The 115,343-nt window shown below is 31.9% G+C and carries 91 protein-coding genes, 1 tRNA gene and 1 pseudogene (2 of these 93 only partly in view); 52 read left to right on the forward strand and 41 right to left on the reverse strand.

Annotated features, from left to right (window positions below; genetic code table 11):
• The 6 genes from EM932_RS00835 to EM932_RS00860 all read right to left on the reverse strand — a co-directional run.
• On the reverse strand, positions 1-637 hold the 5' portion of the coding sequence (locus EM932_RS00835; RefSeq protein ID WP_135874507.1) for an ABC transporter permease. Its footprint begins 635 nt before the window's first position; only the first 637 of its 1,272 coding nucleotides appear in the window; it begins with the start codon at positions 635-637; its stop codon lies beyond the left edge, outside the window.
• Entirely contained in the window at positions 634-2,067 is a 1,434-nt protein-coding gene (locus tag EM932_RS00840; RefSeq protein WP_135874509.1) for an ABC transporter permease, read from the reverse strand. Before EM932_RS00840 ends, EM932_RS00835 begins: the two co-directional genes overlap by 4 nt.
• An 18-nt stretch (positions 2,068-2,085) precedes the next feature.
• Positions 2,086-2,754: an ABC transporter ATP-binding protein gene (locus EM932_RS00845; RefSeq protein ID WP_135874511.1), complete on the reverse strand. Its 669-nt coding sequence runs from the start codon at positions 2,752-2,754 to the stop codon at positions 2,086-2,088.
• A gap of 18 nt (positions 2,755-2,772) precedes the next feature.
• Entirely contained in the window at positions 2,773-4,269 is a 1,497-nt protein-coding gene (locus tag EM932_RS00850; RefSeq protein ID WP_135874513.1) for a TolC family protein, read from the reverse strand.
• A complete protein-coding gene (locus EM932_RS00855) occupies positions 4,266-5,513 on the reverse strand; it encodes an efflux RND transporter periplasmic adaptor subunit (protein WP_135874515.1) in 1,248 nt (415 codons plus the stop codon). The genes EM932_RS00850 and EM932_RS00855 overlap by 4 nt, the downstream gene beginning before the upstream one ends.
• Positions 5,514-5,920: 407 nt before the next feature.
• Entirely contained in the window at positions 5,921-6,118 is a 198-nt protein-coding gene (locus tag EM932_RS00860; protein ID WP_135874517.1) for a hypothetical protein, read from the reverse strand.
• 327 nt (positions 6,119-6,445) lie between these two features.
• Here EM932_RS00860 and EM932_RS00865 point away from each other — a divergent pair, with 327 nt between their 5' ends.
• From EM932_RS00865 to EM932_RS21340, 4 genes are all read left to right on the forward strand, one after another.
• On the forward strand, positions 6,446-7,879 hold the full coding sequence (locus EM932_RS00865) for an AAA family ATPase (protein ID WP_135874519.1): 1,434 nt from the start codon (positions 6,446-6,448) through the stop codon (positions 7,877-7,879).
• A 264-nt stretch (positions 7,880-8,143) separates the two neighbouring features.
• Positions 8,144-8,506 carry an Arm DNA-binding domain-containing protein gene (locus EM932_RS21330; RefSeq protein WP_317129351.1) on the forward strand — a complete coding sequence of 121 codons (363 nt, stop codon included), beginning with the start codon at positions 8,144-8,146 and terminating at the stop codon, positions 8,504-8,506.
• A gap of 98 nt (positions 8,507-8,604) precedes the next feature.
• Positions 8,605-8,838, forward strand: a complete 234-nt coding sequence (locus tag EM932_RS21335) for a hypothetical protein (protein WP_317129345.1) — start codon at positions 8,605-8,607, stop codon at positions 8,836-8,838.
• Positions 8,808-9,260 carry a site-specific integrase gene (locus EM932_RS21340; protein WP_317129346.1) on the forward strand — a complete coding sequence of 151 codons (453 nt, stop codon included), beginning with the start codon at positions 8,808-8,810 and terminating at the stop codon, positions 9,258-9,260. Before EM932_RS21335 ends, EM932_RS21340 begins: the two co-directional genes overlap by 31 nt.
• Before the next feature lie 214 nt (positions 9,261-9,474).
• Here EM932_RS21340 and EM932_RS00875 read toward each other — a convergent pair whose 3' ends face one another.
• Positions 9,475-9,978, reverse strand: a complete 504-nt coding sequence (locus EM932_RS00875; RefSeq protein WP_135874521.1) for a MarR family winged helix-turn-helix transcriptional regulator — start codon at positions 9,976-9,978, stop codon at positions 9,475-9,477.
• A 107-nt stretch (positions 9,979-10,085) separates the two neighbouring features.
• Between EM932_RS00875 and EM932_RS00880 the strand changes: the two genes are divergently transcribed.
• Together EM932_RS00880 and EM932_RS00885 are read left to right on the forward strand one after the other, a co-directional pair.
• The gene (locus tag EM932_RS00880) at positions 10,086-11,579 is read left to right on the forward strand and encodes a serine hydrolase domain-containing protein (protein WP_135874523.1); all 1,494 of its coding nucleotides are present in this window, start codon (positions 10,086-10,088) and stop codon (positions 11,577-11,579) included.
• Between the two features lie 7 nt (positions 11,580-11,586).
• Positions 11,587-12,696 (forward strand): alanine racemase, encoded by a 1,110-nt coding sequence (locus EM932_RS00885; protein WP_135874526.1) that lies wholly within the window; start codon positions 11,587-11,589, stop codon positions 12,694-12,696.
• Positions 12,697-13,629: 933 nt separating this feature from the next.
• Here the strand turns inward: EM932_RS00885 and EM932_RS00890 are convergent.
• The gene (locus EM932_RS00890) at positions 13,630-14,922 is read right to left on the reverse strand and encodes a hypothetical protein (RefSeq protein WP_211344238.1); all 1,293 of its coding nucleotides are present in this window, start codon (positions 14,920-14,922) and stop codon (positions 13,630-13,632) included.
• Positions 14,923-16,031: 1,109 nt separating this feature from the next.
• Here EM932_RS00890 and EM932_RS00900 point away from each other — a divergent pair.
• The 3 genes from EM932_RS00900 (at position 16,032) to EM932_RS00910 (ending at position 20,396) form a co-directional block, all read left to right on the forward strand.
• A complete protein-coding gene (locus EM932_RS00900) occupies positions 16,032-16,238 on the forward strand; it encodes a helix-turn-helix domain-containing protein (RefSeq protein ID WP_135874531.1) in 207 nt (68 codons plus the stop codon).
• Between the two features lie 81 nt (positions 16,239-16,319).
• Entirely contained in the window at positions 16,320-17,195 is an 876-nt protein-coding gene (locus tag EM932_RS00905) for an ABC transporter ATP-binding protein (protein WP_135874876.1), read from the forward strand.
• A gap of 3 nt (positions 17,196-17,198) precedes the next feature.
• Complete coding sequence (locus EM932_RS00910) at positions 17,199-20,396, forward strand: ABC transporter permease/M1 family aminopeptidase (RefSeq protein WP_135874533.1); 3,198 nt, start codon at positions 17,199-17,201, stop codon at positions 20,394-20,396.
• A gap of 35 nt (positions 20,397-20,431) precedes the next feature.
• Here EM932_RS00910 and EM932_RS00915 read toward each other — a convergent pair whose 3' ends face one another.
• From EM932_RS00915 to EM932_RS00970, 12 genes are all read right to left on the reverse strand, one after another.
• Positions 20,432-21,181 carry a carbon-nitrogen hydrolase family protein gene (locus EM932_RS00915; protein WP_135874535.1) on the reverse strand — a complete coding sequence of 250 codons (750 nt, stop codon included), beginning with the start codon at positions 21,179-21,181 and terminating at the stop codon, positions 20,432-20,434.
• 68 nt (positions 21,182-21,249) lie between these two features.
• Positions 21,250-21,696: a DUF4386 domain-containing protein gene (locus tag EM932_RS00920; RefSeq protein ID WP_135874537.1), complete on the reverse strand. Its 447-nt coding sequence runs from the start codon at positions 21,694-21,696 to the stop codon at positions 21,250-21,252.
• Positions 21,675-21,932: a DUF4386 family protein gene (locus EM932_RS00925; protein WP_135874538.1), complete on the reverse strand. Its 258-nt coding sequence runs from the start codon at positions 21,930-21,932 to the stop codon at positions 21,675-21,677. Before EM932_RS00925 ends, EM932_RS00920 begins: the two co-directional genes overlap by 22 nt.
• A gap of 16 nt (positions 21,933-21,948) precedes the next feature.
• On the reverse strand, positions 21,949-22,629 hold the full coding sequence (locus tag EM932_RS00930) for a DUF4386 domain-containing protein (RefSeq protein ID WP_135874540.1): 681 nt from the start codon (positions 22,627-22,629) through the stop codon (positions 21,949-21,951).
• 211 nt (positions 22,630-22,840) lie between these two features.
• Complete coding sequence (locus EM932_RS00935) at positions 22,841-23,200, reverse strand: hypothetical protein (protein WP_135874542.1); 360 nt, start codon at positions 23,198-23,200, stop codon at positions 22,841-22,843.
• Positions 23,201-23,364: 164 nt separating this feature from the next.
• The gene (locus EM932_RS00940; RefSeq protein ID WP_246040819.1) at positions 23,365-24,819 is read right to left on the reverse strand and encodes an amidohydrolase family protein; all 1,455 of its coding nucleotides are present in this window, start codon (positions 24,817-24,819) and stop codon (positions 23,365-23,367) included.
• Between the two features lie 24 nt (positions 24,820-24,843).
• Positions 24,844-26,076, reverse strand: a complete 1,233-nt coding sequence (locus EM932_RS00945) for an alpha/beta hydrolase-fold protein (RefSeq protein WP_135874546.1) — start codon at positions 26,074-26,076, stop codon at positions 24,844-24,846.
• Between the two features lie 103 nt (positions 26,077-26,179).
• Positions 26,180-26,593 carry a DUF6326 family protein gene (locus EM932_RS00950; RefSeq protein WP_135874548.1) on the reverse strand — a complete coding sequence of 138 codons (414 nt, stop codon included), beginning with the start codon at positions 26,591-26,593 and terminating at the stop codon, positions 26,180-26,182.
• A gap of 67 nt (positions 26,594-26,660) precedes the next feature.
• The gene (locus EM932_RS00955) at positions 26,661-27,512 is read right to left on the reverse strand and encodes a helix-turn-helix domain-containing protein (protein ID WP_135874550.1); all 852 of its coding nucleotides are present in this window, start codon (positions 27,510-27,512) and stop codon (positions 26,661-26,663) included.
• Between the two features lie 25 nt (positions 27,513-27,537).
• Positions 27,538-29,340, reverse strand: coding sequence for a serine hydrolase domain-containing protein (locus EM932_RS00960; RefSeq protein ID WP_135874552.1), 1,803 nt, complete (start codon positions 29,338-29,340; stop codon positions 27,538-27,540).
• Positions 29,341-29,434: 94 nt separating this feature from the next.
• Entirely contained in the window at positions 29,435-30,145 is a 711-nt protein-coding gene (locus tag EM932_RS00965; RefSeq protein WP_135874553.1) for a LytR/AlgR family response regulator transcription factor, read from the reverse strand.
• Positions 30,145-31,224, reverse strand: a complete 1,080-nt coding sequence (locus EM932_RS00970; RefSeq protein WP_135874555.1) for a sensor histidine kinase — start codon at positions 31,222-31,224, stop codon at positions 30,145-30,147. The genes EM932_RS00965 and EM932_RS00970 overlap by 1 nt, the downstream gene beginning before the upstream one ends.
• Before the next feature lie 207 nt (positions 31,225-31,431).
• Here EM932_RS00970 and EM932_RS00975 point away from each other — a divergent pair, with 207 nt between their 5' ends.
• Genes EM932_RS00975 through EM932_RS00985 form a run of 3 tightly spaced genes read left to right on the forward strand, consistent with a single transcriptional unit; the run spans position 31,432 to position 35,631 of the window.
• On the forward strand, positions 31,432-33,804 hold the full coding sequence (locus EM932_RS00975; protein ID WP_135874557.1) for an outer membrane beta-barrel family protein: 2,373 nt from the start codon (positions 31,432-31,434) through the stop codon (positions 33,802-33,804).
• A gap of 55 nt (positions 33,805-33,859) precedes the next feature.
• On the forward strand, positions 33,860-34,837 hold the full coding sequence (locus EM932_RS00980; protein WP_211344239.1) for a hypothetical protein: 978 nt from the start codon (positions 33,860-33,862) through the stop codon (positions 34,835-34,837).
• Positions 34,838-34,878: 41 nt separating this feature from the next.
• A complete protein-coding gene (locus tag EM932_RS00985; RefSeq protein WP_135874560.1) occupies positions 34,879-35,631 on the forward strand; it encodes a type 1 glutamine amidotransferase domain-containing protein in 753 nt (250 codons plus the stop codon).
• 52 nt (positions 35,632-35,683) lie between these two features.
• Here EM932_RS00985 and EM932_RS00990 read toward each other — a convergent pair whose 3' ends face one another.
• The 3 genes from EM932_RS00990 to EM932_RS01000 form a co-directional block, all read right to left on the reverse strand.
• Positions 35,684-36,358 carry an ankyrin repeat domain-containing protein gene (locus EM932_RS00990; protein WP_135874561.1) on the reverse strand — a complete coding sequence of 225 codons (675 nt, stop codon included), beginning with the start codon at positions 36,356-36,358 and terminating at the stop codon, positions 35,684-35,686.
• 254 nt (positions 36,359-36,612) lie between these two features.
• The gene (locus tag EM932_RS00995; protein WP_135874563.1) at positions 36,613-37,353 is read right to left on the reverse strand and encodes a metallophosphoesterase family protein; all 741 of its coding nucleotides are present in this window, start codon (positions 37,351-37,353) and stop codon (positions 36,613-36,615) included.
• A gap of 152 nt (positions 37,354-37,505) precedes the next feature.
• Positions 37,506-38,972 (reverse strand): serine hydrolase domain-containing protein, encoded by a 1,467-nt coding sequence (locus EM932_RS01000; RefSeq protein ID WP_135874565.1) that lies wholly within the window; start codon positions 38,970-38,972, stop codon positions 37,506-37,508.
• 202 nt (positions 38,973-39,174) lie between these two features.
• Here EM932_RS01000 and EM932_RS01005 point away from each other — a divergent pair, with 202 nt between their 5' ends.
• Positions 39,175-40,233, forward strand: coding sequence for a sensor histidine kinase (locus tag EM932_RS01005; RefSeq protein WP_135874567.1), 1,059 nt, complete (start codon positions 39,175-39,177; stop codon positions 40,231-40,233).
• Positions 40,214-40,897, forward strand: a complete 684-nt coding sequence (locus EM932_RS01010; protein ID WP_135874569.1) for a LytR/AlgR family response regulator transcription factor — start codon at positions 40,214-40,216, stop codon at positions 40,895-40,897. Before EM932_RS01005 ends, EM932_RS01010 begins: the two co-directional genes overlap by 20 nt.
• A 582-nt stretch (positions 40,898-41,479) precedes the next feature.
• Here EM932_RS01010 and EM932_RS01015 read toward each other — a convergent pair.
• Positions 41,480-42,496: a LacI family DNA-binding transcriptional regulator gene (locus EM932_RS01015; RefSeq protein WP_135874571.1), complete on the reverse strand. Its 1,017-nt coding sequence runs from the start codon at positions 42,494-42,496 to the stop codon at positions 41,480-41,482.
• 236 nt (positions 42,497-42,732) lie between these two features.
• On the opposite strand from EM932_RS01015, the gene EM932_RS01020 reads away from it, so the two are divergent.
• The 6 genes from EM932_RS01020 to EM932_RS01045 all read left to right on the forward strand — a co-directional run bounded on the left by EM932_RS01020 (position 42,733) and on the right by EM932_RS01045 (position 52,723).
• Positions 42,733-45,774: a SusC/RagA family TonB-linked outer membrane protein gene (locus tag EM932_RS01020; protein ID WP_135874573.1), complete on the forward strand. Its 3,042-nt coding sequence runs from the start codon at positions 42,733-42,735 to the stop codon at positions 45,772-45,774.
• 13 nt (positions 45,775-45,787) lie between these two features.
• Positions 45,788-47,395, forward strand: a complete 1,608-nt coding sequence (locus EM932_RS01025) for a RagB/SusD family nutrient uptake outer membrane protein (RefSeq protein ID WP_135874575.1) — start codon at positions 45,788-45,790, stop codon at positions 47,393-47,395.
• Positions 47,396-47,532: 137 nt separating this feature from the next.
• Positions 47,533-49,017: a sulfatase gene (locus tag EM932_RS01030; RefSeq protein ID WP_135874577.1), complete on the forward strand. Its 1,485-nt coding sequence runs from the start codon at positions 47,533-47,535 to the stop codon at positions 49,015-49,017.
• 30 nt (positions 49,018-49,047) lie between these two features.
• Positions 49,048-49,848, forward strand: a complete 801-nt coding sequence (locus EM932_RS01035; protein WP_135874579.1) for a ThuA domain-containing protein — start codon at positions 49,048-49,050, stop codon at positions 49,846-49,848.
• 73 nt (positions 49,849-49,921) lie between these two features.
• The gene (locus EM932_RS01040; RefSeq protein WP_135874580.1) at positions 49,922-51,304 is read left to right on the forward strand and encodes a Gfo/Idh/MocA family protein; all 1,383 of its coding nucleotides are present in this window, start codon (positions 49,922-49,924) and stop codon (positions 51,302-51,304) included.
• A gap of 3 nt (positions 51,305-51,307) precedes the next feature.
• Positions 51,308-52,723 (forward strand): putative oxidoreductase C-terminal domain-containing protein, encoded by a 1,416-nt coding sequence (locus tag EM932_RS01045; RefSeq protein ID WP_135874583.1) that lies wholly within the window; start codon positions 51,308-51,310, stop codon positions 52,721-52,723.
• Between the two features lie 152 nt (positions 52,724-52,875).
• Here EM932_RS01045 and EM932_RS01050 read toward each other — a convergent pair whose 3' ends face one another.
• Complete coding sequence (locus tag EM932_RS01050; RefSeq protein WP_211344240.1) at positions 52,876-53,994, reverse strand: hypothetical protein; 1,119 nt, start codon at positions 53,992-53,994, stop codon at positions 52,876-52,878.
• A gap of 233 nt (positions 53,995-54,227) precedes the next feature.
• Between EM932_RS01050 and EM932_RS01055 the strand changes: the two genes are divergently transcribed.
• The 3 genes from EM932_RS01055 to EM932_RS01065 are packed head-to-tail and all read left to right on the forward strand — an operon-like array spanning position 54,228 to position 57,367.
• Complete coding sequence (locus EM932_RS01055) at positions 54,228-54,725, forward strand: T9SS type A sorting domain-containing protein (RefSeq protein ID WP_135874585.1); 498 nt, start codon at positions 54,228-54,230, stop codon at positions 54,723-54,725.
• A 1-nt stretch (position 54,726) separates the two neighbouring features.
• The gene (locus EM932_RS01060) at positions 54,727-55,374 is read left to right on the forward strand and encodes an outer membrane beta-barrel protein (protein ID WP_135874587.1); all 648 of its coding nucleotides are present in this window, start codon (positions 54,727-54,729) and stop codon (positions 55,372-55,374) included.
• Positions 55,375-55,387: 13 nt separating this feature from the next.
• Complete coding sequence (locus tag EM932_RS01065) at positions 55,388-57,367, forward strand: hypothetical protein (RefSeq protein WP_135874589.1); 1,980 nt, start codon at positions 55,388-55,390, stop codon at positions 57,365-57,367.
• A 153-nt stretch (positions 57,368-57,520) separates the two neighbouring features.
• Here the strand turns inward: EM932_RS01065 and EM932_RS01070 are convergent, their stop codons facing one another.
• The 3 genes from EM932_RS01070 to EM932_RS01080 form a co-directional block, all read right to left on the reverse strand.
• Positions 57,521-58,822 (reverse strand): carboxypeptidase-like regulatory domain-containing protein, encoded by a 1,302-nt coding sequence (locus EM932_RS01070; RefSeq protein ID WP_135874591.1) that lies wholly within the window; start codon positions 58,820-58,822, stop codon positions 57,521-57,523.
• 216 nt (positions 58,823-59,038) lie between these two features.
• Positions 59,039-60,859 carry a cytochrome-c peroxidase gene (locus EM932_RS01075; protein WP_135874594.1) on the reverse strand — a complete coding sequence of 607 codons (1,821 nt, stop codon included), beginning with the start codon at positions 60,857-60,859 and terminating at the stop codon, positions 59,039-59,041.
• Positions 60,860-60,863: 4 nt separating this feature from the next.
• A complete protein-coding gene (locus tag EM932_RS01080) occupies positions 60,864-62,393 on the reverse strand; it encodes an alkaline phosphatase PhoX (protein ID WP_135874596.1) in 1,530 nt (509 codons plus the stop codon).
• Positions 62,394-62,695: 302 nt separating this feature from the next.
• Here EM932_RS01080 and bshC point away from each other — a divergent pair, with 302 nt between their 5' ends.
• The 6 genes from bshC to EM932_RS01110 all read left to right on the forward strand — a co-directional run bounded on the left by bshC (position 62,696) and on the right by EM932_RS01110 (position 70,414).
• Positions 62,696-64,288, forward strand: coding sequence for a bacillithiol biosynthesis cysteine-adding enzyme BshC (gene bshC, locus EM932_RS01085; RefSeq protein WP_135874598.1), 1,593 nt, complete (start codon positions 62,696-62,698; stop codon positions 64,286-64,288).
• 3 nt (positions 64,289-64,291) lie between these two features.
• Positions 64,292-65,662, forward strand: coding sequence for a pyridoxal phosphate-dependent decarboxylase family protein (locus EM932_RS01090; RefSeq protein ID WP_135874600.1), 1,371 nt, complete (start codon positions 64,292-64,294; stop codon positions 65,660-65,662).
• A gap of 60 nt (positions 65,663-65,722) precedes the next feature.
• On the forward strand, positions 65,723-67,258 hold the full coding sequence (guaA, locus tag EM932_RS01095) for a glutamine-hydrolyzing GMP synthase (protein ID WP_135874602.1): 1,536 nt from the start codon (positions 65,723-65,725) through the stop codon (positions 67,256-67,258).
• Positions 67,259-67,531: 273 nt separating this feature from the next.
• Positions 67,532-69,520 (forward strand): PBP1 and LysM peptidoglycan-binding domain-containing protein, encoded by a 1,989-nt coding sequence (locus tag EM932_RS01100; RefSeq protein WP_135874604.1) that lies wholly within the window; start codon positions 67,532-67,534, stop codon positions 69,518-69,520.
• 122 nt (positions 69,521-69,642) lie between these two features.
• The gene (locus EM932_RS01105) at positions 69,643-70,182 is read left to right on the forward strand and encodes a DUF922 domain-containing protein (RefSeq protein ID WP_135874606.1); all 540 of its coding nucleotides are present in this window, start codon (positions 69,643-69,645) and stop codon (positions 70,180-70,182) included.
• 4 nt (positions 70,183-70,186) lie between these two features.
• Entirely contained in the window at positions 70,187-70,414 is a 228-nt protein-coding gene (locus EM932_RS01110; protein WP_135874608.1) for a DUF3820 family protein, read from the forward strand.
• Positions 70,415-70,598: 184 nt separating this feature from the next.
• Here the strand turns inward: EM932_RS01110 and EM932_RS21380 are convergent.
• The 5 genes and pseudogenes from EM932_RS21380 to kduI form a co-directional block, all read right to left on the reverse strand.
• A pseudogene (locus tag EM932_RS21380) lies at positions 70,599-70,988 on the reverse strand (transposase); the annotation flags it as partial.
• 120 nt (positions 70,989-71,108) lie between these two features.
• Positions 71,109-71,426, reverse strand: coding sequence for an IS630 transposase-related protein (locus tag EM932_RS01120; RefSeq protein WP_135874610.1), 318 nt, complete (start codon positions 71,424-71,426; stop codon positions 71,109-71,111).
• A gap of 27 nt (positions 71,427-71,453) precedes the next feature.
• On the reverse strand, positions 71,454-72,632 hold the full coding sequence (locus EM932_RS01125) for a DUF4861 family protein (RefSeq protein ID WP_135874611.1): 1,179 nt from the start codon (positions 72,630-72,632) through the stop codon (positions 71,454-71,456).
• Positions 72,633-72,852: 220 nt separating this feature from the next.
• A complete protein-coding gene (locus EM932_RS01130) occupies positions 72,853-73,647 on the reverse strand; it encodes a gluconate 5-dehydrogenase (protein WP_135874613.1) in 795 nt (264 codons plus the stop codon).
• A gap of 3 nt (positions 73,648-73,650) precedes the next feature.
• Positions 73,651-74,493: a 5-dehydro-4-deoxy-D-glucuronate isomerase gene (kduI, locus tag EM932_RS01135; RefSeq protein ID WP_135874615.1), complete on the reverse strand. Its 843-nt coding sequence runs from the start codon at positions 74,491-74,493 to the stop codon at positions 73,651-73,653.
• Positions 74,494-74,622: 129 nt separating this feature from the next.
• Here kduI and EM932_RS01140 point away from each other — a divergent pair, with 129 nt between their 5' ends.
• The 18 genes from EM932_RS01140 (at position 74,623) to EM932_RS01225 (ending at position 104,092) form a co-directional block, all read left to right on the forward strand.
• Positions 74,623-75,639: a LacI family DNA-binding transcriptional regulator gene (locus tag EM932_RS01140; RefSeq protein ID WP_135874617.1), complete on the forward strand. Its 1,017-nt coding sequence runs from the start codon at positions 74,623-74,625 to the stop codon at positions 75,637-75,639.
• A 197-nt stretch (positions 75,640-75,836) separates the two neighbouring features.
• Positions 75,837-76,106 carry a carboxypeptidase-like regulatory domain-containing protein gene (locus EM932_RS01145; RefSeq protein ID WP_135874619.1) on the forward strand — a complete coding sequence of 90 codons (270 nt, stop codon included), beginning with the start codon at positions 75,837-75,839 and terminating at the stop codon, positions 76,104-76,106.
• Between the two features lie 496 nt (positions 76,107-76,602).
• Complete coding sequence (locus EM932_RS01150) at positions 76,603-80,721, forward strand: hybrid sensor histidine kinase/response regulator transcription factor (RefSeq protein WP_135874622.1); 4,119 nt, start codon at positions 76,603-76,605, stop codon at positions 80,719-80,721.
• A gap of 229 nt (positions 80,722-80,950) precedes the next feature.
• Positions 80,951-82,477, forward strand: a complete 1,527-nt coding sequence (locus tag EM932_RS01155) for a hypothetical protein (RefSeq protein WP_135874624.1) — start codon at positions 80,951-80,953, stop codon at positions 82,475-82,477.
• A 30-nt stretch (positions 82,478-82,507) separates the two neighbouring features.
• Positions 82,508-85,642 carry a SusC/RagA family TonB-linked outer membrane protein gene (locus EM932_RS01160; protein WP_135874626.1) on the forward strand — a complete coding sequence of 1,045 codons (3,135 nt, stop codon included), beginning with the start codon at positions 82,508-82,510 and terminating at the stop codon, positions 85,640-85,642.
• A gap of 34 nt (positions 85,643-85,676) precedes the next feature.
• Entirely contained in the window at positions 85,677-87,404 is a 1,728-nt protein-coding gene (locus tag EM932_RS01165) for a RagB/SusD family nutrient uptake outer membrane protein (protein WP_170179687.1), read from the forward strand.
• Between the two features lie 125 nt (positions 87,405-87,529).
• Entirely contained in the window at positions 87,530-88,666 is a 1,137-nt protein-coding gene (locus tag EM932_RS01170; protein ID WP_246040822.1) for a glycoside hydrolase family 88 protein, read from the forward strand.
• Positions 88,663-90,240, forward strand: a complete 1,578-nt coding sequence (locus tag EM932_RS01175) for a DUF4955 domain-containing protein (RefSeq protein ID WP_135874632.1) — start codon at positions 88,663-88,665, stop codon at positions 90,238-90,240. The genes EM932_RS01170 and EM932_RS01175 overlap by 4 nt, the downstream gene beginning before the upstream one ends.
• Positions 90,241-90,245: 5 nt before the next feature.
• Positions 90,246-90,845, forward strand: a complete 600-nt coding sequence (locus EM932_RS01180; protein WP_135874634.1) for a CBM96 family carbohydrate-binding protein — start codon at positions 90,246-90,248, stop codon at positions 90,843-90,845.
• A gap of 1 nt (position 90,846) precedes the next feature.
• Positions 90,847-92,439 carry a sulfatase family protein gene (locus EM932_RS01185; RefSeq protein WP_135874636.1) on the forward strand — a complete coding sequence of 531 codons (1,593 nt, stop codon included), beginning with the start codon at positions 90,847-90,849 and terminating at the stop codon, positions 92,437-92,439.
• Positions 92,440-92,486: 47 nt separating this feature from the next.
• The gene (locus EM932_RS01190) at positions 92,487-94,079 is read left to right on the forward strand and encodes a sulfatase family protein (RefSeq protein WP_135874638.1); all 1,593 of its coding nucleotides are present in this window, start codon (positions 92,487-92,489) and stop codon (positions 94,077-94,079) included.
• Between the two features lie 36 nt (positions 94,080-94,115).
• Positions 94,116-95,870, forward strand: a complete 1,755-nt coding sequence (locus tag EM932_RS01195) for a family 43 glycosylhydrolase (protein ID WP_135874640.1) — start codon at positions 94,116-94,118, stop codon at positions 95,868-95,870.
• 260 nt (positions 95,871-96,130) lie between these two features.
• The gene (locus EM932_RS01200) at positions 96,131-99,307 is read left to right on the forward strand and encodes a chondroitinase family polysaccharide lyase (protein WP_135874642.1); all 3,177 of its coding nucleotides are present in this window, start codon (positions 96,131-96,133) and stop codon (positions 99,305-99,307) included.
• 102 nt (positions 99,308-99,409) lie between these two features.
• On the forward strand, positions 99,410-100,429 hold the full coding sequence (locus EM932_RS01205) for a T9SS type A sorting domain-containing protein (RefSeq protein ID WP_135874644.1): 1,020 nt from the start codon (positions 99,410-99,412) through the stop codon (positions 100,427-100,429).
• A gap of 267 nt (positions 100,430-100,696) precedes the next feature.
• Positions 100,697-101,665 (forward strand): TRAP transporter substrate-binding protein, encoded by a 969-nt coding sequence (locus EM932_RS01210; RefSeq protein ID WP_135874646.1) that lies wholly within the window; start codon positions 100,697-100,699, stop codon positions 101,663-101,665.
• A gap of 26 nt (positions 101,666-101,691) precedes the next feature.
• The gene (locus tag EM932_RS01215; protein WP_135874648.1) at positions 101,692-102,156 is read left to right on the forward strand and encodes a TRAP transporter small permease; all 465 of its coding nucleotides are present in this window, start codon (positions 101,692-101,694) and stop codon (positions 102,154-102,156) included.
• The gene (locus EM932_RS01220) at positions 102,156-103,454 is read left to right on the forward strand and encodes a TRAP transporter large permease (RefSeq protein ID WP_135874650.1); all 1,299 of its coding nucleotides are present in this window, start codon (positions 102,156-102,158) and stop codon (positions 103,452-103,454) included. Before EM932_RS01215 ends, EM932_RS01220 begins: the two co-directional genes overlap by 1 nt.
• A 122-nt stretch (positions 103,455-103,576) precedes the next feature.
• On the forward strand, positions 103,577-104,092 hold the full coding sequence (locus tag EM932_RS01225) for a tyrosine-type recombinase/integrase (RefSeq protein WP_170179688.1): 516 nt from the start codon (positions 103,577-103,579) through the stop codon (positions 104,090-104,092).
• A 59-nt stretch (positions 104,093-104,151) separates the two neighbouring features.
• Here EM932_RS01225 and EM932_RS01230 read toward each other — a convergent pair whose 3' ends face one another.
• The 3 genes from EM932_RS01230 to EM932_RS01240 form a co-directional block, all read right to left on the reverse strand.
• Complete coding sequence (locus EM932_RS01230; RefSeq protein WP_135874653.1) at positions 104,152-104,451, reverse strand: hypothetical protein; 300 nt, start codon at positions 104,449-104,451, stop codon at positions 104,152-104,154.
• A 666-nt stretch (positions 104,452-105,117) separates the two neighbouring features.
• Complete coding sequence (locus EM932_RS01235) at positions 105,118-107,370, reverse strand: transcriptional regulator (RefSeq protein ID WP_135874655.1); 2,253 nt, start codon at positions 107,368-107,370, stop codon at positions 105,118-105,120.
• 236 nt (positions 107,371-107,606) lie between these two features.
• A tRNA-Met gene (locus EM932_RS01240) sits at positions 107,607-107,680 on the reverse strand.
• A gap of 132 nt (positions 107,681-107,812) precedes the next feature.
• Here EM932_RS01240 and EM932_RS01245 point away from each other — a divergent pair.
• Together EM932_RS01245 and EM932_RS01250 are read left to right on the forward strand one after the other, a co-directional pair.
• The gene (locus EM932_RS01245) at positions 107,813-108,202 is read left to right on the forward strand and encodes an START-like domain-containing protein (protein WP_135874657.1); all 390 of its coding nucleotides are present in this window, start codon (positions 107,813-107,815) and stop codon (positions 108,200-108,202) included.
• Positions 108,203-108,261: 59 nt separating this feature from the next.
• Entirely contained in the window at positions 108,262-109,104 is an 843-nt protein-coding gene (locus tag EM932_RS01250; protein ID WP_135874659.1) for an aminotransferase class IV, read from the forward strand.
• On the opposite strand, the gene EM932_RS01255 is transcribed toward EM932_RS01250, so the two are convergent.
• From EM932_RS01255 to EM932_RS01275, 5 genes are all read right to left on the reverse strand, one after another.
• On the reverse strand, positions 109,101-109,661 hold the full coding sequence (locus EM932_RS01255; RefSeq protein ID WP_135874661.1) for a YqgE/AlgH family protein: 561 nt from the start codon (positions 109,659-109,661) through the stop codon (positions 109,101-109,103). The two genes, EM932_RS01250 and EM932_RS01255, sit on opposite strands and share 4 nt — an antisense overlap.
• Before the next feature lie 126 nt (positions 109,662-109,787).
• Positions 109,788-110,060 (reverse strand): HU family DNA-binding protein, encoded by a 273-nt coding sequence (locus EM932_RS01260; RefSeq protein ID WP_102754658.1) that lies wholly within the window; start codon positions 110,058-110,060, stop codon positions 109,788-109,790.
• A gap of 188 nt (positions 110,061-110,248) precedes the next feature.
• Positions 110,249-111,196: a methionyl-tRNA formyltransferase gene (gene fmt, locus EM932_RS01265; protein WP_211344241.1), complete on the reverse strand. Its 948-nt coding sequence runs from the start codon at positions 111,194-111,196 to the stop codon at positions 110,249-110,251.
• Positions 111,193-113,097 carry a RecQ family ATP-dependent DNA helicase gene (locus tag EM932_RS01270; RefSeq protein ID WP_135874663.1) on the reverse strand — a complete coding sequence of 635 codons (1,905 nt, stop codon included), beginning with the start codon at positions 113,095-113,097 and terminating at the stop codon, positions 111,193-111,195. The genes fmt and EM932_RS01270 overlap by 4 nt, the downstream gene beginning before the upstream one ends.
• 2 nt (positions 113,098-113,099) lie before the next feature.
• Positions 113,100-113,639, reverse strand: coding sequence for an AAA family ATPase (locus EM932_RS01275; RefSeq protein ID WP_135874665.1), 540 nt, complete (start codon positions 113,637-113,639; stop codon positions 113,100-113,102).
• A 203-nt stretch (positions 113,640-113,842) separates the two neighbouring features.
• On the opposite strand from EM932_RS01275, the gene EM932_RS01280 reads away from it, so the two are divergent.
• From EM932_RS01280 to murA, 3 genes are all read left to right on the forward strand, one after another.
• Positions 113,843-114,136, forward strand: coding sequence for a DUF493 family protein (locus tag EM932_RS01280; protein ID WP_135874667.1), 294 nt, complete (start codon positions 113,843-113,845; stop codon positions 114,134-114,136).
• A 73-nt stretch (positions 114,137-114,209) separates the two neighbouring features.
• Positions 114,210-114,851, forward strand: coding sequence for a DUF4290 domain-containing protein (locus tag EM932_RS01285; protein WP_135874884.1), 642 nt, complete (start codon positions 114,210-114,212; stop codon positions 114,849-114,851).
• 9 nt (positions 114,852-114,860) lie between these two features.
• A protein-coding gene (gene murA / locus EM932_RS01290; protein WP_135874669.1) for a UDP-N-acetylglucosamine 1-carboxyvinyltransferase crosses the window boundary here: on the forward strand, positions 114,861-115,343 show its 5' end (the start). The gene runs 828 nt beyond the window's last position; the window shows 483 of its 1,311 coding nt (coding positions 1-483); it begins with the start codon at positions 114,861-114,863; its stop codon lies off the right edge, out of view.

Here is a 115,343-nt window from a genome sequence, read left to right on the forward strand (position 1 = left end):
TAGCTTTTTGAAACTCACCTGTACGGTAATCTTCACAAATACCAATAACTTCATAATTAGATTCATAACCACCAGGAAATTTTTGAGTTACAGTTTTTCCAATAGCAGGTTTTTCTTTAAATAAACTATCTGCCAATGTTTTTGAGATAACCAATGGGCGAAGCTTTAGACTATTATGACTCATATTAAACCAGGTGCCTTCAATCATTTTTAAGCCTATAACGGTGTTAAAATCATCGTCGGCACTGAACTCCATGCCTTCACTTCTTTGATCTTCAAAGAAAATAGGACGTGGAAAACTTCTTGAAAAGGAATAGGGTTGTGATAGGTTAGTAGAAAAACTAATACCCTCTACTTCTTCCATAGCTAATAAATTTTGTTTAACACGTTTAGCAGTTGCCAATAGGGCGTCCTTTTTTTCGATGTACCTAGGCCCTATTAAATCGTTGTCTGCATTTAAGGAATATATCTGGGAAGCTTTATCTGAAAATTCTAAAGGTTTCCAGTAGTCTTGATACATATTAACCAGTATGGTAAAGAAAAAGGTGAGTACAAAAAACACAATGCTTATTTGAAATAATAAAAAGAGATTGCGCTGTTTTCTGCTCCAGGTGATTTTAAATAGATGTTGTATCATTTTATAAGTCCTTTAATGGCGTTTACTACATTTAGTTTAGACATTTTGTAAGCTGGTAAAACTCCAGATATAATACCAAATATTATGGCAGAAATAAAACCAATAGATAGTACCCTCCAGTTAAGTTTAAAAGCTCCTACCACATCTCGTAAAGGATTGCTGTTTAATAATAAATCTTCCAGAATATTAAAAGCTAACAATGTAAGCACTATACTTAGAACACCGCCTAATAGTGCTAGTATGATGTTCTCGATTAAAAATTGGCGTACCAAGTGTTTGGTAGTAGCACCAAACGATTTTCTAATACCAATTTCTGAAGCGCGATCCCTTATTTGGCTACTGTTTAGATTTACCATATTTATTATAGGAATACTTAAAAACAAGATTGCCATAAGTATTATAAAGGTTTTAAATTTAGTGTCCGCTCTCATGTATTCTTTTTCTTGCTGTTCTACTGAAGGATTACTTCTTAAAACTTCAGTATTTAAGAAGGTTAAAGGAATAAGATGGTACATGTCATTTTGAATGCCTGGGCCATAATCTTTAAAGGCTTTTAAACTAACATCATTAAAGTCTTGGTTTGGTAAAATGTCTCCCATTAAACGGGGGTCTGGTTCTGCTATTACACTTTCATAATTTTTTTGATACCATGTAATAAGTTCTTTTTTTAAATGCTCCATGGTAGCACCATCTTTTAAATAAAAAACGATTATGTCGTCTCGTATACCTACTTTCATAATCACTTCTTCATGATCTTCTTTGGTTGTAATAGGAATCCAAACATCTGCAAATTCCCTACTTTTCATACCTACATCTTCTACTATGCCTATAACAGTGTAAGCTTTGCCATTAACATTTATTGTGCTTAAAAGAGCATCATCAGAATTAGAAAACAAGTTGGTTGCAGTATTAGCATTAATAACTGCAAAATTATTATGGCTTTTTACATCTTCATGCGAGAAAAAACTACCATCTAATAATTTAAAACGCATCATATCCCAGTAGCCAGCATCAACATATTTATAACTAATAGTAGTGTAATTACCTTTATGTAAAAAGCCATATTCATTATTACCTCTTTGGCCATAAATATTATTACCATTATTAAATGTCATACTTCCTACAGATTCTAATGTATTTTGTAATTGTTTATAGGTTTTATAGGTGTTACCTATATTTTCCATCATTTCTTCTCTTCCATAGAATTTGGCAAATGGCTCAGATAATCTTGATTTTGCAGGAAACCCTTCAAAGTAAACCATTTTTTTAGTGTCTTTTATGGGGTATACATTACCGTATTTTAAGTCAAAAACACTATACATAACCGTAATAAAAGCCAATGTAAAACTAATACCCATAAGGCTTAATGCGGTTACAAGTTTTCGTCGCATCATAACGGCGAACGCCATTTTTATATAATTTTTAAGCATGTTTTTCTTTTATTAAAATTAATCTACTTGGCTACCATCAAATAGTCTAATGATACGGTCTGTTCTTTCTGCTTGTTTTTCATCATGTGTTACCATAATTACTGTAGTGTTTTCAGTTTCGTTTAAGGTTTTTAGAATTCCTAAGATTTCATTACCCATAGCGCTGTCCAAATTCCCTGTAGGCTCGTCCGCCAGAATAATTTGTGGTTCTCCAATAATAGCTCTTGCTATAGCTACACGTTGCGATTGCCCACCAGATAGTTGTGTAGGGTAGTGCTTCATTCTGGCACTTAAACCCACTTTTTCTAATGCGGTAATGGCTCTTTCTCGTCGTTCTTTGCCATTCACGCCTTTTCTGTATAATAAGGGGAGCTCTACATTATCTATTACAGGAATATCTGGAATAAGATGAAAACTTTGAAATATGAAACCAATTTTTTGGTTTCTTATTTGTGCTTGTTGGTTATTGCTTAAAGCGCTAACATCCATATTGTCTAACATGTATGCTCCTTTTGATGGCTTGTCCAACAACCCTATAACATTTAACAAAGTACTTTTTCCGCACCCCGATGGCCCCATAATAGATAAGAACTCCCCTTTGTCAATATTTATGGAAATATTGCTTAAAGCCAAAGTCTCAATGGTTTTGGTAAAATATGTTTTCTCTATGTTTTGTAATGTAATCATGTATAGGTGATTAAAAGATTATTTTATTTGTGTTAACGATTTGCTTGTTTCAAAATCATAGATAGTGAGTAAGCGTATTCTGTAATAGGCTTCCCAGAAATCACTTAAGGAAACAATATAGTCTTGAATAGCTTGGTCTTTTTCATTAAGTGCTACGTTTAAATTCGTAGAGCTTTCTTTGCCAAGTATGAATTTGTTTTTTGAAATGTTATAACTCATTTTGGCTATGTTAGAAGACTCGTACGCAATAATGACTTGTTGTTTGTACATTTCAAATCGATCAACCTCAGTAATAATTTCGCGCTTAAAATTGCTGGTTTCTAAATCTACCGATTGCTTTTCCAAATCTTTACGTAATTGTGCACGTTTCAATCTAGATTTAGAGCGCCCCCAATCTGCTATGGGTATTCTGAATCCCAAGGAAATAGTTTGTTGGTCTTGAGTATTAGTGTATAAGTTTTGAAATTCTGAATCAGCATTAGTAAGCCCCAACGACATTGTTAATTCGGCATTAAAACCATTTTCAGCTTTAACCCTAGCAAGTTGGCTTTCAGCTTCTAGTAATCTTCGTTTATATGCCGTTATATCTGCTCTGTTTTCCATAGCTTCTTTAAGTGCAATTTCCTCATCAACCTGTATGGGTGGAATATCTGAAGGCACTTTGAGAATCAATGCTTGATTTTTTTGTAAATCGTTGTAACCTATATACTCCAAAAGGTCTAGTGTTGCGGTTTTTTTTCCAAGATTGGCTTGTGACATTCTTTTTTTTGCATTTACAACCTGTAATTGTATTTGTAATAGTTGTTGTTTAGAAACGGTTCCTAAATCATATCGTGTGCTATCTATTTTGAAGAGTAATTTATAATTTTCGAAGTTTGTTTTGGCTATTTGGTAATTACTTTGTGAGATAAGTAAATTAAAATACCTAATAGTGGTTCCTAATGAAGTTGCTTCTTTGTCTTCAACAAATTTTTTCTTTGATTCTTCAAATTTTAAAGGTTCAATTTTTTTATTCCATAAGAGCCTATTGTAGGCAAATAGTGGTTGATTTAATCTAATACTCACTGCCGTGGCGTTATAGCGCCTAAAATCGTTGGTTAAATTATCAAATCGAGCAAGACTAGAGTTTACTGAAATACTACCTCCCGTTAAAGGGATTTCTTGGTTTAAACTCAAGCCCACTCTTGAATTTATATTATTTACCGAGAGAAAATCTATAGAACCATCCGGTTGTGTAATTGGGAGATTATCTTTTGAAAAGTTTGGTAAATTACCATCTAAAGAGAGTTGAGGTAAATAGTCTGATTTAAAGGTTTTCCAATCCCAATAACTGGTTTCTTTTTGTGTTTTGGCTTGCAAAACACTGGGCGAATTGTCTATAGCAATTTCTATGGTTTGTTTTAATGATAAATATAAGGTGTCAGGCATTTTTTGGGCAGTAGCTGTTATTGGTATACAACCTAAGAAGAGACTCCAAAAAAATAAATTTTTATATGGTATGTTAATAGTAATCATTCTAAAATTGAGATTTCTTCGTGAACAAGCTCATTTGTCATATCAGAAATTATTATTTCATCACCTTCAGATAATCCATCAGTTATTTCAACATATTCAAAATTATTAAGGCCTGTTGTTAGTTTTATTCTTTTGGCCTTGTCTCCTTTAATTACAAATGCAGTTATATTTTTACTACCATTAAAGAAACCACCATTTTTAACTATTATAGCTTGGTCTTTAAACGAGGTTATGACATAAATATCTACTTCAAGATTTGGGCGTAATAAGTCATTTTGAGAATCGTTAATAGTTACACTAAAATTTACTTGACCTTGCGTTAAACTAGGCGATACTTGATTAATAATACCTTTTATTTTATTGTCATTTACTCTAACAATGACCTCACCTCCAACTCTGACTTTTTCAGAATGTGAGTCAGAAATATTACAGTTTATTTTATATCTGCTTAAATCGGCTAATTTGGCAATGGCTTCTTCTTTACCAACTCTTTTTCCTATATCTTCATTTATCCATGTTACTACACCATCAAAATCAGCTTTTACATCTGCTAGTTCAATTTGTTGTTCTAAGCTTTTAAGCTTTTTATCTGCTATACTGGCTTCTATTCTAATATTTTCTCTCTCAATACTAATATTAGATTCTTGTTGTCTAATCTTTTTTAATAATTGGGTATATTTAATTTTTGCCACTTTTAAAGAAAGTTCCGCTTGTTTAATAGCTTCTTTGGTACCGCCTCCCATTTCCTCCAAAATTTTAGCTTCTTTTAAATCTGATTCTAAATCTTTGATGGATAGTTCTTCAATTTCTTTATTGGTTTTAAGTTCACTTAAAGTGCGGGTTAATTCAAGTTGACGCTTTTCAGTATCGTTTGTTTTAATTTGCATGTTTTCGAGTAGTTTTGCATACTCGTTCAAAATGTTTTGCTTATCGAGTAATAGAATAGAATCGCCTTTTTTTATTGCTTCGCCCGTTCTATAAAAAACATCAATTATTTTAGAGTCAATAGAACTGTTTATAACCACCTCCAAACTGGGCTCTACAGTACCTCTTGCAGAAATGGTGGCTTCTATACTACCTATTTCTGCTATGCTTATTCTAACATCACTTTTTTTAACTTTTGGTTTTAGTGTAGCCCGAAAAAGAAAAAATATAGAGACAATTGCAATCGCAAGAACAATAAGTCCTCTATTCTTTTTGAGTTGACGATTTCTAATATCTTTTGAAGCGATTTGTTTGTCCATATTAATGAGAATAATAACTTGAGTATATAATTAGTACAAGTTTTGTAAATGAATACCAACCTCTATGCCAAAAACAATATGTTGTATATCAGCATGTTGTGATTCTTTTTAAAATAACAAATGTCCATTAATGGACAATGTGTATGATGATGAACATGACATTAGTAATTGAAATATAAAAACAAAAGTCTCGGAGAGTTGAAACTCTCCGAGATTTAAAATTATCCTTATGTGCCAGTGTATAATGCCAGCAAAAAGTGAACTATTAGTAATTGATTTTTAAGAGAGTAAATAGTAATTATTTTATTCCATTAGTCTTAATTCAAATTTCGATTTTTGCGTCTCGATTAATTTTCTTATCAACGCTATTAAGATTGAAATAGCAAATTCTACATGTTCAGAGTGTTCTATTTAGCCTCTTTTTTTAATAATTCTTTATATTTTTTGAATTCAATATTTTTGTTATCTAAAATTTTTTTTATTATTGAATCAGCATGATTTTCGAACATATTTTCTTTTCCAAGAGTAAAAGTTTCTAAAGCTAATTGAGTCATTTGCTTTTTCTCATGAGTGCTTAAAATGTATTCAAATTCTTTTTCTTCCAATTTCTCAAATTGTTTACAATAATATATTTATAACAAATATACTCATATGGCATAAATATTTCTGAAAACATAAACTTTCCAGGCTATTATTCCTATAAGAAATAATGTTTCTGGAAATAGTTACCTACTAAACTTTAGTTATTCTATTTTAATACTTTGTTAATTTATTTTTCATTAGATCCATGATGTATTTTAGGAGGTTTTAATATTTATTTTCTTTAAAATTTCGCTGAATGGATAATAAAAAACAAGATTCCGCTTAATAAATAATATTAAATCGCGGAAAGTATGTATATTTGAAATGATTTAGCGTAATAGAATATAAAGATGAAAATTATAGGTAGAAAGGAAGAGATAGAAGTGATGAGCTCATTCTTAACTAATAAAAGAGCTCATTTGCTAGCTGTAATAGGTAGAAGAAGAGTTGGCAAGACATTTTTGATACGTGAGGTTTATAAGAAAAAAATAGCGTTTGAAATGACCGGATTAAAAAATGCTGATCTTAATAATCAGCTTTTAAATTTCACTCTGCAAATTAACACGTACTTCCCTAGAGAGGAACAATATAGTAAGCCTGATAGTTGGTTATTAGCATTTAATTTATTGAGTAAGACCTTAAGCTATCTTAACACGGATCAAAAACCAGTTGTATTTTTTGATGAAATACCATGGATAGCAAGTAAAAGATCTGGTTTCATGGAGGCTCTTGCACATTGGTGGAATAATTGGGCGTCACAACAAAATATTATAGTAGTAATATGTGGTTCTGCTGCATCATGGATGCTAGAACATGTAGTCAATGCAAAAGGCGGATTGCATAACCGAATTACCAAATTAATAACATTGATGCCATTTACTCTATCAGAGACAAAGGAATTTTTGGAAGAAAAGCGTATTGAAATTAGCAATTATCAAATAATTCAACTTTACCTTGCTATGGGAGGCATACCGCACTATTTGGAACACATATCTAAAGGAAAAAGTGCAGCACATAATATTCAGGAAATGTGTTTTTCTAAAGATGGCATTTTAAATACAGAATTTGAAAACCTTTATCCAGCTCTATTTGATAATGCAGGAAATCATATTAAGATAATTAAAGCACTTGCAAGCAAATCAAGAGGTCTTGAGAGGCAAGAAATTTTAAAAATAACTGGAATGTCAGACGGCGGTTGGTTTTCAAATATTCTAAACGAATTAGGAACATCAGGTTTTATTTCAACCTATGAGCCATTAGAAAAGAAAAAGAAAGATACATTATATAGATTAACAGATGAGTATTCACTATTCTATCTTAATTTTATAGAGGATAAAAGCAAATCAGGCCTAGATAATTGGATGCGAATGAGCCAGAGCCAGGAATATAAAATATGGTGTGGTTATGCATTTGAAAATCTATGCATGAAGCATGTCGATGATATCAAAAAGGCTCTTGGGATTTCAGGAGTTCAAACGAATGTTAATAGTTTTTTACATAGGAAAGATGAAACTTATGAAAAAGGATTTCAAATCGATATGCTAATAGATAGGAAAGATGATGTAATAAATATTTGCGAGATGAAATTTTACTCCGACGAATTCAGTATTAGTTCTGAATATGCTAAAAATCTTAGAACCAAAAAGCAAGGGTTAAAAGTTGTTACAAAAACGAAAAAAATGGTTTACATTACCTTTATCACGACATATGGGGTCTTGGAAAATCAAAATAAAATTGATCTTGTCGAAAATGATTTTACAATAGACATACTATTTAATAGTTGAGATGATGTTTTCTAAATATTCATATTAAATTATCTTGTTTTATAATTAATACTATTTTATATTTGCGTCGCCTTTAAATAAAGGTAAAATAAAACAAAAGTTCTTATCATTTAAGTTACCTATTCGGTTACCCAGAGTATCTAAAAAAATGTAACTATTTGATTCATAAAAACATACTGGGAAAGGCAGTCTACCTGCCACAGTGTTCTGTTTTGGTTAAAGCTTGCCAATGCCAAAAACGGAAAAGCACCGCTTTATGCCAGAATCACAGTAAATGGCAAAAGAGCTGAGCTATCTCTGAAAAGAAAACTCTCCATTTCAGATTGGGATTCTAATAAAAGTAAATTAAAAGGCCTAAGTGATGAAACGAAAATAGTTAACAATTACATCAAACAAGTCAATTCTCAACTTTTTGAATGCTATCAGAAATTAAAAACAGAAAACAAGGCAGTAACCTCTACCATTATTAAGTCTTATTTTTTAGGAGAAGGAGAAAGTCAGTGTGCTTTGACTGATATTATTGAATATCATAATGAGCATATGAAATCAACATTACGTTGGGAAACTCAAAAGAATTATTTCACTACTCATATAGTATATATTTCTTTTTCTAAAGCAAAAACATAAAACAAATGATATGTTCTTATCTGAGCTGAATTATAAATTCATTATTGATTTTGAACGCTTTTTAAGGCATCAAAAGTCTATGGGTAATATATACCATCATGAAACATATAGAACGGCTTCGTAAAATGGTTAGTCTGGCTTATAAGATGGAATGGATAGATAAAGATCCATTTATAAAGTTTGAAGCCAAATATGAAAGAAAAGAAAGAACATTTTTAACTTTAGAAGAGTTACAATCCATAGAAAAGAAAACATTTACTATTCCAAGATTACAGCTTATAAAAGACTTATTTGTGTTTAGTTGTATACAGGATTGTCCTATGGTGATGTGATGCGTTTGACAAGCGATAATGTATGTCTAGGGATAGATAAAAAACAATGGATATATTCTGAAAGAGAAAAGACTAGTATTCCAGTTAAGATTCCAATACTATCAAAAGCCTTGAATATTATTGAAAAGTATCAAACGCATCCAAATTCAATAAATAAAAAAACATTGTTTCCAACCATATCAAATCAAAAACTAAATTCATACTTAAAAGAGATAGCTGATGTTTGTGGGATAAATAAGAACTTAACGTTTCATATTGAGAGGCATACCTTTGCAACAACAGTAACATTAAACAATGGTGTACCCATAGAAACTGTTTCTAAACTATTGGGGCATTCTAAAATCACGACTACCCAAATTTATGCAAAAGTGATTGAAAGAAAGGTGAGTGAGGATATGCAGAGGTTAGAAAGAAGGTTTTAGAATACTAAACGGTAGAAAATTTTTAATTAATCATTTAAACTATAATGTACCGCATTATGTAACCTGAGATTTGGTTAAAAGCGAATGGTCTTTCTTAAGCTTCTTCAAAAAATTTCTTCTCAAAAATTTCTTTGGCAACTGTAACGGAATACTCTTTGCCCGAAGCGACGATAGGAGCGAAGTGGGAATGTGTATGGAATGGTCAACCATAGTACTATTCACTATCGAAATGTAATGTCATTTTTTTCAATAACTCTGAAAGTTTTTCCTTTTCAATTTTATTTAACATACTTATAGATTCGTCTGCTTCATTAAATCGAATTTCAATAGCTTTATCAATCAATTTTATTCCTTTTTTTGTCAAACTAGCATTTTTAATCCTGCCATCATTTGCATCAGGAGAACGGTATATCAAATCTAATTTTTCCAACCTATCTAATAAAGCTGTCATAGCACCAGATGTAATTAATACATCTTTCATTAATTGTTTAGGAGTAAGTTCAAAAGGCTTCCCAGAACGTCTTAAAGTTGCTAAAACATCTAGATCTGTATAGTGAATGTTATTGTCCTGTAGCGCTAAACTGGCACTTTTTTCTAAAATTTTTCCTAATTTCAATATTCTACCAACTATTAACATTGCTGAAGCATCTAAATCTGGTCTTTCTTCTTTCCAATCAATAATTAAATTATCTAATAAGTCCTTTTTGTTTGCTATCATTTAAATAAAAATTAATAAATATATCTTTATATAAAGATATATTTTGTATTATTGCTTAAGCTATCTTGATGTAAAGATAGTTTAAAAAATAAATCAATTACAATTTTATGAAAGAAGAAGGAAAGTATTTAACTATTTCTGTAAAACTATTGAGTATACTACTGATAGTGCTTTGTGTACAAAGTTGTGCTTTAAAAACAGGAAATAAAGACGAAAAACACTCTAAAGTTCATGAACAAGATTCTATTGAAAAACCTGAGAGATTAGTAACAGCAATGGTAGAAGAGCTCATGAAGTTACGAGATATACCACCAGGAATGTCAGTTGCTGTTGGTCTTAAAAACGAAATTATCTTTTCAGAAGGATATGGATATTCAAATTTAGAAACAAAAAAGCCGGTTACTCCCAAAACACAATTTAGAGCTGCATCCGTATCTAAAATAATAACTGCAACTGCATTGGCAAAATTGGCGGAAGATGAAAAACTAAATTTTAATGATTTAGTAAGTAAATATATTCCAACATATCCTCAGACAATTGACTCTGTAACCATTAAACAATTATCAGGGCACTTATCCGGAATTCCTCATTATTCGAATAATGATAAAATTGAAAATCGCCATTATACTACTGTTGAAGATGCTTTAGGGGTTTTTTCTCATACGCAACTATTACATAAACCTGGTGATAAATACAAGTATAGTACTCATAGTTACACCTTATTATCAAGAGTTATGGAAAAAGCATCAAATAAAGATTTTCTTAGTCTTTTAGAGGATGATTTATTTAATTCCTTAGGTATGGTATCTACGGGGCCTGATATGCGTAAAAATCCTGGTGTAGAAATGACAGAACTATATAGTTTTAATGAAAATGGAATTAATAGAGGACTTCCTATAAAAATCAACAATCCTGAAGACCCTAGCTACAAATGGGCTGGAGGAGGATTAATTTCCACACCGACAGATTTAGTGAAAACGGCGAATTCTTATATGAATGGGTTTATCAAAAAAGATATTGTCGATATGATGTTCGAAACACAAAAACTAAATTCTGGAGAGGAAACTGGTGTGGGAATAGGCTGGCGTCAAAATTGGGATATGGACAATCGAAAAGTATATGAACACGCCGGTGGTATGGGCGGTGCTCGTAGCATAATATGTCTCTTTCCAAATCAGAAATTAACTATTTCTATTATGGGAAATGCAAAAAGGCCTAGGCGTATAGAAGAAACTGCTCATATGCTTGCTTTGCCGTTTTTGACATTCCCCTCTCCTTCAGTTCAACCTAAAGGTGTTGTTAAATTAGAGATTACTATGAATAGTAATGGAGAGAAGATTAAAAAGCATGGAACCCTTCTATTAGATGGTAAAAAGGACCATCTTATTATAGATAATGAGATAACCTATAAGCTCATCTACATGCAAAGAGAAAATAAGTACGCATTAATACATCCCCACGGAATATTGTATACAGAAATCTCATTAAGTAATGGTATTGTTTCTGGTAAAACAATGTATTATAAAAGTCCTAATATTACCAAACCATCAGAAAATCTACCTTTATTTGAATTTAATGGTGATTTAAAAAGCGAAAACTAAAATAAGTATGAAAGATTGGTATGAAATAGAAGGTATTGAAAAAATTGATTCTCCTTCTATTGTCTTATACGAAGAAAACTTGATGTATAATCTTCATAAAATAGTTTCTATGGTAAACGGAGATACTTCATTGCTTATGCCGCATATCAAAACAAACAAAATGCCGAAAGTAATAAATGCTATGATTTCCTTAGGTATTAAAAAATTTAAAGCGGCTACTATTGCTGAAGCAGAAATTGCTGCAAGTGAAGGCGCGGATAGTATTTTAATAGCACATCAATTAGTCGGTCCAAAAATTGAACGCTTTTGTTCTCTATTTCGACATTTTCCTACTACTACCTTTTCTACAATAGTGGATAACATCGATTCAATTGAAAAGTTGAATAAAGAAGCAACGAAGCAGATCCTGAAAATAGATATCTATATTGATATTAATAGCGGAATGCATCGTTCTGGTATTGAAATAGGTTTTGAATTGGATAAACTCATTCAAGAAATACCAAAATATACTTCACTTAATTTCAGAGGCATACATGTGTATGATGGGCATTTAAGAGCTACTGATTTTCAAAAAAGAAAAAGTAACATAGAAAGTGAATTTAGACCAATCAAAGTTTTATTTGATACACTAAAGCAAGCGTATCCAGATATAAAATTAATATGTGGAGGCACACCATCGTTCACATCACATATAACTGAAGAGCATCGAATTACTAGTCCAGGAACTTGTGTGCTTTGGGATTGGGGTTATAGTGAAAAACTAAAGGAACAGGAATATAAATATGCAGCTTTATTAATATGTCGCGTTATTTCAAAGCCTAAAAGAGGCATCATAACTATTGACCTAGGACATAAATCTGTAGGTTCAGAAAACCTTATTAACCAAAGAGTTAAATTTTTGAATTTAAAAAACTATGAATTAATTTCCCAAAGTGAAGAACATGGAATTTTACAAGTAAAAAATTGGGAAAATATAAAGGTTGGTGATGTTTACTATGGAATTCCATATCATATTTGTCCAACAATAAATTTACACGATGATGTTTCTGTAATTTCAAAAGGAAAGAAGATAGATCGTTGGAATATTACCGCTAGAAAAAGAAAAATTACTTTTTAAAGTATGGAAACTTGTCCTTAGAAAACTTTGGTCAAAACACGTAACAAATCTAATTATCCTGTGGATGATTAGATTTGTTGGCGAGGAGAAAAAGCTGCAATGAGCGTACATATTTTAGAGGTCTAGCAATACATATTCTTATCAATAATAAGATTTAAAGCTTGTTCAAGAATCTTAACGAGTTACAATGTTTTCTAAAATATAGCGATTGAGCCGTAATTATTTCCAAAGTTTTATGCAGCCTTGATTTATTAATAGTAACGATTTCAAATTCCAGTTCTAAATGTTCTTAAACAGCTCAAATCAAAAAAGGTTGAATAACAGCACAATTAGAGCAAGAGTATAGAAATTTATTTTTCTTAAATTTTATACTCTTACGGAAACCTTTACGAGAGTACTGAATATTAGAATTAAACGAGAAGTAAAAACACGAATGATTAATGACCCAAGTACAAAGGCTTCTTGTGAAGTACTAAACATTTGGGGAAATTTTACATAATATAGAATTATAGCTATCAAATAAACCTAAGAAGTTAATAAGCTGTAATTTCTTTTAACATAACTGTTGACGATATAGACCCAAAGGCACTATATCTAAAATTATGTGTAAATAGCCCGAAAAACGACTATACTGAATTACTATAAATTTGTACTATAACGTACCGCGTTATGTAACTTGAACTTTGATTAAAAACGAAAGTTGTTACTACAGTTTCTCTAAAGTTTCTTCTACGATTTTAATAAAAACACTTATTATGCGACGATGTGTGGAATGACTATAATATTGACTAATATTCTTACTTTAATTATGAATTAACTTTGTTATAAGATACATTCAACATAACTCCTTTTTTGTAACGGCTTACACGTTAAAGTTTCAAATTAGTGCTTTCGTACTAGCAAATTTTATTATCCAACAGCCAAAAAAGATTGCTATTCACCAACCTTTAATCGACGCGCTCTAATACTGGTGCCATTACCATCGCCTGACCATGAGCCCCAAACTGCAAATAGATTGCCATCTGGTGCAGCCGCAATAGCGGGAAAGACTTGATAGCTATCTGAGTTGCTATTTACTATAAACACATCTCCAATGAGTGTGCCAGTGGCTAACAAACGTCTCCCATATATTTCATCAGTACTGTCATTTGATGAAGCATCGCCTTGCCAAATTACAGCAACTCCACCTTGATTGTCATTGGCAATTCCAAGATTTTGATTTCCGCTGGTATTTTGGCTAAGTATAATTTCTCCAGTTAATGCGGTGCCATCACTGTTGTAGATTCGTGCCGCGATATCACTAGCCAAAGTTTTAGCGCTGCTGCATTTATCTGGATCTTCAAGGTGTTCCCAAACAATCACAAACTTTCCGTCTGCTAGTGTTGCAATATCTGGATTTTTTTGATCACAGATTTCGCGCGTGTTCACTTGCTCTTCCATGGTCATTAATGCAGTGCCTTCACTACTAAAACGTTTAAAAACAATTGCAATTCTTTCGCTATCAATATTTAGACTTTCCCATACCACGATAAAACCACTGGGGGTATCTGCGATTCTGGCTGTATTTTGCCATCCATCTATAACCGTATTTACCCGAAATTCGCCGTTACTTATGTCATTAAATTCATCATCGTAAACTCGAGCGTATATTTCACCTGCCTTTCCATCCTGGTCCGAACTCTCCCAAATAATCATCAAGTTACCATTGCTGTGATACGCCGCATAGGCTAGGTCTTGATTGGAGTTGGTTTCTTCATTAATCCTAAATTCGTCACTAACTTCATTACCAGAGCTATCATATCGTTGGGCATACACGCCAAAGCCACTACCATCTTGATCTTTGCTTCGCCATAAAATGATATGTGAGCCATCATCTGCAACCGCAACGGTTGGCTGGCTTTGAGCCAACTTGGTTTCTGTGTTTACCACAAATTCATTGCCCCATTTGGATCCATCTGAATTATATCGCTGAGCCACTACGGCATGTCCATCTCCATCCTGTCCTGCACTTTCCCAAACCACGATAGCCTTACCATCTGGAGCAATAGCTACTTTGGGATAGTTCTGATTATCCTCTTTATAGGAATTAACTTGAAAGTCATTACCAATAAAAGAGTAAGTAGCACTACTTTCCTCGCCATTCTCCTCATTATCGTCTTTATCTACCGCGTCAATATCATCTTCATCGGCCATCTCAACATTGTCTTTAGAGCAGGAAGTGAACACAAAAATAAGGCATATAACAAAAATTAATCTTTCCATAATTATTTAATCTAATAGATTTGGTTTCGATAAATTTTGTAAATAGTATTCATAGTTGTGTGTCGTTCGTCGAAAAATCGACGAACGTACTGAAATTATTGCAGTTCATCGATTGGTTAATATTTGGAAACAAAATAGTTTCATGGCTATAATTTCACAAATAAGCTAAACATTTCAATTAATAACTTAAAAAGATGTTTTAATATTTAATCATCCACTGGATAATCAAATATTAAAAATGTACTATAATATTCTGCGTTATGTAACTTTGCTTTGGTTACATCATAAAAATAGAAGGTCTAGTAGATCTTTTATTTTTTGAGCGAGTTGTGGCGGTGGCAAAGTTGTTACTACTGTTTCTTGAAAAAATTTATTCTAAAAGTTTCTTCTACAATGTTAATGGAACACTTTTTATGCGACGACGTAGGAGGGAAGCATAATGTGAGTGGAATAGATTAAATACTAAGATCTCTGTTTATTAATCAAAACAATAATTAATTATCGTAAAACAATAATTAATTACTATATTTGCATTATACATTAAAAATCACTCAAATGAATAAAGCAAAATCTATTGCAAAAATCTTATTTTTTACAACTCGGTTTTTAGCAATTATCTATTGTTGTATTACCGTCTATTCAATACTATGTCTAAGTACAGGTTTATCTACAACTATACATAGTGTTAATCAAACATTAGATATTTTATACCCATTTACACAAAACTCAATACTTAGTATTGATAATAATTTGACGTATATGATTTTTGAGTTTATTACACCTCTTAGTCTTTATAGTCTCTTCTTTTTTTTATCTAGTAAAGTCTTTAAAGCTTTTTATCAGCCAAAGTTGTTTACACAATATGGAATAACTCAACTCAAATTATTTTACCTCTCAAATATTATGATACCTATACTAATTACTTTACTCTCAAGTATTTTTATAGAAATAGAATCTTATATTTTATTATTAATAATTGTCCATTTTGTACTAGGCATATTTGCATATTTTATTCATGAAATATTCAAACAAGGACTGCAATTACAAAATGAACAAGACTTATTTATTTAATCATGCCAATTATAGTAAACATTGACGTAATGCTAGCCAAGCGTAAAATGCAAAGTAAAGAGCTGGCAAAAAGATTAGATATTACACCTGCTAACTTATCAGTTCTTAAAACAGGGAAAGCAAAAGGAGTTCGCTTTGAGACTTTAGAAGCTATTTGTAGAGTACTTGAATGTCAACCAGGGGATTTGCTTGAGTATGTAGAAGAATAACCATCACACATAATATATGATTTTTAAAATGCACCTAATAGGAGCATAGATTTTTAGTGCCAAATTTTAATTGAAAATATGATAAATACGCTTAAAATACACAACTTAAAGAAAACCTATTCAAATGGGGTAAAAGCTATTGACAATGTATCCATAGAAATACAAAATGGTATGTTTGGATTATTAGGTCCAAATGGAGCCGGAAAATCGTCTTTAATGAAGACTATAGTTGGTTTGCAAAAACCTGATGATGGCAGTATACTATTTAATGATGCAGATGTAATTGAAGATTCAGAATTTCTAAAAAAGCAATTGGGCTTTCTTCCTCAGTATTTTGGAGTATACCCCAAAGTATCTGCATTTGATTTGTTATCACATTTAGCCATCCTGAAAGGGGTTCTAAACAGTAATGAAAGAAAGAATCAAGTCTTAGCACTTCTTGATAAAGTTAATTTATATGAACATCGTAAAAAAAACGTACATACCTTTTCTGGAGGAATGCGCCAACGATTTGGAATTGCACAAGCTTTATTGGGCAACCCTAAAATAATAATAGTAGATGAACCTACGGCTGGATTAGACCCAGAAGAACGCAACCGTTTTAATAGCTTATTAAGTGAAATAGGAGAGGATATTATAATCATTCTATCTACGCATTTGGTAGAAGATGTGCATAACTTATGTTCTAAAATGGCGATTATAAATAAAGGAAATATCCTAATTCAAGGTAGCCCTACAGATCTTATCAAAGAACTAAATGGCAAAATTTGGAAGAAGCAAATTCATAAAAATGAACTTGATGATTTTAACGCCAATTTTAATGTGATTTCTTCACAATTTATAGCTGGAAAAATGAATATTCATATACTATCTGATACTCCTCCATATGATGGCTTTGAACCTGTCAATACATCTTTAGAAGATGTTTATTTCTCAACTTTACTTAAAAACGAATAGGTTATGAATACTATTTTTCTTTTTGATATAAAAAGCTATTTTAAAAGACGGGCATTCATTCTTATTTTACTATTAATCATAGTTATAGGTTTTTTGGGAGGGATGAATGCTCAATTTTCGATTAGTGATACTATTTTTAGAAATTCTCCTTATCAAATAAGTTTTATCCTTTCTCTTGTAAGTTTAACAACTATTTTTTTTAGTACATTATTCACTTCTCAATTGCTTTTTAAAGAAGTAGATTCAAATTTTGAATTCTTATTATTTAGCACACCTTTAAAAAAGAAAACATTTGTTTTAGGGCGCTATGTTGTTATACTTTTGCTAAGCTACCTATTTGTATTGTTACTATCTATTAGTTTCTTATTTGGTCAATATTATGGAGAAACCTCAAATAATGTAACTGTGTTCTCATTAATTCACGTTATCTATCCTTTATTCATTTTCGGTTTTATAAATACCTTTTTTACAACTGCTATTTTAAGTTATATAGGATGGATTTCTAAAAACAAATTGTTTGTATATATAACCGGTTTATTACTGTACGTTATTTATATCATTTTACAGCTATATTCAAATTCCCTTTTGGTATCACAACTAATGCCACAATCTGATGAAGCTAAATTTATTTCAGCATTAATTGATCCTTTCGGGCTATCTGCATTTTTTCATCAAACCGTAAATTGGTCAGTTTTACAGAGGAATACAGAAATGGTTTCTTTGACTGGCGTTTTTTTAATAAACAGATTGGGTGTGTTTTTAATTTCAGTATTTCTACTGTTTTTAAGCGTCAAAAAATTCTCTTTAGATAAAGTTTCAAAACCCAAAAGAATAAAAGTTAAATCAACTTTAAAAGCCTCTAAAAAAGGCTTATTGTACGGTCCAATAAAAACGGTTTATAATTTAAAAACAAAACTGCAATCGCTCATTTCCTTTACCAAGATTGATCTTATTTATATTGTTAAAAGTATTCCTTTCGTATTAATCATTTTAATACTCCTATTTGTATTAGGAATGGAAATACCCGCAGAAATTGACAAAGGTTCAAGAATTCCTGAACACTATGCTACATCTGGCTTAATGCTCCAAATTATCAATCAAAATTTTCATGTAATTTGCGTAATTGTAGTTTTGTTTTATAGTCATGATATATTTTGGCGAAGTACTACTGCAAATTTTAATGCCCTTGAAAACACTACCGCTAATAGTGAAATAAGATTTCTTTCTAAATGGTTAACACTCTCTATTATTGTTGTATTATTTAGTGTTTTAATGCTTGCAGAAGGAATACTGTTTCAACTACTTTATGAATATTATTTGATTGAATGGAGTGTTTATAAAGATGTTTTTATATTTAACACACTTCCTTTAATTCTTTTGAGCGGTATTTTGTTACTAATTCAAGAAGTAATTCATAAAAAACATATTGGCTTAATAGCTACATCATTATTTGCTTTAGCAATGGCAACACCAATTAGCGAAATATTAATAGAATTTCCACTACTTAAATTTTTAAATACTATTCAACTTAATTATAGTGATATGAATGGGTTTGGGTTTTATAAAAATGCATTTGTGCTAAGGTTAGCTTTTGGTTTTTCCGCAGTATTAATTTTAATTACATTATTGCATTTTTTCAAAAAACAGCTTGTAAAAAAACATGTCACCATTATACTTTTGCTTTTAAGTGTATTTGCTTTTTATTCCGGATCTGAGTTAATAAATGGTTCTATAATTAAAAATGAAGATTCAGAATTGCAAGTAAGAGCCGACTATGAAAAACAGTTTAGAGCATATGAAAATTTAGCTGTTCCAATAATTACAGATGTAAAGACAACCGTTAACCTGTATCCAACAAAAAATAGATATACTATTCAAGGACAATATATTTTAGAGAATAAAACACAGAAAAGTATACATAAGGTGGTAGTCAATTTTCCTGATGATTTTAACATAAAAAAAGCAACATTACTAATTGGCGATACATCTATTGATGTAAAAAATACAACAGAAGTAATTGTATTAAAAAAAGGATTGAAGCCTAACGAAAAAGCAATATTTAATTTCAAGACTTCATACCAATGGAAAGCTGTAAATGGTCATGAACCATTTAATGCGATTATAGGTAATGGTTCCTTTATGAGGATTAGTAGATATTATCCTCAATTTGGATATCAGAAAATTCACGAAATACATAAAAAGTCTATCAGGAAACAGTTTAATTTAAAAGGAAATGCTACTAAAAAAATAGATTTTAATAGTCCGAAATCTATAAATAATAGTTTTATAAATTTAGACATGACTATTTCTACATCGTCAAATCAAATAGCAGTTGGAGTAGGAGAACTGGTTAAAAGTTGGAAAGAGAATAACCAAAATTACTTTCACTATAAAACAACAACTTTAATTCCGTTTCATTTTGCAATAGCATCAGCAAAGTATGCTGTTAAGAAAGACATTTATAATGGTAAGAAGTATGAAATTTATTACCATCCATCACATCATGAAAATGTAGAACACTTATTAAAAAACGCAAAATTGACAATGGATTATTGCGAAACAAATTTTGGTAAATATCCCTTTGAAACAATACGATTTGTTGAAATTTCAAATTTCACTAAAGGATTTGCAGCAACAGCCTATCCAGGAACAATTTATGCTGTTGAAGATAAAATGTTTCATTCGAATATAAAAGCTGATAAGCAGCAAGATGTTATTAATGAACTAGCAGGTCATGAATTAGCACATATTTGGTGGGGAACAAGTCAAATTTTTATAGATGAAAGAGTTGGAGGGGCTATGCTTATAGAAACGCTAGCTATGTATGTAGAAATAATGCTTCTTGAAAAAATGTATGGAAAAGAAAAAGTATGGGATCGATTAAAAATGCATCTTACTATTTACAATAATTCAAGAGGCTTTAAAACAGAAGAACCCTTATATAAAGTAAAAAACAATAGTCCCTATATTTCATATAGTAAAGGTGCTATAACCATGTATAATTTAAAGGAGTTAATAGGAGAAGATACCGTAAATAAAGCACTAAAAATGTTTTTAGAAAAGAATAAATATCCAAATCTTAAACCAATTAGTTCAGATTTTTTAAATGAATTGTATACTGTAACTGATGAAAAATTTCATAGTGAAATCAAGAAAATGTTTACCGAAGTAAATGATTTAAAAATTGACTTTGGAGATTAAAGTATCTTGTAATTCAAGTTTAAATTAACAAGGTATTATCTTGTTGTCGGTTGTTTTTTCAATTGTGTTTTAATTATTTTTTCCGTGTCTGTGTCAAAAATTAAAATACCTTCATTGTTACCATCTAATTGTTCAATTAGTTTACCTTTATTATTCCAAACAGAACTCTTTCCTGCACAATCATAATTACCTGATTCTCCTACAAGATTAGACATTACTGCCACCATTTTATATTTTTTTGCAATATCTGAAATTCGGTTTATATCTTTATCTACTCCATTTGTTGAATTCAGAACGCTTGCAATATAAATATTAGCTCCATTTTTAAACGCTTTTTCAGAATGTTCAGGTATGGATGTTTCATAACATATTGCAAATGCTAGTTTATTATTTTTAAATGTAATTGGGTTTAGATTTGTTCCAGACACAAAATAATCTTCTTCTCCTGGGTGTAGATACTCTTTAGAATAAGTCATTCTAGATTTATTAGGTTGAAATAGTACCATACTGATACAAATACCATTCTCGTTTTTAGTTGGTAGTCCAATACCAATTATAATTTTATTTAAATCACTAATTTTTTGAAACCCATCAAATCTTTTGTCATCCTTTGTGGTTGCTAATTCTTTTGCCAATTCAGGTTCATATCCTGTCAATGAAAGTTCTGGGAAAACTATGATATCTGAATCGTTTTGAATAGAAAGGTTAATCAACTTTTTATGATTTTCAATATTCTTTAGAATATCTCCTTTAATTGGTGCTGTCTGTGCAATACAAATTCTCATTTTAAATATAGCTATTGTTGTACGTTCGTTTCTTAATTTCTAGATATTATTGTTCTACACTTTTAATTCTAGATCCTTATAATTAAAAGCCATAACATAAAAATTAATTCTCCCATTGTAAAAACAAATAAGAATTGTGTATTTATTTCAGGAAAAAAAAAGGAACTCAAATTATCAATCCCCCAACTTAAACCAGCAATTAATAAAATAACTCCAAATAGTTTTGGTATATAAGTCGCTTTATAAGCTAAATAACCAAGTAAAATTAAATAAACTCCAAAAATTATTAAACCAAAACTACCTTCAACTCTAAAGGCTTTTATATGTAGCAATATACTATCGTTTATTTGACCAATTCCAGTATTCTTTAAATGTTCTATAGATTTAATAATACTTAGTATTGCAAGCAGATTATACAATGCAATGAAATACATGGCTACATATACTAACCTAAACCAAGCGGTTAATAGTGATAAACTTTTATTTACAGGTTTTAGAATATATATAATGCCCATGATGCTACAATGTCTGCAATTAGGGTTAATAGAATTAGAAAGATAGCAATAGTAAATAAGTGTTTATTGTTTATAATATTTTCAGCAGTTATTGTAGCATTTTTAGAATCTATAAGTTTAGGGAATATTGAAAACTCTGCAAAAGGAGTTGTTAAAACCATAACAAGCAAACTTAAGCCAGCAATTAATGCCGCTTTACCCAGTGATATTTCAGTCTTATTACTTATTGGTTTCATAGTCGTTTTTACTAATTTATTTTATTTCAGTTTCTAAAACAGTCGAATTAAATCCTTTGAAAATTAGCCAAAGGGGAAGAAATAGTTGAATCAATCCTATTGGAAAAAGCATATTTATACTAATACTATTTCCTGAAATTGAAAATAACATTTCAATAAACATTAGAATTACAGCTAATACCCCAACAATAGAAATAATATTTGGAATTAATTTGGACACGTACAATGTATAGTATAAAATAAAAACTGGGAAGCAAGAAATGAGTAGGCTCAAGTGGTGTGACCACCAATGCTTTTTATAAAATATGGTACCTAGAGTATTTAATAAATCAGAATTGTCAGTTCCATTTTTAGTATACTCTAGACTTAATTCCAACATAGATAGAACACTAATATTGTCAATAGATATTGATATAAACCCTAGTATGCTAAATGCTAAATATAAAAAAGCTAAAGTGATACTATATTTTTTAAAAATTGGTAATAAAATTGCAGCTATGACAACGGACGTTATGCCGCTTAAAAATAAAAGTAAGATAGAAATAATAATTTCATTTGAGTTTGCAGAAGTGGTGTTTAGAAAATCATCTGAAAATAGTACAGGACCTTGTAAAAATTGATAGACTATAATACCTGTTGTGAAAATGAATAGAAATAATAGTCCTGCGAGTCTTCCAATTTTTATGTTTGATTTCATATTTGAATTGATTATTTGATTGATTTATATCACGTTATAAACTATGAAATGTTATAAAAGTGTATGAGTTTCCAAATTGCACATAACAACGAATAGACACACTAGTTCTCTTATTTTTTACTACATATACATCATATAGTATATTAATCTATTGTTTTTTAAGATAGTTCTTGCATTAATATAAATATTTTATCCAAAACTATAATCAGCTTTAGTCTTTACCTAATACGTATGTTTTAAAAACATATTTCCATGGTGTAAAAATTAGAGGAATAAGCATAATTATAAAAATTTGCGCCCAACCTTCTACTCTTGTGCCAGCAATATTTCCGTTAACCCATAATGGGTAAGCAACAAAATATAACCAAAGCCCTTTATAAAAGAACATAAAGAGCATAATAGGTAACATTTTCAGAGTGTGAAAAATTCCCAAACCTGATAGTGTTGTATAAGCAGCTATAGAACACCACGCGATTGCAATTGTAGCATTCCAGTCGCCTTTATGTGTGATTAATTGTGTCCAGGCATCTTTAGCCGCGAAAAAGAACATAAGCGCAAAAAATAGTTTCAAAACATACACTTTTATTGGCCAAACTTCTTTATGTTTTGCGGAAGGGTGAAAAAGACTTTTAATAGAATTCAATATCTGCATCTTGAAGTAAGTTGATTTCTTATATTGACGAATGTGATTTAAAAATGTTACATTCTTAGGAAGATTTAAATTGGATACAGTGTTTACTTTTCAAATATCAAGTTTTCTAAGTATCTAACAGCTGATGCTATTAAGTTCTTACGATTCCTTGCCTTTTCTTCAAAATTATCAAGAGAATCTCTGTTCAGTTTTCTACCCTTTATAAAAACAGTTGTAGGGTTTTGTAATGCAGATAAATTTAATAATGGATTATTATCTGTTACTATTAAGTTTGCAACTTTACCAACTTCAATGGTTCCCATATTATTCATAATCGAATGTGTTTTTGACGCATTCACTGTCGCTGTTCTTAGTACTTCATAATTAGAAAGTCCAGCTTCTTTGTAAAATGCAAGTTCTTGATGTATTGAGAATCCAGGAATAGTTACGCCAATTCCAGCATCGGTACCACAGATAATAGGTGTTCCTACTTCATGAAGTTTTTTAACAATTTTTAAATGAAAATCATGTTGTTTTTTTATAGTCTTAACAATAGTAGAGTCCTTTAATTTAGTATTATCCCATCTTTCAAATTGTGCTTTACTATCCGTTTTTTTTATAAGCGGATTCATAAATTGAAGTTTTTCTGATTCCAAAATTTCATCATCAATAAGCATTTGATAAATATTATTGTAACCCGTTAAAGTGGGACTAAAAGCACTGTGTTTTGATTTTTCGAAACTATTAATAACTTCATTTAATTTCAATGTATCCAATCTATAGTTTAATGGTTGCTGTATAATTTCCTCTGCATGTTCTATAGATTTTACCTGTTGATTGAAATGATAAGAATAAGATACTTTTTGTGATGGATGTGCAACGATATCTATATTAGAGATTGCTGCTTGTTCAATAACAGTATCGAATATATCTTCTGTTAAGCCATAATAGGTTTTAATAAAGTCGTATCCTCTCTTCTTGTATGAAACCACTTTCTCCCTAGCTTCATTGGGATTTGTTAATTGTAAATTATCATCTCCAATAAATTCTGGACCTGTGAGTTTAGGTCCGGTTGTAAAAAATAGTGGTGAAATAATTTCATCATTATTTACATCTTCTTTAATTCTTAAATGCATTGGCATACCCCATAGATTTCGAATTGCCGTAACGCCATTAGACAGATATAGCCCTAGTTCATATCTATCCCATACATGAACATGCATATCTATAAGACCTGGTGTTAGATACTTGTTTTTTGCATTAAGAATTTCAATTCCTTTAATTTCAATACGGTCTGCAATTTTTTGAATTATTCCATCTTTGATATATACCATTTTATCAACTAAAATAGTGTCTTGAGTCATTGGAATAATATTCACATTGGTAATAAGATATGAATCATTATTTGCAAACGCATTCTTTTTGACTTTCAAGTATTTTGTATTTTGCACTTCTATAAATACCATGATAACAATAGATATTAATAAAATTCCAATAACTATGATTATGAATTTAAGAATTCGTTTTGCTATTTTCACTTTATGTAGACCATATGACATATTGGAGGTGGGCTTAATCTCGTTTTATTCTTTCTCTAATACTTTCAATTTATCTTTTGCAAGTGAATCTTTATTTAAAGAAATGGATTTTTTGTAATTTTTAATAGCCTTCTCTTTATCTCCACTCTTTTCATAAAAATTCCCAAGCGAATTATATACTTGATGATTTTCAGGAAAGTTAGTTACATTCAATTGAAGTAACGCTTCTGCTTTTTTTAGCTGCTTCATATCTAAAAATCGATTTCCCATTTTATTAATAAAATTACCGTAGGGTTTAACACCGTAACCAATTGTTTTAGATACTTTTTTAAAGTGATTGACAATCAAACTTTCAACATCCGTTTCTGGGTTATAAAAAACATTCCCATCAATTTTTAAATCGTAAAAATCAAATATAAATCGTAAAGCATCATATGTACTAATTAGCGGTGAAGAACCATGCGTGTCATTTTCATAATATTTTCCTTTAAATTTTAGCTGGCTCTGAGTATTACTGCTCAGCAAGACATTAAGTTTTAAAATAGAACGTATATGGAATGTTTGATCAGACTCGTCTTCCTCTACACTATTGATATCCATATCTTTAGGTAATGTATTTGCAACCCCTAAAAAAAGTGTTTTATTGTTAAACTTTCCATCTAATTTGCTATTCTTTAATTCATTTAAAAGCTTTTGATTATCCCACCACATAGCGGGGTCTATAGCTATATAAGCATTAAATAAATTAGGTTTTGTAATGAGCGTATGCATCACCAAGAGCCCTCCAAGGGAATGCCCTATAAACATTCGGTGAGGTGCTGTAGGATATTCGGATTCAATTTTAGGTATTAATTCTTTTTCTATGAATGAAATGAACTTTTCTCCTCCCCCAAAATTAGCAATTGTAGTGCTATCGATAGAAGTATCTTTGATTTCCTTTTTGGGAGTTAAATCTCTACTTCTATTTGTATTGGTAATACCCACGATAATACATTTAGGAAGAATATTATTATCACTTTTTGAGCTTAAATTTTCTATCATCCCAACAACAGAAGAAAAATGAGCATCACCATCCAACAAGTATATAACAGGATATTTCTGTTTTAGTAACACACCATCCACCTTATCTTTAGGAACATGAATCCACACTTTTCTTTCCTCATTTAATATTTTGGAATATATACTTTCTATTTTCCCTATATTGATATCATTATTTGATTGCGCATTAATATTAAAGCAATAGAAGCATAGAATAAGGATTAAACATGATTTTTTCATTTTACGGATTGTTTTATCGATTGTGGAAATTACATGATTTTTTTTATATAACAAATTATGCAGTTTTTCTCAATTTTTTGTTATCCATATATTTTTAAGATACTTATTCTTCAATCATTTCTTGTTTAGGCCATTTGCATGCTAAATAAAGTATTATTATGAGAGCGATTATTTCTATTGTCGCGAAAAATATATATGAAATAGGGGGATTAGTAAGCCCTCCAAAGATGACATAAATAATAGAAATTGGAACAGCAATAAAATTGCATATTCTATTCCATTTTCTGGATAATATTCTGGATAATAAAATTAAAATAATGGGTATTTCTAATAAAATAGAAAAGGTAAGCACTGCTCCAGAGGTTAGTTCCTTACTAGCTTGTTCCAATAATTCTAGATACCCAGGTCTTAGCATACCCATAATATCGGCATATATCATATTAATAAGTACAAATATCCAAAGTGTTGATAATACTATTTTACTTTCAATAGGTGAATTTTTCTTTTCTGTTTTCATTATTATATTGTTTTTGTAATACAAAAATGAGTTGATAAAAAAAACAAGGCTTGATTAATAAAGTCAATTACTTGACTGAAAAATTCATTCTATAAATAGTAGGGCTAACGCTATATTTTTTCTTAAAAGCTCTAGACAAATGCTCGGGGCTACTAAAACCACACTCGTATCCAATATTACTAATAGAGTCTTGAGATACTTTTAATAGAGTAGCTACCTTTTCTATTTTTTTGTCTACGATGTAAGCATTAGGCGTTGTTTTGTAAACTTCTTTAAATTTTCGATTGAAGGTTGATATACTGCAATTAGTTACCATTGCTAAGTTTTCAATAGATGATGTTGTATTAATATGGGCGTCTATTAATTCTTTGAAAGTAAAGGTTCTTTCTGAAAAAAGACTTTTTGTAATTTGTTTAATATCCTCAGCATTTTCACTTTGAAGTAATAGAAGAATGATTTCTTTTAATTTCAGTTTTAAAATGTTTTCTGTTAAGGCTTCTTTATTTTTAAACAATTGTAAAACCCCATCAAAATAATGTTTTACAAAGCTTTTAGAAGCAGATTGAACAACATACTGTGTTACAGGAGTTTCTAAATCCTCCCAAAGTTCAGGTTTAGTTCCTTGAAAAACTTGATGCAATAAATCTTTACCAAAGTGTACAATTATTGAATCTATAATCCCTTTTGGTTGTTTAGAAATCATTGAGCCTGCAGTTAATCCGCAAAGCGAAAGAATGACTTGTTCTGGTTTTGCAACAATGTTTTCAGATTCAGATAACGGCTGTCCTTCTCCTTTTAAGATGTAAACAAAACAAGCTTCATTTGGCAACGGAAGCGTTTCTTCCATAGGTGTTGTCAGACTTATTTTTGTAAATAAAGGGCAGTCAAACAGGGTTATCGTTTCATGAGATTTTATCATTTTCAGCTAAATTAAAATATGTTTTTTAAGCCCATAACTTAAGAGGAATTAAGTTCCAATAGGTTAATATTATTGTCCATTGAAGAATAAATAGAATTGCAATTACATCAATTTTTAATGGTTTATTTTTTCTTACTTTAATCAACCCAAAAATCATTGCTAAAGGTATTATTCCAGTTACTACCGTTAATAAAACATTTCCAACTGTAACGTCACCTAAATTAAGGATGGACTGCGTTAAAAGAAAAGGTATTGGAATTAATAAACAAGCTATAGCACTAAATGGAACTGTTAGTATTTGATTTTTCTTAAATAATTTGTTTTGAATTAGAAGATAAAAACCTCGGCTTATTACTAATATGATGCCTACAAGACCAAGTATAAAACTCAGCCATAGCATGCTTAAATAAAGAACACTTACTTTTTCATACGTTACTAAACCATTACTAATTATTTGTTTTTTATTTTCTTCATATAAAACGTGAGAAGCTTTTACCTTATTTTTCACCCTAAATAAGTTTTTACCAAGTGGTAAAAGGTAATAGCTTTTCTTTTGAAGTGATGCCATTTTTAATTTATTATCAACCGCATTTACTTTTATTGAATTAAAAAGTAAATCAAAGTAAGAAGACACCTCAAATCGAATAGGGTTTAGTCTGTAAAAACCATAATAATCTTCTATATTATTTGGTAAACTGTTTTTGACTTCTTGTTTTTCGGGTTTTTCAATTTTTAAATAATCAATGAAAATTTTGTTGAATTTTTGATAGTTAGCTATTTCGCTATCCATATTAAAACTGATAAAAAAGGCCTTTTTCTCTTTTGGAAACACATGAAATGTTGCTCTATAACCAATTATGTTTCCACTATGATAATACCCTAGAACACCATGTCTGTCTGTGTGATTAAATCCAAATTGATAACCTCCATTTAACCCATGTTTATTAGCATCTGTTGTTGTGGGTTTGCCCATTTGGTTTAATAGCTCTTTTTTTATAAATGGTTTTTCATTTATACTTCCATTGCCCAATAAAAACTTAGCCAGTAGAGCCATATCATGTCCGGTTGTAGTAAACTGTCCAGCTGCTCTAATATGCATAGGTACATTTTCTTGAGTACTTCCATCTTCAAAATGTCCCATAGCTAAGCTCTCGTCTGCATTTTCCGTAGTTTGAGAAACAAATTGAAAAGTACTATGCTTCATTCCTAAGGGAGTTAAAAGGTTTTCATCTAAATAGCTTTCATAGGATTCTCCTGTAATTTCTTCTATAATTATCCCTAAAATAGTGTATCCAATATTAGAGTAAGAAAATCGTGTGCCTGGTTTGGTTCGGACTTTTAATACCGATACATCTTCAGAAACAATAGATTTTAGAGGTGTGGTAGAGGTTATTTTTGTACTAAATATTTGCCATAATTTTGCGTCTTGCAATCCAGAAGTATGATTTAGTAAATCCCTTACGGTAATAGGGTTTGTTGTTTTCCAAGGATTATTCAACTGCAGATTAGGCACAATAGTATTTACGGGTGCGTCAATAGTTAACTTGTTTTGACTAGATAATCGAAGAATACCCAATGCAATAAGTGTTTTTGTTACCGAACCAACTTGTACTTTATCAGTACTACTCAGTTTTTCTTTAGAAACAATATTTTTCAGACCAACTGCTCCTGTTGTAATTTCCCCGTTTGAGACTGTAGACCATACCGCTCCAGTTAAGCCTTGACTAATAAGTGTTTGTTCTAATTCTTTTTTAAGAATTATATCTTGTTGCCCGTTTAACAAGAAATTTGAACATAAAATAAGGGCTACCAAAAAATATTTAGACATAAAAACCTGTTTAGAATGATGACGACTCTTATTTCTATTTGTTACAGGTTAACCGTTCATTAAGGGTTTTATACTTGCCTTTTTATGACTAAAATCAAGACCTTTTTAACAGTTCAAAAACACGGTGTTTATAGCTAATCCCAATAGGGATTTCAATATTGCCTAGTTCAATATCTTGATTTGTAAAGGCTGTTATTTTTTTAGAATTAACAATATAAGAACGATGGGTGCGAATGAAAAAAGGAGGAAGCATGCTTTCAAAAACACTTATTTTTTCTTTGGTAGTGATGGCTTCTTCAGAGGTATGAATTCTAACATAATCTTTTAAACTTTCAGCATATATAATATCATTAAATAAAACCCTATGATGCTTTTTATTCATATTTACCTGTAAATAATTAGGTGCTTCTTTAGAGGGGTCTATATGTGATGTTTTTAAACTTTGAGTTGAAACCGACTTAAAATACTTGTCAATGGCTTGAAAAAAACGTTCAAACGGAATGGGTTTTAGTAAATAATCAAGCACTTCCAGTTCGTAACTTTCTAACGCATATTCCCTATAAGCTGTGGTTAAAATAACCTTGGGAGTATTGCTTAATGATTTTAAAAAATCGATACCTGTTAGTGTAGGCATTTGAATGTCTAGAAAAAGCAAGTCTACCCGTTTAACCTTTAAAATTTCAAAAGCTTCAAGCGCATTATGACAAATAGCTAAAACTTCTAATTGTGGAATTTTAGAAACATAATTAGCAATTAAAGCACATGCTAAAGGTTCGTCATCGATTATAAGACACTTGGTTTTCATTAGCTTAAATCTATATTAAGTTTTACAGTATAAGATATATCTTCTTCATGTATTTTAAATTGAAATTTATCAGGATAAATTAATTTCAATTGCTTTTCAATATTTTTTTGCCCAATGCCATCTCTGTATTTAGTATTGTCTTTTTGTACTAATTTAGATTTTGTATTAAACACATTAAAATTTAATGTTTTATTTTGAACTTTAAAGTCAATTTTAACAATCGTTTTATCAATGGTACTACTAATACCGTGTTTAAAAGCGTTTTCTATAATAGATACTAGAATTAAAGGTGCTATTTTGGTTTGAGGATTATCAATGTTTTTATTGAGTTTTAATTCTAGTCGTTCTCCATAACGAAGTTTTTCTAAATCGATATAATTCTGTATTAATTCTAATTCTTTTTCAATAGTAACATGTTTGTCGTTGCATTGATACAACATATAATCTAGAATCTGGGAAAGTTTTAAAACCGTTTCTGGTGCTTTTTTCGATTTTTGAAGTGTTAAAACATATAGATTATTTAAGGTGTTGAATAAAAAATGTGGATGAATTTGAGCTTTTAGAAAATTTAACTCAGCTAAAGATTTCTCTCTTTTAAGCTGTTCTATTTGGCTTGTTTCAATAAACTTTTCCTTAATTAATTTTAGAGTAAAAAATATTAATGTAGGGAAGTATAAACTTAGAAAATAGGTTGAATATAGTTTTCTAATATCTAGTAAAATTTCGACAACAGATTCTTGTTCAAACGTCCCTTTTCTTAATAAAGTCTCTACAATATATACCACCAAAAGTCTATCTAAAACACAAAAGATATAGCTAGTAATTACTATAGAAATTATAAATAAAACATATTTTTTCTTATATAATAGTTTTGGTACTTGGTAGTAGATAAAAGTATACGCTACTACAATTTTAGTACTCAGCATAATTAATTTATGTAAAAATTCACCGTCAGAATACCTAAAATCAGAATGGAGTCCTAAAACTTGAAGCAAATAAATGGTTAACCAAAAAAGCACATGCTCTAACCATCTTCGGTTTTGCACATAGTCTATGATATGTAAAAAATAGTCTTTCATGCTTTAAAAATACACAGAATCATAACTAGATATATTAAATGTCGCCCAACTTGTATTAAAAACCTACGAATTTGACTTTTTTAAGTATAAATTAAACTTATCAAAATCAAATCCTTATCTATATTCGGCAACCTTGTATTGGTCTATAATTTAAAAAGAGCTTTGTTTTTAAGATGATTTTTGAAGCATCAATCTAAAAACAAAATTATGAATCGACTAATCATCGCATTATTATTTCTTTTTTCAATAAGTGCATTTGGAAATAATTTGTCATTAGCTAAAAACATTAAAGGTATTGTTATTGATGCTGAAACAAAACAGCCTTTAGAATTTGCAACAGTGTCTATTTATAAAAACGAAACACTAATAGACGGTATTATTACTAACGAGAAGGGGGGCTTTTCTATCAGTGTTCCAAATGGGAATTATGCTTTAAAAATTGAATACCTATCCTATACAACATTTGAAACTGATATAGAGCTTAAGCAACATATCGACTTGGGAATAATACCTCTTAACCTTGATATGGAAACTTTAAATGCAGTAGAAATAATCGCCAAAAAATCTGTAATGGAATTTAAGCTAGATAAAAAAGTGTTTAATGTAGGCAAAGATTTAATTTCTCAAAATGGTTCTTTATCACAAGTTTTAAATAATGTGCCATCAGTTTCTGTAGCCATTGATGGCACTGTTAATTTACGAGGAAATCCTAATGTTACTATTTTAATAAATGGTAAACCATCGGTGCTAACCTCTCAAAATAATTTAGACCAAATTCAATCTCAAAATATTGAGAGAATTGAAGTAATAACTAATCCGTCATCTAGATATCAGGCATCAGGAACAGGAGGCATCATTAATGTGGTTTTAAAGAAAAACAAAACAGAAGGGTTTAGCGGTTCTTTTACGGTTCAAGCAGGCACTCCAAAAGACTATAATTTTAGTACAAGCTTAAATTATAAGGTAAAAAAGCTGAATCTTTTTTCAACAATTGGGTATAAAAACTCTGACTATAAAAGGGAGCAGACTGCAAATCAGGACATCATAAACAATAATGCCACCACCATTTTGATGCTTGATGCTTATAAAAATAGTAATGATGAAATACCCAATATTTACATAGGTGGAGATTATTCTTTTAATGAAAGAAATAGCGTTACCATGTCTTTTTACCATGATGTTTTAAAGAATACAGATGAATCAAAAGCACTTTATAATTATCTAGATGAGTCTCAAACCATAGATAGTACAATAGTTAGAACTGAGCACTATTACGAGCCTCAAGATTATAATCAATTTGAGCTTTCTTATTTAAAAACATTTAATAAAGAGGGCAAAAAATTAATGATTGATTTTCAATATGATTTTTGGGATGATGATGAATTAGAAAACCTGTTCACACAAAAAATTGTTCCCGTAGAGACAACTCCAGATTTACTTAGAACACGTAATATTGAAAGTAGTAATGATTACTTAATTCAATTGCATTATGAATCACCTATAACCACTAAAAGTAAATTTGAAAGTGGATTTAGAGCGGAATCTAGAGTAATATCTAGTGATTATACAGCTGAAGAATATGTAAATAATCAATGGCAAATTTTTAATAACATTGAAAACAATGTAGACTACCACGAAAAAATTGGTGGTGTTTTTGGACAATTTGCACACACGCTTGATAAGCTAAGTTTTCAAATTGGACTAAGAGCAGAATTCACAGAAATAAAGATAAAAGATACTGAAGGAGAGTTTAATAACAGTAAAAAATACAATCAATTTTTTCCAACAAGTTATTTAAACTATGCTTTTACGGATGGCTCAAACCTTCAATTAAGTTATAGTCGAAGAATTAATAGACCTGGGTTTTGGCAGCTAAATCCCTTTGCCGGATTATCAGATTTTAGTGCTATTAGAATTGGAAATCCCGATTTAAACCCTGCTTTGTCAAATGTTTTGGAGCTTGGCTTGTTAACCAGATTAGATAAAATAACCATTAATCCTTCTGTGTATTATAATTATACCTCTAATGCATTTGATTTCTCGGTCACTAAAAATAACGAAGCCATTATCATTACAAAACCAATTAACTTAGATTTTGAAGAGCGAATAGGTTTTGAGTTATCTGCAAACTATACCCCTTATAAATGGCTGAATGTCTCTGGAGAATTCAACTATTTTACTTTTGAAAAATCGTGTAATACTGAAACACAAAATTTTGATTTTAGAGACAGTCGTTGGTTTACTAAACTTAATGCCCAATTAAACTTTCCAAAAGATGTTTCCGTACAAACTAATTTTAGTTATTATGCTCCAAATGAAAGTTTACAAACAAGGATAGCGGCTAACTATAATTTAGATATTGCCCTAAGTAAACGCTTTTTAAAAAACAAAATGCAAGTTACTTTTAATGCTCAAAATGTTTTTGATTCCCGAATTGAAAAATGGACAACAACAGGAGAAAACTTCTTTTATAAAGGGCAACGAAAACGCTACGGTACACGCCTAAATATAGCTTTACTATATCGATTTAATAAAAATATAACTTCCAAAAGCAGAACTCGTGGTAGCAGTAATCGCTAAGACAGTTTGTTCATTAAACATAATTATTTATCAACTCAATTAAAAACATAAAAAAATGAAAAAAAATACTTTTCTAATATCGACTACATTAATTTTAGTATGCTCTTGCTTTATTAATTTGTTGGCGCAAAACAGCCCAATTGGGACTATGAAAATTATTGAAGGCTCTGGCTCTTTTCAAATAAAAGGCGGCATTGGTCATGAAAATGATACGATTACTGTTTTTTACCATAAACCTAAAAATTTCACTTCAAAATCTAAGATTTTAATGGTTATTCCTGGTTCTGGAAGGAACGGAGATAGTTATCGTGATTCTTGGATAAAAACATCTGAAAAACATTGTGTTTTAATTCTTTCTCCAGCCTACGCCAAAAAAGATTATTCATATTTAGGGTATCATTTGGGAGGTGTTGCTAAAGATAGAGATATTAAAGATGCTTTTACTTTTGTGAAAAATTCTAATCAAGTTATCATGGATGAAGAAAAAGCCATATTTGAATATAATGATGATGCAAGACAATGGATTTATCCTGATTTTGATCGTATTTTCAATCTTGTTAAGAAGACAATTCAATCACAACAAAAGAAATACGATATGTTTGGACATTCTGCTGGTGGACAAATATTACATCGTTTTGTTTTAATGCATCCTAACTCTAAAGCAGACCGAATTTTAGCATCAAATGCAGGTTCGTATACATTGCCAGACATGGAAACAAATTATCCATGCGGCATTAAAAATGTGAATCATTTAGACTTAAAAAAGGCGTTTAAAAAACGTTTAGTACTGTTTTTAGGAGAATTGGATAATGCTAATGAAAATGGAGGGATACTCTTAAGGTCTAAAACAACCGACAAGCAGGGGTTACATAGACTAGCACGTGGAAAATACTTTTATCACTATGGTTTAAAAAATTCAAAAGACCATAAAAATAAATTCAATTGGACATTAAAAGTGATTCCTAATGTTGGTCATAACCAAAGAAAAATGGCTAAAGCAGCAGCTGTTTATCTTTATAAGAATGATTTATAATTAGGTGAAATTTAAGAATTAATTAAATAAAAGCACAAAAAATGAAAAAAGTCATTCTACTAATAGTTACATCAATACTAATATCATGCACATGTGGGACTCCTGCAAATAAAAAGAAAAGAGTCCTCGTCGTTCTTTCAAATACTGTAAATATGGGAGATTCAGAGAAACACGAAGCCGGTAATAATCTTTGGGAAGTAGCACCCCCTTATCATATTTTTGTATCTCATGGATATGAAGTTGATTTTGTATCGCCTACAGGAAAGGACGCTCCTTTTACAATGGAACCTATAGGTATTAGTAGCTATACTATGAAATATGAAAATTTTACAGAAAAGGCAAACAATTCTTTTAAACCAAACGAAATTGATCCTAATGAGTATGAAGCCGTTTTTGTTGGCGGCGGGTATGGTTCATTATTTGATGTTGTTAATAATGATGAGATTTTATCCATATTAGCATCTGTCTATGATAATAATGGTGTTATAGGAGGGTGTGGGCATGGTCCTGGGGCTTTTGCCAATGTAAAATTGCGTAGTGGAGCTTATATGATAAAAGGTAAAAAAGTGACTGGGTTTCCAAATTCAACAGAAATAACTAAAAGTTGGGCTATGCAAGGAACTTTGTTGCCTGAAACTGTAGAAGATTTATTAAGGAAAAATGGTGCATTGTTTCAATCTAAAAAAGATTTAAAAGATAAGTATGATGTGGTTATTGATAAGCGAATTGTTACTACTATGTTTCTTCCTTCGGCGGCTATTGTTGCAAAAGAAATGATTAATTTAATGAAATAAATGTAGGGTTTTCGGTATTAAGAGTAATTCTTAAATTAGAGTTGAAGGTCGCTTAGTGTTTTTCCTTTTCAAGGATAGAAATAATTTTTTCATAATTATCAATCAGTTCTTGATTTTCAAAACCTTTAGCTTCTTCGAGACTTGCCTTAAACTGTTCTATAGTGTTTAATCCTTCAAAATTTCTTAGACTTACATTAGCATTATTCTTCAATAAAAAAGAGAATATTTCAGGGTTTGATGCGTATGTTAGTGCTGTATACCCACTATTGCATTGTAAGTTTATTTTTGCATCTTTTTTAATCAAAAATTTAACTAAATCTAATTGATTTCGGCTTGAAGCCATCATTAAGGTTGTCATTTCTCTATAACCTTTTTGATTTACATCAACGCCTTTGTCAAGTAATATTTTGGCAATATTTGTAAGCCCATAAAAACTTGTTTTGAAGAGTGCACTGCTGTTATCGTCATCCACTTTTGTTATGTCAGCATTTTTATTGATTAAATAAAGAGCAATATCTTCTTTCCCAGCTTGAATGGCTTTCATTAGTAAAGTTTGTTTCCACTCGCCTATACAATCAATATTTTCTCCATTCTCAATCATTTTTTTAACCAATTCTAAATCACCATTTTCTATAGCAATTTGAATTTCTTCACTACATTTTTTTTGAGAGAATAAATTAAAAGGAAAAATCATAGTTGTAAGTAAAATTATAGATAGGATTTTCATTTCTTCACAATTTAAATAATTTTTATAATTAACCAAAGGGCGTTTTAAATTTTAATGATGCCTATTTTTAGAGACCTAGTATGTGCCATTTTAATTTCTTTTATAAATTAAAGAATCTATTATTAGCGTGTTATTCTTTTTCATTTTTGTACAGACTATTGTTTTTATGTTGACAAGAAATTAATGTTAAAATAAGTGCAACCGCTAATTTTTCAAATTTGTTAACTAATAAATCCGTGTTGGGTTTTTATTAATTACACACGACCTGTTCTTATCCATTTAGCCCAATCGTTTCTATTATTTTTTTCAGCAGCCCTAGCAGCTGCCTCAAATTCGTAGTCTACAGAAATTAATTCAACATTTATTTCATTGGTATTAATTTTTAGTATAGCATATTTTGCATGTGGACTAAGACTTTCCATTTTATGTGGAATGGGTAAATCATCATTATAAGCTGGTAAACCAATGCTTCCAGGGTTTACAATAGTCTTATTTTTAGTTTTTACCATTCGCGGTATATGGCTATGCCCACAAGTAATAATGCTCTCTTTGATATTGGATAGCGTAATTTCTATCTCATCATTTGTTTGAACACCTACATAATCCGTATTAATTTTTTCTAATAGCGCAATGGAGTCATTTACAGGATTTCCGTGGCAACAATATATATTATTATAGGTTAAGTCAAATGGTAATTTTTTTAACCAATTGATAGCATCATTACCTAAAGAACTTTTAACATATTCTAATGTTGATATGTTTGTGGTGTTATGAACATTTTCAATAATAAACCTATCTTGATTTCCTGAGATACTTTTAGTATTATTCTCTAATAATAACTCAAATGTTCCTTTTGGGTCTAAAGGGCCATAAAGGCTATCTCCAAGATTTAATATTGTGTCAATTTTTTTGGTTTCTATATCTCTTAAAACTTCTTTAAGAGCCCAAGAGTTTGCATGTATATCAGATATTATGGCTATTTTTTCTGTATTCATTTATGCCTATTTTGTGATTTTAATTTAGTACATATATGTTATCTAATCTTGAAATATGGCTACAATTTATATTCGTTTTTAACTCAGTTTTTGTAAGCGGTTCATTCTGTTATAGCTATTTAATATATTTCAATCTATATTTAAAATTTAGTCTAATTTTTTTCTTGCAATTTTTTAACCATTGCTATAGCATTGGTATTTTTTGGGTTTAAATTAATAGCTTTTTGATAAGCTTTAATGGCTTTGTCAATATAGCTATTTTTATAATATATTTCTCCCATAGTGTCCCAAATATTATCATTTTTCGGAAATAGAATTGTATTCAATTCTGCCATTGGTAAGGCAATATCCATTCTGTTATTTCTAGCATATATGCTACTTAATCTGTTTAAATAAGATGGTGACGTTAGTTGTTTACTAAATTTACTTTTCACTTCTCGTGTTAAATCTGATTGATTTCCATTAAATTTTTTGGTAAATTCAAAAAGTGCGGTCATAAAGTCTGCCTTTATTTCTTTCGGAGTATAGTCTACATCAAATAACATTTTATCAACAATCCAAGGAATTTCACCATTACTTCTTGTATATGAATTTGTTGCGTACAAAATCGTAATATTTTCTTCCGGAAACCATCTGAAGTCATAAAAGAAAGTACCGTCACTACCATCATGAGTTACCGTTTTAGTACCTCTAACTGTTTTAAAAATTGCCCAGCCATATGCATAATAACTTGTTTCTCCTTCATATTCTAATACATAAGGTTTGGTTAATTTTTCTATCGATTTTTTTGACAACACTTTTCCAGAAATAAGCGCTTGGTACCATTTATACATGTCGTTTTGGGTAGAATGAATTCCGCCATTACCCTTTAAACACCAAGACACCATTCCTTCCTTTTTATGTATATCTAAAGAAGTTCCTTTGTTAATTACATTATAAATATATCCATTAGCGATACTTAAATTACTCCAGTTAGGCAGTACATAGCCAGTGTAGTACATTCCAGCAGGTTTGAATAAGTTTTCTCGTAAATATGCTTCATAAGTTTGACCAGAAGCCAATTCAATGATTCTAGCCAATAAACTATAGCCTACATTTGTGTACTCGTGTTTTAATCCAGCTTTAAATAGTAATTTAGATGTTAGCGCACGTCTAAAATATTCGTCAGTAGGGATATTATCAAAATCAGTTTCTCCAATATCATGTACAAATCCAGCAGTATGTGTTAGTAACTGGTGAATATTAATTGTTTTTTTATCTTCTGGAACATCTTTAAAGTACTTTGTGATAAAATCTTCTACTTTTAACTTGCCTTGTTCTTCTAATTTTAAAATGGCAGCCGCGGTAAATTGTTTAGTCACAGAACCTACTTTAAATACTGTTTGAGGTGTATTTTTTATTTGTTGTTCTTTATTCGCCATTCCATAACCTTCATTTAAAAGAATGTCATTTCCTTTTGCAATCAATACGGCTCCGTTTAAGCCATTTTTTTCACTAGCTATTAAATATTTCTTAATCTTATCTATTACTTTTTGATTGCTTTTATTAATTTGAGAATACATAGTGTTGGTTACTAATAACAGTACAAGTATTAAAGTGCTTAAAATTGTTTTCCTCATGATGTTTTAATTATTTATAGTTTTAGATACAAATAAAAAAGATTCTATCATGCTCTTTAATAGTGTGTTATCAATCATTAAAATTTTGTTTTAAAGTATTGAAAAAAAGAGATGTGATGTCCTATTTTCCATTTCATAACATAATTCAATGGGTTTATACCAACTTCAATTTTTGCACTTTTATTTATAGTATTTTAGTGTTATGGAAAGAAAGTGGATTTTTTTTAGCTTGCATTTATTATTTTGGTTGCTAACCTCTTGGTTAATTATCTCTTCTTTTTCGATAGTTCAGCATATTGTTGATATTGATGATGGAGCTATTACTGATAACATTCAAAGAAGCGATGAACTAATCTTGTTTTTTAGTATTGGGCAGCCTTTTTTTGCACTATATTTTTACCTGCAAATCTACCTGACCAAAAAGTTAGTTAATGACAAAAAGATTGTTGAATTGGTTTGGAAAACAGCGCTTTTAATTATTTTGTATTACGCACTTTATTTGACTGTAGTTTATTTCTTTTTTATTGAAAGCATTCACATTTTATGGTTTCCATCGTTGTGGTATGGTATTTTTATTTTTTACATTGTTATTAGTATTGCTTATGGATTTATTGTGGCTTGGAGCCGAAATGAAAAAGATAAGAGGCAATTAGAAATTGCTAATAAACAAGCAGAATTAAACCTATTGCGTGCGCAGTTACATCCTCATTTTTTATTTAATACGATGAACAACTTATTGTCAATGGTAAATCAGGTTCAGAATCCGAAACTAGCAAAGAGCATTGATACTTTGTCTAACCTGTTGCGTTATGTTGTGTATGAAAACAATGAATCACGAGTAACTATTGCAAAAGAAATTCAATTTATACGAGATTTTGCTGAATTAAATTTATTACGATTTGAAGAAGATGAAGTCGATTTTAAACTTGAGGTAATTGGGCAGAATGATCAGCAATCTATAGAAATGAGTATATTATTATGTTTTTTAGAAAATGCCTTTAAACACGGTATACAGCCAGAAGCAAAGTCTTTTATACACATTGGTATAGATGTGTCTAAAAAACAGGAGTTGCTGTTTGTTATTAATAACTCTGTACATCCCGCATTAGAAGGCTCTCAGTTTGCAGGTTATGGTTTACAAGCTACCAAAGACCGTTTGCAATTGGCGTATCCAAATGGACATACATTAAGTATACAAGAGACTAAAAAAAGCTATAGCGTAACATTAAAAATTGATACAGATGAACGTAATTCTTGTTGATGACGAACCTAAGGCAATTGCTTTACTTTCTTCTTATTTGGCTCATTTTTCAAATTTTAATTTAGTGGAGACATTTAGAAATGGACTCAAGGCTCTTGAATATCTTAATAATAACACTGTTGATGTGGTCTTTTTAGATATTAACATGCCGCATTTAAGTGGATTATCTCTGTCTAAGATGCTGCCTAAGGAAACCGCTATTGTGTTTACTACTGCATATTCTGAGCATGCCTTGGAAAGTTATGACGTGCATACAGTAGATTATTTACTTAAACCAATTAGTTTAGAACGTTTTTCAAAGTCAATTACTAAGCTATTGGCTCATAAAAATATACAAACGCCCCCTGTCATTAAGCAATCAATTAATACTATTTTTATAAAAAGCGGACAACAAATACACCAAGTAGATTTGGAAGAAATCTTATATCTACAAAAGGATGGCAATTATATCAATTACCATTTATCAACGAAAAGAATCATGGGTAGACAAAGCATTTCAGAAGCTTTAAGTAATCTGCCCAACAATTTCATTCAGGTACAGAAATCTTATATTGTGAATTTTTCTAAAATTACAACGATACAAACTGATTCCTTAATTATTGATAAAACTCAAATACCTATTGGAAATCAGTTTAAACCTAATTTACTAGCTCGATTGAAGTGAAGTATGCTTTAACAACTTTATTTAGTCAATGTTTTTTTTGAAGTATAATAAGTGTAATGATTGCTGGTGTTTGTATATATACAACTTCCTTTGTTTTTAGTACTGTAAAACCCAAATGGCTTTTAGAATAAATATTTCCTAGTACGGATAGCGAATCGAGTAAAATTATTATTAGAAAAAAGTATATTATTGAGGGCTTTTGCCAGTGTTACATTTGCTTTTCTTGTTTTGAAGTAATCTTAAAATTTGATGAAATTTAATTTTTTTTTAAGTTTAAGAGATGTTTTTAAACTCATTTATTATGCTAAAAAATGAATTTTATTTATATCATTTTAATAGAAATTGTATATCTACTAACCTTTAAACAGGTAAAGAAAAACAAAAGTTCTTATCAAATAAGTTACCCATTCGGTTATCAAGTTTAGCTAATAAAGTATAACTATTTGATTTTTGAAAATATAATGGGAGCAGTAGTCTACCTGCCACCCCGACTAGCCTAGAAATAGGTCACAACAAAACACTGTTAATCGTATGATTTTCAGTGTTTTCTGTTTTTAGGCATTTTATTTGATGCCAAAAATATTAATTCCCTGAAGACTCCCGTATGATTAATTTGTGCCTTAAACTTATCGAGTGTGTTTCTCGTAGTTGGATATTTCCTTTTATTTGATTGATCACGCTTTCGCCTGCCAAAAGTCCCATGTTGTAACCAGGATATTCTATAGTGCTTAATGAAGGAGTTATTAACTTAGATATGGGATCGTTATTAAATCCAACTACTTTTATGTTTTCAGGAATTAGATAGTTCTTCCTTTTTAATTCTTGAATACAATAAGCAGCAAAAGAATCACTCAAAACAAATAAACCATCTATAGGTTTATTCATTTTTATAATATAATCAACAACATCTTTTGCATTTTGAGATTCCATAGTAGTTTCAAAAACATTAACTTCTTCGAAATTAAGATTATTATTTTCTAATGCTTTTTTATAACCTAATAATCTATCAGCATATACATTTCGCTTGAGGCTCCCTGTAATTATTAAAATGTTTTTACAACCTTGTTTAGCTAAATGATCGGTAGCTTCATATCCAGCTTGAACATTGTCTATAACAATAGTTGGACAATTTGTTAGATTATGAACGCGATCCAAAAATATCAAAGGAATATTAGCTTTGATGTAGGGGGTAAAATGTTTGTAGTTCTGGGTATCGCGAGCCAAAGATACCAAAAGACCATCTACTCCACTGTTAAATAATGTTTTAGCATTCAATATTTCTTTGTCCATCGACTCTAAAGATTGACTGATAATGATGCTGTATCCTGCTTTATTGGAAACTTCTTCAATACCTGCTAAAACAGTTGACATAAAATAGGAGTCAAGTCTAGGGACAATTACTCCAAGAGAGTATGTCTTTTGATTGCTCAAATTAGCAGCAAATTTATTACTGCGATAATCTAGCTTATTGGCAATGGCGGCAATTCTCTTTTTGGTAATGTCACTAATTGCCGGATGGTTATTAAGACCTCTGCTTACCGTTGCTGGAGAAATATTTAATTCTTTTGCTAAATCATAAATTGTAACTTTTTTAGCCATGCTATGAAATTTAGAAGCGAATTTATGCAATAAAATTAAGAAATTTAAATTCTTGAATAAAGAATCTAAACAAATGTTCAAAAAGGATTAAAAGGTATAATTTAATTTAAAAGAAAAAAAAATTGCATTTATTTATGCAATCGATTGCATAAATAAATGCAATTTTTTATGTTTGTTTAAAATTTCTAAATAAAAGATTATTTGAAATTAATTAATAACTAAATAACTAATAACTAATGAAACAATTAATTAGATTAAAAAAAGGCAAGTTTATTGGTCTTTTGTTCTTAATTTTAAGTGTGGGACTAGTGTCACATTCCCAAAATGAACGTGAGATAACTGGTAAAGTGACAGATCAAGTAGGAGTACCTTTACCAGGTGTAAGTGTCCTATTGTTAAATACCAGTATAGGTACACAAACCGATTTTGACGGAAAATATAGTATATCCGCTAAGAAAGGAGATGTTTTGGTATTTTCTTTTATAGGTATGAAATCTACTAGGAATACAGTTGTAGACAATAATATTATAAATGTTCAGATGGAAGAAGATGCAGCTGTACTTGATGAAGTGGTAGTTGTTGGTTATGGCACCAGAAAAAAATCGGATGTGACAGGTAGTATGGCCAGAGTGAATACTCAAGCAACACAAAGTTTGCCCAACACAAATGTGTTACAATCTTTAAAAGGTACTGTTGCAGGTCTTACCATTGGTACTCCCAATAGACCAGGAGAAGAACCAATCTTTAGGGTTAGAGGAACCAATTCAATCTCGGCAAGTAACCGACCCTTAATTGTAGTTGACGGTATTATTTATAACGGGTCGTTGAACGATATTAGTAATAATGATATTCAATCTGTAGATGTTCTAAAAGATGCTAGTGCTGCTGCGGTTTACGGATCAAGATCGGCCAATGGAGTCATCATTATCTCAACAAAAAGAGGTGTTGCTAAAAAACCTACTTTTAATTTTAGTACCAGTTATGGTTTTTCAGACCCCGTAAAACTAATTCCCGTATTGTCACCTGAAGGTTATCTCCAAAAAATATTAGATATCAGAATTGCGACTGGTCAAGAAGCCGATCCTAATAATATTTCAGATTATCTTACAATTACCGAATCAAACAATCTGGCCGCAGGTAGAACAGTAGATTGGTATGATAGATTGGTTAAAACATCCATTACTAAAACCTATGCGGGTAGTGTTTCTGGAAGAACAGATAAAACCAATTACTTTTTATCTGGGTCTTATTTTGATCAGGAAGGAATTGTAGAAAATGATAATTTTAAGAGATTTACTGCAAGAGCAAATTTTTCGAATGATTTAACAGACTGGTTTAATGTATCATTGAATACTTCGATCACCCATAAAGATTATTCTGGATCTGCTGTGCCATTAAGATATGGTCTAAGTCCTTATAGTAACTACTACGAAGATGGAGCAGATAGTGGTGAATTAGAATACTTTCCAATGGAAGACCCATTTTTTAGACATCCAGAATTAAACCTAAGAACTGAGGATTTTGATAAACGACTTAATTTATTTGGTTTGGTTTCTGCAAAAATAAAGGTGCCTTTTGTTAAAGGATTAAAATATACTATGAATTATTCCTTAAGTTCTGAAAACAATAGACGCAATATATTTAATGATAATACGCTTAGTATTACCAATAATGGTTCAGCCTCAAAAACAATTAGTGAACAATATACTTGGACTTTTGATAATATCCTTAATTATGATAGAATATTTAATAATGTTCATAGTGTAAGTGCTACTTTTTTATTGAGTAGAGAATACCAAAATGCGACCAGTACTAATGCATCCTCAACAGACTTCTTCAGTCAGGTTCTGGGTTATAATAGCCTAGAATTAGGAGCTGTGCCTTCGGTTAATTCTGGATTTGGTGAGCAGAATCAGAATGCAATCATGGGGAGATTAAACTATGCTTATGATAATAAATATGCCATAACAGGTACCGTTAGAAAAGATGGTTATTCAGGTTTTTCCCAAACTAATAAATATGCAACTTTTTATTCAGGAGGAATTTCATGGACAGTATCCAATGAAAATTTCTTAAAGAATAGCGCTTGGTTAAACTTAATGAAATTGCGATTTTCTTATGGAGAAAATGGTAATCAAGCCATTGGTCGATATAGAACCTTAGCAAGAATTACTGCAAATACATCAGATAAATATGTTTTTGGTGATGGAGGTGGAACTTCAAATGGAGTTGCAGTTAGTACGTTGGCTAATAATGAATTGAGTTGGGAAACAACAGATACTTACAATTTAGGTTTAGATTTCGGGTTTTTTAATCGCAGATTGTCAGGTTCTATAGATGTTTATTCTTCTAGAACTAAAGACTTGCTATTAAATAGACAAATACCTAGCTTAACAGGATTTAGAACTATCTTGACAAACGTAGGCGAAGTATCAAATAAAGGTATTGAGGTGGCTCTAAATGCTACTCCTGTAATGACGGATGATTTTAGTTGGGATATAGGTGTTGTTTTTGATAAAAATAACAATAAAATAGAGAGCTTGTTTGGGGTAGATGATGATGGCGATGGAGTTGAAGACGATGATATTGCGAATGGATGGTTTATAGGAAAGCCATTAGGTGCTATTTATGGATATGCTATTGATGGTATTCACCAAATTGGTGATACAGATATCCCCAGTGGCTATGAACCTGGCGATTTTCGTATTGTGGATTATAACAATAATGGCGAAGTAGATGTTGACGATAGACATATTCTAGGTTATTATACGCCTAATTACCAATTTAGTGTTACCAACACATTTAAGTATAAAAATGTTTCTTTGTTTGTAAGAATTAATTCTGTACAAGGTGGTGGTAAAGATAATCATTATGTGGGAAATAATATTATAGGTCATAGCCCTAATGCTCCCTTTGCGAGTTGGTCAGATAGATTTAGTTTTCCTGCTATGGATTATTGGACGCCTACAAACCCTTCAAATACTGCAGCAAGAGTCAATTATACGCCTACAAGAGGTCACCCCTATTTGGAGGATAGAAGTTTTGTGAGATTGCAAGATGTTATCCTGTCTTATGCCTTTGATAAAGAGGTGCTTGAAAAATTAAAAATTGACGGTCTAAGTCTTAATCTTAATGCAAAAAATTTACATACTTGGACAAAATGGACTGGCTATGATCCTGAAACAACAAGGGTTGGTAACAGTACAGTCTACGGAACAACCATCAATAACTCACCATTGAATAGGACTTTTACACTTGGACTAGATTTAACATTTTAAAAACGTACTAAAAATGAAAACATTGATAAAATTAAAAAAATTGACATTACCATCAATAGTGATATTAATAGTCATGGTTTCTTGTAATGATGATTATTTAACAGAAGTACCAAAAGATTTTTTAGCACCTGATAATACTTTTGTGAATAAAGAAGGATTTGAAGCAGCTCTTACTGCGCTATATAGTAGTGGTCGTGGAACACATATGTCAGGTGATGGAATTGGCGAAAAAGTTTATGAAGTATTATTCGGACAAGGAGCAGATATTGGTTATCACATAGATAAGAAAAGCTTTGTAACAGATTATTCGACAATTAATAGTAATACCGGTTCTATAAGACAGTTTTGGCAAAAATTTTATGATATTGTTAAAGATGCCAATGTAATTATAACCAGAGCTGATAGTGAAAATGCCAAATGGGATTCAGAAGAAGAAAAAAATGAAGTTGTTGCTCAAGCAAAATTTTTTAGAGCCTATGCCTATAGATTATTGGTCTGGCTATATGGTGATGTGCCTATTATTAGAGAAGAGTTAACCGCACCAAAATTAGATTTCACCAGAGATCCAGTATCAGAAGTGATAAGTTTTATTTTGTCTGATTTAGAGTTTGCTTCCGAGCACTTGCCTCAAGCGAATCCTGACGGAGCTCGCCTGTCTAAAGCTGCGGCTGACTATTTGTTAGCTGAAACCTATATTGTAACGCAGCAATGGGATATGGCTATTGCCGCAGCCGATAGAATTTTAGATGATCCTCAATATGATTTAATGAGAGAAAGATTTGGTTCTATGACAGATAAACCAGGTGATCCATATTGGGATTTATTTAGATATGGTAATCAAGACAGATCTTCAGGTAATAAAGAAAATATATTTGCTTGGCAATATGAATTTAATGTTGATGGAGGATCTCGAAATAGAGTGGAACGTGCTTGGGGTCCATTTTTAGAAAGATTAAAAACTCCAGACAACAAACAAGCCATTTTAAAAGATGAATTTTTAGGAAGACCAGTATGTTTTATTAGAATTACGCCATGGGTTGAAACAGGAATGTGGGATGACTTTGACAACGATATGAGGAATTCTGAATACAATGTAAAGCGAGATTTTTATATCAACAATCCAGAATCAGCTAATTTTGGAGAACTAATTGTACCAACCGCAGCAAATTATGCTAGGAATATGTATCCTTATTTCCAAAAGTTTACCATGCCTCATGGACATCCGCAAGGTTATGATACCTCCGGTACCATTTACACAGATTGGTATGTTTTTAGAGTGGCAGGAGTTTATTTGTTGAAAGCAGAGGCTTATTTGGGTAAAGGAGATCTTGTAAGTGCAGCGGCTAATATAAATGTGATAAGAGAAAGAGCTAACGCTTCTCTGGTTGCTCCTGGAGATGTAACTATTGATTACATTCTTGACGAAAGAGCTAGAGAGTTACTTGGAGAAGAAGATAGAAGAGTTAGTTTGAACAGGACAGGTAAACTGGTAGAAAGAACACTCTTGCATAACCCAGTTTCAGGACCAACGATTCAGGATTTTAATGCGCTATTACCGATTCCACAAGTTGAAATTGATGCCAATAAGGAGGCTGAGCTTAAGCAAAATCCTGGATACTAAAAAAGAAAGATAGATATTTGAGTTAGTTTTTTTAAGCCCAAGTTTTGTACAATATTATACTACTTGGGCTTTTAATAAAACTAGCTTATTATCTTTATATTTTTAGTAAAATTGCTGTTATAATTTCATTAAATAATATGTATAAATTTTTATTTCTACTTCTAATATTCATTTCTAGTGATTGTTTAAGTAAAATCGATACCAAACCAGTTTTAAAAAAACCTAATGTTCTTTTTATTAGTATAGATGACCTACGTCCAGAATTGGGATGCTATGGTAAAGATTATATACATTCACCTAATATAGATAAGTTGGCATCCAGCGGAATTATCTTTAAAAATCACTTTGTACAAGTTCCTACATGTGGTGCATCTAGATTTAGCATGTTAACTGGTATGCTTCCCCTGAATAGAAATCATCTAAAAAACGATGCCTTTGAAAATTATACTTCTACCCAACCCTTAACCGATCAGCCAGAAACATTTATACATCATTTAAAAAATAATGGATATTATACGGTAGGAATCGGCAAGATAAGTCACTCTGCTGATGGCCTAGTTTATGGATATGAAGAAAAACCTTCAACCCAAAAAGAATTGCCTTATAGTTGGAATGAGTTAGTTTTTGATAGTGGCAAATGGAAAACAGGATGGAATGCCTTTTTTGGATATGCTAACGGAGAAAATAGACAAAGTATGAATCGTCAGGTTAAACCTTATGAAATAGGAAATGTTGACGATGAGAGTTATCCAGATGGTCTAACGGCTAAACTTGCCATCGATAAATTAAATGAGTTGGCAAACAAAGACACTCCTTTTTTCTTAGGTGTTGGTTTTTTTAAACCTCATTTACCATTTAATGCCCCAAAAAAATATTGGGATTTATATGAGGAAGATAAAATCGCAATAGCGCCATATCCTGATTTACCTAAAAACATAAACCAATCAAGTTTACACAATAGTGGTGAGTTTAACGGATATTTGTTAGGTGAGGAAAAAGCTAAATTAGATAAGCCTTTATCAGATTCGTATGCTAGAAAAATAAAGCATGCATATTTTGCTAGTGTTAGCTATGTTGATGCTCAGGTAGGAAAAGTACTTGAAAAATTAGATGAGCTGGGTTTGTCTGAGAGCACAATTGTTGTAATTTGGGGCGATCATGGTTGGCATTTAGGAGATAATCGAACTTGGGGAAAACATACATTATTTGAGCGTTCTCTTAAAAGCACCCTCATCATAAAAGCACCACAAGTTTCTTCTAAAGGTAAAACCGCAAATCAGATTGTAAGTTCTACTGACCTATATCCTACTTTAATGGAATTGTGTAATGTGAATATGCCTCATAAAACCGATGGTAACAGTTTGGTGAAAATTATAAAAAAACCTAAAATAATCCAAAGTAAAAATGTTAGTTATGGCTACTATAAAAATGGAATATCGTTAAGAACAGAACAGTATCGAATGACAAAATACTTTAGGAAGAGTCAACCTACTATAGAATTATTTGACCTCCTTAAAGATCCATACGAAACAACTAATATTGCTAATGAAAACCCAGAGATTATTTCTAGTTTAATGCCCATTTTGGATAAGGGAAACACTGGATTATATAACCATAATTAATTTAATAAGAAACCACTATATTATAAACAAATGAAGAAAACGATTCTATTTATTTTCTGTCTAGTTTTGGCAGTCAATCTACAAGCAAATAATACAGGAGGCAATGATCCAATACTAGTAGTAAAGAAAAAACGTATATTGATATTTACGAAGAATGGCTTATCATTAAAAGGGAAAAAAGGCTATGTCCATAAAAACATTCCTAATAGTATAAAAGCTTTAAAAGAAATTTGTAAAGCAGAAAAAATTGATACTGACACAAGTGAAGATGCTTCGCTTTTTACAAAGGCAACTTTGGCAAAATACGATGCTATTATTTTTTCTAATGCCAATAATGAGGTATTTGATACAGAAGATCAAAAAGTAGCCTTTCAAAACTACATCAAAGGTGGTGGAGGATTTTTGGCTATTCATTCCTCAAATGCCGTAGAAAGAGATTGGCCTTGGTATTGGGCGCTGGTCGGTGGCAAATTTATTCGCCATGCACCTCATCAGGAATTTGATGTGGTTGTAATTGATAAAAATCATCCTTCAACCGATTTTTTGGATAAAGTATGGAAAGTTGTTGATGAATGCTATTATTCAAACAATTTGAATCCTGATATAAATATATTGCTCGCCGCTGATTTAAAAACGGTTGAGGATAAAAAAAAGGTAGAATACCCAAATAATATTTTTGGTAATTATTTTCCGCTGTGTTGGTCACATGAATTTGAAGGAGCCAGACAATGGTACACGGCTTTAGGCCATGATGCCGAAACCTATGACGATCCCACCTTTAGAAAACATTTAAGAGGTGGTATTTTATGGGTTTTGAAAATCGAAGAATAACCGTTTAAAATTTCAATCATAATTATCAATAGTAACTCGCAAATCGAACCTCATAAATCTTAAATCAAACAAGATGAAAAGAAGAAACTTTATCAAAAAAACATCGGCAGCTAGTGCTGCAACATTTTTAGTTCCTACCATTTTACCTTCTGGAATATTTGGAAAAACGACGGCTAATAAAAAAATAAACATTGGGCAAATAGGTTGTGGTCGTATTGCTCGTAGTCATGATATGCCTGGTGTTATGCAATATGACAATGCTCGTCTTATCGCAGTTAGTGATGTAGACAGTAACCGTATGAAAGATGCTAAAAAATTAGTTGAAACCTATTACAGTAAAAAAACGGGTAGGAATAAGACGGTAGATGTAAAAATGTATGGTGACTATAAGGATATGTTGAAGAATAAGGACATTGATGCTGTTGTCATTAGCACACCAGATCATTGGCATTCACAACCTGCCATAGAAGCCGCTTTGGCAGGAAAAGATGTTTATTTGCAAAAGCCTACTTCATTAACGGTAGAAGAAGGGCGAATTTTAAGCGATATCATTCTGAAAAAAGGCACTATCTTACAAGTTGGTACGCAACAACGCTCCATGGCCCAATTTAGGATTGCTGCCGAATTAGTTAGAAATGGAAGAATTGGTAAATTGCATACTGTAAAAATCGGATTGCCTGGTGATCCGTCGGGTCCAGAAGCTCCTAAAATGCCAGTACCATCAAATTTGAATTATGATATGTGGTTAGGTCAAACCCCCTTGATGGATTATACTGAAATTGGTGTGCATCCGCAACAAGGTTATAGCCGACCTGGTTGGTTAAGATTAGAGCAATTTGGTGCAGGCATGATTAGCGGATGGGGTCAACATCATTACGATTCTGCCGCTTGGGGTATGGATACCGAATTAACAGGTCCTGTTTCTGTGCAAGCCATAGCGGAGTTCCCAAAATCAGGATTTTGGAATGTTCATGGTGATTTTACGTCAAAAGCAGAATATGAAAACGGCATAACTATGTACACTAGTAGTGGAGGTTACACCAACGGTATTAAATATATAGGTACTGATGGTTGGATATTTGTTTCAAGAGGAGCTTATACAGCTTCAGCTTCTGACCCAGTGGCGGCAGCCAAAAGTTCAAAAGCATTAGATGCCAGCGATCCAAAAATATTGGCTTCTGTTATAGGATCTGATGAAATACATTTGTATAAAAGCGACGAACAGCATGGTAACTGGTTAGATTGCATAGAAAGCAGAAAGCCTCCGATATCTCCCGTTGAAATGGGGCACAGGGCTTGTTCTATTTGTTTAATTACACATATTTCCATGAAATTAGAAAGAAAGTTAAATTGGAATCCTAAAACAGAAAAATTTATTAATGATGAAGAAGCAAACAGCATGTTAACACGATCACAAAGAAGTCCTTACGGCGTAAATTATATAAAAGGTTTATAATCAATGAAGAATTTTAAATATAGTTTAATTTTAAGTTTGTTATTTCTCGCATGTAATAAAAAAGGTGCAAAACAATCTGATATGGATCTTAAAGTAGATAGTTTGCAAACTAATAAGAAAATTACCTTAATTACCCTAGATCCAGGGCATTTTCATGCTGCTCTGGTTCAAAAATCTATGTATAATCAGGTTAATGATACGGTTTATGTTTATGCTCCTGCTGGGGATGATATTAAGAATCATTTAAAATTAATTGACGGTTTTAACAGTCGAGAAAAAAATCCCACAAATTGGACAGAACAGGTCTATAGTGGCGATGATTTTCTGCAAAAAATGATTGTTGATCATAAGGGAAACGTTATGGTGGTCTCAGGTAAAAATAATCGTAAGATAGATTATATCAAGGCAGCTATTGATGCAGGAATTAATGTTTATGGAGACAAACCTTTAGTAATAAACCCAGAAGGGTTTTTAGCTTTAGAAGAAGCCTTTAAAACAGCTGAATCTAAAAATCTATTGATTTATGACGTAATGACCGAACGATTTGAAATTACTACCATCCTGCAAAGAGAACTTTCAATGATTCCCGAGATTTTTGGGACTTTAATTGAGGGTACACCACAAAAGCCGGCTATTACCAAAGAAAGTGTACATCATTTTTCCAAAAATGTTGCTGGAAAGCCATTGACAAGGCCCACTTGGTTTTTTGATACTAAACAACGTGGTGAAGGTTTAAATGATGTTTCAACACATTTAGTAGATCTAATTCAATGGGAGGCTTTCCCAAATCAAACCTTAAAAAAATCTGATTTAGAAATATTGGATGCCAAACGTTGGGCTACTACTTTAGATAAAGAAATGTTTGAAAAAGTTACAGGGGCAACCACTTTTCCTGACTTTTTAAAGAAAGATGTGGTTGGTGATCAGCTTAAAATTTATTGCAATGGTTCTATTCTTTATAAAATTAAAGGAAAGGTAGCCAAAACTTCTGTTATTTGGAATTTTGAAGCTCCTGAAGGTACAGGAGATACGCACTATAGTATAATGAGAGGCACACTTTCCAATTTAATTATTAAACAAGGGAAAAAAGAAAATTTTAAACCACAACTTTATATTAAACTAAAGAATAAAACAGATAAAATTAATCTTCAGAAACAATTAAACAAAGCATTATCGGTTACTTTGGCAGATAAATATCAAGGACTAGAATTAAAATCTGTTGATGAGCTAACTTATGCTGTTATAATACCTGAAAAATATAAAATCGGACACGAGGCACATTTTGGGCAAGTAACAAAGAACTTTTTAGAATATTTAGAATCCAATACTATGCCTGAGTGGGAAGTTCCCAATATGATCGTAAAATATTATACTACAACCGAAGCTATCCAATTTGTAAACAAAAAAAATAGTATATGAATAACGAATAATATAGTATCAAAGATAAAGTAGCAGTTATTTATATGTTTCTCAATTACTTCGCTTACCTGTCCATCAGGTGGGCGGATTTTCAGTACAGGTAGTTAGTGTTTAGGTAGCCTCTTTATTTTTTACTCTAAACTCTAAAAATACTATTCTATAGTGGAATTTGTTACCGCAATAGGCGTATCTGCATGCATTGAAATACTTGGAAAAGCGGGATACCAAGACCCTCCAATATTATTTTGTATGATGGAATTGTCTATAATGATATTTCCAGAATGGTCATTGCTAACAAAGAAAATAGAGGAACCAAAGGCGTTGACTTCGTTTTCTTCAATGCGAGTACCAAATACTCTTAAAGTCATAGTATTTCCATCATTGTAAATAGCGCCACCGCTGCCACCTCCGGGAGTGCCTGCTTGTGCTGGGTTTCCGCCATTACCAATAGCTCTGTTATGAGAAAAAAGGCTATTTATAACCGTCCAGGATACACCTATGCTGCTTATACCACCACCATTAGCACCAACATTCCCATACCCCTCAGCACCACCAAAAGTAGTATTTACAATATAGACTGGTTGATCATTGTATTGACTAAAAACCCGAATAGCTCCACCACCAACATCTGGTCCTTCGCTGGCACATATATTATTAAAAAAACGTGAGTTTACTACTTTAAATCGTCCGCCACGAACCCATATAGCACCACCTCCAGTATACTCGGTTTCAGATGTAGAATTTCCATCAGCAAAAGTAATATTCTGTACGGTAAGTCTTGGATGATCTTGATTTTGACAATGATCTGTTGTCCATACCTGATCCAGATCGCAAGTATTCATATATAAAATACGTGTGCTTCCATTGCCGCTTAAAGTAATTAATCCCCCTCCATCAATAATAACATCAGGATTCACATTATTAAATACTTTGGCAGGTTTATCCATTACTATTGTGTGTGGGTTAGGTCCACAATCAAAAACTATTTTACCTCCCTGTGCTACAGCATTTACAACGGCTTCGCAAGTACAGCTTTCTGGAGTACCATCACCAACAACAACATCAGGATTTGAAATATCTTCTAAGCCAGCTTCTGTAGGAATTGATGAATTACCATTAGGATTACCTGCTGCAGGACCATTTTCTGGGTTTTCAAGGGGGTTGTGAATCGAATTTGAAGAATCATTATTCTCCTTAGAACAATTGGAAAAAGTAAAAACCAGAGCTATAATAAATATACTCTTAATGATTAGGTAGGTTAAGTTTTTCATTAGATAAGTGTGTTAAAAACATATATACGTTATTAGTGCTATCCTTAGATGCTATTTTTTAACCTTTTGTTTTTGTTTTCTATTAGATAGTTTGCTGTTTTTTAGATTAGTTACGTCATGTGTGTAAGAATTTTGAGGCATAAAATATTTTTAGTCAAAAAAATGTGCACATTGAAGTATTTATTTGTTTCATAATTAGTTACAAATTAGATTAGCCCCGCTAACCACATTATATGATAAAAAATTATATTTTTTTCATTGCTTTTGTATTTGCTTTTTATTTTGGTAATGCCCAAATGCTACGAAAGCAAACTTTGGCGAGCCAGGGGTCTTCACATGTAGTTTACACAAATAATAAAAGCTATTATATTATTGAAAGTATAGGACAAGCTAGTATTATTAATACTTATGAAGCTAATAATTATTCTCTAAGACAGGGGTATTTGCAACCTGTTTCTGCTTCTATAGTTGTTAATGGTTTTAATGCAGATTTTAAAGCAGTTATTTTTCCGAATCCATTTTCTTCAGAGGTTCAAATTAAATTTAAAGAACCTGTTATAGATATATTACAAGTTACGGTTAGAGATGTTCTAGGTAGAATTGTTTTAAACCAAAGGTATAACCCAATGCAATCAATTGTTTTGAATTTAGATCATTTAAATATAGGTAGTTATTCGGTTCATGTAAGCATGCGATCTAAATTACTAAAATCAAAAATTATTAAGCGTTAATATGCAGAGACAATTATTAATTAGCCTCATTTTTATATCAACAAGTATTTTAGGGTTCAGCCAGCAACTATATGTGGAATATGGCACTACTGTTTCATCTTTCGATTATAAAAATTCGCAAGGTGAGTCTTTAGATAATCTTTTATCTCAATCTAAATCCTATATAGGTATGGGATATAGAGACAATATTAATAGTGCAAAAACATTGTTTTTGTCTATAGGAGCTTCGTATTCTAGCTATGGTGCCATAGGAAGTGATAATAGGTTGGATAATTATTTTGAGTGGGATGTTAGTTATTTAGGAATTAAAGCAGGTTTAGATCTACATATGTTTCAACTACGAGATTTCTCGTTCTATTTAAAGGGGGCCATAGCTTCAGAGTTTTTAATCAGAGGAAATCAAACCATAAACAATCAAGTGTATAATTTAGTTGGTGAAGATGAATTTAATAACAATATATTTTTTATTAAAGGTGGCTTTGGGGTACAGTATCCTATTTCTAATAATACTGCCATTTTTGCTAATTATACTTACGGAAAAACGGTATTGCTCAATAGCGGTATTAGCGCAGAAAAATTAAACTTAAATGCACACCAATTTGGAATTGGATTTATTATAAATCTGCCAAACTGCAATTGTGATTTTTAAATATAATGAACTTATGAAAAAAATATTTTTAACCCTCATATTAACTTTTTTTTATTTTTTAAGTTTTTCTCAAACAGATGGTATTACTTATCAAGCCGTCATTATTGATAATAATCCACAGGAAATACCAGGTGTAGATATACCGTCTAATAATTTGCCAAATACAGATTTACAAGTTAGGTTTACAATTGTTGATGATACTGGTAGTTCCGAATATCAAGAAATACATAGCACAATAACCGACCCTTATGGTATGATTAATTTGGTTATTGGAAAAGGGACACCTAATATTGGAACATTCGATCAGATTTATTGGAATAATTCAAAGTTTTTAAGAGTAGAAATAGACTTGAATAATGGCAATGGTATGGTAGAATTCAGTTATCAGGAATTAACGTACATTCCGTATGTGAGGCATCGTGAAATTATTGCTACGTCTACTTTAGATGTTGATGGAAACACTAACTTAAATAGCTCATTAAATGTAAATAATGCTAGTCCGACTTTATTAACGGGCGATTTAACTGTAGAAGGTGTCGTTGCTTTTGATGGCGAATTAGAAGTTGGTGGCGATACACAATTGTATTCAGATTTAACAGTTGATGGTATTACGAACTTAAACAGTGCATTATTCGTTAATAACGGCGCACCTACAAACCTTTCGGGAGATTTAATAGTGCAAGGAACGTCTACGTTTCAGGACGGTAATTTTCAGAATATAAATGTGGCTCAAAATTCAAATCTAAATACGTTAACAGCATCTGGAGTTAGTAATTTGAATGGACAAGTTATTATAGATGCTTCCCTTACTGGAGGGCAATCCAGTAATAATGCTTACCCGTTAATTGTAAGAGGAAGTGACCAAGGTATGGTTGTTCAAGTAAATGGAGGAAGGAACACGAGTAAAAACTTTGTAACTTTTAGGGATGCTTCCGGAATTCATGGTGCTATTGAAGGACAAACATTAAGCGAACTACACAATAGCTTTAGATTTATTTGGGATGAAGCCATGGCAGGTTTAGAACAGGCTTTTACCTTAGCAGAACAGATAGCTTGTGGAACACAGTTGGATGTTGCAGAAGCTGGTGTTATGTTGGTTAACAATTTTGTTCTGGGAGCAAAATGGATTGAACTAACAGTAGCAGCAGAAAATAATGTTGGTGTATCTTACGAATCTGGAGGAGCTGATTATGCTGAATGGTTAGAAAAGGAAAATCGTACAGAAATTTTTGCCAAAGGAGATATCGTAGGAGTAAAAGGAGGGAAGATTAGTAAAAATACAGATGAGGCTCATCATATCATGGTTATTTCTACAAACCCTATTGTATTGGGAAATATGATTAAAGAACATGAAGATAATTTTGAAAAAGTAGCTTTTTTAGGGCAAGTACCAGTTCGAGTTGTAGGGAAAGTGAATATAGGAGATTATATTTTACCATCAGGAAATAATGATGGTACAGGTATAGCAGTATCACCTAAAAATATGGAGGTTAATGATTATCGATCTATTCTAGGTGTTGCCTGGGAGGCTTCAAGAAATGAAGCTTTTGGTTATATAAATGTGGCTATTGGTATTAATACCAATGATTTAGCTTTAAAAGTATTAGAACAAGAAAAAGAAATTAAAGAAATAAAGAATCAGTTAAATCTTATTCTAAAAAAGCTACAAGGTGAATCTGTTGATACAGATGATAATGAAGTTTTAGTTGATACTCAAGATGAATTGCCTGCTAAATCAATTACTTCAGTTAAATTAACTGACACAGAATTTAAAGAATGGATCTCTGAATATGGTTACATTTTTGAAATCTCAATGAATCAATTAAAAGAGAATTTTAAAAATAGAAATGTCAATTTAAAGTTGTTTCCAGAAGTTGAGGCCATTGTAAATAATCCTATTGAAACTATTAGGAAAATGAATTCTGGAGAGTATCTACCAACTTTATGGAAATCATTTGAGAAAAGATATCCTAATACATTTAAAAAGCAATAATTAATTATTTCTTACATAAGAATCCAAACATTTGTAAATGGATAGGTTTCGACTATTCATCTGTTTTCTGTAGCAAAATAAAATAAAAACCCTTTCTTTTTATTTAAGAAAAGGTTTTTTAGAATTTATAAATAGAACGGTAACAGAACAATGTTATGCCTTGATTGTTTCTTGGTTGTTTTTCCTCTTGCTTTCTTTAGCTTTTTTTAATTGTTTTTGAATTTTCTTTATGGCAGATTCTATTGATTTTTCGGGTTCTATAATATTATATACTCCCCAGAATTTTGGGTCGGAAAAACCAGAAGTTGCATCGGCTAAAATGGTTGTTGGACGTATCATTTTGTTTCTAGGTCTTTCAATATCTTCATCTTTAATCCTCCAATCGGTAATAGCCATTTCACTATTTAATGTGTAAACATTATTAAATAATTTTCTCGGCCATTTAACTTTAAAGCTTAATGAAATATTACTATATGCATAATGCCATTTGCCATTTTTAGTTCTGTAGTTAACTCTATAATTAGCTTGGGTTGGGTAAACAATAGCAGACCCAGGTTTTTTGCGTACATACATCTCACTGGTTAGTTGTTTGTTCTCAACATTTAAACTATAAACAGCATTTGTGAGTGCTAAGGTTTTAGCATCAATATAAAGTTTACCATAGTATAGAGGCGTGGCAACTGTTGGTTTTTGTTTAAAATTAATAACATAAACCAAGTTTTTGTTTATTCGAGTTGATGTGTCAAAACTAAAATCATAAAAAGGGATATTTTCATTAGTGAAAATATATTCTGGATATTTAATGATATCGGTATACAAATTACTAAAAGGGCCTCCTTGTAATTTTACGGCTAATGTATCAAGTCTCGTATAATCTGTTTTTTTTCTTGATTTAATAAGCTCTATAGCGTCTCTTTTATAGGTGTCATAAGGACGTTTATGTATTTGCACAATAGCTTCAGATAAGGAAGCGTTTCTTTTTCTCTTTTTTATAGTTTCTCTATAGAAAGCCGTCATTAATGTATTGTTGTTATTATATAGTTCACTTTTTTTCTTAAGTGTGGCTTCTAAAAGTGTTTTGGCATCACTGTATGTGTCAATCTCTACAGCCGTTAATTCTGTAATGGCAGGAGTTAGTGCTATTTTTATTTTGTTTTCTATGGTTGAAATTTTAATTTCTTGTTTCTCATAACCTAAATGAGAAATAATTAAAGTACCATTTAATAAGGTTTCAGGTATTTTTAATAGAAATTTACCGTCGGTGTTAGTCACAGTACTAATATTAGAATCAGCAATAACGATGTCTGAAAAAACCAAAGCATCTTTAGTTTTTTGGTCAATAACTTCTCCTTTAATCTCCTTTACAAATGGCTTGTCTTGTGCTGTTACAGTAGAAAAGCTAAAAACTAAAAGTAGACTAAAGACTCTTAATGTCAGGGATATAGCTCTTATCATGATATATTGATTTTAACCAAAAAGATACAAAAAAAAGCACAAATATTTTCGTTTTATTAATTTTTAACACTTTATATATGCCGTTAATCGGTAAAATCTCTGGTTTTTTATTGATAATTAAGAAAAATCTGTCTCGTTAAGTGTTTTATTTCTCATTGTTGATTTTTTTTTAAATTAATAGTCATTTTTGGACTATAAATTAAAACTAAAATAAAATTATAAAGCTTCATTTTTATCCAAATGATTATCGGTAAGTGTTCTCATAAAAGCTATAATTGCTTGTATTTCTTCTTCAGAAAGATCTAAGTTATCAAATGGTAATGTTTGATGTGGTACATTAAAACCTAACCCAGAGCCACCTCCTTTATTATAAAAATCCATGACTTGTTCTAGAGTTTCATAAACACCATTGTGCATATAAGGAGTTGTAAGTTTTATATTTCTTATGGAGGGAGTTTTAAAAGCTCCTTTTCGTTCCTCTGTTTTAAAAAGATTATACCGACCTAAATCGTCATCTAATTTTTTGTTTTCTTTTGTATCCGGAACACCAATAATTTCGAGTTCAGACTCACTAAAGTTAGGGGGCACTGTGCCATTGAATAATGGAGGAAAATGACAAGTAGCGCATGCAGCTTTACCCATAAATATGTTAAACCCCTTTTTTTCTACTTCTGTAAGCGTATTTTCTTTTCCATTAATGTTGTTATCAAATTTTGAATTAAATTTATTTAAAGATCTAACATATGAAGCAATGGAGTGTCTAATATTCATATCGGTTGCACCTCTTGAATATAGAGTGTCGAATGCCTTTGAATAGTTTTTATCACGTTTTACGACCTCGATAATATGTTTTAGATCGGCATTAAATTCGTCATGATTAGTAACAACTCCTACTATTTGTCCTTCTAAACTACCAGATCGATTATCTAAAAAAAAGGATTTTTGTAAACCTGAATACGTAAGCGTTGGTGTGTTTCTTTTTACATGTTTATTAAAAGTTATTTTTTCATCCGTAAAGGCTTTTTCCTTAATATGGCATGTAGCACAAGACATATCATTTTTTATAGAAAACCTTTTATCATTAAATAGTTGTTTCCCTAGATCAATTTTTGTGTTTAAATGTATGGTGTCACTTTTATAGTCTGAGAAGTATTCTAAGTTAAAAGTATTCTTACTGAATAAACTGGTTGTATTGTTTTTTAAAGCTAATTCGAACGGAAATTCTATACTCCAATCTTCTTGTATTGCTTTTAAGAGTTCTAATTGTTTATTCGTATGATTTTTAATATACTCATATCTATCTAAGCTGTCAAAATCTGTATTTAGTGTTTTCTGGGAGTTTATTAATTCTGTTTTCCATTTTTGGAGGAGGTCTTTATTTTTAAAATTGTTTTGGTAAATGGTAAAAACGTCATTTAATGTACTCAAAACATATCCAGATTCGTTTAATGAAGCTCCTAATATTGGAGAATCAAAATTAGATAAGCCAGTTGAAGCAATTCTAACTATAGCGTCTCTTGCAAGCCATAATACATGATAATCTTTAAAATTTAAGTCAATATTGTTTTCTATTAATTTAAGTCTACTACTTGTTACTTTTAGGGCTCTGGATAAAGCTAAAGTATCCATTGATTCAGAAAATAAATTCTCTTCTATAACTTGATATCCTATGGGTTGGTTTATTTTGATATCTGTCGGATCTTCTTCTTGGATTCGTATTAAGTTTGGGGAGTTTAAAGATTTGTAGTTTTCTTTTTCTATGTATGATAGTATAGGTTCACTCTTTTTAAAGTACGTTCTTGAATTTATATAGTACTTCTTGTTGGTATCATTGTTATTTGTAATATCAATGCTATCTAAGTATTTGTAAGCCATAACAAGGTGGTTACTATATAGCTTCTCTAGTTTATCTGTTTTTGTAATAGTTTCTTCTGTATTGTTTTTTTCTTTATTAATACAAGAAATACTTAAAAGCAAAAGACATACACTTAAAGTATATGTCTTAGCTCTGAATATAAAATTCAAATATATGTTCATGAGATTATCTGTCTAAGCCTTTGATTAAGTATAACATAGATCCTTCTTTTCTGTTTGCTAAGTCTGGATTAGCTTTTGGGTCTGTAAATGAAGTTCCATCAGCAGGCTCCCACCCGTGATTTTGAGTTATTAGTAAGAATGTGTTATCTCCGTTATTAACAACATCTGTAACATCTATCATGCCAGTAATTTCCCAGTTTCTATTAATGGTACCATAACCTAAACTAGCAGCTCTATTTTGGTCACACTCTAAAACAGTCTTTATATCCCCAGTGTTTAAATTGTATTGATATAATTTAGCAAAACCATTAACAGCAGTGTCTAAATATCCGTTTGGATCTTCTTGGATATATGCGTAGTTCTCAGTTACTAAAATGTTATCAGGCGAGTGGAATCCTTCAGCTTTACCACCAACTTTATCACCATCTAATACACAAGTAATTTTACAAGTTCCAGTTGGGTCGGTATCGTTTAATACAACTTTGTAAATTCTACCTAAAATAGTTCCTTTTCCAACTAAATCTGGTTTGTCCCTACCAGTTACAGCAAAGTAAACTTCTTTTTGGTTTGAAGCAGAACCTCTTCTCCAATCGATATCTTCTAATCTAGAGAAGCCCATAACACCTTTAGCTTTTGCTTCTGCGTCTAAGGCTGCAATTTCTCTTTCTGTTAGTTCAATAAATTCAGCATCGTATTCAGTACCTTCAACCATGTCTACTTCAAAATCGATTTCAGAAGTAGTAACTTTTAGTCCATATAATTTACCACCTTCAAGATCGCCCCTGTTACCAACGTACATCCCTAATTGACCAGAAGGTACGCTATTATCAGAATGGTCATCTCCAATAAAAGCAACTGTTTTATCGGCGTAAGCATCCTTACCAATAACAATAGCATTTTCAGTAGACCACTGTCCGAAAGCATTTAATAATTTTCCAGTACTAGCATCAGCAACATCTTTTGCTGGGTCTGTTAAAAATACACCTTTGGATGCACCTCCCCATTCTCCTCCAGACAAGTACAAAGGACCAAATCCATGTTCTTCGGGGCTAATTAATGATCCAGAACATTGTGCAGTTTCTGCAGTTGCAGCAGCATTTAAGATATACTCTCCATGGTAAGGTTTTAAATTTTTGTTTAACATAATACGAGCAATAGAATAATCTGCTTCAATATTATTAATTAAAGTAAAGGTCCCATTTCCATTGTTAATTAATCCAGCTCCGTCTGCCATAGAACCGTAAACAAAGTCAGGAGTGTTTGGAATGACATCTTCTGAAGATAAAATTGGTGTGATTTTTAAACTCACAAAATCACCAGTTACTTTTAATAGGCCTGGAGATTTCGAAGCTGTTAAATAAACGGATGCATCACTACCGTCTGCACCATCTGTTCCGTCAGTACCATCCACACCATCCGCACCGTCTACTCCATCTTTACCATCTTTACCATCTTCAATATCGCAGCTTGTTACTGTTAAACCAGTAGTAGTTATAACTACTAATAGTAAAAAAAGTTTTAATAATTTTTTCATTTTAATTAGAATATTTTTTGGTTATAATTTATTTTCAAAATTATCATTAGACCATTTAAAGTTTGTTAAGTCATCAATGTTGTTACATTAATTTAGGGTTACTGTAAGGTTAATAAGGTTACAGAAATATTAATAGAAACGTATTAATGTTATGAGTGAATTAAGAGTAGGTTCATTGTAATGCTTTCTATATATAAAAGACCAATGTATTAAACAAGGTTAAGAATAAACTCTTAACGAATTTTTTAGAATTTCGAAATTGAATATCTGTATCTTTACACCACTAATCTTCAAAAACATCTATGTCAGTAGAGAGTATCTCATTTAAAAAAACAGGCTATTTTTCATCATTAATTTGTGATTACCTTGAAGAGAAAAATGAACTGAAGGAGTTTGTTCATCATTTCCCAAAGCTTGAAAATTTTAAAAATCAGATAAAAGAAAAAAGCTCATCTGTTAATGTAGAGACTAGAGCAGTTTTAGTAAATACTTTAAAGCAACAATATAAAGGTGTTGATACATCAGATTTAACACATCAAAATATTGATACTCTAAATCTAGAAAATACGTTTACAATTACCACAGGGCATCAGCTTAATTTATTTACAGGACCCTTGTACTTTTTATATAAAATAGTTTCTGCAATTAATCTTTCTAAGGAATTAAAGGAGACATATCCTGAATATAATTTTGTGCCCGTTTATTGGATGGCAACAGAGGATCATGATTTTGATGAGATTAATTATTTCAATTTTAAAGGCAGGAAAGTACAGTGGAATAGAGAATCGCAAGGTGCGGTAGGGGAATTATCGCTAGAAGGCTTAGATGACGTATTTAATTTATATTCAAAAGCATTAGGAATTAGTAAAAATGCTGATTACTTAAGAGATTTATTTAACAATGCTTACTTAAAGCATACTAATTTAGCAGATGCCACACGTTATTTGGCTAATGAGCTATTTAAAGATTATGGTTTAGTTATTATTGATGCTAATGATACTGACCTAAAAAAACAATTCGCACCTTATATAGAAGATGAATTGTTGAATCAGACATCTTTTAAATCTGTTTCAGGAACAAATAAAAATCTTTCTAAAGAATACAATATTCAAGTGAATCCAAGGGAGATTAATGTATTCTATTTAAAAGAAAACTTAAGAGAGCGGATCGTTTTTGAAGATGACGTTTATAAAGTATTGAATACAGAAATTAATTGGAGCAAAAGCGATATACAAAAGGAACTTTTGGAGCATCCAGAACGATTTTCTCCAAATGTGATTATGCGTCCATTATATCAAGAAGTAATATTACCTAATCTATGCTACATAGGCGGAGGTGGTGAGTTAGCTTATTGGTTTCAATTAAAACAATTCTTTAACACTGTTAATGTTCCATTTCCTATATTGTTATTGCGCAACTCAGTTTTAATACGGACAAAAGAGCAAGCAGATAAACTAAAAAGACTAAATGTTTCTAATGAAGATATCTTTTTAAAACGAGATGTTTTTATCAATAAAAAAGTAAGGCAGATATCGAATATAGATATTGACTTTTCACCTCAGAAAGCGCATTTAGAAGCACAATTTAAAGAACTATTCACCTTAGCAGAGCAAACAGATAAGTCTTTTATTGGAGCTGTAAAAGCACAAGAAGCAAAACAGTTAAAAGGCTTGGAACATTTAGAAAAAAGATTACTTAAAGCTCAAAAGAAAACCTTGGCAGATCAAGTGTCCAGAATAACCGAGTTGCAAGAGCAATTGTTCCCTAGTCAAAGTTTACAAGAACGAAATACTAATTTCTCTGAGTTTTATTTAGAATATGGTCAGGAACTCATTCCTAATCTTATAAAAAATCTAGACCCTTTAAAAGATGAATTCTTAATACTAAATCTTTAATAAATGCACAAAATTGATATTGAATTGGTTGAAATGACTATGGATGTCATGAAATATGCTATTGATAGACTTTCTGCAACGCAAAGTAAAATAGGGAAACCAAAAAGTGAAGCCAAACTTAAAGAGCTGGTAGGGGAAACGATTACCGATAAAGGTATTGGAGGTGAGTATGCTTTTAATTTGTGGAAAAAATATTTAATGAAAGCAACGGTGCCGATAGATCATCCAAGGCATTTAGCATTTGTGCCTGCATCACCAACCAGAGCATCCATCATGTTCGATTTAGTAACCTCTGCTTCTAGTATTCATGGGGCATATTGGATGGAAGGTGCTGGTGGTATTTTCTGTGAAAATGAAGCCATGAAATGGATTGTATCTTTAACAGGCTTACCAGATAGTGCATTTGGTGTATTTACGAGTGGAGGTACGGCAGCAAACCTTTCAGCAATGGTAACAGCTCGGGAATATTGGAGGAAAAATGATGCTTTTAAAGGAGAAAAAGGACTTATTATTACTTCTATAGGAGCGCATTCTTCCATTAAAGCTATGGCGAAGGTTATTGATGTGGATGTGTTGTTGGTAGATACGGAAGATAGATTGCATGGAGAAGAATTACAGCATACTATTAAGGGCTTAACCAAACAACAACGTAAGCGGTTATTTTCTGTGGTAGCAACAGGAGGAACAACAAATGCAGGTATTATTGATGATTTAGAAGGTATCGCCAATATTTGCGAAAAAGAGAATTTATGGTTTCATGTGGATGCGGCCTATGGTGGAGGAGCCTTAGCGGCTGACTCTGTTAGGCATTTGTTTCATGGTATTGAAAAAGCAGATAGTATTACCATAGACCCGCATAAATGGATGTTTTCTCCCTATGATTGTGGAGCTGTTATTTATAAAAACCCGGAATTAGCTAAGGAAGCACATTCACAAGAAGGATCGTATCTCGATATTTTTAAAGATGAAGGCGCTGATGGTTTTAACCCAACCGATTACCAAATACAATTAACGCGTCGCGTAAGAGGTTTACCTTTATGGTTTTCGTTAGCCACTCATGGGACAGATCGATATAAAGAAGCTGTAGAGCGAGGAATTGAGTTAGCTCAGATAGCAGGGAAGCTCATTACCGAAGATCCTAATGTAGAATTGGTTAGAGAGCCAAGTTTGTCCTGTGTCTTATATAGAAGAGTAGGATGGAAGCCAGAAGATTATACGAATTGGACTTACGAAAATCATAGAAAAGGTTTTGCGCTTGTAACACCTACAAAATGGAAAACAGGAGATACTTTTGAGACTGTTTCTCGTTTTTGTTTTATCAATCCAGATACAACAGAAAAGGATATAAAAATGATTTTAGATTCTATGGTATAAAATTTTAAAAAAATCGATAGTCATAATTCGTCATTCTAAAATCAATTATTACTTTTGCGCATGCAACATGACAAGGTACTAATTTTAGACTTCGGATCGCAATATACACAACTTATTGCCCGTCGAGTTAGGGAACTCAACATTTACTCCGAAATACACCCATTCAATAAGATTCCAATAAATTTAGAAAGCTATAAAGCTATTATACTTTCTGGTAGCCCATACTCAGTAAGAGGAGAAGAAGCGTTACATCCAGATTTATCGCAAATACGAGGTAAGAAACCTCTTTTGGGAGTATGCTATGGTGCGCAATATTTAGCACACTTTTCAGGTGGTAAAGTAGCACCTTCAAGTACGAGAGAATATGGTAGAGCTAATTTATCATTTATAAAATCTGAAGAGAAGTTTTTCGAAAATGTTAGCTCAGGGAGTCAGGTTTGGATGAGTCATAGTGATACGATTAAAGAACTACCAACAGGAAGTGTTTTAATAGCAAGTACACATGATGTTGAAAATGCAGCATATAGAATTGAAGGCGAGCAAACGTATGCGATTCAATTTCACCCAGAAGTATATCATTCAACAGACGGAAAAAAAATATTAGAAAACTTTTTAGTAAAAATAGCTGGACTTAACCAAGATTGGACACCGGACTCTTTTGTTGAAGAAACCGTTGAAGCTATTCAAGAGAAGGTAGGAGATGGTAAAGTTGTACTCGGACTTTCTGGAGGTGTAGATTCCACAGTAGCGGCCGTTTTACTTAACAAAGCGATAGGTAAAAACCTGTATTGCATTTTTGTAAACAACGGATTGCTTCGTAAAAACGAATTCCAAAATGTTTTAGATCAATATAAAGGTATGGGGCTTAATGTAAAAGGAGTTGACGCCTCACAACGTTTTCTGGATGCTTTAGCAGGAATTGAAGACCCTGAGAAAAAACGTAAAGCCATAGGAAATGCGTTTATTGAAGTCTTTGATGATGAAGCTCACAAACTAGAGGATGTAAAATGGTTAGCGCAAGGTACTATTTACCCAGATGTTATTGAAAGTGTTTCTGTAAATGGAGGTCCTTCAGCGACTATAAAAAGTCATCATAATGTAGGCGGTTTACCAGATTTCATGAAACTTAAAATCGTAGAACCACTAAGAGCTATTTTTAAAGATGAAGTAAGACGGGTAGGAGCTACTCTAGGGATTGATCCAGAACTTTTAGGACGTCATCCATTTCCTGGACCGGGATTAGGGATTCGCATTCTAGGAGATATTACCGCAGAAAAAGTGCGTATTTTGCAAGAAGTGGATGCTATTTTTATAAATGGTTTAAAAGAATGGAATTTATATGACAATGTTTGGCAAGCTGGTGCTATGTTGCTGCCTGTTAACAGTGTTGGAGTAATGGGAGACGAGCGTACGTATGAAAAATGCGTAGCGCTTAGAGCCGTAGAAAGTACGGATGGTATGACTGCCGATTGGGTGAATTTACCTTATGAATTTCTACAAAAAACATCAAACGATATAATAAATAAGGTTAAAGGCGTTAATAGAGTAGTTTATGACATTAGTTCGAAACCACCAGCCACTATAGAATGGGAATAAAACCCCATTTTGAATAGTCTGAATAATTCAAAATAGTATCATTAAGTTGGATGTTATATTATTTATAGACTATATTTAATTTTTGAAATCATCTTGGTTATTATAACTAACCGTATATAAATTAGGAGAGTTCAAAAAAAGTATTGTCAGGTTGAAAACTGTTATGTCCTTTCTTTTTTGGCATACTATATGTATTCTAAAAAAGAAAGGGTGGTTTTACTCTGATTAAAATCGCGGGACTGACCCCTTTAACGCAATTTAAAAATAGATTACATGAATAAATCCCTTTTCGTTTTATGCCTATTACTATTATTTAGTTTTGGTACAGCTCAAGCTCAAAATTATAGCGCTCATAAGGTTAAACAAGGAGAAACCATTGAAAGTATTGCAAAGAAATACTTGGTAACACCATCAGATATTTATGGTTTAAATCCTGATGCTCAAAAAGAGTTAAGAGTTAATTCGGTTTTAATTATTCCAAAATCTAAAGTATTACCCCCTAAAGTAACTACCGTTAAAGAATTAGAAGGCTATAAAAAGCATAGAACCAAAAAAAGACAAACGCTTTATAGTTTATCGCAAAAGTATAATGTGACTATAGAGGAGATTAAAAAACACAATACATTTTTATACGCAGAACCTTTAAGAAAAGGAGATAAACTTCAAATTCCAATATTCAAAGTAACAGAAGTAGAAGAAGCAAATAAACTTACCAAAACATATACTGTACTCCCCAAAGAAGGGAAATGGCGTATTGCTTATAAATTTGGAATAACAGTTAAGGAGCTTGAAGAACTTAATCCTGAAATGGGAGACGTTTTACAAGAAGGTCAGGTACTAAATGTGCCAAATATAGGAGATGAAGAAGAGAAGGAAATAGATGAAAAATATAGTTATTATAAAGTATTACCTAAAGAGGGGTTTTATAGGCTAAAACTTAAATTAGGTTTGGAGCAAGAAGCATTAGAAACTTTGAACCCTGTTTTAAAAGATGGTGGATTAAAAGTAGGCATGGTGTTAAAAATACCATATTCTAGTTTGCCAGAAAGCATTATAGGGCAAGATGCTATTAAGGTTAATTTAGTAGATAGCATAGCCGATTTTAACACAAAACATATAGTTGTTATGCTGCCTTTTAGGTTGAATCACGTGGATTTTGATTCTGCATCAGACATTAAAAAAAGTATTGAAAAAGACCCTTATTTAGATGCTTCGCTAGATTTTCACTCAGGGGTTTTAATGGCTATAGATTCTTTAAAAAAATTAGGAGTTTCTCTTAAAGTAGATGTATACGATACTAAATATGAACTAGGTGAAGTAAAGCATATAATGGATCGCAATAACTTTGAAAATGTTGATGCGGTTATTGGTCCGTTAACTCCTGATAATTTTGAAGAGGTAGCCTCAGAATTGAAAAAGTATAATACGCCTGTTATCTCTCCAATAGGAACAAACTTAAAATTATATAATAACGTATTTCAATCAAGACCATCTAATGATTTGTTAAAAAAGCGGGTCATAAATTTTGTAAAAGCAGATACTTTGGCCAGTAATATTATTGTGATCTCAGATACTAAAAATAAACCTGTTTCAGATGATATTAAACGCGAGTTTAATTTTGCAAAGCAAATACTCTCTAGAAAAGATAAAGAAGGGGTAGATAAATACTATGTGAATAAAGGAGATATTCAAGATGAGCTAAAACCAGGGAAAAATATCGTGTTTTTAGAAACTCAAGATGCTGGATTCGTTTCGAATGTAACCAGTATTTTGGCAGCTTTAATTCAAGAAGAGAATATTCAAGAAAAGAAAGAGGCTATAGAGATTGTATTAGTTACAACTAATATTAATTCTGCCTTTAAAGATGATGAAGTGGATAATACACATTTGTCTGAGTTACAATTTCATTTTGCTACCATGTCTAGAGCGTATAACGAAAATGGTAATAATGCCTTTGTGAAAAGATATAATCAAATTTATAATATCACGCCAAATAATAGAGCTGTAAAAGGTTTCGATTTAACCATGGATGTTGTCTTGCGTTTAGTGTCTTCAGAAGATATATATATGTCTGTTAATGAGGCGCCGCTTACCGAATATGTCGAAAATAAATTTGCCTATAAAAAGAAGCTTTTTGGAGGGTATTACAACAATACAGTGTATTTGGTTAAATATGATGATTTAGAAATTGTAGAAGTAAAGCAAATAATAAGTCAAGAAGAGCTAAAGAAAGAGCAAGAACTAGAGGAGAGCAAGAAGTAAACAATAAGCCAAAAAGCAAGACGTTTTATATATGTCATTGCGAAGGAGGAACGACTGTGGCAATCTACTAAATGATTGATGTAAATAAACTTGCAACGAAAAATTAAATTTTACTAAACCTTGTGACTAAAGTATTCTTTATTTTATGTTGTTTACTTTGCGTACAACAGGACGAGCCAGTTATATCATGGAACGAATCGTATAAATTATCTTGGTCCGATTTTAAAGACAAGCCAGATAAAAGTACCAGTGCAGTAGCCATAACAGCGTCTGGCATTACCTTCGGTTTTTCGGTTAGCGCAACAGAAGATAGAGTTGTAGACTTTACTTCAGAAGTACATACTCATTTTTATCCAGAAAAATCGTGGTATAAAAAAGAACAAGCAGATCATCATGTTTTAGGTCATGAACAGTTACATTTTGATATTACCGAATTATATGCACGTAAATTCAGATATCGAATAGAACAGATTGTAGTGTCTAATAGTGTTAGAGCCCAATTAAAAACGCTTCATAATACTATTAATAAAGAGCTTTCACAGATGCAAAATAGATATGATTCTGAAACCAATTATTCCAGAAATGTCGAAGCTCAAACCAAATGGAAATTATATATTGCTGACGAATTAAAAAAGTTCTCTAAATATAAATCGATAGATTAAATATATGCTCCCAGATAAACAATTTCTTATAGATTTAGCACATACCAAAATGCCCTTTGGTAAATATAAAGATCGTTACTTAATAGATTTGCCTGAATATTATGTAGTATGGTATCATAACAAAGGATTCCCGAAAGGAAAACTAGGGGATATGCTTACTCAGGTCTATGATCTAAAAATGAATGGGTTGGAAGATTTAATTCGGAATATTAAGAAGCAGTTTCCTAAATAGATTTTATACTCACTTAAAGCTTATGCTTTATAATTATTACTGGTACAGTTCAATTGATCAGTAATATATCTTCAACATTTCCTTTATATAAATTAATAATGTTAAAACTTGTGTTATAAAAACACGCTTAGGTGAATTTGATTACAAAAGAACTATTTATATATAGTTAAATCAAAATAAAGCGTCATAATTCTGTGTAAAAAAACAGTTGGTCAGGTGTATAATTATATTTCCTTCTAATCCTCTTTGCCTGTGCCCACTTCTTTTCTATTGGGTTCAGGTCAGGGCTGTACGGAGGAAGAAACTCTACGGTATGCCCTTGTTCTTCCATTGCCCGTAAGGCATCGTTTCTTTTGTGAAATGTTGCGTTGTCAAGTACGATGACCGAATTGCTTGGGGTGCTGGGGAGTAGCTCTTGTATTAGCCATGCATGGAATATGTCTGCGTTTATATACGCATCGAACAGGCATACATTAAATAACTTGAAGTTGCTTACAGCTCCAATAGCATTTACCCTGCCCTTTGCATGCCAATCTTTGCTGGCATAGCACCTTTGCCCTTTTGGACCATACCCCTGTCCCTGGGGGCATCCACTGCAAACCCACTTTCGTCAATGTAGACAACGGGCTTTTTTTCAACAAACTCATATCGAAATATCTTAAGTTGAAATACAAGCCTGGACAACCAATCTGCTTTAGGATAGAACAGCGTTTTTTTTATTGCTGACCTTTAAACGTTTTAAGGCATAGAATACGGCACTTTGGCTAACACCAAATTTCTTAGCTCTTTCATATTGATAAAGATCGGGGTGATCTTCTACATCTTTACGAAGAGCATCCATATCTAATTTGGTAGCAGGCTTGTTTCGCTTGGTCTTGGGCTCTATACGGTTTTGCCACCTAAACAGTGTGCGTATTGGAATCCCAAACCTAGCACTGACCTCTTGGAATGTCAACTGCTCTTTTGCTTTTACTTTAAATAATCGCCGTCTGGAATCTAGTGAGGATGACATACTACAAGATACAAAAAATATGTCAAACTATAATGATTTAGCTATAACTTCTAGTGGTGTATTTATTTTTTTAGAAAACAGATTCAAATAGTGTTCCCATTCTTGCTTGTTAGCAAACTGACCACTTTCTTTCCAACCAAAACCAGCATAATAGGTTACTGTATTATCTATCACTTTTAAGTTAGTATAAGCATTGCTTTCGTCTGGTGCTTCGGTATTGTATTTTTCGAAACTTATAAAAAATTGTTTTGGAACAACAATAGCAGTCCCTAATTCTGAATCACCATGTGGTTGCCAATAACTTACCCAAGCGTCATTATCACTACCACTAACTTTGCCGTCGTTTTCATGCAACGTTAAACCAACAGAAATTGTTTGAGTCCCTTCAATTTTAGTTTCAAACTTAGATAAGTTATTTCCATAATCTAAACATATAATTTTGCTTTCCATAATCTGATGGCCTCCAGCATCCCAATTTGCGTATTCTAGATGAAAACTAGTTCGTATTGGTCCAGTAGCTATGGTACGCCATTTGGTGTAATTTTTTGAGTAATAATAAGTACTATCTTGTTTTACTGCAATGCCACCAACGCCTCTGCTTCTACCTACATGGAAATTATCTAAACCTTCACCGTGGTCTATATGATAGCTGCCTATATTTTCATCATTTTCTTTATACCATTTATTTATAATTGGGTATTCAACTTTTTTTAACCATGCATCTACACCACTTGAAAGTGTGCCCCCTTCAATCCCTTCTTCTTTCATTTTTTGGGCAGTAGGACCAAATACACGAAATGCAACTCTATTATTTTCCCAAGCATAATCATCTGTACGTTCGGGAACAAAACGAGAGTAACAATAATCAGTAACTTCCGATTTTTCTTCTTCAGTAACCTTAACTATGGTATATTTTTTTTCTGAATTTGCTCCAACTTTAGGTTGAAATAATAACTTGTCTAACACACCGTCACCATCATAATCTATAGTTTGGGTGATTTGTAGCTCATTAGTCTCTACATCACGAATGCCAATAATTGATAAATCTTCTATTTTTAAAAAGTCTTTTGTAAGTTCAACAGTTTCAAAAGTTCTTTCAACATTGAGTGGGTTTTTAATAACGATTATTTTATCCGTTTTTTTTGGAGAACAAGCTGATAAAAAGACGATTGCTAAAACAGAAAATAAAGACTTATAGTTTTTCATTTTATATGTGGATTTATTTTATTAATCTAAAAATTCTCCAACCCTTGGGTCGGGGTTTCCTATTCACCTCTCCGAAGGAGATGTCAGAACGACCTTTTTTGGCAGTTCTGGGTGATGTAAATACAAAATTTCGGTTTTTTGACCCTAATGCCAAAATTAAACTAGCGAAATACTCTTATGGCTTGCCCCGATGATAGTCGGTTTCAAGAAATTTTTTATTTTAATTTTCGTTTGAAGGCTTGCCTATAGTAGCCAGTATACCACCATCAACATAAATAATTTGTCCATTAACAAAATCGCTTGCCTTTGAACTTAAAAAAACAGCAGCTCCCTGTAAATCATCTGGATCTCCCCATCTACCTGCCGGTGTTCTTCCAATAATAAAATCGTTAAATGGATGTCCATCAACACGAATTGGTGCTGTTTGGCTGGTTGCAAAATATCCAGGTCCGATGCCATTTATTTGTATGTTGTGTTTGGCCCATTCCGTTGCCATATTTCGAGTTAACATTTTTAGACCACCTTTAGCTGCAGCGTAAGCACCTACCGTATTACGTCCTAATTCACTCATCATTGAGCAAATATTAATAATTTTCCCTTCTTTTCTGGAAATCATTCCTTTTACAACATGTTTTGACATGATAAAAGGACTTACCAAATCTACTTTAAGGACTTGTTCAAAATCAGCAACTTCCATATCTTCTAAAGGGGTTCTTTTTATAATTCCAGCATTGTTAACCAGAATATCGATCACACCTACTTCAGCTTCTATTTTAGCTATGTTATTTATGACTTGTGTTTCATTAGTCACATCAAAAAGATATCCGTAAGTTGTTAAACCTAAAGATTTATATTCAGAAACTGCTTTATTTAATTTTTCTTGTGAAGAGGCTCCATTGATAACCAAAGTAGCTCCAGCATGACCTAAACCAATTGCCATAGCTTGCCCCAAGCCATGTGTACCGCCCGTAATAAGAGCTGTTTTTCCTTTTAAATCGAATAAGTTTATTGACATAATTTATCGTAATTCATTAATTGCACAAACATCCATATCACCATAATCCAGATTTTCACCAGCCATTCCCCAGATAAAACTATAATTGCTGGTACCAGAGCCAGAGTGAACGGACCAGGGAGGAGAAATAACAGCTTGTTTATTTGCCATCCAGATATGCCTTGTTTCTTGAGTCTCGCCCATAAAGTGACATACTGCTTGATCTTCAGGGACTTCAAAATAAAAATAGACTTCCATTCTTCGATCATGTACATGTGCTGGCATCGTATTCCAAGAACTACCAGGTTTTATAGTAGTCATACCCATTTGTAATTGGCATACATCTACCACACTATTTACTATATATTTTCTTAACGTTCTGGCATTAGCAGTTTCTGGAGCTCCTAACTCTATAACTTCAACATCATGAGTTCCAATTTTTTTATTTGGAAACGTTTTATGAGCAGGAGTAGAGTTTAGATAAAACTGTGCTGGATTTTCAGAAGATTTACTTGAAAACGACACTTTTTTATTTCCCTGCCCTAAATACAAGGCTTCTTTATGATTTAAAATATAATCAGTATCATCTACTGAAACAGTTCCTGTATCACCTATATTAATAATGCCTAATTCTCTTCTTTCAAGAAAGTATTGAGATTTTAATTCATCAATAGTTTCTAGAATTACAGATTTATTTATTGGTACAATACCAGCTACCATAAACCTATCATAATGAGAATATATCCAATGTATCCCGTCTTTTACCATAAGGTCTTTTATTAAAAACTCATTTCTAAGCTCAGTGGTATCCATTTTTTTTACTTCTCTCGGAGATGCTGCATATCTTACTTCGCAGTTTGTACTCATAATTAAATAGTGTTATTTGTTTTGTGTAAAAATAGTAAATTATATTAAAAATACAATCGATTGTATTTTTAAATTTAACCATATTTGTTTTTACTATATTTATGCGCTAAATTATTGTAAATTTTCTTAATGAATAAAAATAAAGCTACTATACATGATATTTCTAAAGCATTGGGTATTGATAGTTCTACGGTTTCAAGAGCGTTAAATGATAGTCCAAGAGTATCTAAAAAAACAAAAGGAAAAATATTAAAAAAAGCGAAAGAACTAGGGTATCAAAGAAATAGTTTAGCTTCTAGCTTGCGTACCAGTAAAACACAAACGATAGCAGTTGTTTTGCCTAGAATCTCTAGGCACTTTTTTGCCAGAGTCATAGCGGGGATTGAAGAAACTGCTCATAAAGCTGGATATAATGTTATTATTTGTCAATCATTAGATAATCTGGAAAGAGAGAAAAAAATAATATCTACGCTCATTTCTAACCGTGTGGATGGCATTATGATTTCTATTTCAATGGAAACAACAAATTATGAGCATTTAGAAGCCTATAAAAAGCTTGATAAGCCAATTGTTTTTTTTGATAGACCCTGTGAGTTGCCTAATTGCATTAATGTGAATATTGACAACTTTCAAGCTAGTTTTGATGCTACTCAGCATTTAATTTCAAGAGGATGTAAGCATATTGTACATTTTTCGGGTTCTCAAAAAATTGAACTTTATAGACAACGTAAAGCAGGCTATATTGCAGCTTTGGAGAAAAACAATATTAAAATAAACGACCATTATATTTTTGAATCAAATCTATCAGAAGAAGATGGTATTAGAGCTGCAAAAAAAATACTTAGATTAAAAAACATTGATGGTTTGTACTCGTCTAATGATACTGCGGCCATAAGTGCTATGAAATATTTTAAGAGCAAAAGGGTAAGAGTTCCAGAAGATATCGCTGTTGTTGGTTTTAACAATGACCCTATTTCAGCAGTTATAGAACCCAGCCTTACGACGATCAATCAACCAGCACTTGAAATCGGTAAAATGGCTTCTAACCTATTATTTGAACAAATTAATAATAAAACTAAAACTACTAAAATCCAGTTTAGACTTTTGAATTCTGAATTGATTATAAGACACTCCTCAAAAAAATAAAACTATAGGTAACACGTTTTTTTATTAAACCCATATAACGAATAATTGTTCATTTCATAGCTACAATACCTGTAGTTTTTATGTAAGAGAATTATTATCAAAGATTAATTCACCCCCTTTAAAAAATTAAATTGTAACCCACTTTTTTATGCTTGTTTCTGTCATTTGTAATAGAAAATAACTAAAAACTAAAACTTATGAAGAAAACCAGACTTAAAATTTTGATGAGACATTTAACTCAGCTTTTTTTGATTGTTATGTGCTCAATTTTAACGGTTTACGGTCAAACTAAAGTCATAAGTATAGTGACCAATGAATCTGGGCTAGCAGTTGCTGGGGTTAATATTCTTGAAACTGGAAGCCAAAATGATGTAGTTACAGATTTTGATGGCGACTTCTCAATGACTCTTGAAAAAGATAGTTCAGAATTAACAATGACATATTTAGGTTATGGTACTTTGGTGTAGCTACAGCTATAGTAGATGATATTATTGAGGAGAAAGGCTGGAAATTAGCAGGAGCATATAAAAGGTGATTTGATTTGGTAAGAACTTAAAAAGAAGTAGAATAAATAGCTGCCAAAAGAGATCTAGCAGAGTAAATAGTACCCCAAAGGATGCCAAAAAGACTCAATATATTGCTCCAATCCCTACTGCTTCAATACCCATAAGTGAACTAACAAAACCCAGAAGGAATTAAGATTCAATAAAATTTGAGTTCGTTTGTTTTTTAACAAAAGAGGCTGTCTGAAAAGTGGTTAATCTTGTCATTCAGAGCAACGCGAAGAATCTTATTTTACTCATAATCAGGGTTATATATTTTAAAGAGATTCTTCATTCCATTCAGAATGACACTTTTTAGACAGCCTCTTTTATAGTTAAAAAAAGAATTACTATTTTTAAAAATTGTTCAACTCGATAGTATAAATTTTATTTCTTTTTGATTGAAACGTATATCTAACAAATGAAAGTATCAAACGTATTATCTATTTTATCTTTTTTTTGTATTGCACTTTCAACTGCACAAGAAAATACCAGTTTTTCAAACAATTTAAAATTTAAAAACTATTCAACAAAAGATGGATTATCTCAACGTTCTGTAGCAAGCATTCTTCAAGATAATCAAGGATTTATGTGGTTTGGAACTCGATATGGATTGAATAAATTCGATGGAGATACCTTTAAAAATTACAATTATAATTCGGAAGAGATAAATAGTTTAAGCCACAACTGGATAACAGAGCTGGTTAAAGACTATAGTGGTACCATTTGGGTAGGAACTAAAAAGGGATTAAATAAGTATAGTCCAGAGAATGACAATTTTTCGCGCGTAAGAAAGTCTAATTTAAACAAGCAATTTTATGACCACGAGATTTGGGATATTAAAGTACAAGACTCATCATTTTTATGGATTGCAACTAATCAAGGGCTAGACAAGTTTCATATAGCAACCAATAATATACTTACATTTAAGCATAATGATAACAATCCCAATAGCATTAGTTCAGATAAAGTTAGAAGAATATTTATAGCTTCTAATAATGATTTATGGATAAGTACAAGTGAGAAAATTGATCTCTATGATGTAAAAAAAAATGGATTTAAACACTATGATTATCCTAATAATGCAACACCAACAATTACTAAAAACAATGTGACTGCCTTATTTCAAGATTCTAGTGGTAAAATTTGGTTGGGATATAACAACGGATTAGCCTTTTTTAATCCTGATACAGACGCTTTTGAAGATTTTAAATTAAAATCAGAAGTAGCAATTACAAGCTCTGTTAGAACTATATGTGAAGATCGAGAAGGCTATTTATGGATTGGGACTTATAATGGCTTATGCAAACTAACCCAAAAGAATGATGCTTTTTATAAATATGAGCATGATATTACTGACCCTAAAAGCTTAAGTCAGAATTCTATTTATGAAATTGTAGAGGACTCAAGAGGAGACTTGTGGATTGGTACCTGGGCTGGGGGGATAAGTTATTATGATAAAAGTTCTAATGATTTTGCTACGTTTTCCGAAGGGTATAGTATAAAAAATTTGAACTATAAAGTAGTAAGTTCTATTGTTGAAGATGATGAAGAAAACTTATGGATTGGTACTGAAGGCGGAGGAATCAATTTTTATGATAAAAAAAAGAAAACATTTGCCTATTATAAGCATGATCCTAAAAACTTAAATAGTCTAAGTGCCAACAATGTTAAAGCAATAATTAAAGATTACAAAGGTGATTTTTGGGTAGGAACACATGATGGAGGTCTTAATCAGATAATCATTAATAAAAAAAATAAAAGATTTAAAAGGTTTAAAAATAATCCAAATGATAGTACTAGTATTAGCGATAATAAAATTACCGCCATTACAGAAGATGCTCAACACAATATTTGGATTGGAACTAACGAAGGCGGATTAAATTTTTATAACAGAAATACAAACGCATTTATTAGAATTGAAGACAGTAGTAACACTCTAGGTAATTTTATTTATACGATTTCGAAATCAAAAACAGATAATTCAATATTAATTGGAAGTATAAATGGACTTGCTAAAATAGATATTAAGACAAAACATATAACTCCTGTTAATTTTAGGGAAGGTACCACAAACTCATATACTTTAAACCCTGTATTGAGCATATATCAAGAATCTGAAAACAATTACTGGATTGGAACTGAAGGCAATGGTTTGTACAATTACAACTCAAAAACTGGTAAAAAAGTAAGATATGGTTTAGTTGATGGATTGCCCAACGAGGTAATATATGCTATTTTACCAGATGATTACGGCAATGTATGGCTTAGCACGAATAAAGGACTAAGCAGACTAAACTTAGAGACAAAAACATTTAAAAATTTTGAAGAAACCGATGGCATTCAAGGTAATGAGTTTAATTATGGGGCTTATTTAAAAACAAAAAAAGGTAATCTGGTTTTTGGGGGTACAGACGGTTTCACTGTTTTCAATCCTAACCAAATAGAGGAAAATACATTTATACCACCTGTAGTTTTAACGGATTTTTCAGTTAGAAACAAGCCGTTTAAAACTATTACAGACGCTCTAAGTTCTATAACATTAAAATACAACCAGAACGATTTTAGTTTTGATTTTGTTGCATTAAGTTACTCACAACCCAATAAAAATCAATATGCTTATAAGCTGGAAGGTTTTGATACGTACTGGAATTTTATTGGAAATAATAAAACAGCGGTTTACACCAATTTAAATAATGGAGATTATACCTTTAAAGTTAAGGCCTCCAATAATGATGGTTTGTGGAATGAAAACGGAAATTCAATCAAGATAAAAATTCTCCCACCTTTATGGAGAACTTGGTGGGCCTATATTATATATCTATTAATGTTACTTGCCTTGTTTTGGGGCATTAGAAAATACACACTTTTAAGAATACAAGATAGAAATGAATTAAAACAAGAACGACTCGATAAACAGCAAATGGAAGAAGTAAATCGTTTAAAACTTCAACTATTTACCAATATTTCCCATGATTTTAGAACGCCACTCACTCTCATTGTAGGACCTCTTAAAAGGATGATTAATAATCAAGTTGGAGATTCATATATTCAAAATCAATTAACAGGCATGTACAGAAATGCCAGTATACTGTTGCAACTAATCAACCAACTTTTAGATTTTAGAAAAAGCGAAACAGGTAAATTGCTTTTACATGTTTCAAAAAATGATATGGTAACATTTTTAAAAGACATTCAATTGTCTTTTGATGAGATGGCAAAAGATAGAAATATAAAATATGCGTTGCATTCATCAGAAGAATCTGTTGAAGTTTGGTTTGATAAAATCGAAATGAAAAAAGTAATATTGAATATTCTATCTAATGCTTTTAAGTTCACACCGCAACATGGTAACGTTTCAATAAACATATCAACAAATAAGGAGGCATTAAATAATGGAGGTGATTATAATTATGTAAAAATTGAAATTCAAGATAGTGGTAAAGGAATTCCCGAAGAAGATATTGAATATGTTTTTGATAGATATTTTCAATTAGGGCAACAAAATGAATTAAGATCTGGTACAGGAGTAGGTTTAGCGCTTGCAAAAGATATTGTAGAACTTCATCATGGTAATATCTATGTAAAAAGCAATTTGGGCATAGGGTCTTGTTTTACTATAGAATTACCCTTAGGGAAAGCACATTTAAAGCCTGATGAAATTATTGAAAACGATTACGAGGATAATGATATTTTAGATTATTATGAAGTTGCTAACGTTAAATCTGGATGGATTAGAGAAGATATTGAAATTGAGGAAAGCAAATTTGATGAAGCATTACCTTCTATCCTTTTAGTTGAAGATAACACTGAAGTAAGACAATTTATAAAAGAAATTTTCGAAGAAGACTTTAATGTCTATGAAGCAGAAAATGGGCATGCAGGTATTTACTCAGCACAATACAATCCAATAGACGTTATTGTTAGTGATGTTATGATGCCAGAAATGAATGGACTAGAAATGTGCGCCAAACTTAAAACAGATATAAGAACAAGCCATATACCTGTTATTATGCTTACAGCAAGAACATCTTCAAAAGTGCAAAAAGAAGGGTATGAAACTGGGGCAGATATTTATTTAACAAAACCATTTGATGGACCAACATTAAGGCTACAAGTACTTAATATTTTAAAATCTAGAAAGCATTTAATTGAAAAGTTTAAAAAAGATATTCTTTTAGAGCCCAAAGAAATTACAGCAGTATCTACAGACGAAGTTTTCTTGAAAAAGGCAATGCAAATTATAGAAGAAAACCTTTCTAATGCTAATTTTAATGTAAATACGTTTATAGATAAAATGTTTATGAGTCAATCTGTATTATACAGAAAAATAAAAGTATTAACAGGGCAGTCCATATCAGAATTTATTAGATCAGTAAGGTTAAAAAAGGCAAGTCAATTACTCTCACAAACAGATATGAGTATTTCTAACGTAGCATACGATGTTGGGTTTAATGATTTAAAGTATTTTAGAAAATGTTTTAAAAAGGCGTTTAACGAAACACCGTCACAGTACCGAAAGCAAAAAAATGCAGGATAAGTATAGAAATCAGGCTTTTACATAAAAAAAGGCTTAATTTACCCCCTTTTTTTCAATTAAAAATACCCCATAACTTCGTGCATAAATAAGCACCTTTACCAAAAAATCAATCTAAATCTTTTTTGGTTATAGCTCATGCTTTTTAAATGCATGTACGTTTCCAAAACTATATTAGATAATTTAAATTTCAAACTAAACTCAATTTAAGAACCAGCAAAACTATAAACTAATGAAAAAATGTTTCCTTTTAATGTCTATAAGCTTTTTATTTCTTTTTACGGAAAGCTGTAATGAAGATACATTTATAGAAGATCCAACGCTTGAGAGTCTTGGGGAACCTAAAAACTTATCGTATACAGAGATTATAAATGCTAGAGAATTTTCCTTGTTAAAAACCGATGTACCAACTATTGATACGGGTGGGCTAATACCAACTTTTGAAATTGTTTCAGGAAGAACAGAAGATGGTACTATTTTAGACGATACTTTTATGAGCCAAGTGAGTATCGCTGGAACTGTTGAAACTATAGAAAACCTAAGTCCTGAAAACTACTACGAGTTCAATGGAGAAACGGTAACCACTTACGTTTCCGTAGACACAAGAAATAATGGGGTAATTACTATTAATGACGAAAATAACTTTGGAATTGGTAATTATTATTTCACTATTAAAGCAACAACAACAGCAGGAGACAGAACACTTTCAACAACGTTTGAAGATGCATTACATGTTAGTGTGGGACCAGGATTAGTGACTAATTTACTGTATTCGCCACTAGCTCAAAACTTAGTTGTAGGTGCTGGCTCTCAAACAACACAACCGTTTTTAATTACTGGAAATCCAGATGTAACTTTCGAACTTGGAAGTGATGATGATAAATTAAATATCGATTCTCAGACGGGCATCATTTCACTTGAAGCTGGATATGCAACAGTAGAAAATGATACTATTTATCCGAAAGTTATAGTAACTAGTAACATAAGCGGAGAGAAAACAGAGTTTCAAGGCGAAAGCTTCTTGTTTTTGGTTGCATCAAATACACCAGTTATATTGCCTAAACAAACAAATTACTTTTTCTACCCATCATTAGAAGCCAATAATAGACTTTATGGTTATTCAGTAGAAGTAATAACACCAGGTGCAGTACTTCCTGAAAATATTTGGAAACAAACAGGACCATCGCCATTAGCCAGTTTAGATACGTCCTTACCGGTTATCGATGGTAAACAAGCCATTTTTACAAATGCTGTTGTTGGTGGAGCTTCAGTCCCACATGAGTCTGATGTCATTATAAATACACAAGATTTGAGTCAATATAGGCTCGGTTTCAATTTGTCAGCTGTATTTTATACTCAGAATAGATTTGTAGAATATTTATCAGATGGAAGAACACCAACAGATTTAGAGATTTACATATCCACAGATTATACAGGAGACAATGCCGCGGCGACATGGACTAAAGTTAATAGTCAAGTTGCCTGTCAAATAAATAGTAATACAGATACACCATTTATAGGAACACCATATCCGGGAGATCAGAAAAAAGCAGATCCAGATGGTTTGAAAGATCCTTCTAGGAATGCAGATGGCAAATGGGTGCGATGTGAGTTGGATTTAAACCCCTACAAGGATGAGAAACGTTTTACGCTTAAGTTCAAGTACGCCTCATATTTTACAGGAGAAATTAGAGGAGCAACGGGAAGAGCAGGTAGATACTTTATCTCAGACGTCCATTTTAAAGCTACGGAACAATAACCAACCAAATATCAAACTAAACAATAAAAGATGAAAAAATTAATAATAATCACATTAGTTTGCATTACAGTTTCTTTAAATGCTATTGCCCAAAAAAGCATAAAAGGAAAGGTAACAGATGCTGATAATCAATCTCTACCAGGAGTCTCTATACTTGTAAAGAATACGAATAAAGGGGTTATTTCAGACTTTGATGGTAATTATAATATTAATAATATTGATGAAAACGCTGTTTTAGTTTTTACCTATTTGGGCTTCGAGGCACAAGAGATTTCAATAAATGGCAAAACAGTTTTAAATGTAGTCTTAAAAGAATCTGCAGAATCCCTAGATGAAGTTGTTGTAGTGGGGTATGGTTCTGTAAACAAGCGAGACCTTACAACTTCTATTGGTAGTGTTGATTCAGAAGACATAGTAAAAACTGCTACAACCAATTTTGATCAAGCATTAGCAGGACGTATTTCTGGTGTTCAAGTATCATCTGTCGATGGCACACCTGGAGCTGCCTTAAATATTATTATAAGAGGAGGTAATTCCATAACAGGAGATAATTCACCATTATACGTTGTAGATGGTATTGCTTTAGAGGATTTTGATCCAGCCAGTATTAGCTCTAACGATATTGAATCTTATGATGTTTTAAAAGACGCTTCTGCAACGGCAATTTACGGTTCTAGAGGAGCCAATGGTATTATAATCATAACTACCAAAAATGGTCGTAAAGATGGGAAAACCGATGTTAATTTTAGTATAGCGCACAGTTTACAGTGGATTCCTAATAGACTTGAAGTGTTGAGCCCATTTCAATATGTAAAGTATCAAGAAGGTATTGCTTTTGCTTTAGATAATTACACGCCTGGATCTGAAACAAGTGAATTTTATAACACCTGGGGAAATCCGGAACTTTATAGAAATATAGAAGGTACAAGTTGGCAAGACGAAATTTTTAGGCTTGCAGATACAGATCAATACAATCTAAGTATTAGTGGTGGGAATGAGAATACATCTTTATATTTTTCTTCAGAATACCTCAATCAAGAAGGTACCTTAATAAACACAGGATTCAAAAAAATAATAAATAATATAAGGATTAATCATAGAATTAATGATAAAGCAAAAGTTAGTGGACAAGTTCAATATGCATTTTCAGATAGAACGGGTTTAAATGTGTCTGGAGATAATACCGTAAGTGTTATCAGGGATGCTGTTCAATTTAGGCCAGTGGAGCCAATTAATGCTGATGGTCTTTTGTTAGGAGGAGTAGATCCAAATGATTCTAACCAACGCGCATTTTTTAATCCTGTAAAAAATCTTGAAAATACAGATAGAAGCAATCGCTCTGATGTAGTGAGAGGTAATTTAAGTTTAGATTATGAATTCAATGATAATTTAATTTTAAAACTATCAGGAAATTATCAATTAAATAATACAAAACAAACTTTGTTTTTTGGAAAAGAAACGCAACAAGGTACAAACGGAATTAACGGAATAAATGGCACGGTAACGAATAGAAGAATTCAAACCATATCAACATCAAATACCTTAACGTACAAGAAAAAGTTTGGAAAACACAATACAAATTTCCTTGCAGGTATGGAGGTACAAGATAGATCTACAGACTTTTCTAGTGCCAGAAACTCGCAAATTCCAACCGATATTTTCGGAATAGATAAAATAGGGATAGGTATTTCACCATCCATTCCAGTAACAGCTGTGAGTCAAAATAGACTGTTCTCGTTCTTTGGTAGGGCTAATTATTCCTATAAATATAAATACTATTTAACCGCCACATATAGAGCAGATGCCTCTTCGAAATTCAAACCAGAAAATAGATGGGGGTATTTTCCATCGTTCTCAGCAGCTTGGAGAATAAATAACGAAGACTTTGTAAAAGACATTAAGTTTATTTCAGATGCGAAGCTAAGAGCAGGATGGGGGCGTACCGGAAATAATAGAGTGGGTGATTTTGATGCTATTAGCCAATTAGATATTAATGCGAACAGTGGTTATGTTTGGGGGCAAGGGCAAACGTTTGTTCCTGGAGCTTTTCAAAGCAATTTAGGTGTGCCAGATTTAAGATGGGAAACTACAGACCAATTAGATATTGGGTTAGATTTAGGTTTTCTAGATAATAAAATAGAAGCAACTATAGATTACTATAAGAAAGAAACTAGCGATTTATTGTTAAACGCAGAAACAGCTTTACATACGGGGTTTGAACGTGTACAACAAAATGTGGGGAAAACTCAAAATGAAGGATTGGAGATTAGTATAAATACTAGAAATATCGATAATAAAAATTTTAAATGGTCGACCTCTTTTAACATTACATTTAATAAAAATAAAGTTGTGGCATTAAATAGTGGACAAGATGCTATTTTTACAGATCCACAATGGAGTGGCGATGCAGAAAACCAATACATCACTAGAATTGGGCAGCCAGTGGGGCAAATTTATGGATTACAGTTTGATCGTATTTATCAAGTCGACGATTTTGTTTTCGATAATGCATTGCAATCCTTCACCTTAAAAGATGGTATTCCAGATAACGGAGCATTACCAATTGCTCCAGGGAGTGTTAAATTTATCGATCAAAATGGTGATGGTACTATAAATGAAGCAGATAGAGTTGTAATAGGAAATACACAACCTAAGCATTTTGGAGGGTTAAACAACTCTTTTGAAATTGGTGGTTTTGATGTTCAAGTGTTATTACAATGGTCTTATGACTTTGATATTTTAAATGCTAACAAATCCATATTTACAGTGCCGAGAACAAGAAACTCTAGTGGATTCACAGAACTGGCAGATGCTTGGACACCTACTAATACCGATACAAACATAGGTACCACCAGATACTTCTCAGTATTTGGAAGGCCACCAACAGGAAATTTATTAGATGATAGATATGTTGACGATGGCTCTTATCTAAGATTAAAAACGGTTTCTATTGGCTATTCATTACCTAAGGATGTGTTGGAAAAATTAAAGATTAAAAAGCTAAGATTATTTATAACTGGTCAAAATTTATATACATGGACCGATTATAAAGGGTATGACCCTGATGTTTCCGTAGGAAGATTTGGAGCACTTACACCAAATTTAGATTGGTCTGCATACCCTTTAAGTGCCACTATCATGACAGGTATTAATGTTACATTTTAAAATGATGATATACAAAAAGCTAAAAATTACAAATATGAAAAAATATAAAATATATATTGGTTTATTCTGCTTATTGGCATTATCAGTAAGTTGTGAAGAATATTTAAACGTAGAGCCAGAATCCACTTTAGGAATTGATAATTTTTACGCTTCTACCACCGAAGCAGAAATAGCACTTTCAGGAATTTATTCTGTTTTTGCAAGTTATGAAGTATACGGAAATGCCATGACCATAATTATGGAATCCGGAACAGATGAAGGCTATTACAACAGACGTTTTAATGAAAACTGGACCGTAGGCTTATACAGGCATACTCCTGCAGATAGATATGTACAAGATTTATGGACGAGTTTATACACCGCCATTAATTTGAGTAATTTATTTGTTGAAAAGTTAAAACAAGATAGTTTTAGTGAGGAAGAATACAATAGACTACTGGGAGAAGCACGTTTTTTAAGAGCTCAGGCATATTTTTTATTAACCAATTGGTATGAAGAAGTACCTATGCCATTAACCTCTACTAAAGATCAATCAGCCAACAATATTCCACCATCTTCTCTAGAGGATTTATACGCACAAATTATTAGCGATTTTACATTTGCATCCGAGCATTTAATAAGTGTAGACGATCCAAATTACGTTCAAGGTAGAGCAACAGATATGGCTGCACATGGGCTTTTAGCACGCGTATATTTAAAAATGGCAGGTTATCCTTTAAAAGATACATCTAATTATGCCTTAGCTAAAGAACAGTGCGAAATTGTAATTAACTCAGGTAAATACAGCTTAAACGCATCAGCAAGTACGACGGTTACAGATACCAATGGAGATGAAACCATAGTAGTTACAAGCGATGGCTATAGAAATCACTTTTTAAGTTACATTCAGAGTGTATACGATACTCAAGAATCTATTTTCGAAATTTCATTCACATATTTAAGAGACATAGGTTTAAACGTAGATGGTAGAATTGGAGAAACTAACGGAATTCCTTTTGGTTTTGGAGGTGGAAGTAATATCGGATTTCCATCGGCTTTTGGTGGATTTAGCACTACTTCAATTTTAAGGGATGTTTATAATTCAAATAATGATAGTATACGTAGAGTTTGGAACATACCTGGATACGATTACAGTGGTACTGGAGATGTTAGAAGTGTAACCAATCCACTAAGTAGAAGTTATGTTCCAGGAAAATATAGACGTTGGGAACCTGCAAATTTTGATGATGTGGCTCCAGGAGTTGAACCTGCAGAGGGATCTCAAGAGGGCTATGTTGTTCTTGAAACTGGTACTATTGGAAGAAACTTTACAAACATTAATTTCCCCGTGTTACGCTATGCAGATATATTATTGATGTATGCTGAAGCAGATAATGAAGTTAGTGGAGGACCATCAGCTTCAGCGATGCAATATTTAGATGAGGTTAGAACAAGAGCAGGATTAGTACCAATTTCAGAAAAACCAGCAGCTATTGCTAGTAAAGAAGCGTTCTTTGGGGAATTGGTTGATGAGCGTTTGCGCGAACTATGTTTTGAAGCCTTACGTAAGCACGATTTAATTAGGTGGGAATTGTTAGGTGAAAAACTAGCTCTATTAAATGCGACTATTCAAGGCGATCCAAATTATTCTGCTACAAATGCAGATCATCAAGCATATTTAAGACCAGGTTTATTTTTCGATCCATCTAAGCATTTATCTCTCCCTTACCCTTTGCAAGAAGTGGAATTGAACAACAGTTTAAACCAAAAACAAGGTTGGTAGTTTTTAAATAATAAAAAATCAACAGCTAAAAAAATAAAAACGTTCAATAATCAGTAAAGACTAGTCTGGAAATGAGAGAAAATAAATTATTATTTTTAATAATAATAAGCTTAATGCTTTCGTGTATGAATACAAGTCCAAATAAGGAGAAAATTTTTCAAAAGCAATATTTGGAATCTGCAACAAAACAATTATCAGGCTTATTAAAGATTGCTGAAAAAGAAAATAGAAATCCAAGAACCGTTCAGAAGAATGGAGAGATACATTGGACTAAAAAATCGTTTGATTGGACGGAAGGTTTTTTTCCAGGAAGTTGTTGGTATTTATACGAATTTACAAATGATGCTAAATGGAAAAATGCTGCTGAAAAGTTTCAAGCTCAATTTGAAGATCACAAGAATTTAACCACAAATCATGATTTAGGTTTTATTTTTAATTCGTCTTACGGAAATGGTTTTAGATTAACTAAAGACGAGGCATTTAAGCAAGTTATGATTACAGCTGCAGATTCTTTACTTAGTCGTTTTAACCCAGTAGTTGGTTGTATTAAAAGTTGGGATACCGAGAAAGGTTGGCAATCTAAAAGAAATTGGAAATTCCCTGTAATTATAGATAATATGATGAATTTAGAATTATTGTTTGAGGTTTCTAAATTAACAGGAAATTCTAAATATAAAAATGCAGCGATAATGCATGCCAATACAACTTTAAAAAACCACTTTAGGGATGATAATAGTTCGTACCATGTTATAGATTATGATCCTGAAACGGGTGCTGTTAGAAGCAAACAAACAGCGCAAGGATTTGCAGATGAAAGTTCTTGGGCACGAGGTCAAGCATGGGGGCTTTATGGGTTTACAGTATGCTATAGATATACGCAAGATAGTATCTATTTAAATCAAGCTAAAAAGATAGCAAACTATATTTTAAATTACCCAGGTACACCAAAAGATGGCATCCCTTATTGGGATTATAATGCCCCCAACATTCCCAATGAACCTCGCGATGTTTCTGCAGCTACTGTAACGGTTTCGGCACTATTGGAACTGGATAAATATGCACAAGAATCTTATCGTTTAAATATTGATAAGATAATAAGCGCTTTATCATCAGAAAAATACACTGCTAAATTAGGTGAGAACAATAACTTTATTTTAAAGCATAGTGTTGGCAGTATTCCGCATAACAACGAAATTGACGTTCCCTTAAACTATGCAGATTATTATTATATTGAAGCATTGCTTAGATATGAATCATTATGAATTTAAAGTTTTTAAGAACAATACATTTTAGTTTCTGCGCTATCATTTTATTACTTTGTTTAAGTTGCAAAGCACAAGAAAGTGTGGTTTGGAAAGATTTTAAAACAGCAAAAAAAGATGGTACGGAACCCATATTGCCCGATTTTTCTTATGCAGGATACAAATACAGTGAAGTAGAAATTCCGCACGTAAACTATAAAACATTTAATGTTACCCATTTTGGAGCTATTGCAAACGATACCCAATCTGATAAAGAAGCGATTAAAAAAGCCATCTTAGAGGCAAAGAAAAATGGCAACGGTGTCATCTATTTTCCAAAAGGTAAATATTATATTAATACGGAGGCAGACGACGAAAGTATTATAAAAATTAATGCTTCAAATATTGTGTTTCGAGGAGAAGATAAAGAAAATACCATCCTTTTTTTTGAAAAAGATTTGCCACCTTCAAACCCAGATAAACTGTGGAGTTGCCCTAACGCCATTCAGGTGTCAACAAGTAAAAAAGATAATGTTTTAACTACTATTGTCTCCGATTCAAAAAGAGAAACACATACAATTCAGGTTAAAGATGCATCAAAAATTAAAAAAGGAGATTGGATCGTTTTAGAAGTATTAAATAACAGTGAAGACCTTATAAATTACGATTTAGGTACTTTAAAACCAGAAAAGAAATGGAAATCTCTACTAGAAAAAGGCGTTAAAGTTAATGAACGTCATCAAGTAGCCGAAGTAAATAACAACACCATTTCGTTGGTTTCGCCAATCCATTATGATATAAAATCGAAACATCATTGGACGGTTTCCAGTTTTGAGCACGTAAACCACACAGGGTTTGAGAATTTAACATTTCAAGGCAATTGGTTAAAGAAATTTGTGCATCACAGATCTGCACAAGACGATGGCGGGTGGAGTATATTAAAAATTTCAAAGGCGGTAGATTCGTGGGTTAAAGACTGTACATTTAAAAACGTTAGTAACGGCGTTAGCTTCTCGTCTTCAGCCTCATGTACTGCTTTAAACGTTACGATTGAAGGCAACTACGGACATAGTGCGATGCATGCGTCAGGTTCTACAGGAATATTAATGGCCAATATTAATGATGCTGCGGGCATGCACCATTCTATAGGTGTTGGTGGCGGGAGTACTACGGCAACTGTAATCTGGAGAAGCAAATACGCATCTCATACATCTTTTGAATCTCATGCATCGCAACCACGTTGTACACTTTTTGATAATGTAGAAGGCGGTTTTTTTCAAGGAAGAGCTGGTGGTGCTATCCAAAACTTACCCAACCATGGCAAGTATTTAGTGTTGTGGAATTTTAAGGAAACCGATGAGCCCGAAACTGACTTTCGTTTTGTTGCGACCGATACTTGGTACTGGAGAATAGTACCACCAATTATAGTTGGTTTTCATGGTGCTGGTACGACCTTCAAAGAAGACGAGGTACAAATAATTGAGAGCTTAGGCAAACCTGTGCAACCCGAATCTCTTTTTGAAGAGCAATTAAAATTACGCCTAGGTAAACTACCTAAATGGATTATTGATATTAAAAACAACAAAAAAAAATAAATACTATGAAGTTGAAATGGTTACTGTTCACATCACTTTTTTGTGTGTCAACTTTTACCGAAGCACAAGACAATTTTAAAATTCTTGTTTCAGAAGATACTTATGTTCAAGGGGGCGATACTTCTACAGATACAATGGGAGAAACATATAAAAAACAGCTTAGAATATCCAATTCTAATGCAAAAAGTAAATATGCAAGAATAACCTACTTAAAGTTTCTGCTTCCAAAAAAACTTAGAAGTATAGGGCATGTTGTCCTACACATACCTGTTAAGGTTTTTAATAAAACAGATGATTTAGAAAAAACATTTAAATTAGATGTTTATACAGTACAAAGTGATGATTGGAGTGAGAGTACCTTAACTTGGGATACAAAACCAGAGGTAGATAAAAAGGTTGGTAGCATAAATTTGAAAAAAACCGAAGGTAAACAAAGTGAATGGCAAGCAATAGTTTTGAATACATATGAAATATTTAAAATGCATTCACGTAAGGATTCTACAATTACATTGGCATTATTGAATACAGATTTTAATAAAACATCTGCCATTTGCCCAAGTAAAGAACAATCAAAAAAATCAGCAGCATATTTAGTAATTAAATAGTATGAAAAGAATTTATCTGGCTTCCGCATTACTTTGTCTACTTAGTGTTTTTGGATGTAAATCACATTCTGAAAAAGAAGATTTAGCTCAAAATACACTAACAGAAACTCCTAAAAAACCAAATATTCTTATTGTATTTCCAGACCAACTTAGAAGATATAGTGCAGGGTTTTGGTCTGAAGCACCTTATAAAGACTTGGTTGTTGGTAAACCAGACCTTGTAGTAACGCCAACCATAGATAGATTAGCAAAAAATGGAGTGGTTTTTACTCAGGCAGTAAGTAATTATCCGTTGTGTAGCCCTTATAGAGGCATGTTAATGTCTGGTAAATACCCAGAGCAAAATGGCATTTGGAATAACTGTAAAGTAGGTAGAGATCATAGTTTAAAAGATGATATTCCAACCATTCCAGATTTATTTTTGAATGCAGGTTACAACACTGCCTATTTTGGAAAATGCCATTGGTTAAAACCAGAACCATTATTTGACGATAAAGGTAATTACGTTGGCACCAAAGAACCACCGGGAGGCAATTATGTTAATAAATATGATACTTATGTGCCTCCGGGAAAACGTCATGGTATTGAATATTTTTATGAATCTATTAAAGATTCTCACTTTAACCCACATATATATTCTAATGATCCCTTTACTATTGAAGGTAAAAAAGATGGGGAATTGCACTTACCTAAAATATTTTCTCCAAAGAATGAATCTAAAATAATTATCGATTATTTAAAAAATACCAGAGGACAAAGAGATACAAGTAAGCCTTTTTGTATGATATGGTCCATGAATCCACCTCATAACCCTTGGAGTGATGACAATACGGACATGGAAACTTTAAGAAAGTACTACGATGCAGATAAATTTCCAGAAATCGATACCTTATTAGTTAGGGGTAACGCAGACAAAGAAGTTGGTAGTTATGTAAGACATTACTACGCCAACGTTACAAGTTCAGATTACTATATCGGATTGGTACTGGATCAACTAGAAAAAATGGGAGCGTTAGATAATACCATTGTAGTTTTTAGTTCAGATCATGGTGAAATGTTAGGGAGTCATGGTAAGCAAGGAAAGAATGCAGTTGAATTAGAGGCTTCGGCAATTCCGTTTATTGTACATTGGCCAAAAGGTTTAAAGCAAGGAACAACCAATGTTTTATTTAGTGTTCCCGATGTATTACCAACTATAATGGGGCTTGCTGGTTTAGGAGAGCAAATTCCTAACGACATTGAAGGCACCAACTTTTCATCTTTATTAATGAATAAAGAAAGCAGTACTGTTAAAAAACCAGAGGCCATTTTATTTATGCTGGGTAATTCTAGAGGTGTTTTTACAGACAGATATTCTCTATGTTTAAGAGAAAATAAAAAACAATGGGATAAAGATAAAGGAACCAAAGTTGAAGAAGCTTTTTTCTACGACAACTTAAAAGATCCTTATCAACTTAATAAAATTGATATAAAAGAACAACCAGAGGTTTCAAATGTGTTGCTTAAAGAATTAGCTAGACTATTAGAAAAAACGAACGACCCATGGTTTCAAGAGAAAAAGTACAAGGATATTATTCCTTATAGCGCTATCTAAAATAATTAATTTAGAAACAACGTTTCATTATTACAGGCATTCTAAACATGACATATAATTTCAAAAAAAGGGTTTCAAAAGGCATATTTCACACATTATTATTATTTATTGTTTTTATCACATTTCATAGTTGTCAGGAAAAAAACAAGAAAAAACAAGTAACACCACAAGCAACATTACAAGAAAAACCAAACATTGTTATTATTTATCTGGATGATTTGGGTTATGGCGATTTGAGTTCTTACGGAGCAAAAGGTTTAGAAACACCAAACATAGATAGGTTGGTTAATGGAGGTGTAAAATTCACAAACGGCTACGCAACTTCAGCTACTTGTTCCCCAAGCAGGTATGCACTTCTTACGGGTATGTACCCTTGGAGAAATAAAGATGCTAAAATTTTACCAGGCACAGCACCATTATTAATTAGTACAGAACAACAAACTTTACCTAAATTACTTAAAAATGAAGGCTACCAAACTGCGGTAATTGGTAAATGGCATTTGGGCTTAGGACAGGGTATTGTAGATTGGAATAAAAAGATAGCACCAGGTCCTAATGAAGTAGGATTCGATTATTCATACATTATGGCGGCTACTCAAGATCGTGTCCCAACCGTTTATATAGATAACGGATTCGTAGATGGTTTAAACCCTAACGATCCTATTGAAATAAATTATGAAACAAATTTTGAAGGACAGCCAACAGGAAAAGACAATCCAGAATTACTTAGTATGAAATGGCATCACGGTCATAATAGTAGCATTATTAATGGTATTCCCAGAATTGGTTATATGAAAGGGGGAGAATCAGCCAAATGGAGTGATGTGGATATGGCAGACCACTTTCTAAACAAAGTACAAAGTTATGTAAAAGCACATAAAGATACCCCCTTCTTTTTGTATTACGCCATGCAACAACCACATGTACCGCGTACACCACATCCTAGATTTATTGGAGCTTCTAAATTAGGGCCAAGAGGCGATGTGATTGTTGAGGCAGACTGGTGCGTAGGAGAGTTTATAAAAACTTTAGAAGAAGAAAACCTGTTAGAAAACACCTTAATTATTTTATCAAGTGATAACGGACCTGTGCTGAATGATGGCTATTATGATGATGCTGTTGAAAAATTAGGAGAACATGACCCAAATGGGACACTTCGTGGTGGTAAATACAGTTTGTTTGAGGCTGGTACGAGAGTCCCTTTTATCACATATTGGAAAGGAAAAATAGCACCTACGATTTCTGATGCTTTGGTGTGTCAGGTAGATTTAATGGAATCTATAGCACATTTAGTTGATAATAAAACTGAAAACCTAGACAGTGAAAATTTACTAAGCACATTCTTAGGAAAAAGTAAAACCGGACGTGAAAAACTTGTTATTGAGGCTACTACCAGAACCGCCTTTAGAAAAGGAGATTGGATTATGATACCACCCTATAAAGGACCTGAAATAGAAAAGCAGGTAAATATTGAATTGGGTAATGCAGATGATTATATGCTTTTCAATTTAAGGGAAGATATTGGTCAAAAAAATAATCTAGCTCAAAAAATGCCTGAAAAGTTAAAAAAAATGATTACCGAATTTGAAGCCATAAGAGGTAAAGATTATTCTAAAACAGAGGCGTTAGAATTAAAATAAAAACCATAGAAGTTCTAGTTATAAAACACGAATTAGATGTATAAAAAAATAACAGTCTCATTTTTTATTTCAGTATTAAGTGTCTCATTTTTTTGTTGCAATACCAACACAAAAAAAGTTTCAGATGAAGTTGCTCCACCAACTAAGCAAACGATGGTATGCAATCCATTAGATCTCAATTATAGATTTGCAGTAGATGACGGACCTTCGAGACGCGAAGCGGCCGACCCAACGGTGGTACTTTACAAAGACGATTATTACTTATTTGCATCAAAATCTGGAGGCTATTGGACGTCAAACGATTTGGTTACTTGGGATGTCATTACATCTAAACAACTCCCATTTGAGGATTATGCGCCTACTGCAGTGGTTATCAAAGATACCCTGTATTTTATGGCATCCAACAATAAAGCGCCAATAACCATTTATAAAACAACCAATCCGAAATCAGGGGAGTGGGAGATTGCTAATCCGAATTTTCCAATAGCAATGACAGACCCAGCCTTGTTTTATGATGAAGGTAGATTATTTCTGTACTATGGTTGTTCTAATAAAAACCCGTTAGAAGTCGTAGAATTAGATGTTAATACCTTAAACCCAATAACAGAACCCATTGCAATTTTAAATAGCAAAAAAGAAGATTACGGTTGGGAACGTTGGGGAGATTATAATGACCAAGACCTTAATCCTTGGATAGAAGGTGCATGGGTTAATAAACACCAAGGAAAATATTATTTACAATATGCAGGTCCTGGAACACGATTTAAAAGTTATAACGACGGCGTTTATATTGCAGATAACCCTTTAGGACCTTTTAAATTAGCGGAGCACAACCCTATGGCTATTAAACCAGAGGGCTTTATAAATGGTGCTGGACATGGTAACACATTTCAAGATCGTTATGGGAATTATTGGCATATGGGTACCATGGTTCTTACATTAAAACATAAGTTTGAAAGGAGAATTGGTATGTATCCCGCTTTTTTTGATGACGATAATATGCTATATGCGTACACTGGTTTTGGAGATTTTCCTTATGAAGTACCTCAAAAGAAAATTTCAAGTCCTGAAGAATTATTTCCCAATTGGATGTTATTGTCGTATGATAAACCCATTAGAGTGTCTTCAGAGTTAGAAGATCATACTAAAAATTTAGCTTCAGATGAAGAAGTAAGAACCTATTGGAGTGCCAAAACGGGGGATCAAGGCGAGTGGTTTCAGATGGATTTAGAGAAAGAGGTGGTAATTAATGCTGTTCAAATAAATTATGCAGAGCATAACACAACGTTACACGGTAGAAATGCAAATATATACCATCAATATCTTTTAGAATATTCACAAGATAATAGCACATGGTACACTTTAATTGATAAAACAAAGCATAAAGAAGATGTACCTCACGATTTTACACCATTGCAAACTTCGATTAAAGCGAGGTATTTAAAAATAACGAATTATCTTGTCCCAGATGGAACATTTGCTCTGGCAGATTTTAGGGTTTTTGGGAATGCGCAAGGTAATATCCCAACTGAAAAACCAAAATTACAAATATCAAGGCTAGAAGAAGATAAATGTATCGTCAACCTAAAATGGAATACCGTTGATGGTACAGTTGGGTATAACATTCGTTACGGGATTCATCCAGAAAAATTATATCATAATTATCAGGTTCTAAAAAGCAATTCTCTTACTATTAGAACGTTAAATAAATTTCAAAAGTATTACTTCACTATTGATACGTTCAATGAAAATGGTATTTTAAAGGGAACAGAAATCATAGAAGTCAATTAAATAAATCTCTCAAAATCCATGATTTGTAAAATACCCTGAAAGGTTATAAAAACCTTGTAGGCATGAATTTAGAACGTTTACTAACAAAACAAAAGCCTAAATATTATTTTCATAATCAAAATGGGCAAGACCTGTCAGGTTTTTAAAACCTGGCAGGTCTGAAAAGACGAATTTAACCCTATAAATGAATTTTATGTATCCTATCTCTTCAAACCCTGAAACTTATTTTTGAAGTATTAATTGCTAAAAAAAATTCTAAAATGATACACCTCTATTTTTATATGCTAATAAAGCGTAGCCTAATATGCTTTAAGCTAGTCCTGTTTGTTTTTATTTGCTTTCAAGCTAGAGTTTATGCTCAAGATCAATCTTTTGAAGGCACATCAGTACCTTCAAACTGGAACGCAGCTTTGGGTAGCTTATCTATTTCATCAAGTCATTACAAACTAGGAAGCAAATCGTTACAATGGGATTGGTCTGCAAACGATGAATTAACAGTTACTAATTTACAGGCGGAAGGATTAGTGCCTGCCCAAGTTCAGGGCTTTTTTCAAAACATGTTCAGAATTTGGATTTATAATACCAATGCCATTAACACAGGCAATTTAGAAATTGAATTTTATGATAATAATGGCGTGAAACAATTTAATTATCCATTTTATTTAAACTTTACTGGATGGAGAGCTGGTTCCGCTAGTTATAAAAATGAAATGTTAGGACCAAAAGGCTCCAATAATATTACGACGTTAAAAATTAAGGCTCCAGCGGCAGGTAGCGGTACTTTACATTTTGATTTTATAGACTATACTATGGAACGAAATACTGATCGATCTGCCGATTATCAATTACCTTTTATAACCTTAGATAATGACAAACATTGGTTCGATTTTATGTATTTTCAATCGTTGCCAAAAACAATTCCTGCTACAACACCTTCGGCACAAGAATTAGCAGATTTTAATGTGGTTAAACAAAAATATGATGACCTTATTTTAGGAAGTGCGCCTAGCAATTCAAACTTAAACAATGCCATTTCTGCATACAACAATCAAAATATTGTGTATTCTGGAGGAATTGTAACTGGAAAACCGCTTTATGGAAAAGATTACGGAAATGCCCAAAATATTGACGTGGTTGATGGTTTTATCCATACTCTGGCCAGAGATTATAAACATAGAAATACAGCAACAAGCTTAACCTATTTTTTAAACACGGTTAGATATCTTTTAGATCAAGGTTATGCAGATGGCAGTTTATTGGAAACTATGCACCATATTGGTTATAGTTTTAGGGATGTATCAAAAGCTATTCATTTGATGAAAGACGAACTTGTAACTGCAGGTTTGTGGGATGATTCCAGAAAAATGGTAGAATGGTACGCAGGTACAGATATTATTTGGCATCCAACAGCATATAAAAGCAATATGGACGATGCTTTAACAAGAGCAATTTCTATACTTGGTGCATGTTTGTACAAAGAAACAGACGTTGAAAAAGTACAATATTTAAAAGGCTATAAACAATATGTAGAAAATTGGTTAACACCAACGTCTTTAGTTAGTAAAAATGGAGTAAAGGCAGATTATACAGGGTTTCACCATGGGACCTATTACCCACAATATGCTTTTGGGGCTTATAAAAGTCTGTCCACGGCTGTGAACTTTATTTCTGGTGGAGTATATGGCATAAGCAACTCCAAAAAAGATGTATTTAAAAAAATGCTATTGGTTGCCAGAGTAAATATGTCTAGAAACGATTTTCCTAACGGATTGTCAGGAAGAAGTCCATTTAATGATATCTCCATTACCAACGCCCATAAAAATTTAGGGTTGTCAACGCCTATAGATACACAGCTAATAGAGGCCTACAACAGAATAACAGGAGGCGATTCACAAACCAATATTTATGGTTCTGAAACGCTCCCAATAGGATTTTGGCAAATAAATTACGCAAATTTAGGAACGTATAGACAAGATAATTGGTTAGCAGGTATTAAAGGATTTAATAAATATTTCTGGGGAACTGAAATATACAGTTCAGATAACCGCTACGGGCGTTATCAAAGTTACGGATCCATAGAGATACTTTACCCAGATGGGGCTTTAAATTCTGGTACTGCCATTGGTGGATGGGATTGGAACAAAACACCAGGAGCAACCACTATCCATTTACCTTTTTCAAGTTTAAAGGCGAGTAAAAGTAGGCAAGATGAGTTTACAGATTCAAATTTTGCAAACAGCCTTCGTTTCGGAACAAAAAACGCTTATTATATTGATGATAAAATTGAAGGCAGTTATGGTATGTTTGGTATGGATTTTACTCAAAAAGCCATCACAGCAACTCATAACCCAACATTTGCATTTAAGAAATCGGTATTTTGTTTTGATGGCAAAATCATTTGTTTAGGAAGCAATATCAATAATAACGATGCTTCAAATATTACGGCTACAAACTTATTTCAGAATAAACTCAGTTCAACTTCCACACCAATTCAAGTTAATAATGTTAGCACATCAAATTTTCCGTATAATTCAACTTTAAACAGCAGTGCAAGCCATTGGATTATTGATGCGTACAATACAGGTTATTTTGTAAAAAACGCAACGGTGGTTATTGATAGAAAAAATCAAGTTTCTCCAAGAGAAAATGGAAAGGGTGGTACTACTTCGGGAAATTTTGCTTCAGCTTACATAAATCATGGTACTGCGCCTGTAAATTCAAAATACGAATATGTCATAATTCCTGGGACTAATGGCGCAGATATGATAGCATTTACTAATGATATGAATAATAGTGCGACGGCATTTTATGAAGTATTACAACACGATGACATGGCGCATATAATAAAATATAATGATATAAGGGGTTATGCGCTTTTCGAGGCAGGAAATTTCGGTAATACTACAGGCTTAAAAAGTAATGATATGCCATGTTTAGTTATGACTGAAGAAACTGGAAATGATTTAAAAATGACAGTTGTTAATCCAGATTTAAATAAAAATGAAACCACGGAAAAAAGTGAAGTTAAAACAATTAATTTGGTTTTAAATGGCGAATGGACATTAAACTCAAGTTCTGGTGGTGCCGTAAATATTACCTCTGGAACTAGTGAAACCACTATTACTATTGATACAAAAGACGCATTGCCAGTTGACATAGAATTAAGTAAAACAGCATTATCCATAGAAGATGTAGATTTTAATAAAGACATCATCGTATTTCCTAACCCCACAGATAGTATTATAAACATAAAAACCTTAAACAAAACTATTAAAATAGTAGCAGTAAGCTTGATTGATGAAACTGGGAAATTAATTCATAGTCAAAAAAACGATACCCCTATAAATGTGGCTTCGTTTTCGAATGGAATTTATTTTTTAACAATAAAATCTAGAGAAAATATAATCTCTACTAAAAAAATAATCATAAAAAAATAGAAAGACGAATTGTCCCCCTGTTTCTGAATTACTTGTACCTCATATTAAACTAATGTTTCTGATAATTTTACTGTAATTAAATAATTCTAAAACTTAAAAATTATGAAAAAAATTACTACTTGTTTATCAGTAGTTCTTATGGCTATATTTGTGAATACACAGGCACAAACAGTCTATATTAATGAAGACTTTCAAGATACAGATATTTCAGCAGGAACAGTTTCTCTTGCCAGTGGTTTTGCAAAATATAATTACACTGCAGATACAGCAACACCAACAGCAGGTGAAGAAAATTGGGCCAATAGTCCAAGTACGGCAGATAAAACAAATTCTGTTTCAATTCACAGTAGGTCAGGAAGCGCTCAATTTGTTGCTGCTGATGTATCAGGACAACAAGCACTTCGTATGAATGGTGGAGCAAATTATTTAAATGCTAATGCAGGTATTTATTTCACAGGTCTAGATCTTACAGGGCAAACTAGCTTATATTTTGAGTTTGAAATTTGGGGAGCTCCTGTGGCGGGTGATACTGATATTCCTGCTACTCTACAAAGCTGGAGTATTAATTTAAATTTTGGGAATTCTAGTACGGGGTTTGACTTGTCTGATAGTTTTTTTAATACTGGTCCTAATGTTATGAGAGACGTTGTTTTTGATATTACAAATGGTACTACAAACCCAACAAATCAGACCTCTTTTGATATTGTAGATGGTCAGTGGATTAAAATCTCTGGAACAGTTGATTTAAGTGGTGTCACCCCAGGAAGCTTTGGTGCATTACAAGTTCAAACAGATACTGGAGGATTTGTAAGTGGAGGTACGCCAATTTATGCTATTGACAATGTGTTTGTATCTAATCAGGTGCCACTATCAAATAGTTCTTTTGAATTAGCTAATTCAATAAAAATATATCCTAACCCAGTTAATAGTGAATTAAACATTGATAGTGCTGAAAATATCAATATCAAAGAATTAAATCTTATAAATGTATTGGGTAAAACCGTATATACCGCTAAAAATGTGAACCAAATAGATGTAAGTAATTTTGCTAAAGGTATGTATATTTTAAAAGTAACATCTTCTGAAAAAGGTGTTTTAAATAAGAAAGTAATTATTAATTAATAGCAAATAAAGGTTTTTAAAATTTCTCGTAACATAAAAAAAGGATTTTATGTTACGAGAAATCCTTTTTTTAAAAAGCAATTTAAAATATACAAGTAATAAGTTTTGAAGATTTTCACCAACGCATTAATCACCTTCGTAACTAGGAGCTGAGCTTCAAAAATCGAAAATTAAAAATATTGATGGAGTCAGATGGGTCGCACTCGGAAAATTTTCAGACAGGAACCAAAAAGATTGGGTAGTATTAATTAAAAAACCAAAGAATCAATGAAAATAAGAATAGTCATTATTTTACTAGTCTGTTTCTACGGTTGTAGCAAAGTGTCTAAATACAAAACCATCAAACTAGCACATGGTTTAGATACCAATCATCCAGTACACAAGGCGATGCTAAAAATGGTTGAAAACTTAGATAGCTTGTCAAAAGGTACGTTAAAGTTAGAGATATACCCAAATCAGCAATTAGGATCAGAACGTCAATGTTTAGAGTTATTGCAAATTGGTAGTTTGGAAATGACGAAAGTGTCTGCAGCGGTTATGGAAAACTTTTCGCCAGATATGAAAGTGTTTGGGTTACCATTCTTATTTAGAGATAAAGCCCATACATTTAAAACTTTGGATGGTGTTATTGGAAAAGAATTATTGGACGGTGGAAAGCAGTATTGGTTAAAAGGCTTAGGCTATTATGATGCGGGCAGTAGAAGTTTTTACACAAAAAAAGAATCTATACTTAGTCCGGATAATTTGGATGGATTAAAAATTAGAGTCATGGAAAGTGTAACTGCCATAAACATGATTCGAAGTATGGGAGGATCACCAACCCCAATTTCATCTGGAGAACTTTACACGGCGCTTCAACAAGGCGTAGTAGATGGTGCAGAAAATAATCCACCAACATTTTATCTTTCAAGACAATATGAAGTTTGTAAATATTTTTCCTTAGATGAACATACAACCATACCAGATGTTTTAATTATTAGCACACATGTTTGGGAAGCGCTAAGCTCCCAGCAAAAAAAGTGGTTGCAATTAGCAGCTGACACCTCTGTTAAATATCAAAGAAAATTATGGGCAATTTCAGAGGAAGAAGCTCTCGAAGCAGTTAAAAAAGCAGGAGTTACTATTACGAGACCTGATAAAACAATATTCAAGGAAAAAGTTGAATCTGTATATGAAGATTATAAAGATGATAAATCGGTTTATAACCTTCTAAAAAGAATTCAAACTATACAATAAATATGTAACCCAATAGGAATATTAATATGGAGCTAAGAAAAAAAATAGATGCAATTTTAGGAACCGTACTTGCCATAATAATGGGGGTTATGGTTGTTAATGTTTTATGGCAGGTTTTTACGCGTTTTGTTATGGGAGTTCCCAGTTCATTTACAGATGAACTAGCAAGGTATCTTATGATTTGGGTAGGTGTACTCGGTGCAGCTTACATCTCTGGAAGACGGATGCACGTTGCCATAGATTTGCTCCCAACAAAACTAAATAAAGAAGGACAAGTTAAGCTTAAAATTTTTGTAAATATCATTATTATCCTCTTTTGCCTTTTTGCTTTAGTAGTTGGTGGTTTTAGATTGGTATACATTACTTCAATATTAAAACAAAGTTCGCCTGCATTGCAAATCCCTTTGTCTGTTGTGTATTTTGTTATCCCTATTAGTGGCATCCTAATTATCTATTATAAAATCTCAGATATTTTAAACAAACAATTATAATGGAATATTTACCAATACTCGTATTAGTTTTTAGTTTCATTGCTCTACTTTTTATAGGAGTTCCCATTGCTTGGAGCATTGCTATTTCATCTTTATTAACTATGATGGTAAGTGTTTCTGCACTTCCAGCACTTACAACTGTCTCTCAAAGAATAGGAACAGGACTTGATAGTTTTGCACTACTTGCCATTCCATTTTTTGTGCTCTCAGGACAATTGATGAATAAAGGAGGAATCGCACATCGTTTAATAAACTTTGCTAAAACCCTAGTAGGCGCTTTACCGGGTGGTTTAGCACTTATAAACGTAATTGCTGCAATGCTAATGGGGGCTATAGCTGGATCTGCTATGGCCTCAGCGTCAGCCATGGGAAGCATCTTAGGACCTGAAATGGAAAAGGAAGGCTATTCCAAGGAATTTGGAGCCGCAGTAAATGTAACATCCTCTACGGTGGGTTTGATTATTCCTCCTAGTAACGTCTTAATCGTTTATTCTTTGGCTAGTGGAGGTGTATCTATAGCAGCACTTTTTTTGGCAGGTTACATACCAGGAATATTAACAGGTTTGTTTTTAATGATTGTAGCATCTCTGTATGCTAAAAAGAAGAAATACAATGTTGGTAAAAGGAGCTCATTAAAGGAAGTCACTAAAACATTTGTTAGCGCATTTCCTAGTTTATTGCTTCTGGTTGTTATTATGGGAGGTATTGTGGCAGGAATATTTACAGCCACAGAAGCTTCAGCGATAGCAGTACTTTATACACTGGTATTAGGTTTTTGGTATAAAGAAATAAAAACTAAAGATCTTCCAAAAATATTATTAGATTCTTGTGGGACTACTGCAATCGTAATGCTTTTAATAGGAACATCAATGAGTATGTCTTGGGTGATGTCTTACGAAAATATTCCGCAGGATATCAGTACCATGTTATTAGGACTCAGTAACAACCCTATAATCATTTTGCTAATTATAAACTTGTTGCTATTATTTGTTGGTGTTTTTATGGATATGACACCAGCAGTTTTAATTTTTACACCAATTTTCTTACCTATCATTATAGAATTAGGAATGGATCCGGTGCAGTTTGGAATCATAATGATTTTAAATTTATGTGTAGGATTGTGTACTCCTCCAGTAGGCTCGGTACTTTTTGTGGGTGTAGGTATAGCAAATACGACAATTGAAAAAGTAATTAAACCCCTTTTGCCACTTTTTCTGGCTATGATAATTTCGTTACTTCTAGTAACGTATTTTTCAGAATTAAGTTTATGGTTGCCTAGGTTTTTTGGGGTAATTTAAAAGATATTCAGCATTTATACCATGAATTAAATTAAACCATTTGTTGCAAATTATCTTGTGAGATAGGAGTAATTTTGTAGTTACAACTTTTGATGACATTTTAATGGCAGATATTAGTCGTCTTGCTTTACGATATTTTACTTTATACGGTTGCTCGTTCAAACGAAGTACGAACTATGAAATGGTCTCATGTAGATTTAAATTCAAGAATATGGACAATGCCAACTTCAAAAAATGGGCGTATGCACCGTGTCTATTTAGGTGACTTAGCAATAAAAATATTGAATAAAGCTAGAAATTATACTGATGGCAAAGGTTATGTTTTTGGCTCTACTGGTAAAATAAGTACCTGTGGCATTGAGAAAGAAAATCTAGATATGATGTGTGGTTGGGCATTATCTCAACCAATCAGAAGACATTTTGATAGTTTTAATATCAAAGAACGATTTTATCCTCATGATTTAAGACGCACTGGTGCAACAATGATAGCGGGTCTTTTCGGTAGAAGGGATTTTGCCGCTATGGCATTAAACCACACTAACAAAGATGCTACGGACATATATGACCAATATGTTTATGATAAAGAGAAAAATCTGACTTTAGACGCCCTCAACAGAGCTATAGAACTAAATTATTAATAGCCCTAATGTTGAGAGCGTACCAAATTTTAATGAACTAAGAGAAAAAATTGCTAACCCTATTCAAAATCTTGATATTCCGAAAAATCTGGACTCCTATAATTCACAGGGTCTTGTAACCAGTTTTTCAAATCTTGTATCTTATAAGCTTTCCTTCGTCCATGATGAGTTAAAGAATGAAGTCTAGGGAAACGTCCAGCTTTACGTTCTCTATACTGTGTCATTTTATCAAGTGTCGTAGCTAATTCAGCTGTTTTAATGGATGCAAATGCATTCATTTCTAGTAATAAGCCAATAATCACTTCCTTTTCTATGTCTGGGTCAATGAGAATGACACCGTTATTATTAATGGTTTTCATTAAAAAATTTCCTTTTCTTGGTTTCGGGTTGAAAAAGAAATAGCTAGAAGGAATGTTTTTTAACACGCACTATAAAATACCTCAAATCTTATGTTTGAAACACAGTGATGTTTATCAACTATAAACTTATATTTTATATGGAAATATTATTATAGTGCGTATACGTTCCCCGATTAATGCTTATGGATATATCCATAAACTATAAACAAAACAAGGAAAAAAACTATGAATAAAGAATTTATCTATCCACCTAAGACAAGAGAAGATTTTCTCTATGATATTGTTAAAACAATGGTCAAGAGGAGGATTGACCTAAAAATGACACAGGAGGACGTTAATTACGCCCTCAACGTGGCTGACCGATTAAGTAAGTAAATGGGAATTCGGTACACGTACACCTTCATCCTTTAGTCTTTATTGTTGGGCAGATGTATTAAAAGGACAGATTATATTTGCGCCCAATAAAAATTTGAATACTCCAATACTTGAAAAGCCATTAAACGATAACTCTTGTGTATGTAAAACGCCAGTAAATGATAATATGCTTGTTATTCCATAAAAGAGGATTAAGAGATTTAGTTAATATACTTTAATGAAAAGAGATAATTTTAACTACACATTAGCTATCTCTTTTCTTCATTAATTATAAAAAATCAACTTTATCGATTATTCTTTTTTTGTAAACTTATTTACAAAAGATGATAAGTTAGTAGCATATCCTACAAGTATTTGCGGGTAAAAATCCTTAGCTCCAATATGATAAAAACCTCCGATTCTAGCATAAATTCCTCCATTGGATTCATTAGGATTCACTTTGCTGTATAAATTTAATTGAAGTCTTAAAACTTCCTTTTTATCATTATCATCCTGTTGATTATACAATATATCTAAATTTTCAACCGACCCTCTTCCATTCAACCAATTGAAAGCAACGTTTAAATCTGCCCCAAAGTTTAATTGTGGGCGAATTTCAAAGTTTGTACTTATTTCATGTGTAAGAGCATTTAATTGATATCTTTTAACTACATCTACCCCATCTTCTACTTTCGTATGTTTTAATCCTGCTCTATAATACCTTAGTCCGTACCCAAAACTCCACTCAGTGGATAATCCTTTTAATTCCAAATTAATCAAATCAAGACCTAATCCAGCATTTAAATTATTATATTTTATATAATCAAAATTATTAATAGTCGCAGATAAAAGAATGTTGTCATCATTGGAATCAACAGCAACCGAAATAGGTGTAATAAACCTAGAGTTATCGTCAAACCCATTATAAATAGTTGCATTAATATCAGCATATAATGAATGTAAAATGGAAAAATAGCTCCAATTATGAATCCAAATCGGAATTTTAATTCTTCCTTCTGCCTGTAATATGCTATTAGAGTTTTGATTATTTAACCCCAAAAAATCCGAGAAGACTACCGCCGTAAAATAGTCCATTAGTTTACGTTCTTCTATAACAACAGTACTATCTGCCTTTATCTTATATGCTTTATTTCTAGCAGAATAATTAGAACTTTCGTCTTTAGGATAATATTCAAATAAATCATTATAGTTTAAATATAATCTATGGGCATCATCATCATTGGGAGATATCGGTACAAAGTTCAGACTATTTCTGAAGGACCTTAAAGGAATACTAAATTGATAATTGACAACAGTAAATTCTCTTGAGTTATTAGATAATTGACCAACCACTACAATTTCTTTTGCCTTATTATTAAAAAATCGAAGTGTAGCATAATCAACCTTAAAAGTTGTATCCTGTACAGGTTTCTTTTTTCTATAAACTCTTATGGTTTTATTCAATTTTAGTTTACCAGAATATTGAGTCGCTAAATTTTCAATTGCTGTAACTAAAGAATCAATTTTTTTATTATAAGGTTTTTGAGCATCTTTTATAATACTTTTTTCATTGTGAGCCTTTACTAAAAGGTATAATTCTGCCATATAATCTTCATTAAGGTGCACAAAATTTGTATCAATTTTTTTGATAAAACTGTTAACTATTTTCTTGAAAATCACTTTTTCAGAGGAATAAAGAATTTTAATAGATTTTTTGCACTCGAGATTTTCATTGCAAAATTTCAAATTATAAAATTTCAAATCATGGTTGTTTCTAACGCTAATGTTATAGATAGAATCTTTTTTGTTATCGGGATAAGATAATACCACATTACTGATAAAAGTATAATCTGAATCTTTTAATATTTCATCATATAGTTCTCCAAGGCTAATCTTATAGCTGTCATTTACATTTAAAGATGCGATTTTATTAAAAGCCTCTTTTGAAATTAAAACCTTTTTCAAGCTATCTGAGATGGTCTCAAATTTTTCATAAATATTGTCATAAAAGTTCTTTTCATTATCTACTATAAATAAGGTGTTTTCTCCATTTTTAAATTCCACTTTATTATCACTATTCTTTTTAAACTTAAAGTGTTCTTCTTTAGTAAAAATATTTTTAGAACTATCCGTTGCAATAGAAGTCAAGTACTCTTCAAAATCCTTATTATTCAAATCAATAGCTCCTTTTATCATTTTGTCCAAAGTTTGTCTTTCGGGTTTAATAAAGCTATAATCCTTATATTTTAACTTTTCTTTAGGTATTTCTAAGGTTATTTTATCTTTAAATTGAAAAAAATAGCTCTTAGAAACACTTTTCATATGTTCAACAACTTTATTCACAAAAGTTGTCTGAGAGAAGGTCTTGTTTATAACAAATTGTTTAGGATCTCCTATAGATTTGTTATCAGTAATTAGAATATTTGTATCTCCGTTTGAAGAACTGATTTTTTCAACTTTATATTCATTTGATATATGATCAAATTGAATCTTAACAGATTGAGTAAATCCAAAGAAAAAGGCAAAGGAGAAAATGAAAACGGAAAAAAAATCTTTTTTTTTCATTTAATTGGTTGGTTAAAATTAAACTTAAACTTATTGCTATTAAGTTTCTTAGGAGAGAGAAAGTTAAAGTAACCATAAATAATACTAATCTCAAAACTAAATGATATTTTTTTTAAATATCTTAAAAGTAATTAATTTCAAATTAGTTCGAAGACGAGTTTTTTTATTTCCTTGTTTGTTGTACATATGTTGTACAGAAATAAAAAACCCAAGACTAAAATCTTAGGTTTTCCTTGTAGCGAGAGGGGGGCACGATCCCCCGACCTCCGGGTTATGAATCCGACGCTCTAACCAACTGAGCTACCTCGCCATAATTTAAGGCTGCAAATATAAAAACAATATTATTGTAAGCAAACAGATATTAGATAAAATATTATTAAAAATTGTTGTTTTACTTATCAATTAATGTATATATTGGTAACATAAAATTTTTAAGCTATTTATGGACGATAAAGTTAAATTTGATATTGAATTTCCAATACATGCATCCCCTCAACTGTTGTATCAATATATATCAACACCTTCAGGTTTATCCGAATGGTTTTCAGATAACGTAAATTCTCGTGGTGAATTATTCACTTTTATATGGGATGATAGCGAAGAACAGGCAAAATTGTTAAGTAAAAAAAGTGGTGAACGTGTTAAATTTAGGTGGTTGAATGACGAAGATGATCAGGTATCGTATTTTGAAATAAGAATACAAGTTGATGAAATCACTAAAGATGTATCGCTAATGGTTACCGATTTTGCAGAAGAAGATGAAATTGATGAAGCTAAAATGCTTTGGGAAAATCAAATTTCTGATTTAAAGCATGTGCTTGGATCTGTTTAATTCTATATTTTAAATTATATTTGTCCCGCTTTTATTAACCAATAAAGCGGGATTTTTTTATGACAAATTTTAATGGAAATATTCTAGAAGAAAATACAATTCTTTCAATTGAAAACAGAGGTTATAATTATGGGGATACTTTATTTGAAACCATTAAAGTAAGCTTTGGTAAAATTTTGTTTTGGGAAGATCATTATTTTAGACTCATGGCTTCTATGCGTATTATGCGTATGGAAATTCCAATGAGTTTTACTATGGAGTATTTAGAAGAACAGATTCTTAGTACTCTGGAATCTAATAACTTGTTAAAGTCATCTGCAAGAGTTAAATTGTTTGTACATAGAAATGAAGGTGGGCTGTATACTCCAAATTCGAATGATGTAAGTTTTATAATTTCAGTAAAACCTATTCAAGATGATTTTTATTTACTTCAAGACGGTTTTTATGAAGTTGATTTGTTTAAAGATTATTATGTGTCGCCAAGCTTATTATCTACATTAAAAACTAATAATAAAATATTAAACGTTGTTGGGAGCATTTATGCAAAAGAAAACAACTTACATAACTGTTTTGTTTTAAACACTAATAAGCATGTTGTAGAAGCTCTTAACGGGAATATTTTTGTTGTAAAAGATAATATCATAAAAACGGCTCCAATAAGTGACGGTTGTTTAAAAGGCATTATGCGTAAGCAACTTATAGATATTATTAAAAGTATGCCTGATTATGAAATTGTTGAAGATTCAATTTCTCCGTTTGAACTTCAAAAAGCTGACGAAATTTTTATAACAAATGTTATTGTTGGAATTCAACCTGTAACGAAATATAGAAAGAAGGTATATGTCAGTGAAGTATCTAAAAACTTATTACAAAAACTGAATGTTAAAGTAAGATTGAATTAATTATAGTTTGGATTTTCTGGTGCATTAGACCAAATACTATATTCACCTCCAAACTCTAGCATTTTTTCTTTCCAAAATGATTTGTAATCTTTCTCTATAATATTGTTTTTGTAAATATTTTCAGTAACAACCCAAGAATTCGCTTTAAGTTCTTCTTCTAATTGATTTGTTTCCCAACCGGAGTATCCTAGGAAAAAACGAATATCATTTTCATTTATATCACCATTAGTAATTAGCTCTGCTACTTTACTAAAATCACCGCCCCAAAAAATACCTAAGGAAATTTCAATACTTTCTGGGATTAATTTTGGTATTTTATGAATAAAATAGAGATTATCCTGTTCTACAGGTCCACCGTTGTAAACTTTATAAGTAGCTTCAACTTCTGGAACCAGTTCATTAATAGTATAATCTAGAGGTTTGTTGAGTATAAAGCCTATAGATCCTTCTTTCGAATGATCTGCAATTAATACTATCGAGCGATTAAAAGAAACATCACCTATTATCGCAGGTTCAGCGATTAACAAATCACCTTTCTTTGGTTTTATTGTTATCATGCTTTTGAGGTATTAGCAACTAAATCTAATGTTTATTTATTAAAAAAGCAACTGTTTTAATTGATATAAAGAAAAAGATGCCTTCAAAACTTGAAGGCATCTTTATAATATAAAAGAGGTAAACTACTAGTTTACTGCATTTGATAAATCTGATCCAGCTTTAAACTTAACAACGTTTTTAGCTTTGATTTTTATAGTTTGTCCTGTTTGAGGATTTCTTCCTTCTCTTGCAGCTCTTTTAGAAACTGACCAAGATCCAAATCCTACTAAAGAAACTCTGTTACCCTTTTGTAAAGCTCCTTCAATTTCAATGATTGCACACTCTAAAGCTTTCTTTGCAGCAGCTTTAGTGATTCCTGCGTGTTCTGCCATTGCGTCGATTAAATCTGTTTTGTTCATAATATAAAATTTAATTATTAATAAATTGGTTAAACATTATTGTTAAATCCTACTACAAATTTATACGGATTATGAAACCATGCAAGTAATAGCAAGGGAAAAACACGGTATTGTTAATAACTTGACTCTTTTGTTAATAAAGGAAGCGTATTTTATCGATGATTTGTAATATCAATGATAATAAGGGTTTAGAGCGCTTTAGCATTTGCTTCAAAAGTATAACCGTTTAAAAGCGCTTTTATATCCATAGTTCGTTTACCGGGAAGCTTAATTTCCTTTATTAAGATATAACCATTTGTAACAGCAATCTTTAACTCTTTTTTATTAGAAATAATGCTTCCAATACTTTTTGTATGCGATGCTCTTTCTTTGTCAGCACGATAAATTTTTACATCCAATCTATCTTCACCATTTATAAAAGTACACCAGCTTGCCGGATAAGGGCTTAAACCTCGTATCTTATTATATATATTGTCTATAGATTCGTTCCAGTTAATCTTACAATTATCTTTATTTAATTTATAAGCAGTTCTAATATTTTTAGTTTCTTTTTGAGGTACAGTTTTAACACGTCCCTTTTTTATTGCGTTTACTGTTTTTAGAACTAAAGAGCTCCCTATATTCATTAATTTATCATGCAAGCTTCCTACGTTTTCATCAGCTTCTATGTCTATTTCTTCTTGAAGAATCATATCACCAGTGTCTATTTTTTCATCAATAAAGAACGTTGAAACCCCTGTTTTGGTTTCACCATTAATAATAGCCCAATTTATAGGAGCTGCACCACGATAGTTTGGTAGTAATGATGCATGCAAATTAAAAGTGCCATATTCGGGCATTTGCCATACTACTTTTGGTAACATTCTAAAGGCTACAACAATTTGGAGATTTGCTTTAAGCGCCTTCAATTCATCTAAAAAGTCATTCTGTTTTAAATTGATAGGTTGTAAAATGTTTAAATTGACTTCCTTTGCATATACTTTTACAGCACTTTCATTTAATTTGCGTCCACGCCCAGCAGGTTTATCTGGAGCAGTTATAACCCCAACTATGTGATACTGGTTTTCTACTAATGCTTTTAAAGTGGTTACAGCAAAATCTGGTGTTCCCATAAATACAATTCTTAAATCCCTCATATATGACTTAATTTATATGTGTTTGTTGGTGTAATAGTTATAATGTTATGCTCTAATAATAATTTTAAGACTACTTTTAAATCTGCCTCTTTACAATTTAATATTGAAATTAAATCTCTAGATGATTGATCTCCATTTTCTAATAATTTTATGATATTTTTTTTTATTGTTTTTATATCTGGAGGTGTCGCTACTTTTTTTGAATTTATGCAAACGGAGCAAATACCGCATGGCTTCATGTCTTTTTCACCAAAGTAGGTGAGGAGTTGTATGCTTTTACAAACCGAATCATTTTCAATGTAATTGAGCATGGCATTAACTTGATGTTGCTTTAATTTATTTTGTTGCTCTATGATTGATGCAATTCTATTAATAGTTTTATCATCTTCCCTAGGCTCTATAAAAGTGATTTGAGCATCAGTTTTTGCTAAGTTTAGGGTAATGATTTTATCCTTTTCTAATTGTTGAAGTACCCGAATTAATTTACTTTCGGTTACCGATGCCTTATTAGAAATTTTTATTAAATCAATTTTTGTAATATGATCAAAAATACCGCCATACATTCTTAATATTGATTTTACAATCATATTAAAATCCTGATGCGTTTCTAAATAATTAAAAAGTGCTGAATTTGATACAACAAATTGAGCAGTTACTTTATTTTTAAACTGTTTTGATAATGTGATAATACTATTTCTATCTAATAATAACAGGGTATTATAACATAAAATAGAACCAAAGTTATAAGTTTTACAAAAGGTATTAAATTTAAAATCGAAAGTCAGATATTCACCTTCGCCATAAGATATTTGAAAGTAGCTGCATAGTTTCCTGTATACCTGTTTGACAAAATCGACTGTTGGTAAAATACTTAAAAACTGATTTTTTACTAAAGTAGCGTCACTATTATTTTTTAGAATTACGGCAAAAGCCTTTTGCCCATTACGGCCTACACGACCAGCTTCTTGAAAATAACTTTCAATACTTTCTGGTAAATTAAAATGAATAACTGTTTTAACATCTGGTTTGTCAATACCCATACCAAAGGCATTTGTCGCAACCATAACCTGTTTTTGATTTTGTGTCCATGCAGTCATATTAATATCCTTTTCAATATTTGAAAGTCCTCCATGGTAATAGGTTGAAGTCATGTTTTTAGATTCTAAAAAAGCGCTAATTTCTATAGTTAATTTCCTGTTTCTAACATAAATAATTGATGAAGCGATATGTTTTTTTAAAATAGTTTCAAGGCGGTAGTATTTATCATTTTCATGAAATACCATGTATGCCAGATTAGGTCTGGCAAAAGATTGCTTAAATATTTTAGGTTGAATAAAATCAAGCTCTTTTACAATATCATCAACGACTTCTGGTCTTGCTGAAGCGGTTAAGGCTACCACATTTACACTAGGCTGTATTTGGCGTAATAGCGATATGTTTTTGTATGCAGGTCTAAAATCACTTCCCCATTGCGAGATACAATGCGCTTCATCAACTGCTATTAAATTTACGTGCATTTGTTTAATACGGTCCTGTACCAGTTCCTGTTGTAAGCGTTCTGGTGATAGATACAAAAACTTGTAATTTCCGTAAATACAGTTGTCTAAAAGCGTGTCTAATAGGCTATAACTTATCCCACTTGTAATTGCCATAGCTTTAATTCCTTTATTGTTTAAGGCTTGTACCTGATCTTTCATCAAGGAAATTAAAGGAGAAATAACAATACAAATACCTTTTTTAGCTAGGGCAGGAATTTGAAAACATAATGATTTTCCACCACCAGTTGGTAATAAAACAAAAGTGTCTTCTCCTTCAATAACGGCATTGATAATGGCTTCTTGATTAAGTCTAAATTCTGTAAACTTCCAATAACGTTCTAATATGTTTATGGGATGCTCCATTATTACATATTCAACGAGTTTAAAATAAAATCGACTCTATTTTCAACAGTGTTAAAAGGAACATCTATTAAATGGTAATTAAAATTTTGATAGGTGTTTAGTAAGTGTTTGTGAATATTTAAAGCTTGTTCAAAATTTTCGTAGCGCTCGTTATCGCTTTTGTATATAGCTTCCCATGGCTTTAAAATAAAAACAATATCATATATAGCATTTTTACAAGTATTTATAAAACTCTCAGGGTAGGAGTCCCCAATAAAATCCATGTAAGCTAACACATCCGGTAGACCTCTATCAAAAAAAATAATTTCAGAAGCACCTGTTTCGGCATTTAAAAATTGCTGATGCCTACCTTTTAAAAGTAATTCGCTAAATAATAAAGGGTTGGTTAAAAATAGTTGGTCAATACCTTCTTTTTTTGCATCTAGGGTAACTTGACGAGAAATTTCTTCAAGACAATTGTAGCCTCTACTTATTAACTCATTTATTAAAGTAGATTTTCCAGTACCAGGCCCCCCTGTAATTACAATCTTTTTAGTGTTCAAAACCGACATTATTTTGTCGTAAAAATCGGAATTAAACTGCGATAAAAAAAATGTAAACAGAAACACTTATAACTAAAGTTTTTAATTCACAGAGTTATAACTGCGCGAATGTTATTTTCTTGAGTGAAGAAGTGCTTAAGTATGTGTTAAAAATAATGATTTAAACGGATGAAACTGTATATTTGCACGATATAAAAGAGACTATGAACGCACCTCCTAATTCTGAAGAGTTTTATAAAAAACTAAAAGGACAATTATATGAAACAACAAGTTGGCCAGCAGAATATTTATATAAATTTATAGTAAAATCTGACGTTAAAAAAATAGCGAAATTAGAAGCTATTTTTAATAACATGGGTGCTGTTATTAATAAGATTGAATCAAAAAATGGCAAATATACGAGTGTTTCAATTAATTTACTGATGAGAGACCCAGATGCCGTTATTGAAAAGTATAAAGAAGTTGCAGAAAAAGTTGAAGGGGTGATAAGTCTTTAGTTTTTTTTTGTATTTTGCGCATGCATACCAACTTACATGCATAAATAATTAATTCTACACACATTTAATTTTGATTATAGATAATTTAGAATACAATACAGAGCGGGAACATTTAATCATTCCAGAATATGGTCGCCATATGCAGAAAATGATTAATTATGCTAAAACCATAGAAGTAAAAGAAGAGCGTAATAAAATTGCTAAAGCTATTATTGCGGTCATGGGAAATATGCAGCCACATTTAAGAGATGTTCCTGATTTTCAACATAAACTTTGGGATCAACTTTTTATTATGTCTAATTTCGAATTGGATGTAGATTCCCCTTATGAGAAACCTACAAAAGAACTTTTTGAAGAGCGTCCAGAGCCTTTAAAATACCCTCAAAACTTTCCTAAATATCGTTTTTATGGAAACAATATTAAAACGATGATTGATGTTGCCAATACTTGGGAAGAAGGTGAACTTAAAGAGGCTTTGGTGTATACAATTGCTAATCATATGAAAAAGTGTTTTTTAAATTGGAATAAAGACACCGTCGAAGATGCTGTGATTTTTAGTCATTTATACGAGCTTTCTGCAGGGAAAATTAATTTGAAAGATTCTAAAGAAGATTTATCAGATGCTACCAGTTTGTTGCGTTCTAAGAACAAATTTTCAAGTAATAAGAAAACCCACCACAAAAAGAATTCTAACAGACAAAGAAAACGCCACTAGTAATTAAGTATGGGAACATTTAAAATTGAAGGTGGCCATCAACTAAAAGGAAGTATACAACCTCAAGGGGCCAAAAATGAAGCGTTACAAATTTTGTGTGCAGTTTTACTAACTCCAGAATTAGTAACAATTAATAATATTCCTGACATTGTTGATGTAAATAAACTAATTAGTTTATTAAGAAAATTAGGAGTTAAAATTCAAAAAATAGCACACGGATCATATACTTTCCAAGCAGATAATCTTGATTTGGATTATTTAGAATCTGATGAGTTTAAAGTTGATGGAAGGGGTTTACGCGGATCAATTATGATTGTTGGCCCTTTATTGGCACGCTTTGGAAAAGGTTATATCCCAAAGCCTGGAGGTGATAAAATAGGTAGAAGACGATTAGATACACACTTTGAGGGGCTTATAAACTTAGGAGCTAAATTCAGATATAGTAAGGAAGAACAGTTTTATGGTGTTGAAGCAGATAAACTAAAAGGGGCT

It is taken from the genome of Flavivirga rizhaonensis (assembly GCF_004791695.1).
Taxonomy (GTDB): Bacteria; Bacteroidota; Bacteroidia; order Flavobacteriales; family Flavobacteriaceae; genus Flavivirga; species Flavivirga rizhaonensis.

Coding starts and splice junctions, on each gene's coding strand:
- EM932_RS00840 (WP_135874509.1), bottom strand. CDS start 2,067: ATGCTTAAAAATTATATAAAAATGGCGTTCGCCGTTATGATGCGACGA.
- EM932_RS00845 (WP_135874511.1), bottom strand. CDS start 2,754: ATGATTACATTACAAAACATAGAGAAAACATATTTTACCAAAACCATT.
- EM932_RS00850 (WP_135874513.1), bottom strand. CDS start 4,269: ATGATTACTATTAACATACCATATAAAAATTTATTTTTTTGGAGTCTC.
- EM932_RS00855 (WP_135874515.1), bottom strand. CDS start 5,513: ATGGACAAACAAATCGCTTCAAAAGATATTAGAAATCGTCAACTCAAA.
- EM932_RS00865 (WP_135874519.1), top strand. CDS start 6,446: ATGAAAATTATAGGTAGAAAGGAAGAGATAGAAGTGATGAGCTCATTC.
- EM932_RS21335 (WP_317129345.1), top strand. CDS start 8,605: ATGAAACATATAGAACGGCTTCGTAAAATGGTTAGTCTGGCTTATAAG.
- EM932_RS00875 (WP_135874521.1), bottom strand. CDS start 9,978: ATGATAGCAAACAAAAAGGACTTATTAGATAATTTAATTATTGATTGG.
- EM932_RS00880 (WP_135874523.1), top strand. CDS start 10,086: ATGAAAGAAGAAGGAAAGTATTTAACTATTTCTGTAAAACTATTGAGT.
- EM932_RS00885 (WP_135874526.1), top strand. CDS start 11,587: ATGAAAGATTGGTATGAAATAGAAGGTATTGAAAAAATTGATTCTCCT.
- EM932_RS00900 (WP_135874531.1), top strand. CDS start 16,032: ATGCCAATTATAGTAAACATTGACGTAATGCTAGCCAAGCGTAAAATG.
- EM932_RS00910 (WP_135874533.1), top strand. CDS start 17,199: ATGAATACTATTTTTCTTTTTGATATAAAAAGCTATTTTAAAAGACGG.
- EM932_RS00915 (WP_135874535.1), bottom strand. CDS start 21,181: ATGAGAATTTGTATTGCACAGACAGCACCAATTAAAGGAGATATTCTA.
- EM932_RS00920 (WP_135874537.1), bottom strand. CDS start 21,696: ATGGGCATTATATATATTCTAAAACCTGTAAATAAAAGTTTATCACTA.
- EM932_RS00925 (WP_135874538.1), bottom strand. CDS start 21,932: ATGAAACCAATAAGTAATAAGACTGAAATATCACTGGGTAAAGCGGCA.
- EM932_RS00930 (WP_135874540.1), bottom strand. CDS start 22,629: ATGAAATCAAACATAAAAATTGGAAGACTCGCAGGACTATTATTTCTA.
- EM932_RS00940 (WP_246040819.1), bottom strand. CDS start 24,819: ATGTCATATGGTCTACATAAAGTGAAAATAGCAAAACGAATTCTTAAA.
- EM932_RS00945 (WP_135874546.1), bottom strand. CDS start 26,076: ATGAAAAAATCATGTTTAATCCTTATTCTATGCTTCTATTGCTTTAAT.
- EM932_RS00950 (WP_135874548.1), bottom strand. CDS start 26,593: ATGAAAACAGAAAAGAAAAATTCACCTATTGAAAGTAAAATAGTATTA.
- EM932_RS00955 (WP_135874550.1), bottom strand. CDS start 27,512: ATGATAAAATCTCATGAAACGATAACCCTGTTTGACTGCCCTTTATTT.
- EM932_RS00960 (WP_135874552.1), bottom strand. CDS start 29,340: ATGTCTAAATATTTTTTGGTAGCCCTTATTTTATGTTCAAATTTCTTG.
- EM932_RS00965 (WP_135874553.1), bottom strand. CDS start 30,145: ATGAAAACCAAGTGTCTTATAATCGATGACGAACCTTTAGCATGTGCT.
- EM932_RS00970 (WP_135874555.1), bottom strand. CDS start 31,224: ATGAAAGACTATTTTTTACATATCATAGACTATGTGCAAAACCGAAGA.
- EM932_RS00975 (WP_135874557.1), top strand. CDS start 31,432: ATGAATCGACTAATCATCGCATTATTATTTCTTTTTTCAATAAGTGCA.
- EM932_RS00980 (WP_211344239.1), top strand. CDS start 33,860: ATGAAAAAAAATACTTTTCTAATATCGACTACATTAATTTTAGTATGC.
- EM932_RS00985 (WP_135874560.1), top strand. CDS start 34,879: ATGAAAAAAGTCATTCTACTAATAGTTACATCAATACTAATATCATGC.
- EM932_RS00990 (WP_135874561.1), bottom strand. CDS start 36,358: ATGAAAATCCTATCTATAATTTTACTTACAACTATGATTTTTCCTTTT.
- EM932_RS00995 (WP_135874563.1), bottom strand. CDS start 37,353: ATGAATACAGAAAAAATAGCCATAATATCTGATATACATGCAAACTCT.
- EM932_RS01000 (WP_135874565.1), bottom strand. CDS start 38,972: ATGAGGAAAACAATTTTAAGCACTTTAATACTTGTACTGTTATTAGTA.
- EM932_RS01005 (WP_135874567.1), top strand. CDS start 39,175: ATGGAAAGAAAGTGGATTTTTTTTAGCTTGCATTTATTATTTTGGTTG.
- EM932_RS01010 (WP_135874569.1), top strand. CDS start 40,214: ATGAACGTAATTCTTGTTGATGACGAACCTAAGGCAATTGCTTTACTT.
- EM932_RS01015 (WP_135874571.1), bottom strand. CDS start 42,496: ATGGCTAAAAAAGTTACAATTTATGATTTAGCAAAAGAATTAAATATT.
- EM932_RS01020 (WP_135874573.1), top strand. CDS start 42,733: ATGAAACAATTAATTAGATTAAAAAAAGGCAAGTTTATTGGTCTTTTG.
- EM932_RS01025 (WP_135874575.1), top strand. CDS start 45,788: ATGAAAACATTGATAAAATTAAAAAAATTGACATTACCATCAATAGTG.
- EM932_RS01030 (WP_135874577.1), top strand. CDS start 47,533: ATGTATAAATTTTTATTTCTACTTCTAATATTCATTTCTAGTGATTGT.
- EM932_RS01035 (WP_135874579.1), top strand. CDS start 49,048: ATGAAGAAAACGATTCTATTTATTTTCTGTCTAGTTTTGGCAGTCAAT.
- EM932_RS01040 (WP_135874580.1), top strand. CDS start 49,922: ATGAAAAGAAGAAACTTTATCAAAAAAACATCGGCAGCTAGTGCTGCA.
- EM932_RS01045 (WP_135874583.1), top strand. CDS start 51,308: ATGAAGAATTTTAAATATAGTTTAATTTTAAGTTTGTTATTTCTCGCA.
- EM932_RS01050 (WP_211344240.1), bottom strand. CDS start 53,994: ATGAAAAACTTAACCTACCTAATCATTAAGAGTATATTTATTATAGCT.
- EM932_RS01055 (WP_135874585.1), top strand. CDS start 54,228: ATGATAAAAAATTATATTTTTTTCATTGCTTTTGTATTTGCTTTTTAT.
- EM932_RS01060 (WP_135874587.1), top strand. CDS start 54,727: ATGCAGAGACAATTATTAATTAGCCTCATTTTTATATCAACAAGTATT.
- EM932_RS01065 (WP_135874589.1), top strand. CDS start 55,388: ATGAAAAAAATATTTTTAACCCTCATATTAACTTTTTTTTATTTTTTA.
- EM932_RS01070 (WP_135874591.1), bottom strand. CDS start 58,822: ATGATAAGAGCTATATCCCTGACATTAAGAGTCTTTAGTCTACTTTTA.
- EM932_RS01075 (WP_135874594.1), bottom strand. CDS start 60,859: ATGAACATATATTTGAATTTTATATTCAGAGCTAAGACATATACTTTA.
- EM932_RS01080 (WP_135874596.1), bottom strand. CDS start 62,393: ATGAAAAAATTATTAAAACTTTTTTTACTATTAGTAGTTATAACTACT.
- bshC (WP_135874598.1), top strand. CDS start 62,696: ATGTCAGTAGAGAGTATCTCATTTAAAAAAACAGGCTATTTTTCATCA.
- EM932_RS01090 (WP_135874600.1), top strand. CDS start 64,292: ATGCACAAAATTGATATTGAATTGGTTGAAATGACTATGGATGTCATG.
- guaA (WP_135874602.1), top strand. CDS start 65,723: ATGCAACATGACAAGGTACTAATTTTAGACTTCGGATCGCAATATACA.
- EM932_RS01100 (WP_135874604.1), top strand. CDS start 67,532: ATGAATAAATCCCTTTTCGTTTTATGCCTATTACTATTATTTAGTTTT.
- EM932_RS01110 (WP_135874608.1), top strand. CDS start 70,187: ATGCTCCCAGATAAACAATTTCTTATAGATTTAGCACATACCAAAATG.
- EM932_RS01120 (WP_135874610.1), bottom strand. CDS start 71,426: ATGTCATCCTCACTAGATTCCAGACGGCGATTATTTAAAGTAAAAGCA.
- EM932_RS01125 (WP_135874611.1), bottom strand. CDS start 72,632: ATGAAAAACTATAAGTCTTTATTTTCTGTTTTAGCAATCGTCTTTTTA.
- EM932_RS01130 (WP_135874613.1), bottom strand. CDS start 73,647: ATGTCAATAAACTTATTCGATTTAAAAGGAAAAACAGCTCTTATTACG.
- kduI (WP_135874615.1), bottom strand. CDS start 74,493: ATGAGTACAAACTGCGAAGTAAGATATGCAGCATCTCCGAGAGAAGTA.
- EM932_RS01140 (WP_135874617.1), top strand. CDS start 74,623: ATGAATAAAAATAAAGCTACTATACATGATATTTCTAAAGCATTGGGT.
- EM932_RS01145 (WP_135874619.1), top strand. CDS start 75,837: ATGAAGAAAACCAGACTTAAAATTTTGATGAGACATTTAACTCAGCTT.
- EM932_RS01150 (WP_135874622.1), top strand. CDS start 76,603: ATGAAAGTATCAAACGTATTATCTATTTTATCTTTTTTTTGTATTGCA.
- EM932_RS01155 (WP_135874624.1), top strand. CDS start 80,951: ATGAAAAAATGTTTCCTTTTAATGTCTATAAGCTTTTTATTTCTTTTT.
- EM932_RS01160 (WP_135874626.1), top strand. CDS start 82,508: ATGAAAAAATTAATAATAATCACATTAGTTTGCATTACAGTTTCTTTA.
- EM932_RS01165 (WP_170179687.1), top strand. CDS start 85,677: ATGAAAAAATATAAAATATATATTGGTTTATTCTGCTTATTGGCATTA.
- EM932_RS01170 (WP_246040822.1), top strand. CDS start 87,530: ATGAATACAAGTCCAAATAAGGAGAAAATTTTTCAAAAGCAATATTTG.
- EM932_RS01175 (WP_135874632.1), top strand. CDS start 88,663: ATGAATTTAAAGTTTTTAAGAACAATACATTTTAGTTTCTGCGCTATC.
- EM932_RS01180 (WP_135874634.1), top strand. CDS start 90,246: ATGAAGTTGAAATGGTTACTGTTCACATCACTTTTTTGTGTGTCAACT.
- EM932_RS01185 (WP_135874636.1), top strand. CDS start 90,847: ATGAAAAGAATTTATCTGGCTTCCGCATTACTTTGTCTACTTAGTGTT.
- EM932_RS01190 (WP_135874638.1), top strand. CDS start 92,487: ATGACATATAATTTCAAAAAAAGGGTTTCAAAAGGCATATTTCACACA.
- EM932_RS01195 (WP_135874640.1), top strand. CDS start 94,116: ATGTATAAAAAAATAACAGTCTCATTTTTTATTTCAGTATTAAGTGTC.
- EM932_RS01200 (WP_135874642.1), top strand. CDS start 96,131: ATGATACACCTCTATTTTTATATGCTAATAAAGCGTAGCCTAATATGC.
- EM932_RS01205 (WP_135874644.1), top strand. CDS start 99,410: ATGAAAAAAATTACTACTTGTTTATCAGTAGTTCTTATGGCTATATTT.
- EM932_RS01210 (WP_135874646.1), top strand. CDS start 100,697: ATGAAAATAAGAATAGTCATTATTTTACTAGTCTGTTTCTACGGTTGT.
- EM932_RS01215 (WP_135874648.1), top strand. CDS start 101,692: ATGGAGCTAAGAAAAAAAATAGATGCAATTTTAGGAACCGTACTTGCC.
- EM932_RS01220 (WP_135874650.1), top strand. CDS start 102,156: ATGGAATATTTACCAATACTCGTATTAGTTTTTAGTTTCATTGCTCTA.
- EM932_RS01230 (WP_135874653.1), bottom strand. CDS start 104,451: ATGAAAACCATTAATAATAACGGTGTCATTCTCATTGACCCAGACATA.
- EM932_RS01235 (WP_135874655.1), bottom strand. CDS start 107,370: ATGAAAAAAAAAGATTTTTTTTCCGTTTTCATTTTCTCCTTTGCCTTT.
- EM932_RS01245 (WP_135874657.1), top strand. CDS start 107,813: ATGGACGATAAAGTTAAATTTGATATTGAATTTCCAATACATGCATCC.
- EM932_RS01250 (WP_135874659.1), top strand. CDS start 108,262: ATGACAAATTTTAATGGAAATATTCTAGAAGAAAATACAATTCTTTCA.
- EM932_RS01255 (WP_135874661.1), bottom strand. CDS start 109,661: ATGATAACAATAAAACCAAAGAAAGGTGATTTGTTAATCGCTGAACCT.
- EM932_RS01260 (WP_102754658.1), bottom strand. CDS start 110,060: ATGAACAAAACAGATTTAATCGACGCAATGGCAGAACACGCAGGAATC.
- fmt (WP_211344241.1), bottom strand. CDS start 111,196: ATGAGGGATTTAAGAATTGTATTTATGGGAACACCAGATTTTGCTGTA.
- EM932_RS01270 (WP_135874663.1), bottom strand. CDS start 113,097: ATGGAGCATCCCATAAACATATTAGAACGTTATTGGAAGTTTACAGAA.
- EM932_RS01280 (WP_135874667.1), top strand. CDS start 113,843: ATGAACGCACCTCCTAATTCTGAAGAGTTTTATAAAAAACTAAAAGGA.